104 protein-coding genes and 1 pseudogene (2 of these 105 cut by a window edge) are annotated in these 114,138 nt (G+C 61.4%); 69 read left to right on the top strand and 36 right to left on the bottom strand.

The window, feature by feature from the left end; genetic code table 11:
- Position 1 carries a 1-nt sliver of a FadR/GntR family transcriptional regulator gene (locus tag ACHZCU_RS03610; RefSeq protein ID WP_319519736.1) on the bottom strand. It extends 707 nt beyond the left edge of the window, so a 1-nt sliver of its 708-nt coding sequence is all that appears in the window; the start codon is cut by the window's left edge — 1 of its three bases falls inside, at position 1; the stop codon falls past the left edge of the window.
- A 151-nt stretch (positions 2-152) separates the two neighbouring features.
- Here ACHZCU_RS03610 and ACHZCU_RS03605 point away from each other — a divergent pair, with 151 nt between their 5' ends.
- From ACHZCU_RS03605 to ACHZCU_RS03585, 5 genes are read left to right on the top strand one after another with little or no spacing between them, the layout of a single operon-like run.
- On the top strand, positions 153-1,751 hold the full coding sequence (locus ACHZCU_RS03605) for an ABC transporter substrate-binding protein (protein WP_394706011.1): 1,599 nt from the start codon (positions 153-155) through the stop codon (positions 1,749-1,751).
- Between the two features lie 19 nt (positions 1,752-1,770).
- Positions 1,771-2,799: an ABC transporter permease gene (locus ACHZCU_RS03600; protein ID WP_106303938.1), complete on the top strand. Its 1,029-nt coding sequence runs from the start codon at positions 1,771-1,773 to the stop codon at positions 2,797-2,799.
- Between the two features lie 11 nt (positions 2,800-2,810).
- Complete coding sequence (locus ACHZCU_RS03595; RefSeq protein ID WP_394706094.1) at positions 2,811-3,689, top strand: ABC transporter permease; 879 nt, start codon at positions 2,811-2,813, stop codon at positions 3,687-3,689.
- Entirely contained in the window at positions 3,676-4,518 is an 843-nt protein-coding gene (locus ACHZCU_RS03590) for an ABC transporter ATP-binding protein (RefSeq protein WP_319517689.1), read from the top strand. The genes ACHZCU_RS03595 and ACHZCU_RS03590 overlap by 14 nt, the downstream gene beginning before the upstream one ends.
- A complete protein-coding gene (locus ACHZCU_RS03585) occupies positions 4,515-5,252 on the top strand; it encodes an ABC transporter ATP-binding protein (protein ID WP_319517688.1) in 738 nt (245 codons plus the stop codon). The genes ACHZCU_RS03590 and ACHZCU_RS03585 overlap by 4 nt, the downstream gene beginning before the upstream one ends.
- A gap of 52 nt (positions 5,253-5,304) precedes the next feature.
- Here ACHZCU_RS03585 and ACHZCU_RS03580 read toward each other — a convergent pair whose 3' ends face one another.
- Together ACHZCU_RS03580 and ACHZCU_RS03575 are read right to left on the bottom strand one after the other, a co-directional pair.
- A complete protein-coding gene (locus ACHZCU_RS03580; RefSeq protein ID WP_394706010.1) occupies positions 5,305-6,321 on the bottom strand; it encodes a saccharopine dehydrogenase family protein in 1,017 nt (338 codons plus the stop codon).
- Positions 6,322-6,325: 4 nt separating this feature from the next.
- A complete protein-coding gene (locus tag ACHZCU_RS03575) occupies positions 6,326-6,562 on the bottom strand; it encodes a hypothetical protein (protein WP_319517686.1) in 237 nt (78 codons plus the stop codon).
- A 159-nt stretch (positions 6,563-6,721) separates the two neighbouring features.
- On the opposite strand from ACHZCU_RS03575, the gene ACHZCU_RS03570 reads away from it, so the two are divergent.
- Positions 6,722-7,090 carry a helix-turn-helix domain-containing protein gene (locus tag ACHZCU_RS03570; protein ID WP_319517685.1) on the top strand — a complete coding sequence of 123 codons (369 nt, stop codon included), beginning with the start codon at positions 6,722-6,724 and terminating at the stop codon, positions 7,088-7,090.
- 68 nt (positions 7,091-7,158) lie between these two features.
- On the opposite strand, the gene ACHZCU_RS03565 is transcribed toward ACHZCU_RS03570, so the two are convergent.
- From ACHZCU_RS03565 to ACHZCU_RS03555, 3 genes are read right to left on the bottom strand one after another with little or no spacing between them, the layout of a single operon-like run.
- A complete protein-coding gene (locus tag ACHZCU_RS03565; RefSeq protein WP_319517684.1) occupies positions 7,159-8,397 on the bottom strand; it encodes a CoA transferase in 1,239 nt (412 codons plus the stop codon).
- Positions 8,375-8,815: a PaaI family thioesterase gene (locus tag ACHZCU_RS03560; RefSeq protein ID WP_319517683.1), complete on the bottom strand. Its 441-nt coding sequence runs from the start codon at positions 8,813-8,815 to the stop codon at positions 8,375-8,377. The genes ACHZCU_RS03565 and ACHZCU_RS03560 overlap by 23 nt, the downstream gene beginning before the upstream one ends.
- Positions 8,816-8,817: 2 nt before the next feature.
- A complete protein-coding gene (locus ACHZCU_RS03555) occupies positions 8,818-9,603 on the bottom strand; it encodes an IclR family transcriptional regulator (RefSeq protein ID WP_106303920.1) in 786 nt (261 codons plus the stop codon).
- A gap of 140 nt (positions 9,604-9,743) precedes the next feature.
- Between ACHZCU_RS03555 and ACHZCU_RS03550 the strand changes: the two genes are divergently transcribed.
- The 11 genes from ACHZCU_RS03550 to ACHZCU_RS03500 all read left to right on the top strand — a co-directional run bounded on the left by ACHZCU_RS03550 (position 9,744) and on the right by ACHZCU_RS03500 (position 25,102).
- Complete coding sequence (locus tag ACHZCU_RS03550; RefSeq protein WP_319517682.1) at positions 9,744-11,303, top strand: AMP-binding protein; 1,560 nt, start codon at positions 9,744-9,746, stop codon at positions 11,301-11,303.
- A 36-nt stretch (positions 11,304-11,339) separates the two neighbouring features.
- Positions 11,340-12,476 (top strand): MaoC family dehydratase N-terminal domain-containing protein, encoded by a 1,137-nt coding sequence (locus ACHZCU_RS03545; protein WP_319517681.1) that lies wholly within the window; start codon positions 11,340-11,342, stop codon positions 12,474-12,476.
- Positions 12,477-12,524: 48 nt separating this feature from the next.
- Positions 12,525-13,022: a TRAP transporter small permease gene (locus ACHZCU_RS03540; RefSeq protein WP_319517680.1), complete on the top strand. Its 498-nt coding sequence runs from the start codon at positions 12,525-12,527 to the stop codon at positions 13,020-13,022.
- Between the two features lie 24 nt (positions 13,023-13,046).
- Positions 13,047-14,048 (top strand): TRAP transporter substrate-binding protein DctP, encoded by a 1,002-nt coding sequence (gene dctP / locus ACHZCU_RS03535; RefSeq protein WP_319517679.1) that lies wholly within the window; start codon positions 13,047-13,049, stop codon positions 14,046-14,048.
- Positions 14,049-14,130: 82 nt separating this feature from the next.
- Positions 14,131-15,420 carry a TRAP transporter large permease gene (locus ACHZCU_RS03530; protein ID WP_319517678.1) on the top strand — a complete coding sequence of 430 codons (1,290 nt, stop codon included), beginning with the start codon at positions 14,131-14,133 and terminating at the stop codon, positions 15,418-15,420.
- Between the two features lie 48 nt (positions 15,421-15,468).
- Complete coding sequence (locus tag ACHZCU_RS03525; protein ID WP_319517677.1) at positions 15,469-17,076, top strand: carboxyl transferase domain-containing protein; 1,608 nt, start codon at positions 15,469-15,471, stop codon at positions 17,074-17,076.
- A gap of 2 nt (positions 17,077-17,078) precedes the next feature.
- Positions 17,079-19,067, top strand: coding sequence for an acetyl/propionyl/methylcrotonyl-CoA carboxylase subunit alpha (locus ACHZCU_RS03520; protein ID WP_319517676.1), 1,989 nt, complete (start codon positions 17,079-17,081; stop codon positions 19,065-19,067).
- Positions 19,064-19,924 carry a hydroxymethylglutaryl-CoA lyase gene (locus ACHZCU_RS03515; RefSeq protein ID WP_319517675.1) on the top strand — a complete coding sequence of 287 codons (861 nt, stop codon included), beginning with the start codon at positions 19,064-19,066 and terminating at the stop codon, positions 19,922-19,924. Before ACHZCU_RS03520 ends, ACHZCU_RS03515 begins: the two co-directional genes overlap by 4 nt.
- Positions 19,925-19,936: 12 nt before the next feature.
- Positions 19,937-20,716 carry an enoyl-CoA hydratase-related protein gene (locus tag ACHZCU_RS03510; protein WP_319517674.1) on the top strand — a complete coding sequence of 260 codons (780 nt, stop codon included), beginning with the start codon at positions 19,937-19,939 and terminating at the stop codon, positions 20,714-20,716.
- A gap of 402 nt (positions 20,717-21,118) precedes the next feature.
- Positions 21,119-21,787 (top strand): hypothetical protein, encoded by a 669-nt coding sequence (locus ACHZCU_RS03505; RefSeq protein WP_319517673.1) that lies wholly within the window; start codon positions 21,119-21,121, stop codon positions 21,785-21,787.
- Positions 21,788-22,162: 375 nt separating this feature from the next.
- Positions 22,163-25,102, top strand: coding sequence for an autotransporter domain-containing protein (locus tag ACHZCU_RS03500; RefSeq protein ID WP_319517672.1), 2,940 nt, complete (start codon positions 22,163-22,165; stop codon positions 25,100-25,102).
- 209 nt (positions 25,103-25,311) lie between these two features.
- On the opposite strand, the gene ACHZCU_RS03495 is transcribed toward ACHZCU_RS03500, so the two are convergent.
- Positions 25,312-25,716, bottom strand: a complete 405-nt coding sequence (locus ACHZCU_RS03495) for a helix-turn-helix domain-containing protein (protein ID WP_106303889.1) — start codon at positions 25,714-25,716, stop codon at positions 25,312-25,314.
- 92 nt (positions 25,717-25,808) lie between these two features.
- Here ACHZCU_RS03495 and ACHZCU_RS03490 point away from each other — a divergent pair, with 92 nt between their 5' ends.
- A complete protein-coding gene (locus ACHZCU_RS03490; RefSeq protein ID WP_319517671.1) occupies positions 25,809-27,314 on the top strand; it encodes an amidohydrolase family protein in 1,506 nt (501 codons plus the stop codon).
- 119 nt (positions 27,315-27,433) lie between these two features.
- Here the strand turns inward: ACHZCU_RS03490 and ACHZCU_RS03485 are convergent, their stop codons facing one another.
- From ACHZCU_RS03485 to ACHZCU_RS03450, 8 genes and pseudogenes are all read right to left on the bottom strand, one after another.
- Complete coding sequence (locus ACHZCU_RS03485; RefSeq protein ID WP_319517670.1) at positions 27,434-28,258, bottom strand: inositol monophosphatase; 825 nt, start codon at positions 28,256-28,258, stop codon at positions 27,434-27,436.
- A 19-nt stretch (positions 28,259-28,277) separates the two neighbouring features.
- Positions 28,278-29,330, bottom strand: coding sequence for a LacI family DNA-binding transcriptional regulator (locus ACHZCU_RS03480; RefSeq protein WP_319517669.1), 1,053 nt, complete (start codon positions 29,328-29,330; stop codon positions 28,278-28,280).
- Positions 29,308-30,087: a glycerophosphodiester phosphodiesterase family protein gene (locus ACHZCU_RS03475; protein ID WP_394706092.1), complete on the bottom strand. Its 780-nt coding sequence runs from the start codon at positions 30,085-30,087 to the stop codon at positions 29,308-29,310. The genes ACHZCU_RS03480 and ACHZCU_RS03475 overlap by 23 nt, the downstream gene beginning before the upstream one ends.
- A pseudogene (locus ACHZCU_RS03470) lies at positions 30,085-30,804 on the bottom strand (glycerophosphodiester phosphodiesterase); the annotation flags it as partial. The gene ACHZCU_RS03475 and the pseudogene ACHZCU_RS03470, both read right to left, overlap by 3 nt.
- Positions 30,804-31,856, bottom strand: coding sequence for an ABC transporter ATP-binding protein (locus tag ACHZCU_RS03465; RefSeq protein ID WP_319517667.1), 1,053 nt, complete (start codon positions 31,854-31,856; stop codon positions 30,804-30,806). The pseudogene ACHZCU_RS03470 and the gene ACHZCU_RS03465, both read right to left, overlap by 1 nt.
- The gene (locus ACHZCU_RS03460) at positions 31,856-32,680 is read right to left on the bottom strand and encodes a carbohydrate ABC transporter permease (protein ID WP_319517666.1); all 825 of its coding nucleotides are present in this window, start codon (positions 32,678-32,680) and stop codon (positions 31,856-31,858) included. The genes ACHZCU_RS03465 and ACHZCU_RS03460 overlap by 1 nt, the downstream gene beginning before the upstream one ends.
- Before the next feature lie 9 nt (positions 32,681-32,689).
- Complete coding sequence (locus ACHZCU_RS03455) at positions 32,690-34,090, bottom strand: sugar ABC transporter permease (RefSeq protein ID WP_319517665.1); 1,401 nt, start codon at positions 34,088-34,090, stop codon at positions 32,690-32,692.
- A gap of 13 nt (positions 34,091-34,103) precedes the next feature.
- Positions 34,104-35,459, bottom strand: a complete 1,356-nt coding sequence (locus ACHZCU_RS03450; protein ID WP_319517664.1) for an extracellular solute-binding protein — start codon at positions 35,457-35,459, stop codon at positions 34,104-34,106.
- Between the two features lie 461 nt (positions 35,460-35,920).
- Between ACHZCU_RS03450 and ACHZCU_RS03445 the strand changes: the two genes are divergently transcribed.
- Genes ACHZCU_RS03445 through ACHZCU_RS03415 form a run of 7 tightly spaced genes read left to right on the top strand, consistent with a single transcriptional unit; the run spans position 35,921 to position 44,063 of the window.
- A complete protein-coding gene (locus tag ACHZCU_RS03445) occupies positions 35,921-36,772 on the top strand; it encodes an SDR family NAD(P)-dependent oxidoreductase (protein WP_319517663.1) in 852 nt (283 codons plus the stop codon).
- A 12-nt stretch (positions 36,773-36,784) separates the two neighbouring features.
- Positions 36,785-37,804 carry an ABC transporter permease gene (locus tag ACHZCU_RS03440; protein WP_319517662.1) on the top strand — a complete coding sequence of 340 codons (1,020 nt, stop codon included), beginning with the start codon at positions 36,785-36,787 and terminating at the stop codon, positions 37,802-37,804.
- 51 nt (positions 37,805-37,855) lie between these two features.
- The gene (locus ACHZCU_RS03435) at positions 37,856-38,863 is read left to right on the top strand and encodes a sugar ABC transporter substrate-binding protein (RefSeq protein ID WP_319517661.1); all 1,008 of its coding nucleotides are present in this window, start codon (positions 37,856-37,858) and stop codon (positions 38,861-38,863) included.
- A gap of 19 nt (positions 38,864-38,882) precedes the next feature.
- Positions 38,883-41,009 carry an SMP-30/gluconolactonase/LRE family protein gene (locus ACHZCU_RS03430; RefSeq protein ID WP_319517660.1) on the top strand — a complete coding sequence of 709 codons (2,127 nt, stop codon included), beginning with the start codon at positions 38,883-38,885 and terminating at the stop codon, positions 41,007-41,009.
- The gene (locus ACHZCU_RS03425; protein WP_319517659.1) at positions 41,002-42,114 is read left to right on the top strand and encodes an SMP-30/gluconolactonase/LRE family protein; all 1,113 of its coding nucleotides are present in this window, start codon (positions 41,002-41,004) and stop codon (positions 42,112-42,114) included. Before ACHZCU_RS03430 ends, ACHZCU_RS03425 begins: the two co-directional genes overlap by 8 nt.
- Entirely contained in the window at positions 42,114-43,616 is a 1,503-nt protein-coding gene (locus tag ACHZCU_RS03420; RefSeq protein WP_319517658.1) for a sugar ABC transporter ATP-binding protein, read from the top strand. The genes ACHZCU_RS03425 and ACHZCU_RS03420 overlap by 1 nt, the downstream gene beginning before the upstream one ends.
- Before the next feature lie 60 nt (positions 43,617-43,676).
- Positions 43,677-44,063, top strand: a complete 387-nt coding sequence (locus ACHZCU_RS03415) for a Zn-ribbon domain-containing OB-fold protein (RefSeq protein WP_319517657.1) — start codon at positions 43,677-43,679, stop codon at positions 44,061-44,063.
- A 309-nt stretch (positions 44,064-44,372) separates the two neighbouring features.
- Here ACHZCU_RS03415 and ACHZCU_RS03410 read toward each other — a convergent pair whose 3' ends face one another.
- The 3 genes from ACHZCU_RS03410 to ACHZCU_RS03400 are packed head-to-tail and all read right to left on the bottom strand — an operon-like array spanning position 44,373 to position 46,837.
- Positions 44,373-45,164: an enoyl-CoA hydratase-related protein gene (locus ACHZCU_RS03410; protein ID WP_319517656.1), complete on the bottom strand. Its 792-nt coding sequence runs from the start codon at positions 45,162-45,164 to the stop codon at positions 44,373-44,375.
- Positions 45,165-45,182: 18 nt separating this feature from the next.
- Complete coding sequence (locus ACHZCU_RS03405) at positions 45,183-45,647, bottom strand: MaoC/PaaZ C-terminal domain-containing protein (RefSeq protein WP_319517655.1); 465 nt, start codon at positions 45,645-45,647, stop codon at positions 45,183-45,185.
- A gap of 23 nt (positions 45,648-45,670) precedes the next feature.
- Positions 45,671-46,837, bottom strand: coding sequence for a thiolase family protein (locus ACHZCU_RS03400; RefSeq protein WP_319517654.1), 1,167 nt, complete (start codon positions 46,835-46,837; stop codon positions 45,671-45,673).
- A gap of 267 nt (positions 46,838-47,104) precedes the next feature.
- Between ACHZCU_RS03400 and ACHZCU_RS03395 the strand changes: the two genes are divergently transcribed.
- Genes ACHZCU_RS03395 through ACHZCU_RS03380 form a run of 4 tightly spaced genes read left to right on the top strand, consistent with a single transcriptional unit; the run spans position 47,105 to position 49,988 of the window.
- A complete protein-coding gene (locus tag ACHZCU_RS03395) occupies positions 47,105-47,920 on the top strand; it encodes an SDR family oxidoreductase (RefSeq protein WP_319517653.1) in 816 nt (271 codons plus the stop codon).
- A complete protein-coding gene (locus tag ACHZCU_RS03390; RefSeq protein WP_319517652.1) occupies positions 47,917-48,756 on the top strand; it encodes an enoyl-CoA hydratase/isomerase family protein in 840 nt (279 codons plus the stop codon). Before ACHZCU_RS03395 ends, ACHZCU_RS03390 begins: the two co-directional genes overlap by 4 nt.
- Positions 48,757-48,777: 21 nt before the next feature.
- Positions 48,778-49,104, top strand: a complete 327-nt coding sequence (locus ACHZCU_RS03385) for a carboxymuconolactone decarboxylase family protein (RefSeq protein ID WP_319517651.1) — start codon at positions 48,778-48,780, stop codon at positions 49,102-49,104.
- Positions 49,101-49,988, top strand: coding sequence for an NAD(P)-dependent oxidoreductase (locus ACHZCU_RS03380; RefSeq protein WP_319517650.1), 888 nt, complete (start codon positions 49,101-49,103; stop codon positions 49,986-49,988). The genes ACHZCU_RS03385 and ACHZCU_RS03380 overlap by 4 nt, the downstream gene beginning before the upstream one ends.
- A gap of 285 nt (positions 49,989-50,273) precedes the next feature.
- Here the strand turns inward: ACHZCU_RS03380 and ACHZCU_RS03375 are convergent, their stop codons facing one another.
- Positions 50,274-52,385 (bottom strand): acetate--CoA ligase family protein, encoded by a 2,112-nt coding sequence (locus tag ACHZCU_RS03375; protein WP_319517649.1) that lies wholly within the window; start codon positions 52,383-52,385, stop codon positions 50,274-50,276.
- Between the two features lie 313 nt (positions 52,386-52,698).
- Here ACHZCU_RS03375 and ACHZCU_RS03370 point away from each other — a divergent pair, with 313 nt between their 5' ends.
- The 23 genes from ACHZCU_RS03370 (at position 52,699) to ACHZCU_RS03260 (ending at position 76,383) form a co-directional block, all read left to right on the top strand.
- The gene (locus ACHZCU_RS03370; RefSeq protein ID WP_227023583.1) at positions 52,699-53,034 is read left to right on the top strand and encodes a carboxymuconolactone decarboxylase family protein; all 336 of its coding nucleotides are present in this window, start codon (positions 52,699-52,701) and stop codon (positions 53,032-53,034) included.
- A 150-nt stretch (positions 53,035-53,184) separates the two neighbouring features.
- Entirely contained in the window at positions 53,185-53,736 is a 552-nt protein-coding gene (locus tag ACHZCU_RS03365; RefSeq protein WP_106303822.1) for a TRAP transporter small permease, read from the top strand.
- Positions 53,736-55,043, top strand: coding sequence for a TRAP transporter large permease subunit (locus ACHZCU_RS03360; protein ID WP_319517648.1), 1,308 nt, complete (start codon positions 53,736-53,738; stop codon positions 55,041-55,043). Before ACHZCU_RS03365 ends, ACHZCU_RS03360 begins: the two co-directional genes overlap by 1 nt.
- 45 nt (positions 55,044-55,088) lie before the next feature.
- Positions 55,089-56,219 carry a C4-dicarboxylate TRAP transporter substrate-binding protein gene (locus ACHZCU_RS03355; RefSeq protein ID WP_319517647.1) on the top strand — a complete coding sequence of 377 codons (1,131 nt, stop codon included), beginning with the start codon at positions 55,089-55,091 and terminating at the stop codon, positions 56,217-56,219.
- Positions 56,220-56,291: 72 nt separating this feature from the next.
- Positions 56,292-57,755 (top strand): NAD-dependent succinate-semialdehyde dehydrogenase, encoded by a 1,464-nt coding sequence (locus ACHZCU_RS03350; protein ID WP_319517646.1) that lies wholly within the window; start codon positions 56,292-56,294, stop codon positions 57,753-57,755.
- 498 nt (positions 57,756-58,253) lie between these two features.
- The gene (locus tag ACHZCU_RS03345) at positions 58,254-59,489 is read left to right on the top strand and encodes a CoA transferase (RefSeq protein ID WP_319517645.1); all 1,236 of its coding nucleotides are present in this window, start codon (positions 58,254-58,256) and stop codon (positions 59,487-59,489) included.
- 15 nt (positions 59,490-59,504) lie between these two features.
- A complete protein-coding gene (locus tag ACHZCU_RS03340; RefSeq protein WP_319517644.1) occupies positions 59,505-60,290 on the top strand; it encodes an enoyl-CoA hydratase-related protein in 786 nt (261 codons plus the stop codon).
- Positions 60,291-60,305: 15 nt separating this feature from the next.
- Positions 60,306-61,925 carry a class I adenylate-forming enzyme family protein gene (locus tag ACHZCU_RS03335; RefSeq protein ID WP_319517643.1) on the top strand — a complete coding sequence of 540 codons (1,620 nt, stop codon included), beginning with the start codon at positions 60,306-60,308 and terminating at the stop codon, positions 61,923-61,925.
- Between the two features lie 13 nt (positions 61,926-61,938).
- Positions 61,939-62,709, top strand: coding sequence for an enoyl-CoA hydratase-related protein (locus ACHZCU_RS03330; protein WP_319517642.1), 771 nt, complete (start codon positions 61,939-61,941; stop codon positions 62,707-62,709).
- Positions 62,702-63,406, top strand: coding sequence for an SDR family oxidoreductase (locus tag ACHZCU_RS03325; RefSeq protein WP_319517641.1), 705 nt, complete (start codon positions 62,702-62,704; stop codon positions 63,404-63,406). Before ACHZCU_RS03330 ends, ACHZCU_RS03325 begins: the two co-directional genes overlap by 8 nt.
- Entirely contained in the window at positions 63,406-64,572 is a 1,167-nt protein-coding gene (locus ACHZCU_RS03320) for an acyl-CoA dehydrogenase family protein (RefSeq protein ID WP_319517640.1), read from the top strand. The genes ACHZCU_RS03325 and ACHZCU_RS03320 overlap by 1 nt, the downstream gene beginning before the upstream one ends.
- A complete protein-coding gene (locus ACHZCU_RS03315; RefSeq protein ID WP_319517639.1) occupies positions 64,569-66,071 on the top strand; it encodes a 3-hydroxyacyl-CoA dehydrogenase NAD-binding domain-containing protein in 1,503 nt (500 codons plus the stop codon). The genes ACHZCU_RS03320 and ACHZCU_RS03315 overlap by 4 nt, the downstream gene beginning before the upstream one ends.
- Before the next feature lie 3 nt (positions 66,072-66,074).
- Positions 66,075-67,232, top strand: coding sequence for a CoA transferase (locus tag ACHZCU_RS03310; RefSeq protein WP_319517638.1), 1,158 nt, complete (start codon positions 66,075-66,077; stop codon positions 67,230-67,232).
- Positions 67,229-68,227, top strand: a complete 999-nt coding sequence (locus ACHZCU_RS03305; protein ID WP_319517637.1) for an NADPH:quinone oxidoreductase family protein — start codon at positions 67,229-67,231, stop codon at positions 68,225-68,227. Before ACHZCU_RS03310 ends, ACHZCU_RS03305 begins: the two co-directional genes overlap by 4 nt.
- 12 nt (positions 68,228-68,239) lie before the next feature.
- Positions 68,240-69,661 (top strand): 3-hydroxyacyl-CoA dehydrogenase NAD-binding domain-containing protein, encoded by a 1,422-nt coding sequence (locus ACHZCU_RS03300; RefSeq protein ID WP_319517636.1) that lies wholly within the window; start codon positions 68,240-68,242, stop codon positions 69,659-69,661.
- An 18-nt stretch (positions 69,662-69,679) separates the two neighbouring features.
- The gene (locus ACHZCU_RS03295) at positions 69,680-70,078 is read left to right on the top strand and encodes a cupin domain-containing protein (RefSeq protein WP_319517635.1); all 399 of its coding nucleotides are present in this window, start codon (positions 69,680-69,682) and stop codon (positions 70,076-70,078) included.
- A 74-nt stretch (positions 70,079-70,152) separates the two neighbouring features.
- Complete coding sequence (locus ACHZCU_RS03290; RefSeq protein ID WP_319517634.1) at positions 70,153-70,707, top strand: hypothetical protein; 555 nt, start codon at positions 70,153-70,155, stop codon at positions 70,705-70,707.
- Positions 70,708-70,732: 25 nt separating this feature from the next.
- Positions 70,733-71,860 (top strand): AbrB family transcriptional regulator, encoded by a 1,128-nt coding sequence (locus ACHZCU_RS03285; RefSeq protein ID WP_319517633.1) that lies wholly within the window; start codon positions 70,733-70,735, stop codon positions 71,858-71,860.
- Positions 71,861-72,022: 162 nt separating this feature from the next.
- Positions 72,023-73,342: an NAD-binding protein gene (locus tag ACHZCU_RS03280; protein WP_319517632.1), complete on the top strand. Its 1,320-nt coding sequence runs from the start codon at positions 72,023-72,025 to the stop codon at positions 73,340-73,342.
- Positions 73,343-73,448: 106 nt separating this feature from the next.
- Positions 73,449-74,267, top strand: coding sequence for an SDR family oxidoreductase (locus tag ACHZCU_RS03275; RefSeq protein ID WP_319519733.1), 819 nt, complete (start codon positions 73,449-73,451; stop codon positions 74,265-74,267).
- A gap of 61 nt (positions 74,268-74,328) precedes the next feature.
- On the top strand, positions 74,329-75,096 hold the full coding sequence (locus ACHZCU_RS03270) for a glucose 1-dehydrogenase (protein ID WP_319517631.1): 768 nt from the start codon (positions 74,329-74,331) through the stop codon (positions 75,094-75,096).
- A gap of 27 nt (positions 75,097-75,123) precedes the next feature.
- Positions 75,124-75,354: a tautomerase family protein gene (locus tag ACHZCU_RS03265; protein WP_319517630.1), complete on the top strand. Its 231-nt coding sequence runs from the start codon at positions 75,124-75,126 to the stop codon at positions 75,352-75,354.
- 9 nt (positions 75,355-75,363) lie between these two features.
- Positions 75,364-76,383 carry an amidohydrolase family protein gene (locus ACHZCU_RS03260; RefSeq protein WP_319517629.1) on the top strand — a complete coding sequence of 340 codons (1,020 nt, stop codon included), beginning with the start codon at positions 75,364-75,366 and terminating at the stop codon, positions 76,381-76,383.
- Between the two features lie 21 nt (positions 76,384-76,404).
- Here the strand turns inward: ACHZCU_RS03260 and ACHZCU_RS03255 are convergent, their stop codons facing one another.
- The gene (locus ACHZCU_RS03255; protein WP_106303762.1) at positions 76,405-78,057 is read right to left on the bottom strand and encodes a sigma-54-dependent Fis family transcriptional regulator; all 1,653 of its coding nucleotides are present in this window, start codon (positions 78,055-78,057) and stop codon (positions 76,405-76,407) included.
- A 276-nt stretch (positions 78,058-78,333) separates the two neighbouring features.
- On the opposite strand from ACHZCU_RS03255, the gene rpoN reads away from it, so the two are divergent.
- Positions 78,334-79,773: an RNA polymerase factor sigma-54 gene (rpoN, locus tag ACHZCU_RS03250; protein ID WP_319517628.1), complete on the top strand. Its 1,440-nt coding sequence runs from the start codon at positions 78,334-78,336 to the stop codon at positions 79,771-79,773.
- Between the two features lie 146 nt (positions 79,774-79,919).
- On the opposite strand, the gene ACHZCU_RS03245 is transcribed toward rpoN, so the two are convergent.
- From ACHZCU_RS03245 to ACHZCU_RS03235, 3 genes are read right to left on the bottom strand one after another with little or no spacing between them, the layout of a single operon-like run.
- Entirely contained in the window at positions 79,920-80,738 is an 819-nt protein-coding gene (locus tag ACHZCU_RS03245) for a transglutaminase family protein (RefSeq protein ID WP_319517627.1), read from the bottom strand.
- A gap of 30 nt (positions 80,739-80,768) precedes the next feature.
- Positions 80,769-81,707, bottom strand: coding sequence for an alpha-E domain-containing protein (locus tag ACHZCU_RS03240; protein ID WP_106303189.1), 939 nt, complete (start codon positions 81,705-81,707; stop codon positions 80,769-80,771).
- Positions 81,708-81,709: 2 nt separating this feature from the next.
- On the bottom strand, positions 81,710-83,131 hold the full coding sequence (locus tag ACHZCU_RS03235; protein ID WP_319517626.1) for a circularly permuted type 2 ATP-grasp protein: 1,422 nt from the start codon (positions 83,129-83,131) through the stop codon (positions 81,710-81,712).
- Between the two features lie 316 nt (positions 83,132-83,447).
- Here ACHZCU_RS03235 and ACHZCU_RS03230 point away from each other — a divergent pair, with 316 nt between their 5' ends.
- The gene (locus ACHZCU_RS03230; protein ID WP_319517625.1) at positions 83,448-83,591 is read left to right on the top strand and encodes a hypothetical protein; all 144 of its coding nucleotides are present in this window, start codon (positions 83,448-83,450) and stop codon (positions 83,589-83,591) included.
- Positions 83,569-84,627: a sialidase family protein gene (locus tag ACHZCU_RS03225; protein ID WP_319517624.1), complete on the top strand. Its 1,059-nt coding sequence runs from the start codon at positions 83,569-83,571 to the stop codon at positions 84,625-84,627. Before ACHZCU_RS03230 ends, ACHZCU_RS03225 begins: the two co-directional genes overlap by 23 nt.
- Positions 84,628-84,820: 193 nt before the next feature.
- Here ACHZCU_RS03225 and ACHZCU_RS03220 read toward each other — a convergent pair whose 3' ends face one another.
- Both ACHZCU_RS03220 and mnmD read right to left on the bottom strand, forming a co-directional pair.
- Positions 84,821-86,221, bottom strand: a complete 1,401-nt coding sequence (locus ACHZCU_RS03220; protein ID WP_319517623.1) for a DEAD/DEAH box helicase — start codon at positions 86,219-86,221, stop codon at positions 84,821-84,823.
- A gap of 238 nt (positions 86,222-86,459) precedes the next feature.
- Positions 86,460-87,197 (bottom strand): tRNA (5-methylaminomethyl-2-thiouridine)(34)-methyltransferase MnmD, encoded by a 738-nt coding sequence (gene mnmD / locus ACHZCU_RS03215; protein ID WP_319519732.1) that lies wholly within the window; start codon positions 87,195-87,197, stop codon positions 86,460-86,462.
- 43 nt (positions 87,198-87,240) lie between these two features.
- Here mnmD and ACHZCU_RS03210 point away from each other — a divergent pair, with 43 nt between their 5' ends.
- From ACHZCU_RS03210 to ACHZCU_RS03175, 8 genes are all read left to right on the top strand, one after another.
- On the top strand, positions 87,241-88,389 hold the full coding sequence (locus ACHZCU_RS03210) for an FAD-binding oxidoreductase (protein WP_319517622.1): 1,149 nt from the start codon (positions 87,241-87,243) through the stop codon (positions 88,387-88,389).
- An 86-nt stretch (positions 88,390-88,475) separates the two neighbouring features.
- The gene (locus tag ACHZCU_RS03205) at positions 88,476-89,198 is read left to right on the top strand and encodes a DUF1045 domain-containing protein (protein WP_319517621.1); all 723 of its coding nucleotides are present in this window, start codon (positions 88,476-88,478) and stop codon (positions 89,196-89,198) included.
- A gap of 91 nt (positions 89,199-89,289) precedes the next feature.
- On the top strand, positions 89,290-90,225 hold the full coding sequence (gene puuE / locus ACHZCU_RS03200) for an allantoinase PuuE (RefSeq protein ID WP_319517620.1): 936 nt from the start codon (positions 89,290-89,292) through the stop codon (positions 90,223-90,225).
- The gene (gene uraD, locus ACHZCU_RS03195; RefSeq protein WP_106302307.1) at positions 90,222-90,716 is read left to right on the top strand and encodes a 2-oxo-4-hydroxy-4-carboxy-5-ureidoimidazoline decarboxylase; all 495 of its coding nucleotides are present in this window, start codon (positions 90,222-90,224) and stop codon (positions 90,714-90,716) included. The genes puuE and uraD overlap by 4 nt, the downstream gene beginning before the upstream one ends.
- A gap of 3 nt (positions 90,717-90,719) precedes the next feature.
- Positions 90,720-91,751: an allantoicase gene (gene alc / locus ACHZCU_RS03190; RefSeq protein WP_319517619.1), complete on the top strand. Its 1,032-nt coding sequence runs from the start codon at positions 90,720-90,722 to the stop codon at positions 91,749-91,751.
- 1 nt (position 91,752) lies between these two features.
- Positions 91,753-92,253, top strand: coding sequence for an ureidoglycolate lyase (locus ACHZCU_RS03185; protein WP_106302301.1), 501 nt, complete (start codon positions 91,753-91,755; stop codon positions 92,251-92,253).
- Positions 92,250-92,606, top strand: a complete 357-nt coding sequence (gene uraH / locus ACHZCU_RS03180; RefSeq protein ID WP_106302298.1) for a hydroxyisourate hydrolase — start codon at positions 92,250-92,252, stop codon at positions 92,604-92,606. Before ACHZCU_RS03185 ends, uraH begins: the two co-directional genes overlap by 4 nt.
- Positions 92,607-92,611: 5 nt before the next feature.
- Positions 92,612-93,352, top strand: a complete 741-nt coding sequence (locus ACHZCU_RS03175; protein ID WP_319517618.1) for a metallophosphoesterase family protein — start codon at positions 92,612-92,614, stop codon at positions 93,350-93,352.
- A 30-nt stretch (positions 93,353-93,382) separates the two neighbouring features.
- Here the strand turns inward: ACHZCU_RS03175 and ACHZCU_RS03170 are convergent, their stop codons facing one another.
- From ACHZCU_RS03170 to ACHZCU_RS03145, 6 genes are all read right to left on the bottom strand, one after another.
- A complete protein-coding gene (locus ACHZCU_RS03170; protein WP_319517617.1) occupies positions 93,383-94,717 on the bottom strand; it encodes a TrkH family potassium uptake protein in 1,335 nt (444 codons plus the stop codon).
- Between the two features lie 3 nt (positions 94,718-94,720).
- Entirely contained in the window at positions 94,721-95,389 is a 669-nt protein-coding gene (locus ACHZCU_RS03165) for a TrkA family potassium uptake protein (protein ID WP_319517616.1), read from the bottom strand.
- A 175-nt stretch (positions 95,390-95,564) separates the two neighbouring features.
- Positions 95,565-96,572 carry a glycosyltransferase family 4 protein gene (locus ACHZCU_RS03160; protein WP_319517615.1) on the bottom strand — a complete coding sequence of 336 codons (1,008 nt, stop codon included), beginning with the start codon at positions 96,570-96,572 and terminating at the stop codon, positions 95,565-95,567.
- 19 nt (positions 96,573-96,591) lie between these two features.
- Complete coding sequence (locus tag ACHZCU_RS03155; RefSeq protein WP_319517614.1) at positions 96,592-97,587, bottom strand: glycosyltransferase; 996 nt, start codon at positions 97,585-97,587, stop codon at positions 96,592-96,594.
- 22 nt (positions 97,588-97,609) lie between these two features.
- Positions 97,610-98,548: a glycosyltransferase family A protein gene (locus ACHZCU_RS03150; RefSeq protein WP_319517613.1), complete on the bottom strand. Its 939-nt coding sequence runs from the start codon at positions 98,546-98,548 to the stop codon at positions 97,610-97,612.
- 2 nt (positions 98,549-98,550) lie between these two features.
- The gene (locus tag ACHZCU_RS03145) at positions 98,551-99,822 is read right to left on the bottom strand and encodes an oligosaccharide flippase family protein (RefSeq protein WP_319517612.1); all 1,272 of its coding nucleotides are present in this window, start codon (positions 99,820-99,822) and stop codon (positions 98,551-98,553) included.
- A gap of 229 nt (positions 99,823-100,051) precedes the next feature.
- Between ACHZCU_RS03145 and ACHZCU_RS03140 the strand changes: the two genes are divergently transcribed.
- A complete protein-coding gene (locus tag ACHZCU_RS03140) occupies positions 100,052-101,269 on the top strand; it encodes a polysaccharide biosynthesis/export family protein (protein ID WP_227023547.1) in 1,218 nt (405 codons plus the stop codon).
- 5 nt (positions 101,270-101,274) lie between these two features.
- Here ACHZCU_RS03140 and ACHZCU_RS03135 read toward each other — a convergent pair whose 3' ends face one another.
- The 3 genes from ACHZCU_RS03135 to ACHZCU_RS03125 form a co-directional block, all read right to left on the bottom strand.
- The gene (locus ACHZCU_RS03135; RefSeq protein ID WP_319517611.1) at positions 101,275-103,872 is read right to left on the bottom strand and encodes an ATP-binding protein; all 2,598 of its coding nucleotides are present in this window, start codon (positions 103,870-103,872) and stop codon (positions 101,275-101,277) included.
- 4 nt (positions 103,873-103,876) lie between these two features.
- Positions 103,877-104,386: a molybdopterin-dependent oxidoreductase gene (locus ACHZCU_RS03130; protein ID WP_319517610.1), complete on the bottom strand. Its 510-nt coding sequence runs from the start codon at positions 104,384-104,386 to the stop codon at positions 103,877-103,879.
- A gap of 152 nt (positions 104,387-104,538) precedes the next feature.
- Positions 104,539-105,894 (bottom strand): WecB/TagA/CpsF family glycosyltransferase, encoded by a 1,356-nt coding sequence (locus ACHZCU_RS03125; RefSeq protein ID WP_319517609.1) that lies wholly within the window; start codon positions 105,892-105,894, stop codon positions 104,539-104,541.
- A gap of 277 nt (positions 105,895-106,171) precedes the next feature.
- Here ACHZCU_RS03125 and ACHZCU_RS03120 point away from each other — a divergent pair, with 277 nt between their 5' ends.
- The 5 genes from ACHZCU_RS03120 to ACHZCU_RS03100 all read left to right on the top strand — a co-directional run bounded on the left by ACHZCU_RS03120 (position 106,172) and on the right by ACHZCU_RS03100 (position 113,311).
- Entirely contained in the window at positions 106,172-106,786 is a 615-nt protein-coding gene (locus ACHZCU_RS03120) for a response regulator (RefSeq protein ID WP_106302273.1), read from the top strand.
- A 118-nt stretch (positions 106,787-106,904) separates the two neighbouring features.
- Positions 106,905-108,449 carry a hypothetical protein gene (locus ACHZCU_RS03115; RefSeq protein WP_319517608.1) on the top strand — a complete coding sequence of 515 codons (1,545 nt, stop codon included), beginning with the start codon at positions 106,905-106,907 and terminating at the stop codon, positions 108,447-108,449.
- Between the two features lies 1 nt (position 108,450).
- On the top strand, positions 108,451-109,725 hold the full coding sequence (locus ACHZCU_RS03110) for a hypothetical protein (protein ID WP_319517607.1): 1,275 nt from the start codon (positions 108,451-108,453) through the stop codon (positions 109,723-109,725).
- Positions 109,726-110,180: 455 nt separating this feature from the next.
- The gene (locus ACHZCU_RS03105; RefSeq protein WP_319517606.1) at positions 110,181-111,770 is read left to right on the top strand and encodes a hypothetical protein; all 1,590 of its coding nucleotides are present in this window, start codon (positions 110,181-110,183) and stop codon (positions 111,768-111,770) included.
- A gap of 239 nt (positions 111,771-112,009) precedes the next feature.
- Positions 112,010-113,311 carry a polysaccharide biosynthesis/export family protein gene (locus ACHZCU_RS03100; RefSeq protein ID WP_319517605.1) on the top strand — a complete coding sequence of 434 codons (1,302 nt, stop codon included), beginning with the start codon at positions 112,010-112,012 and terminating at the stop codon, positions 113,309-113,311.
- A 212-nt stretch (positions 113,312-113,523) separates the two neighbouring features.
- Here the strand turns inward: ACHZCU_RS03100 and ACHZCU_RS03095 are convergent, their stop codons facing one another.
- Positions 113,524-113,871: a hypothetical protein gene (locus ACHZCU_RS03095; protein ID WP_319517604.1), complete on the bottom strand. Its 348-nt coding sequence runs from the start codon at positions 113,869-113,871 to the stop codon at positions 113,524-113,526.
- A 191-nt stretch (positions 113,872-114,062) separates the two neighbouring features.
- Positions 114,063-114,138, bottom strand: the 3' portion of a protein-coding gene (locus ACHZCU_RS03090; RefSeq protein WP_319517603.1) for a Fe(3+) ABC transporter substrate-binding protein. The gene runs 959 nt beyond the window's last position; 76 of the gene's 1,035 nt are visible here — the last part of the coding sequence; the start codon falls outside the window, past its right edge; it ends in the stop codon at positions 114,063-114,065.

The raw sequence follows: 114,138 nt of genomic DNA, 5'->3' as shown, positions 1-114,138 counted from the left end.
TAACACTATCCTCTTTGAACCCTGTTCTCGCCAACTGTGCGACGTCGTCGGATGAACTATTGTCAATTCTCCAAATATGCAATAGTCATAATACGACATACGACATACGACCAACGTCACATGTTGGTATTGTATATCGAGGAGGAGTATCAATGAAACTGTTTTCAACCCGATTCATTTCGGGCGCCGCTCTCGCTATGGCATTGTCCGTGGCGCCTGCGGCTTTCGCCCGGACGCCGGTCGACCAGCTGGTGATCGGCACCTCGCTGGCGCAGGTTCTTTCGCTCGACCCGCAGCAGGGCACGGAGGTCAAGACCCAGGAAATACTGGCCAATACCTATGACCGGCTGGTGCAGTTCAGTGGCGAGGAAGGCTATGCCATCCGTCCGCAGCTGGCCGAAAGCTGGGAAGTCGATGATACCGGTATCACGTTTCATCTGCGCGATGCGACCTTTGCCTCCGGCAATCCCGTCACCGCTGCCGATGTGGTGTTCTCGCTGACGCGCCTGATCATGCTGGATCAATCGGCGGCGGCGAATTTCAAGAATGTGGGCTACACGCCCGAAACCATTGCCGATCTCGTATCGGCGCCGGACGACGAGACCTTCCGCATCGAGATGACCGACAGCGTCATCCCCGAATCGCTGCTCTATCGTCTGGCCGGCGGCACGGCGAGTGTCGTTGATAGCGCCGTTGTTAAAGAGCATGTCTCCAACAACGACTATGGCAATGCATGGCTGCGGACCAACACGGCCGGCTCCGGTCCCTATGTCCTGCGTCGCTGGACCCCGAATGACGTGGTGCTGCTCGAAGCCAATGAACAATATTGGGACGGTGCGCCGGCCATGCGTCGCGTCATCATGCGGCATGCGCCGGAGAGCCAGGCCGCCCGCCTGATGCTGGAACGCGGCGATATCGATGTTGCCAATGCGCTGACCGCGCCGGATGTGCTGACCTTTACCGACAAGGAAGGGTTCTCCATCGATGAGGTCAAGACAGGCGGCTATTACGTTCTGTCGATGAATGCCGGCCGCGAGCCGCTGTCCAATCCGCTGGTGCGTGAGGCCATCGCTTACGGTATCGACTATCAGGGCATCGCCGACACGATCCTCGGCCCCTATGGCCGGCCGCGCAATGTTCCCGTGCCTGAGGATTTCGAAGGCGCGATCGATAATCCGGACTGGTCTTTCCAGCCTGAGCGGGCGCGTGAGCTGCTGGCCGAGGCGGGGTATGCCGATGGCTTCGATCTCACCTTGAAGACCATTGCCCAGACCCCGCGTGTCGATATGGCGACTGCCATTCAGGCCAGTCTGGCCGATATCGGCATCAATGTCAGCATTCAGCAGGGCAATGGTTCGGATATCGTCGCCTCGCACCGTGCGCGTGATTTCGATCTGCTCATCCCGCAGACCGGCGCCTTCATGCCGACGGCTCTGGGGTCGATCGACAATTTCGTCACCAATCCGGACAACGCGCTCGAAGCCAACAATGCCGGCAATTTCGTGTGGCGCTCGGCCTGGGACATTCCGGAGCTGAATGCGATGCGCAACGAGGCCAATGGCGAGCGCGACGATGCCCGCCGCCTCGAACTGCTGCGGCAGATGCAGGAAATGTTCATCGCACAGAAACCTGCCGTGCTGCCGATGTTCGAACGGTTTGAACCCATCGTGATCAGTGACCGGGTTCACGGCTATGAGGGGCACCCCTGGTCGTTGACCCGCCTCGACGACGTCACCAAGACCGAAGACTAAGCAAACCGGCCGGCCGATCATGACGGAATTTTCGCTCATCGAACTGGGCAAACGCCTGGGCCAGCTTGTGCTGAGCCTGTTTGTCCTGCTCGTCGTAACCTTCGTAATCGGTCGCGTCATGCCGACGGATCCGGTTGGTGCAATCGTCGGTGAACTGGCCGATCCCGCAGCCCTCGAGGCCATGCGGGCGCGGCTGGGGCTGGACCTGCCGCTTTACCAGCAGTTCTGGATTTATCTGACGGGCCTGCTGCACGGCGATCTCGGCAATGCCATCCTGACGGGGAATCCGGTGATGCAGGACCTGCGGGCCGCATTCCCCGCCACGCTCGAACTGGCGACGCTGGCTGTCATTCTCTCGACCCTGATCGGGGTTCCGCTGGGCATGACTGCTGCGTTTTTCCGCGATACCTGGATCGACCGGCTTGCTCGGATTCTCTCGCTTGTCGGGCATTCCATCCCGGTCTTCTGGTTCGGCATTGTCGGTCTGGTCATCTTCTATGCCAGCCTGTCCTGGGTTGGCGGACCGGGGCGTGTCGACATCTATCTTGAAGGTCTTGTGGAGCCGCGCACCGGTCTGCTGCTGATCGACAGCCTGTGGGCCGGTGACTGGGAGGTTTTCCGCAGCGCGGTTCACCACATCATTCTGCCGGCTGCAATCCTGGCCTATTCCGCCATGGCTTATATCACCCGCATGACCCGCAGTTTCACCCTGGAACAGCTCAACCAGGATTATGTGGTCGCGGCCAGGGCCAAGGGCGCATCGAACTGGCGCATTCTGGCCGGGCACATCCTGCCCAACATCGCCGTGCAGCTTGTTACCATCCTCGCCATTTCCTATGGCGGCCTGCTTGAGGGGGCCGTGGTCACCGAGATTGTGTTCTCGTGGCCCGGTATCGGTCAATACATGACCAATGCCCTGATGATCGGCGACATGAACGCCATTCTGGCGACCACCCTGATCATCGGCGCCATTTTCATGATGCTCAATTTCCTGTCGGATCTTGCCTATCTGGTTCTTGATCCGCGTACACGCGAGGTAACCTCGTGACCACCACGACTATTCAATCTCCGGCCCATCAGGCCTTCACGCGTCTTGTCACCGGCTTGCGCAACGCGCTGTCGAAGCTTTCGCAGGAGCCGGTGGGCATGTTCGGCTTCCTGTTTCTGGCGTTGCTGGCGGTCATCGCCATCCTTGCCCCGCTGATCGCGCCCTACAGCCCCACCGCGCAGAATCTCGGCCAGGCGCTTTTGCCGCCCAGTGCGGCACACTGGGCCGGCACGGACGAATTCGGCCGCGATATTCTCTCGCGTCTGATCTATGGCACGCGCATCACGTTCCAGACCGTTCTGGCCGTCTCCTTCATCGTCGGCCCTCTGGGACTGGTTATCGGCATTGTGGCCGGCTATATCGGCGGCAGAACCGATGCCGTTCTCATGCGCATTACCGATATCGTCCTGTCCTTCCCCTCGCTGGTGCTGGCCCTGGCATTTGCCGCAGCGCTGGGCGCCGGTCTGGGAACGGCCATCATCGCCATTTCGCTCACCGGCTGGCCGGCCATTGCCCGCCTCGCCCGGGCCGAAACCCTTGTCGTGCGCAACACCGACTATGTTGCCGCTGCCCGCCTTTATGGCTCCTCTCCGTTGCGGTTGCTCGCGCTCTACATCGCGCCCATGTGCATCCCCTCGGTGGTGGTGCGGCTGACCCTGAACATGGCCGGTATCATTCTCACCGCTGCCGCTCTTGGTTTTCTGGGCCTTGGCGCCCAACCGCCGGCGCCGGAATGGGGCGCGATGATCTCCAGCGGCCGGCGCTTCATGCTGGACAACTGGTGGGTTGCCGTCATGCCCGGTATCGCCATTCTGCTCACCAGCCTGGCCTTCAATCTGGCCGGCGATGCACTTCGTGACATATTGGATCCCCGCCATGCCCGCTCCTGATCCTATCCTATCCGTCCGCGACCTGTCCGTTCGTTTCGGTCGTTCCAGTATCGTGGCCGTCGACGGTGTCAGTTTCGACATCGGTGTCGAGCGCGTCGGGGTCGTGGGAGAATCCGGCTCCGGCAAATCAACCATGGGGCGCGCCATCATGCGGCTCCTGCCGCCATCGGCAGATGTTGCGGCAAGCAGGCTTGATTTCGAAGGCGCGCCCGTGCTGACGCGCAGCGAAAGGCAGATGCGCAGCCTGCGCGGCAACCGCATGGCGCTGATCATGCAGGACCCGCGCTATTCGCTGAACCCTGTGCTTTCCGTCGGAAAGCAGGTCGCCGAAGCCGCCAGGCTACACCAGAAGGTGGGAAAGAAGGCGGCCTATGCGCGCGCCGCCGAAATGCTCGAACGTGTGCACATTCGCGATGTGGCGCGCACCATGGCGCTTTATCCGCACCAGATTTCCGGTGGCATGGGGCAGCGCGTCATGATCGCCATGATGCTGCTGGCAAAGCCAAGGCTGGTCATTGGCGACGAGCCGACATCCGCGCTCGATGTCAGCGTGCGTGGCGAAGTGCTCTCGCTGCTCGACGAGATGGTGCGGGAGAACAATTCCGGCCTTCTGCTGATCAGCCATGACATCCGCATGGTGGCCGCTTTCTGCGAACGTATTCTGGTCATGTACAAGGGGCGCGTCGTGGAAGCGCTGACGCGTCTGGAAGATGCACAGCACCCCTATACCCGGGGTCTGATCGGCGCGATGCCCGATCCGCGCCATCCGGTCCGCCGGCTGGCGACACTGGACCGGGCGGCCATTGAAAAAGCGGAGGCATTGTCGTGATCGAGGTTACTGAGCTCAACGTATCATTCGGCGCGCGCGATGCCCGCAAGCATGTCGTGAAGTCTGTCTCCTTTGCCGTGAAGCAAGGCCAAACGCTCGGCATTGTCGGCGAATCCGGCTGCGGCAAGTCTACGGTTCTGCGCTCGCTTGCGGGTCTGGATCGACACTGGGAAGGGCGCATTGCCCTGTCCGGACAGCAGGTGAACAAGACCCGCAGCCGCGAACAGCTCGCCCTTGCCCAGATGGTGTTTCAGGATCCGTTCGGCTCCATTCATCCACGCCACCGTATCGAGCGGGTTTTGGCCGAGCCGATCCGGGCCATGGGGCGCGGCAGCGGATGGAATCTGGTCGGGCCCGCACTGGAACGCGTCGGCCTGCCGGCGGCCTTTGCCGAGCGCTTCCCGCATGAACTTTCCGGCGGCCAGAGGCAGCGCGTAGCCATTGCGCGTGCACTCATGCTGGAGCCGAAAATATTGCTTCTGGATGAGCCGACCTCGGCGCTCGATGTCTCGGTGCAGGCCGAAATCCTGAACCTGCTGGCTGATCTGCGGGACGATCAAAGGCTCACCTATGTGCTGGTCAGCCACGACCTGGCCGTGATTGCCCATATGTGCGATCGTGTTCTGGTCATGAAGGATGGCGCCTTCGTCGATGACCTTTCCAGACAGGATCTGGCAGCCGGCATCACCCATCATCCATACGCAGACAGCCTGTTCGCGGCCAGCTATCTTTGAACGATGTTGCCGGGCGGCAGAACCTGATTTCGGGGCGTTCGGATGTTTTCCGCTATATCTCGAAGGTAATGCCGGCGTCATCGGGGATGTGCGGTGTCAGCATGTCGATCGACAGGATCTGCTCGATATGATGAACGCCGGGCGCGATGTCGTGGCGAAGAACATGTTCGACCACCATGGCGGCGATCAATGCCGTGATGCGCGCCTCCTTGCGCCCTTCCATTTTCATCCTCCGTACGATCCTTTGCCCGGCTTTCGTGCCGTGCACCTCGACGCTGAGCGCCGTACGATCGGATCCCAGACGCGCATAGGGCGTGAGCGCCTTGAACAGCCGGGTCAGCATGGCGCTGGCGGCAACGCGGCGCAGGACAGCGAACATGACCCGGCTCAATAACGGGGTGTCGAACGTCATGAATGTCTGCACATCTGCAATCTTAAGCGTTCGGCGCAGTACGTGCTGGTCCGCGAAATCGAACGGAAGGACGGGATATTGGCGCGGCGGATCGCCGAAGGGGAGATGTTCGATCGTCCCCGGTCGAGTCTTCTTGAAGTTGTGCAGGGTCCAGTCGATCGCCGCGGGGCCGTGAGCATCGCCAATGCCCAGCAGAATGCCGATACGGGCGCGTTCGATCGTGTCCAGCTCCGCCGCCGCTGCCTTGACGAGCAGATTGGTCAGGCCGGGCGCCAGACCGACCGAGAGCACGGCACGGCCGCCTTTGGCGCGGGCGAGGCCTTCAAGATGTTCGATCCGGCGGAAGAAATCATCATCTGCGGTGATGTCCAGATAGACAAGCCCGCGCTCCAGAACCGCCGCGGCAAAGCCGGTATCGGTCTGATCCACGCAAACGACCACGCAACCGGCCTTATCAAGGGCTTTCGGCCATGTGTCCGGCGCCCCAAGATCGAGTTGCACGGACTGGCAGCCAAGGCGTGTCGCCGCCGCGGCCAGCCTGTCAGTGTCGCGCCCGGCAATCCGCACCGGCGCTGTGGCCGCGGCCTGCAGCCGGGCGGCAATCTGGCTGCCCACATGCCCATATCCGCCGACAATCAGGATTTCACCATTTTCCATCATCTCATGCCTTTTCAGCCAGAATTCCGAGATAGCCGAACGCCATGAAGAACGGCTCTTTGATGCGAAAACCCGCCTGTTCCAGCAGCCGGGTCAGCCTTTCCTGCGAAATGCGATGCCAGTTCTTCCGCATCCGTTCGATCACCGCCGCAGCCTCGGCGGGTTGATGCCCTCTTCGCAGGAGCCACTGGTTCAACGCCGCGTCTCCATCCTCCGTCTCGACGGCATCGACAAGCAGCAACGGGCCGCCTTCGCAAAGCCGGGCACCAGGTGCACGATCCGTTCATCATAGCTTTCGGCGGCATGATCGGGGAAAGCGGTCATGGCTCTGCTCCTTGTATATGTCCCGACCGTCCGGCAAAGAACCGGAACGGGTTTGTTGATTTCGGAGGTAAAGCAGATGGAGACTGGACTATCCAAACGGGAAGTCGAACAGCGGCATGCGGCGCGTCATGCGTCCGAGTGCGCGCTGGAGGGCTGGCTGTCCTTTCTGGGGCATCGCTGGAACGGCCTGATCCTGTGGCGCCTCTCGAACGGCCCCCAAAGCTTCTCGCAACTGTCGGCGGGACTTTCCGGCATCACCCCCAAAGTTCTCACCGAACGGCTCGCAGCGCTGACGGACAAGGCTCTCGCCGAACGGTCGCAGGGCAAGGGCTTTCCGCGCACGGCAAACTACGAACTGACAGAGCGGGGAAAGGAACTGGCGGCCCAGCTCCGCCACTTCTACCACTGGGCGGCCGCCAATCCGCTGTCAACGGACGAAAGGTGAATACCTGAAGCCTCCGCCAATGGCGCTGACAATGATGATGGTGTTCGTTGCGGGCCTTCTTCCTGAAATCAGCTTTCCTGCGTACAGTTTTTCCTGTGCGCGCCGATGGCGGAGCGGGCGGCCAGGTCCTCGCATTTTTCTCTGGAATAGCCGAGCTCTTCCATCAGTACGGCCTGCGTATCCTCGCCCAGAAGCGAAGGCGCGAAGGCATGGCCGGTTGCCGCGCCGTCAAACAGGATCGGTCCGCGCACCACGTCGAGGTCGCCGATCTCGGGGTGGTGGAGCGTTTCAATCAGCCCATGCGCCTTTACGTGATCCTGTTCCAGCGCCTCGCCGATTGAAAGAATCGGCGCGTTGGGCACGTCGAATTCGGCGAGTTTTTCCAGCCAGTAGGCGGTATCGTTTTGCATCATGCGTTCGTCGATGATCGGTTCCAGCAGATGCCGGTTTTCGAGACGGGCTTGATAGAGGGCAAAGCGCGGGTCCGCGATCAAATCCTCGCGCCCGAGGCAGCGGGCGAAATTGTGCCAGAACCGCTCCGTCAGGCAGGCGACAATGACATAGCCGTCCGCTGTCGGGAACGAGCCGTAGGGCACGATGCTCTGATGTTTCGTGCCGACCGGCTGCGGGCTTTTTCCGGTCAGGAAATAGATCTGTGACAGATAGCCCTGCATGGCGATCAGGCTGTCGAGCATGGCCACTTCGACATGCCGTCCGTGCCCCGTCACGTCCCGCTCATGCAGGGCAGCGAGAATGCCGAACACGGAGAAGATGCTGCCCGCCATGTCGCCGAGCGGCAGGCCGAGCTTGTTGGGCGGCTGGCCCGGTTCGCGGTTGACGCTCATCACGCCGGAAAGCGCCTGGGCGACGATGTCGAAGGCGGGTTTGTCGCGATGCGGGCTTGTCGTCCCGAAACCGGAAATCGAACAATAGATCAACCCCGGATTGTCGGCCTTGAGCGCATCATAGCCGAGGCCGAGACGGTCCATGACGCCGGGGCGGAAATTTTCCAGAACGATATCGCTTTTTGCCGCCAGTTCGCGGGCGATCTTCGCACCCTCAGGCGTCTTCAGATCGAGGGCGACGCTTTTCTTGGAGCGGTTCAGCGCGATGTAATAATGGCTCATTCCGCCCTTGAACGGCGGAAAGCCGCGCGTCTCGTCGCCCTTTTCGGTCGGCTCGATTTTGATCACCTCGGCGCCGAGATCGGCCAGCACCATGGAGGCGTAGGGGCCGGAGAGGATGCGCGAGAAATCGAGAACCTTGATGCCCGAAAGCGGGCCCTCAGGCTTGTTTTTGTGTGTCATTCGCCCCTCCCTTTCGTGCGATCTTCATCACGGCTGTCGCCAGCGCGACGGTTCGTTCTCCCTCGTGTACCGTCGCATCAATAAACATCATCGACCCCGATGTCTGCCGCACCTCCGCTTTCGCCTCAAGGCGCGCGCCGGGCCTTGCGCTGTCGGTGAAGCGCGTGCTCATCTCGACCGTCACCACCGGCGCCCTGCCGGCCGCGTGCCATGCGACAAGCGCGATCGTCTGGTCGACAAGGCCGGTAATCACGCCGCCATGCACCAGGCCGAGGGCGTTGGCATGGGCCTCGCCGGTTTCAAGCGCGTAGGTGAAGCCGCCGTCCTGCCGTCGCCTGGCATAAAGCGGCCCGATGCCGGCCATGAAACCGCCTGCATTCAGGGGCTTCCAGCCGTTCTCCTCCCGAAATTCCGTCAAATTCAACTCCCAGTCGTTATGTCCATCTGTTCGATTTCGCCGCGTACGGCCAGAAGGGCCTCGGCGAGTTTCGGTATGTCGTCGTCCTCCAGACGCTCGGTGATGCCGATCGCCACCAGCGAGCGGATCATCTGTCCCTTGGCGTTGAAGATCGGCACGGCGACAACGGTGACGCCGGAGATATAGATGCCGCGATCAACGGCATAGCCGCGCTTCTTTGCTTCGCCGATCTCGGCAAGCCAGTCCTCAAATGTCGGCGGATGGTCCCAGATCAGTTTTTCGAACTTTTTTCGAAGCGCATCCTCATCCATCGGGCCGAAGGCGGCAAACAGCCGGCCGGTTGCCGAAATCAGGATCGGGAAGCGAGAGCCGAGATCGACCTGCAGGCGGAAGGGCAGGGACGATTGCGACAGCGCGACCACCACCATCTGCCCCGGTTCGGCCAGCTGTGTGGCGATCGCGGTGACGCCGAATGTGCCCGAAAGCGCCGAAAGATGCGGCTGCACGAGCGTCGAGAAGGTGTTCTTCTGAAGCGCCGAGCGGGCCAGCGGCAATATGCCGATTCCAATCGAATAGCGTTTCGTCTGCGTGTCGAATTCGACCAGCCCCTCATCCTGCAGAACCCGCAGAATGTGAAGGCATGTGCTCGGGATCAGGCCCAGTTCGCGGGCAATCGGGTTGACGCCGGCCGGTTCGCTGCTGCGCGCCAGAAAGCGCAGGATCGCGATGGCGCGGGTCACCGCCGGCACCTGTCTTTTGGTCGTTTGTCCGTTTTCGTCTTCAGCCATTCCGGGTCCTCAAGCATGTTATTTCATTGTCTATATACAATAATAATAACATATTGACAATAAGCTAGATGTTTCTCTACCTTTGTCAATGAGCACTGCGGCTGAACAAACCGTGGTGGAGGAATCGGGAGGAGAGCTGCATGGTCCGGTTGACGGATTTCACGTCCTATGCGGATGCGCAGAAGCACTACAGCAAGGAAGCGCTCTGGGCGCTGTTCGATGGCGACCGGGCGCATTTCAACATCGCGCATGAGTGTATCGATCGACATGCCGACGCCGACAGGGTCGCGCTCAGGATTGCCCATGCCGACGGACACGACGAGATCATCACGTTCGAGGAAATCGCCCGCCGTTCGTCGCAGATCGCGCATTTTCTGAAAGACAAGGGTATCAAGAAGGGCGACCGCATCGCTGTGATGATCGAGCCGTCTCTGCCCTTCTATGCGGCGATCTTCGGCGCGATGAAGGCGGGCGCTGTGGCGGTGCCGCTGTTCACGCTCTTCGGCCCGGACGGCATCCGCCTGCGGGTGAACGACTGCAAGCCGAAACTGTTCTTCACCAATGCGGACAAGGCCGGGGAAGCGCGTGAGGCCGGGGCGGAGAACGTGACCGTTGCCGACCAGGATCTTCTGGCAAGCCTCGATGATCTTCCTGTGCGGTTCGACTGGGAGACGGCCGGTGATGATCTTGCCGTGCTGCAATATACATCCGGCACGACACGGCTTCTGCCGGCTGCGGTCGAACACAGCCATCGCTCCATCGTCACGCTGATGGTGGCCGCGCTTTACGCCACCGGCATTCGCCCCGGCGACCGCTTCTTCTGCCCGTCATCGCCGGCCTGGGGGCACGGGCTGTGGCACGGCACGCTTGCGCCGCTGGCGATGGGCGTTTCGACCGGAACGTTTTCCGGCAAGTTCGATCCGGTGCGGCTGTTGAAGGCGCTGCATGATTTCAAGATCACCAACCTGACGGCCGCCGCCACCCATTACCGGATGATGCGCAATTCCGGCGCGGCGGAGGACTTTGATTACTGTTTCGACAAGCTGTCCTTTACCGGCGAACCGATCGACAGCGAGACGGCGACCTATGTCGAGCGCGTGTTCGGCACCAAGGTGCGGTCCATGTACGGCACGACCGAGATCGGGGTGATCATCGCCAATTATCCCGGTGCCGACGATCTCGAGGTTCGCGACGGAGCGATGGGCAAGCCGGTTCCCGGCGTCGAGGTGGCCGTGCACCGGCCCGACGGCACGGATTGCGATCCCGGCGAAACCGGCGAACTGATGGTTCTGAAGGGCGGCAAGTGGTTTCCCACCAAGGATCTCGGACGCGTCGATGAGGATGGCTACTTCTATCACGGCGGCCGCGCCGACGATGTCATCATTTCCGCCGGCTGGACGATCGGCGCGGTCGAGGTCGAGGACGCGATCCTCAGCCACCCCGCCGTTGCCGAATGCGGCGTGATCGGCACGCCCGACAGCGTGCGCGGCCAGGTCGTCAAGGCCTACATCATTTTGAAGGGCGAGGAGGAGGAAGGGCTGAAGCAGAGCATTCAGGACCATGTCCGCGCCCGTCTCGCCCGCCACGAATATCCGCGCCAGATCGCGTTTGTCACCGAACTGCCGAAGACCCAGGCCGGCAAGGTCAACCGCAAGATTTTGAGGACGCAGGACCAGCAGAACATGGCCTCCGCCCGTTAGGCGGCAGCGCGCAATCATCTTCCAAGGAGCAACAAGATGAATGAGATGGTAAGAAAGTTTCCGAAGATCACCGAGCAAGGGCTTGATGATCTTCGCCAGCGCATCGGCGTGAAGATCGAGCGAACCGTTGAGCCGTGGTGCTACGAGGCGACGCGCGACAATATCCGCCACTATGCCCACGGCATCGGCGACGACAATCCGCTGTGGTGCGATCCGGATTATGCGAAGAAAACGCGCTATGGCGACGTGATCGCACTGCCGAGCTTCCTGTTTTCCACCAGCCGGATCATCTCCGGCTATGTCGGCGGCCTGCCCGGCGTGCACGCCATGTGGTCGGGCGCCGACTGGAACTGGCACAAGGTCATCACGCGCAACACCGAATTGCGCACCGAAGCCTATCTGAAGGACCTGATCGAGCACGATACCCGCTTTGCCGGCAAGGCGATTCAGCAGATCTATCACGTCGATTTCTACGATGCGAAAACCGGCGATCTTCTGGCCGATGCCGATAGCTGGTGCTTCCGTACCGACCGTGATCAAGCCCGCGAAAACGGCACGAAATACACCGAGGCCCGCGAACGCGGCCGCCGCGTCTACACCCAGGACGAACTCGACGCCTATTACAAGTATTACGAGGACGAAAAAATCCGGGGCAGCGAGACCCGCTACTGGGACGATGTCAACGAGGGCGATGAACTGCCCGTCATGGTCAAGGGGCCAATGACGGCGACCGGCTTCATTGCCTATGCGCAAGGTTGGGGCGGGCTTTATATCCGCGCCAACAAGCTGGCCTGGAAATTACAGCAGAAACACCCCTCCGCCGGCATCAAGAACCGTTTCGGCATTCCCGATTGCCCCGAACGCGTTCACTGGGAAGAGGAATTCGCGCTCGAGGTCGGAGCGCCCGGCGCTTATGATTACGGTCCGGAACGCGCCTCGTGGCTCACCCATCAGGTGACCAACTGGATGGGTGATGACGGTTTTCTGCGGCAGGCGAAAAGCCAGGTCAGGCGTCACAATCCGGAAGGCGATATCATCCTGATTCACGCAAGCGTGGCGCGCAAATATGAGGAGAACGGCCGCCATCTCGTTGAGATCAAGCAACGCGCGGAGCAGCAGGACGGAGAGCTCTCCGCCATCGGTTCTGCTATCGTGGAACTGCCGAAGCGCTGACGCGCCGCAGGTGATGCAAGGCCGCCGTCAACCATCTGGGAGGTAAGGTTGAACGTTCTGGGACACATTCTGAAGACCCTTGAAGACATCCTGCATGTGCTGGGATGTCTCGGCCTTGTCACCGTGGTCGTTCTGATCAACGCGGATATTCTGCTCAGGCTCATCTTCAGCACGCCGGTGCAGTTTCAGTTCGAGTTCACCGAACTCTACCTGATGCCCGCTCTGGCCACCCTGTCGCTCTCGCGTGTGTTTCGCGAGGGCGGGCATCTGGCGCTCGATTTCATGCCCGAGCGTCTGCCCGGATTGACGGGCGCGGTGATCGCGAAACTCAGATTGCTGCTTCCGGCGGCATTCTTCGCCGCCGTCACCGTCATGTCCGGGATTTTCGCCTTTCACGCCTTTGCGGCGAAAGACGTCGAATATGGCGTGTACGACTGGCCGCTCGGCTGGGCCTATGCCGTTGTCCCGTTGGGATGCGGCGTGCTGGTTCTGCGGTTGCTCTACGACGCCTGCCAAAGGCAGGCGAAAGAGCAGATGTCACTGTAACTTCATTCAAGGGAGGAGAATGAAATGACCATAGCAGCCAAGATTTTCGCCGGCATGGCGAGCATGCTGGTTCTGAGCGCTGTCGGAGCGCAGGCGGAAACGCTGAGCCTCGGCGATTTCCAGTCCACCAACCATATCGTGTCCGTCGAAGGCACGACGAAGTGGATGGCGGCGGTCGAGGAGGCGACCGGCGGCAAGATCGACTTCAATCATTTCCCGTCCGAGCAGGCCGCCAAGGCCAAGGCGCAGCTCGATGCGGTAAATAACGGCATTCTCGACGCCGCCCTCATCGGCGCGTCCTATCATGCCGAAACCTTGCCGCTGAATTCGGTTGTTGGATTGCCCGGTTATTACGGCTCCGCTGTTCAGGGCACCAAGGCGCTGCAGGCCATGCTGGCCGAAGGCCCGCTGCGCGACGAAGTGCTGGCCGCTGGCGTGACGCCGATTTTCGGTTTCGTGCTGCCGCCCTATCAGGTTCTCGCCAAGGACCGTCTCGGCGGCCCGGCCGACTGGGACGCGCTCGATATCAGAACGTCCGGTGCAACCCAGGCGATGACGGCGCGCAGTCTCGGTGGCGTCGGCATTTCGATCCCCGGACCGGAAGTCTACACCGCCGTCGAGCGCGGCCGTCTGGATGCCGTGTTGTTTCCGCTCGCCTCGGTGCCCGGCTACAAGCTGAACGAGGTCGTCAGCCATATCTCCACCAACGGCTCCTTCGGCGGCTACAGCTTCATCATGGTGGTGCGCAGCGATCTGTTCGACGGCCTCGACCCGGATGTGCAGGAAGCGATGATCTCGACCGGTAACGATATCGCGCTGCACGTGGCCGAGGCGCAGGATGACAGCGTGGGTGAGCTTATCGCGCAATGGAAGGCTGACGGTATCGACACTTACAGCTTTACCGATGAGGAACTGGCCGCCTTGCGCGAAGATATGGCGCTGGTGACCCAGGACTGGGTCGAGCGGATCGGCGGCGACAGGACGCAGGACGTGCTTGAAACCTACACCGAACTGACAAGCCAGTAAGCATTCGTCCATCATCCATCCAACCCGGCCTGCAGCCGCTTCCATGCGCGGTTGCGGGCCACAGGGAGCTTCCGCCCGCACGATGCTGACTTTCCTTGTCATCTCCGTTCTTCTGGCCCTGTTCATGGTCTTCCGGATGCCTGTCGCCTTTGCCATGGGGCTGGCGGGGTTTCTGGGGCTTGCCGTGCAACTCGGTCCCCGGCCTGCGCTGGCGGTCCTGCAGAGGACGTTTTTCGACAGCACGTCCTCGTTCATTCTCGTGGCGATCCCGCTGTTCATCCTGATGGCCGAACTTTTGACGGCGGGGCAGGTGACGCGGCGCGCCATCATCGCCTGCCAGAGCTGGATTGGCCACGTGAAGGGCGGGCTGGCCATGGCCACCATCGCCGCCTCGGTCATTCTGGCCGCCCTTGTCGGCAGTTCCACCGCCTCGACGGCGGCGATGGCGGCGTCCGCCTTTCCGGAGATGCGCAACCACAATTATTCGCAGCGGCTTGCGGCCGCCGTGGTTTCGGTCGGCGGCACGCTGGCCGTCGTCGTGCCGCCCTCGATTGTGCTGGTGGTCTATGGCGTACTCACCGAAACCTCGATCGGCAAGCTGTTCATCGCCGGCATCGTGCCTGGCCTGCTGACCGCGACGGGCTTCGTGATCGTCATCAAGCTGATCGCACACCTGACCGATCAGGCCCCGCGCGGCGACAGCTTCAACCTGAAGAAGGCGGCAAAGGACAGTCGTTATGTCCTGCCCATGGGCGCGCTGCTGGTTCTGGTGATCGGCGCGATTTATGGCGGGCTTGCCTCGCCGTCGGAGGCCGCAGCGCTCGGCGTCATGGGGTCGCTGATCATCGTCATCGCCCAGCGCACGATCAGCATGGCGGGTTTTACCAGCTCTCTTTCGCGTTCCGTCCGGGCCACGGTGATGATCGTCGCCATCGTCGCCTGTTCGGCGATCTTTTCCAACTATCTGGCCTTCACCCGGATCACCCATACGCTTCTCGACTTTGTTGCCACGGCCGACATGCCGCGCGGGCTGATCATGGCGATCATCATCGTCACGCTGCTGATCATGGGCATGTTCATGGACCAGCTCGCAATCCTGTCGCTGGCCATGCCGCTGGCCTTCCCGATCGCGTTGGCGCTCGACTTCGACCCGGTCTGGTTCGGGATCGTGGTGACCAAGACCGTCGAGATCGGCCTGCTGACGCCGCCACTCGGGCTGAATGCCTATGTCGCCGCCGCGCAGACGGGTGTGCCGCTGCGCAAGGTTTTCCTCGGCGTTCTGCCGTTTCTCGCCATGGAAATGCTGGTGCTGCTGCTGCTGCTGTTTTTCCCGCAGATCACCCTGTGGCTGCCGGGGTTGATGGCGCGATGAGGCTTGCCGCGTCCGACAATATCTGTCCTTCCGACAGGAGATGAGTGAATGACGATACTGAAAAGCGCGGTCAACACCGCCACCCCGGCATTTGCCGAAAACTGCGCCGCCATGGAAGCGCAGGCGGACGCAATCCGCGCGGAGGCCGAGCGCATCATGCAGGGCGGCAGCGAGGCGTCGCGCGCGCGCCACCATGCCCGCGGCAAGCTTCTGCCGCGCGAACGCGTCGCGGCGCTGCTGGACCCCGGTTCGCCCTTTCTCGAAGTCGGCCTGTTCGCCGCCAGCGGCCATTACAACGACGAAGTGCCCGCCGCCGGGGCGATCGCGGGGATCGGCAAGGTCTCCGGCCGCGACTGCATGGTGCTGTGCAACGATGCGACGGTGAAGGGCGGAACCTATTTTCCGCTGACAGTCAAAAAACATCTGAGGGCGCAGGAAATCGCCGAGGAAAACGCGCTGCCTTGCCTCTATCTGGTCGACAGCGGCGGGGCCAATCTCAACAATCAGGACGAGGTTTTCCCGGATCGCGATCACTTCGGCCGTATCTTCTACAACCAGGCTCGGATGAGCGCGAAGGGCATCGCCCAGATCGCGGTAGTGATGGGCTCGTGCACGGCCGGTGGCGCCTATGTGCCGGCGATGAGCGACCAGACCATCATCGTGCGCAATCAGGGCACGATCTTCCTGGCCGGCCCGCCGCTGGTAAAGGTGGCAACCGGCGAGGAGATCGATGCCGAAACGCTGGGCGGCGGGGATACCCATACCCGGCTTTCCGGCGTCGCCGATTATCTGGCCGATGACGACCGCCACGCGCTGACGCTCGCCCGCGAGATCGTCTCCCACCTTGCACCGGTTCCCACTTCCGGCATTGCCGAAAGGCCGGCAGCCGCGCCGCTTTATCCGGCAGAGGACATCATGGGGGTGGTGCCTGCCAAAGAGAAGACGCCTTTCGATGTGCGCGAGATCATCGCCCGCATCGTTGACGGGTCCGAGTTCGCAGAGTTCAAGCCGCGCTACGGCACCACGCTGGTGACGGGGTTTGCCCACATCGACGGCGTGCCGGTTGGCATTATCGCCAATAACGGCGTGCTGTTTTCCGAAAGTTCGCTCAAGGGCGCGCATTTCATCGAGCTGTGCTGCCAGCGCCGCATCCCGCTTCTGTTTCTCCAGAACATCACCGGCTTCATGGTCGGCTCGAAATACGAGGCGGGCGGCATCGCCAAGGACGGGGCGAAATTGGTCACGGCGGTCTCCACCGCTGCCGTCCCCAAGATCACCGTCATCATCGGCGGCTCCTATGGCGCGGGCAATTACGGCATGTGCGGGCGCGCCTTCGGGCCGCGTTTCGTGTGGATGTGGCCCAATGCCCGTATCTCCGTCATGGGCGGCGCGCAGGCCGCCGGCGTTCTCGCCAATGTCAAACGCGCCGGCATCGAGGCGCGCGGCGGCGAATGGTCGGCGGCCGAGGAAGAGGAATTCAAACGGCCGACGCTGGACATGTTCGACCGTCAGGCCCGGCCGCTCTATGCCTCGTCCCGCCTCTGGGATGACGGCATTATCGATCCGCGCTCGACCCGCGATGTCGTGGCGCTGTCGCTGCGCGCCACGCTCAACACGCCCGTCGAAGACACCCGCTTCGGCCTGTTCAGGATGTGACGATGCCCGCTTTGTTCAAGAAGATACTCATTGCCAATCGCGGCGAAATCGCCTGCCGCGTCATCCGCACGGCCCACAGCATGGGGATTGCGACCGTCGCCGTCTATTCCGATGCCGACCGGCACAGCCTGCATGTGGAAATGGCAGGCGAAGCCGTCCATATCGGGCCATCGCCGGTCGGGAAGAGCTATCTTGTCGGCGAAAGGATCATCGCCGCAGCGCTGGAAACGGGCGCGGACGCGATCCATCCGGGCTACGGTTTTCTCTCGGAAAATCCCGATTTCGTCGAGGCGGTCGAGGACGCTGGTCTCACCTTCATCGGCCCATCCGCCGCTGCGATCCGGGCCATGGGGCTGAAGGACGCGGCCAAGGATCTGATGGAAAAGGCAGGCGTGCCGGTGGTGCCGGGCTATCAGGGAGGCCGGCAGGAGCCGGGTTTTCTGGCGGAGGAAGCCGCACGGATCGGCTATCCGGTTCTCATCAAGGCGCGCGCGGGCGGTGGCGGCAAGGGTATGCGCAAGGTGGAGCGCCCGGAGGATTTTGCCGATGCGCTCAAATCTGCCTCTCGCGAGGCCGCCGCCGCCTTTGGCGACCCGCATGTGCTGATCGAAAAATTCATCACCGCGCCGCGCCATATCGAGGTGCAGGTGTTCGGCGACAGCCACGGTAATGTGGTGCATCTTTTCGAGCGCGACTGCTCGCTCCAGCGACGCCATCAAAAGGTGATCGAGGAGGCTCCGGCGCCGGGCATGAGTGAAGCGGTGCGCGCGGCAATGACTGAAGCGGCCGTCAGGGCCGCCGAGGCGATTGGCTATTCGGGCGCCGGCACGATCGAGTTCATTGCCGATGGCTCCGGCCCGCTTCGTCCCGATGGCTTCTGGTTCATGGAGATGAATACCCGGCTTCAGGTCGAGCATCCGGTGACCGAAATGATCACCGGCATCGATCTCGTTGAATGGCAGTTGCGGGTGGCCGCCGGTGCGCCCCTGCCGCTGTCGCAGTCCGGCATCGCGATGAACGGCCACGCCTTCGAGGCGCGCCTTTATGCCGAGGATCCGGCAAGGGATTTTCTTCCCGTTACCGGCCGGCTGGAGCATCTGGCCTTTCCGTCCGAGGGTCGCTTCGACACCGGCGTGCGTACGGGCGATACGATCACGCCCTTTTACGATCCGATGATCGCCAAGGTCATCACCCATGGCCCGGACCGCGCGTCAGCATTGGCGCGATTGGCTGATGCGCTTGATGGGACGCATGTGGCGGGAACCGCAACAAATGCGGCCTTCCTGTCGTCGCTTGCCCGGCAATCGGATTTTGTCGCGGGGGCCTTCGATACGGGGCTGATCGAGCGTGAGCTGGCGTCTCTGACGGCAACTGGCGATCTTCTCGAGGTTCACGTCGCGCTGGCGGCCATTCTGGCGCTCGGCGTTGATCCCGCAATGCCGCATCTCGGCTTTCGGATCTGGGGCGGGGCGTTTCACGATGTTCGCCTGTCTGCCCGTAATCGTGCGTATGAGCGCTGCCTTTCGCTTGCGCAGGGCGGAGCGATGAGGCTCTCCGGTGGTCCCGAAGCCGTCACGCTCAACGATATCGCCATCGGTGAGGCAAGCATCACCGCCCGCTGCGGCGAAACGCGACGGCATTTCGAAGCGCGCTTCGTCAGGGTGCCTCAATTGGACGGGCTGCTGGTTTCCGTTCATATGGAAGGCCGGGCGGAAGATTTCGTGCTGGTCGACGAACGCGCCGGCGCGGCGGCCATGGCCGACGAGACCGATGCCGTGATCGCGCCGATGACCGGAACCATCGTGCAGCTTTCGGTCTCAGTCGGCGACATGGTCGAGGCGGGTCAGAAACTCGGTGTCATGGAGGCGATGAAGATGGAGACGGCGCTTGTCGCCCCACGTTCAGGCCGCGTGGCCTCGGTCGACTGCGCGGAAGGCGCGACGGTCGATGACGGCGCCGTGCTGGTGACCTTCGAGGAGGAAACGCCATGAGCGAGCATGTCCGCATCTACGAAGTCGGCCCGCGCGACGGCCTGCAGAACGAGAACATGCTGATCCCGGCAGCCCGCAAGATTGAACTGATCGACCGTCTCTCGCGTGCAGGATTCGAAAAAATCGAGGCGACGAGCTTCGTTTCGCCCAAATGGGTGCCGCAACTGGCCGACGCCGAAGCGGTGCTTGCCGGCATAAAACGCAGGCCGGGGACCGATTATGCAGCGTTGACGCCGAACATGAAGGGCTACGAACGGGCGCTTGCCGCGGGCGTGGATGAAGTCGCCGTCTTCGCCTCGGCGTCCGAGGGTTTCAGCCAAAAGAACATCAACTGCTCGATTGCCGAAAGCCTCAAGCGCTTCGAACCGTTGCTGGAAGCGGCGAAATCGGATGGCATGCGCGTGCGCGGCTATGTCTCCTGCGTGATCGCCTGTCCCTATGACGGACCGGTTGCGCCCGGAGCCGTGCGCGATGTGGCCGGGGCGCTTTTCGACATGGGCTGCTACGAGATTTCGCTGGGCGACACGATCGGCGCCGGAACGCCCGAGACCGTCTCGACCATGCTGAAAGCGGTCCTCCCAGGTCTGCCGGCCGACCGTCTGGCCGGTCATTTTCACGATACGCACGACAATGCGCTCGACAATGTCGCGGCCGCGCTCGATCTGGGTTTGCGGGTGTTCGACAGCGCCGTCGGCGGGCTTGGCGGCTGCCCCTATGCGCCGGGCGCCAAGGGCAATCTGGCGACGGGACCGCTTGTTGCGTTTCTGGAGAAAGCCGGTTTCGACACGGGTATCGATCATGATGCGCTGGCAGAGGCCGAGCAATATCTGCGTTCAATCACCAAAGCATCAGCCTGAGGGAGGCCGGCCATGTCCGACGCATTCGAAACCATCTCATTGAGCATTGATGCCCGGCAGGTCGCGACCGTGATGCTGGCGCGGCCCGACAAGCACAACGCCATGAACGCGACCATGATCTCCGAGCTTGCCGAGGCCGCATCATGCCTCGCCGACAATGTGGATGTCAGGGCCGTCGTGCTGGCGGCCGAGGGGAAAACCTTTTGCGCCGGCGCAGACCTCAACTGGATGCGTGCGCAAAGGGACAAGGATCGGGCCGGCAAGATCGCGGAGGCGCTGACGCTGGCGCGCATGCTCAAGCTCTGGAACGACCTGCCGAAACCGGTGATCGCGCGGGTGCAGGGCGGCGCCTATGGCGGCGGGCTTGGCCTGATCGCCGTCAGCGATATCGTCGTGGCTGAGGAAAGCGCCCGGTTCGCGCTGACCGAAACCCGCCTCGGCCTGATCCCGGCCACAATCGGCCCCTTCGTCGTCCGCAAGTTCGGTGAGGCCTTTGCCCGTCAGGTCTTCTTCAGCGCCCGGCCCTTCGGTGCTGATTTCATGCATCGCGCCGGCGCCGTTGCCCGGGTCTGTGAGGCAGGCGAAATCAATACTGCCGTCGAAGAAGAGCTGGAAGCCTGCCTGCGCTGCGCGCCCGGCGCCGTCGCCGCAGCTAAGGCACTGTGCCTGTCAGTCTCCGGCATGGATCCAGCAGGGGCAATGACGTTTTCCGCCGAAGCGCTTGCCGACCGCTGGGAAACCGAGGAAGCCCAAGCCGGAATCGCCGCCTTCTTCGCCAGCCGAAAGGGGTAAGACGCTTATTTTCTCGGCTTGGTTCTGGCCACAAAGCAGTGCCCGAAATCTCACCTCTGCAACCCCATAACATGAAGGTTGCGGCTTGAAACTCAGCGGTAGCATGAAAAAAAATATGCTGTGCTCAGCCATTATCCGCTTAATATCCTGATAGCCGATCTCATATCGTCAACATTAGCGCATCGCTGCTTATCTCACTAAGGTCGTGTACCTTTGCAGACCCCAAAACGTTGCACCAAAACCGACAATATTGTTGTTTTTGAATTGTTTTGATGGGACATCACGCGGATTGCGTAAACCGGCGGTCATGAAGCGCTGCTTGAAAAACATGGTGTTTATGCCAAAATTTGAGTGGATCGGACGCAGGCCGAGGTGGCGGGTCGGGCAGACAGGATCTTAGGTATGGCCAAGGGTGCAACCGCAAAAGGAAAAAGCCGCGCGGTTGGCAGGCCGGCACGGATTTCCCGCGATGATATCGCTGAGGCTGCGCTGGCTATCGGTCTCAATGACGTCAAGATGAAAACGGTGGGGGAGAGGCTTGGTGTTGATCACTCCTCGCTCTATCGCCACGTCAGGGGGCGCGGCGATATCATCTTTGCTGCGATAGACCGGGCGGTTGCCAGGCTTGACTGGGAACGCGATTCTCCGGACTGGCGCGAATATCTGAAATTCAGGGCCGAGGCCGTCTGGGCGCTGTGCAGTGCAAATCCCGGCCTTGCCGCCGCTTTGCAGGCCATGGAGACAATCCCGCCCGCCGTCGTGGCCGGCTATGCCCGCATCTGCCATCGGCTGGAGGAACATGGTTTTGCGCGGGAAGACGCCATCCTTGTCGTCGACAGCATCATGGATATGACCGTGGACAGTGCGTCCCGCTGGGAGCAGTTGCTGGAAAATGACGGCACTGCGGCAGACCGTATGCTCAATTCCATGGACACCGGTGGCGACGGGGAAAACGCGCGCTATGGCGCGCTGATGAAAGAACTCATGAGCGGCGATCCCGAAGAATGGTGGCAGCGCAAGCTCAGCCTGCTGATAGAGGGGGCTGCGGCTTTGCTGGTGCCGAACCGGTAAGAGAGCAATGTCATATCCGACTGTTTGGTCGGTCCGCGCAGCCTGCGACAATCAAGACCATTATGAAGCGGAATAGCCGCCCCATGGCAAACGTCTTGTTTGTCATGATCAAACATGGCTGCCCGGAACCGGGAGGGCCTGAATATAAGTCACAACCAAATGTGATTGGTATCAAGATACCGGCTTGCTTAATTAGAAACAAAGTGTTTCAAATGTGGCGGCCTTCTGGCAGGGCATTTTTTTACAGGAAGATTAGGAGCAGGGCAGGACATGAGCGAAGCGACGAGGGGTGGGGGACGCCCGATGTGGCGGTGTTTGGCGCGAGGTCGCTTTATTGCGGGCACGGCGCTGAGCGGAATACTTGGCGTAACCGGAGTGGCCGGTTCTGCCCTGGCTCAGCCTGCGACGTATGATGTCGTGATCGATAGCGTTGTCACGACACCGTTCGATATGGACATCTATCATTCCGGCGGCGGCACCATGCTGGTGGAGAAGAACGGTGCCATCTCTGTTACCAGTAACACGGAAAATGCGGTCAGTACGGGGGCGGGCAATCCCTGGACGTTCCAGATCGATGGCACCATTCGCGCGGACGGGAGAGGCGGCGGTATCGCCTCCCATGCGGATGACACGATCCTTGTCGGGACGAAAGGCGTTATCGAATCTCTCGTTGGCGGTTCGCCAATTTACTCCGTCGGGGGCGTTACCGTCGAAAATGCCGGGCGCATAGCAGGGAGCGAGTTCAGCATTTTCCTTCCCAGCGGCGATCTTTCGGTCACCAATAAAGCCGGAGCCTCAATCGAGGGCACCGTACAGATGGGAACGGCGGCAACCAGCACCATCGACAATTCGGGCAGCATGCAGGGCCTGAAGCAGAGGAGCGCCCTCTATCTTCTGGGCGATGCGACCATTTACAATCGTCAGGGGGCGACAATGGCCTCGGACAGCACCGTGGTCGATGTCTATTCCGGTTTCGGAACTCTGGAAAATGCTGGCGCGATCACGTCAGCCAACGCTGTCAACTACGCGACCGCCGGCGTCAGATTCTTTCAGTCAGGTACGGTCACCAATGCACAGACGGGGCGTATCTCTGCCGGCTACGGCGTGTGGCTTGGCAACGGCTCGGCGATGGTGAGCGACAAGGCCACCCTGACAAACAGCGGCGCGATCACCGGTGTGGCAGGCCACGGCGTCGTGTTCTGGGAACTCGACGAGGCGAGCCTGACCAATACGGCGACGGGAACACTGGAAGGCGCATCTGTCGGAGCGTATTTTCTCGGCGTGAAAAATGGCGACGTTACCAATGCCGGCACCATTCGGGGAAGCTACGGGCTTTATCTGAAGCATGACAGTCTTGCGCCGACCGGCCATGTGAGCATCACCAATTCGGGCACGATCGAGGGAACCGGCTCATACGCCCTCGCGAAGACCAGCGGCGTCAGCTACGACCTGACGCTCGACACCGGTTCGAACCTCATTGGCAAAGTCATGGCCGACAGCGGCGACACGCTGACGCTCAAGGGCACGGGCAGCGAGGACGAGGACCTGAAGGGTTTCGGTGCGCTCACCATGGCGGGAAGTGAGTGGACGCTGTCCGGCGGCGTGCAGGCCGACACGCTCGACCTGACGTCCGGCGTTCTGACGCTGAACGGCGCGGATATTTCCTTCGGAAGCATCGACATCGCCAACGCGGCAAAGCTCGTGGTCAACGGCAGCTTCTCGACGCCGGCGGCGATGACGCTTGCCGGCGGCGCGCGGCTTGGCGGCACCGGCACTGTCGGTGCGACCACCGTGAATGCCGGCGGCATTCTCAGCCCGGGCAATTCCATCGGTACGCTCAATGTCACGGGCGACGCGACCTTCAACGCCGGTTCGGTCTATGAGGTCGAGGTCGATCCGGCGGGAACGGCAAGCGACAGGACCATTGCGACCGGAGCGGTCGTCATCAATGGCGGCACGGTGCAGCAGATCGGCCTTGCCGGCAGCTACAGCCCGACGGCGACCTATCGCATCCTGGAAGGCGGCACGGGCCTGACCGGTTCCTTCGACAGTGTGATATCCGACTATGCGTTTCTGGACGCATCGCTCGCCTATGACCGCGATAACTACACGGTCGACCTGACGCTTTCGCGCAACGACATCAGTTTCGCCGACAAGGTCAGCACCGCCAACCAGCGCGCCACTGCGACCGCTACCGAGGCGGCGGGGCTCGGCAATCCGGTGTTCGATGCGGCTGCCGTTCTGCCGGACAATGCAGCAGTGCTCGGCGCGGCGTTCGACAGCCTTTCCGGCGAGGTCCACGCCAGCCTGCAGTCCAGTCTCGTGGAAGGTGCCGGCGTGTTGCGCAACGCGGTCAACAACCGCATGCGCTCGGCTGAAGCGGGCGGAGCCGCTCCGGAGGTCCCTGTGCTTGGCTATGCGGCCACGGCAGATACGCCGACAGATGCGGTTCTGGCCGGCAATGCACCTGCATTGGCCGATCGTTGGGCGGTCTGGGGCGAGGGTTTCGGCTTCTGGAACCGCACGGACGGCAATGGCAATGTGGCATCGGTCGATGCCAATACGGGTGGCTTCCTGATCGGCGCAGATGTGGCGGCGCTTGAGGCCACGCGCGTCGGCGTGTTCGCCGGCTATGGCCGCACGGATGTCGACGTGTCCGGTCGCGGTTCGAGCGCAACGGCAGACAGCTATCACCTCGGCGCCTATGGCGTCAGCGCGTTTGACGCAGGCGCCGGTCTGTTGTCGCTGCGCGGCGGTGCCTCCTACAGCTGGAACGATATCGAAAGCGACCGCACGGTTGCCGTCGGTTCGCTCACCGGCACGCCGACGGCGAGCTATAGCGCCGGAACGGCCCAGGTCTTCGGTGAGGCGGGTTGGGGCTTTGACGTCGGATCGGGCGTGATGGAACCTTTTGCGGGCCTTGCCTGGGTGGGGCTCGATACCGACGGCTTTACCGAGAACGGCAGTGCTGCGGCGCTGACCGGCCAGTCGCAGGACATGTCGACGCTGTTTTCGACGCTGGGTGCGCGTGGGTCGACGAATGTCGAACTCGGCACAATGCCGCTGGAGCTCTCCGGAGCGCTTGGCTGGCGTCATGCCTTTGGCGACGTGACCCCGCTGACCACCGCAAGCTTTGCCGGCGGCGCGCCGTTCACGGTCGCGGGCGCGCCGATCGCGCGCAATGCCGCACTTCTGGAGGCAGGAGCTTCGTTTTCGTTGACGGACAATGCGAAGCTGTCTTTCGGATATGAAGGACAGTTTGGCGAAGACACCCGCGAGCAGTCACTGAACCTGCGTCTCTCCGCCCGGTTCTGAGGTGCCCGACGCCCACGGGGTGACGTGAATTGAAAAGGCCTCGCCGCCGGACTGGACTTGTTTCATAAAGGCGGAGAGGCAATTGAAAAGCCTGCAGCGCCAGTCGGCGGTGCAGGCTGTCACGCACAGCCTGGCCAACAATGCGGCGCGTAAAAACGTCAACGGCGACAGCAACCGCATGCTGTGTTCACGGACCTTGAAAACTGACCTCACGCGTCGGTTTCCAGTTGCGGGCTGCTGCTCGTGCCGCCATCTCCATCATCCTCGATGCCATCGAAACGGCGCTGGTTCTGTTCGATAAGGTCGGTGTTGCTGGCCGACCAGTGACAGAGCGCAAACAGCGTCGGAATCAGCGTTCGTCCCAGTTCGGTCAGGCTGTATTCGACGGCCACCGGATTGCGGTCGGCAATCACGCGGCGGCTGACCAGTCCGTCCCTTTCAAGCCCGCGCAGCGTCACCGTCAGCATGCGTTGCGAGATGGACTCGATCTCTCGGCGCATCTGATTGTAGCGTTTGGGGCCTTCAGACAGGATCAGGATGGTCAGCACCGTCCATTTATTGCCAACCTTCGATATCGTCGGGGAAATTTTCTCGCAATCCCCGGGTACACTCATGTTCCCTAGCTTCAAAAAAGTGCCTCCTTGAGCCGATTTCAGCTTCCCATTAGGAAGCAACGCACCAAAAGTTCCTTATAGGAGATATCGTAATGTGTGAACTTTGCAAGGCCGGGATGAACCTGCATGGCGCGTCGACTTCGCGCCGCAATTTTCTGCGCGGCGCATTTGCCAGCGCAGCGACGGCGGCATTCCTGCCGGCCTTCCTGTCGCGTCCGGCTGCGGCCCAGGAAATGCCGGCGGGCGTGGGCGAGGCCGGTCGTCGCACTCTGATCAAGGGCGGCCATGTTCTCAGCCAGGACCCGACCATCGGCGATTTCACCGGCGACGTCCTGCTGGAAGGCGCGCGGATCCTCGAAGTTGCCCCTTCGATCGATGCGGGAGATGCCGAGGTTATCGATGCTGCCGGCCGCGTCGTCATGCCCGGCTTTATCGACACTCACCATCACCAGTTCGAAACGGCGCTGCGCTCCTACCTGCCCAACGGCATCATGTTCGCGGATCCGACCCGGCCGGGTGAGCCGACCTATCTCGACGATATTCTCGGCAAGTTCTCGAAGGTTTATCGGCCCGAAGACGTCTATATCGCGCAGCTGTTCGGCGGGCTGAGCCAGCTTGATGCCGGCGTTACCACTGTGCTGGATGTTTCGCAAATCCACCACTCGCCGGAACATTCCAACGCCGTGATCGAGGGCATGCAGGCCGTCGGCCGCCGCGGTGTCTTCGGCTATTTCGAAGGCTACGGCCCGGATTTGCGCTATCCGCAGGATGCCCGCCGGATCCGCGACGAATATTTCGCCAGCGACGATCAGCTTCTGTCCATGCTGATGGGCGGCGAAGTCTATCTGCCGGGCGTCGATCCCATGGAACTGTGGAACATCGGCCGGGACCTCGACCTCATGGTTGGCCTGCATGTCGTCGGTTCGCTGGGCATGCGCGAGACGATGGACAAGCTGATCCCGCATTATACCGACAAGCATCTGTTCATCCACATGACCGGCATGTCCGACGCGGCCTGGGACCGGGCACAGGAGGTCGGCGCGCATATTTCGCTGTCCGTTCCGATCGAAATGCAGATGCGCCACGGCATGCCGCCGATCCAGAAGGCGATCGACATGAACATGGCGCCGGCGCTGTCGGTCGATGTGGAATGCACCATGACGGCCGATTTCTTCACCCAGATGCGCGGCGCCATGACATTGCAGCGCGCGCTTGCCAATCAGGTCGCTCTGGAAGACGGGCCGGAAAACGCGCCGGCATTGCTGCATGCCCGCGATGTGCTTGAATTTGCGACCGTCAACGGCGCAAAGGCCCTGAAGCTGGATCACAAGACGGGGTCGCTGACGCCCGGCAAGGAAGCCGATGTCATCCTCCTGGATGCGACCGCGCTGAATGTCGCGCCGATCAACAACGCGCCCGGCGGCGTCGTCACCCTGATGGAGCGCTCCAACGTCGAAACCGTTCTGGTCGCCGGTCAAATCAAGAAGTGGAAGGGCGCGCTTGTCGGGCAGAATATCCCGGCACTGCGCGAACAGATCACCGCATCGCGCGACTATCTGTTCGAAACGGCCGACGTCGAAATCCCGCTGTTTGACTAAGCGGAAGACAACTGGAACCGGCTGCCGCGGTGCTGCGGCGGCCGGCTTCTTCAAAAACCATGTCGTATGATCGCGGCTGTCAGCGTTGCAACTGAACCCGACCATCAGCCCTCGGGAGATCAGCCGCCTGCCGCCATCTCCAACGTGCCGAGAATGCCGCGAAGCTTTTCAGCGGCGGCAGCCGCCCCGGCCAGGCAGGGGCCTTTTTTCGAGAAGTCGCTGGAAAGCGGGAAGTCATCGACATCACCGCCGGCTTCCGAGACGATCAGCAATCCGGCGACGCAATCCCACGCATTCAGCACCGGCTCGTAATAGGCCAGATAATGCCCGGCGGCGACATGGGCGAGCGAGAGTGCAGCCGAGCCATTGCGCATATAGACGCCGCCATTGGCCATGACGGCCGCGATAAGGCCGCCGATGTGTGGCCCGTGTTCACGTCGGGTCGCACCAATGGCGATGAAGCCGCCGGAAAACGGCGTCGTGTCGTTGACGTGGATTTGTGCGCCATTGCGATAGGCGCCTTCACCGAGCTTTGCCGTATAGAGCTGGCCGGTGCAGGGCTCGTAGATCAGGCCTGCGACGGGTGTGTCCTGATAGATAAGGGCAATGACCACGCCCCATGACTGCAATCCGTGCAGGAAGCAGCTGGTGCCGTCGATCGGGTCCATGAGCCAACGGTAGTGCGAGGTGCCGGGTTTCTGCCCGTTTTCCTCTCCATAGAGCCCGTCTTCCGGAAATCGTGCGCTGATCGCCTGCCGCAGGAAGTCTTCGACATCCCGGTCGGCAGCGCTCACGAGGTCCTGGCCGCTCGTCTTCATCTCGATGGCGAGCGAGCCGCGCCGTTCGAAATAGTCGAGAGCGAGCTTTCCGGCACCGACGATGATCTTGCAGGCGGCGTCGAAGCGTTCGGCGCACGCGGCGGTCTTGTTGTTCTGGTCTGGCATTCTGGTGTCTTGGTCTGTCTCAGGAGGGGTGGGAGCGAATAAACGCCGTGGAGCCGCGGCGCACGAGCGTGACATCGATTTCGGCGTGCAGCGGTGGTTCGGATGGCGTGTCGATGCGGGCAATGAGGGCGGAAAGCGCGGCATCGGCAAGCAGCCCGGTGTCCTGCCGGATCGTCGTCAGATCGTAGGACAGCCAGGCGGCCTCGTCGATGTCGTCGCAAGCGACCACGGAAAGCGCCTCGGGAATTGCAATCGATGTTGCCCGGCGTATTTCGTCGAGGAAACCGAGGGCGAGGTAGTCGTTGACACAGAACATGCCATCGACGGTTTCACCGCTGTCGATGAAGGCCGCCGCGGCCTCGACGCCGCCGGCATAGTTCTGGATGGCGCCTGAAAACGCAGCGACGCATTCCATCCCGAGCCTGGTGCAGTGACGCCGAAAGGCTTCCTTGCGCAGCGATATCGTGTGGGATGGCCGTCGCTGTCCGGCTATGGCGACACGACGGCATCCCGTTTCGTGCAGCGCCTCTGCCGCCAGCCGGCCGGTCTTTTCGCAATCGACGATGATGCTCGCCACGTTGCCGCTCATGCGCGGTTTGTTGACCAGCACGAGGGGCACGCCGAAGGCGGCACACTCCTCGGCGATTTCGACGGGCGGGGTGTCCGAGGTCACGATGGCGCCGGACACATTGTAGTGCAGCATCATGTCGATGAGGTGGCTGACGTTCTGGCCCGGATCCGTCGGCAGTATGAAAGGGTGATAGTCGAGTGCGACCAGACCTCTGGAAAGCTTGTCGACCAGCCGCGAGCGGAACGAATTGTCGATGTCGGAGACAACCAGGCCCACGAGATGGGTGCGTTTCTGCGTGAGCCCGCGCGCCAGCATGTTGACGCGGTAGCCGAGGTCGCGGGCGGCCTTCATCACGCGTTCGCGTGTCTCGGGCGCAACGCTGGCGCCGGCCGTGAAGGTTCGCGAAACGGCAGAACGGGAAACCCCCGCCCGTCTGGCAACATCGGTTGATGTAACCGGCCGCCCCGGCCTTTCTTCGTCATCCTGCATCGCGAATCGCATTACCGTGACTGTCCCCGGCAAGCTTGCCGCCGGCGCAGGCAGCAAGCAAGAGATCGGCGCGGTCGAGATTGAGCATCGGCGGCCGCAGCAACAGTATTTGCCGAAAAATCTCGGGATCATCGCCAAAATACTGCAACATCGGCGTCATTCCGAGGGCACGACATTCCGCCGCCCGCTGGCAAAAATCCTCGGGGTGAAATTCCACGATCACCGGATCGAGATGGGCCTTCAGGATGTCGAGCGTCGGGTAGTCGGTCGCCGTCGATCTTATCCGGGCCTTGCTTGAGGCCGCCCGCACACCGCACAAGATTTCCGTGTCACGCGACCAGAAGAAACAGTCGGCCAGAAAATCCATCTCCTCGACAAGCGCGATGACGTTCACCGGATCGGCGTCCTTGATCTCGATATACATCTGCCGGCCATAGGACTGGCACAGTGCGATCATCTCGCGCAGCGTCGGCAGTTTCTCGCCGGAATGGAAGCGGGAAAACCATGAGCCCGCATCAAGTGCGCGCAAATCGCTCAGGGTCATATCGGCCACCCGGCCGGTGCCGTTCGTCGTTCGGTCAACCGTCGCGTCATGGATGACGACAAGCGCGCCGTCGGCGCTTTGGCGGACATCGAGTTCGAGGTAATCGGCGCCCAGTTCAAAGGCCAGTCGCCCAGCTGAAACCGTGTTTTCAGGTGCGAAACGGTTCGCGCCGCGATGAAAGACGGTCTGAACGCCGAGCGCCCTGAGCGGGTCGAGCCGCGCCATCATCTCGGGATTGTTGGTGCAAATGCCGAGAACGGGCATGTCAATCAGCTCATCGAGAACCGCGCGCCGCTCCTCGTGCCAGAGCACGATCCCGAGATCCTGTTCGCGGGCCTGCTGCATGAGGTCCTGCGTCACCAGGTCCTGTGGCCGCTCTCCGCCGCGTTCCCAGCACAGGTGGATGATGTCGGCGCCCGTCTGCGCAGCCAGAGCGAACGGGTCCATGCCGAGCGGCACGAGGACCGAGACCGGAAACGGACACGCCGCGTCGACCAGATCGCGGACTTCGTCGACCATGAAGCTTCCGAGGACAGCCGACTGGAAGCCGGCGGCCATGAGGCGGCGGATTGTGACAGCGCCGGCGCCACGTGCCTTCACCTCCACGTAAAGCGCTTGCCCGAGTTTTGATGCCAGAGCGATTGTCTCGTCGAGGGTTGGCATGTCCGGCGCCAGCGCACGCAAGTCGGTCAGATCAAGCTTCGTAATCCGGACGTCGACGCCGACCGCGTGCCCGAGCGTTGGGTCGTGGCTGATGACGGCCACCCCGTCGCGCGTCAGATGGACATCGATCTCCCACATGTCGGCGCCGAGCCCGGCGGCAACGCGAAATGCCTCCAGCGTGTTTTCGGCAGCATGCGCCGACGCGCCGCGATGGGCAATCGAAAGCGGGCGGCCGTCGGCGCGCGACGGGCAGGGGAAGCGAAGACCGTGACGACGCATCAGAGCCGGTTTCCTTTCTCGTCAAAAACCAGCGTGCTTTCGACATCAAGCGGCCACTCGACTTCCTGTCCGATTGCGATGTCGTTGCGCGCGTACTGGATGGAGCGCAGGACGATGCCCTCGGCCACCTTCAGGTCGAAATGGGTCTCTCTGCCCTGCGGCTCGACGAAACTGATCTTGCCGCGCACGGGATGGCTGCCGGTTGAACCGAAGTGTTCCGGCCGGACGCCGATCGAAATCGGCCGGTTGTCGGTCCCCGATAGATGTGAGGGCAGGGGCAGATCGAAACCGTCAGGACCGGAAAACCGGCCATTTCGCATCTCGCCGTCGATCATCACAATCGGCGGGTTGCCCATGAAGGAGGCAACGAAACGGTTTGTCGGCCGGCGGTACATCTCGTCCGGCGGGCTTACCTGTAAAATTTCGCCCTTGTCCATGATGGCGATCCGGTCTGCCATCGACATCGCCTCCACCTGATCGTGTGTCACGAGGATGGCGGTGATGCCGGTTTCAAGCTGGATGCGCCGGATTTCCGAGCGCATTTCAAGCCGCAGCGCCGCATCGAGATTGGCCAGCGGTTCGTCGAGAAGCAGGACGCCCGGCTTGCGCACAAGGGCGCGTGCGAGCGCGACGCGCTGCTGCTGTCCACCGGAAAGCTGGCCGGGTTTTCGTTTCAGATAGGGCGCGATATGCGTCAGTTCCGCGATCTCCTGGACGCGCGCTTCGATCTCCTTCTTTTCCGTCCGGCGGACCTGCAGGGGAAACGCGATGTTCTCGAAAGCCGTCATATGCGGATAGAGCGCGTAGTTCTGGAAGACAACGCCGACATTGCGCTTCTGGCTCGGCAGGCCGCTTATGTCGTCGTCACCGAACAGGATCTGTCCGCCGTCAATACGGTGGATGCCGCTGATGGCCAGAAGCGTCGTCGATTTGCCGCAGCCGGAGGGGCCGAGCAGCGCGAGCATCTCGCCGTCGCGGATTTCGAGGTTCATCCTGTCGATGACGGGGACGCCGTCGAATTTTTTGGTAAAGTCCTTCAGGGCAATACGCATCAGCCTTTGGTGCCTCCGCCGAAAATGTTCATGAGCCTGTTCTGGAAGATGAGGAAAAGGATCAGGACGGGGAGCGTGTAATAGAGCCCCACGGCCTTGTAGATATCGAAGTTGTATTCGACCGAGTCCGGTATCGAGATGCCTTCGAGGAAAACCGAAAGCACTTCGAAATCCGTGGTCGGTGCGAGAACCCGGGGAATGACGAATTCCCCCCAGGCATCGATGAAGGCGAGTACGGTGATGGCGATGAGGCCGGGTTTGACCTGCGGCAGGATGAGCCGCCGCCAGACCGTGAAACGGCTGGCGCCGTCCTGTATGCCGGCCATTTCGATTTCCCATGGCACGCTGTCGTAAAAACCTTTCATCACCCAGATCGCGAGCGGCAGGGTCAAGGCCGCGCGCACCAGCACGATGCCGGCGAGCGTGTCGTAAAGGCCGATGAACTGCAGGACGAGAAACATGCCGATGATGAGGGTAACCGCCGGAAACCCGTGCATGATCAGCACGCCGCCCAGAAACATGCGACGAAACGGCAGGTTTAGGCGCGACAGGGCATAGCCGCCAGTGGCCGCCAGCGAGACGACGACCGCAACGAGGGCGACAGCATAGACGACCGTGTAGAAGGTCGAGACCCAGACATTGCCGACCAGCGTCGGGTCGACCAGAAAACGCCAGTGTTCCAGCGTCACTTCGTCGGGAATGAGCGAACCGCCCGGCGCGTTGGTGAAGCTGTCGATGACAAGTGACAGATACATCAGGCACAGCGGAAGGCTGATAATGGCCAGTACGAGAAGAACCGGCAGGATCGAGAAATTACGTGTCATCCGGGTCTCCTATGCTTCGATCTTCGGTTTCTGGACAAGTTCCCTGAACCGGAAGATGCGCAGGAAGGTGATCGACAGCACCAGTCCGCCGGTTACGAGCACCAGCGCCATTGCCGCGCCGAGGCCGTATTGCAGGTTGCCGCTGTAATTGAAGAGCGCGGTGCGGAAGGCCTCCAGCGACCAGACCGTGGTCGTGTTGCCGGGGCCGCCATTCGTGGTCAGCCAGATCTGCTCGTAGGAGCCGATCAGCGACAGCGTCTGGTAGCAGGTGTAAAACATGATCGGCCATCGCATTTGCGGCAGAAGGATATAGCGCACCTGCTGCCAGCGGCTGGCGCCGTCCACCTCGCTTGCCCAGAGCTGTTGCATGGGAATGGCGCGCAATGCGCTGGAAAACAGGATCATGCCCAGCGAAACGCCGATGAAGCCGTTGACCAGGATCACGATGGTCCAGGCACTCGGCACTGATCCCTTCATGTAGTTGAAGGAGGGCAGGCCGAACTGTTCGGCAAGCGTTGCAACGAGACCGTTATCCCAGGTGAAGGCTTTCCACATCAGCGTGTAGAGAACCACGGGCGTAATCTTCGGCAGCAGCCACAGGGCGGAAAAGAAAAGGCCCATGCGTGGCGGCATGTAGAAGATCGCGAAAGCGAGATAGAGAGCGAAGAAGACACTGAATGCCAGCGTCACGGAAACGTAAAACGCCGTGTTGAGAAGGACGCGGACGGTTTCACGCTCGTTCTTGAGCTTTTCGAAATTTGCCGTCGTCCAGACCCATCCGGTGTAGCTGGCGTTGACGATACGGTCGAGGTCGGCCGGGTCAATCTCCGGCGCCAGCGTCGTGATGGCCCGGCTGGCTTCATCCCGTGTCTGAAAGCGCGTGTTGAGGATCGAACGGCTGAAGGGCTCGGCGGCAAGCTTCAGCTCCCGGATACGGCGCGGCCTGCTTGGCAGGGTCTTGAGTTCGCGTTCGAAAGCGCGCTCGTCGACAAATTGCTGCCCGGAAAGTTGTTCCTCGATTTCATCGAGAAAGTCTCCGTCAACACCGGCTGACCGGGCGGCGGCAAGGCTTTCGTTGTCGACGACAACCGTGCTGCGCCCGAGTTCTGCGACGACGTCGGGATCGATGCCCTCGGCTGCAAGTTCGCGCAGACCGTTCGGCGTGATCACGTATGCGCCGCCACTGATGCCGGTCGAACTGGTCATGTTGGTGAAGGAAAAGATCGCGGTCAGCACAATGGGTGCAAGGAAGAAGATTCCGACGAAAATCAGCGTGGGTGTCAGCATCAGGGTGCCCAGCGGGCTGACCCGGCTTCGCCGTTCGCGCTGATCGACGGGGGCGGCGGTGCCGGCCGAGCGCGTCAACGCGCCCGGCCGGTTGTCTCGCTTGCGAGAGGCGTTATCGGCCAATGGTCCGGTTCCCCTAGCGGACGACAATGCCGTCGCCGAGCGCCGACGTCACATCGGCTTCGGCGGCATTGACCGCGTCCTCGACGGAGGAGGCGCCCGTCCAGGCCGCTTCGAGCCCCTGATACATGGCGTCCCAGTAGATGCCGAAATCGGAATTGTTGGGAATTGCATTGGCATGGGGGAGCAGGTTTTCGGTGGCTTCCGTGGTCCAGCGGTCATTGGCATAGAGCGGAACCGTCGCCTGGTCTTCGCCGATGGCCAGATGTCCGGAGGCAACCGCATGCAGCGAATTGATCCGCGGTTCGGAGGCGATCGAGATAAGCTCGGCGGAAACCGCCGCGTCATCATCGGAGCCTGCCGTCGAGATCAGGTAGACAAGCGGATGGGTGATGGAATTGGCGCGTCCGTTGTCGTTGCCGGAGGGGACCAGCGAATAGGCGACCTTGTCAAAGAAGTCCGTCATTTCGAAGGAGCCGGTCCACTGCGAATAGTGCCAGGTGCCGCCGTGCCACATGCCGTAATTGCCTGCAGCGACGTTGCGGTGCCAGTCGTCCCACTCCATGCCGAGATAGGATCGCGGCACAACGCCCATGTCGACGGCATCGACGAAGAACTGGTACATGTCCGTCATGGCCTGCTTGTCGAAGACCAGCTTGCCGGTCTCCTCGTCGACCATCTGACCGCCGAAGCTCTGGTAGAACTGCCAGTAATCGGGGCCGTTGGATACGCGCGGCGCGAATGCCATGCCTTCCTCGACAAGGCCCTCGTCCTGCATTTTCCGGGCGTCATCCAGCATGTCGTAGAGTGTGTAGTCGCCCGACAGCACGCGGTCCGTCAGCCCGTCGATTTCATCCTCGCTGTAACCGATTCCCGCGAGCTTTTCGCGCGAGAAGAAGAACACGCGCGCCTCGGCGTCCTGCGGAATGCCCCAGATCTGGCCGTTGTAGCTCGCGACGTCGATGAGGTTGTCATAAAGCTGGTTCAGGGGCCATGCATCGAAATCGACATAGTCTTCGATCGGCCGGATTGCACCCGCCTGCGACCAGGGGCCGATGTCTTCGTGCCCGGTAACGATGATGTTCGGCAGCGTGTCCGATTCGGCCGCCAGTGTTACAGCCTGCTTGAAGTCGTCCCAGCTGCTCCAGACCTGGCTTTCGACTTCGATGCTGAGGTCCTCGCCGCGTACGGCAGCTTCGCGCTCAAGGAGGTCGGCAGCCATGGTTATGGCATCGACGCGGTAATGCGACGTTTCGCCTGTACCGCCCGCCCAGACGGTGATCGTGTAATCTTCCGCCATTGCGCTGAGCGCCGTTCCGCACAGGAGGGTCGCTCCCAGCACAATGGTCTTCGTCTTCTTCAAGATGGTCATGATGATCCCCGGAAGTGAGAATAATGGTCCGATTGCACGCGCGTGCAATCACTCCTTAGGGGACCCATGTGACGTGCATATTACGGCCCGATGAAAATAAGCTGTCATACGCCGGCCTGTGCGTCCGATCGGTCTTTTGCGGTGCAGCAGGGCGCACGGCGATTCAACACAGGGGCGCTGCCGGTCTGCAGTTGACCCCGATCAGGCCGCAGTGCTGTTTCATTGATCCCGGCGCGCAGTTTCTCGAGCGCGCCAAGTCTGGCACCTGTACGCATCATTGACAGTGAAGGGCAGCGATATCTGCCGGTCGTATCGCCAGACGGACACAACTGTCTTTGTGAACGGCAGTGCAGACGATCGGGTTCTGTCCTCGGCCCGTCATTAACCGGCAAACCGATCCTTGGGTTTGCTTTGGCAAGCAGTTTGCTAGTCAGAACAGCAAAAGAGAATAGGAGACTTCGATGACAGAACGTGCGCAAAAGACCTGGCTGATTACAGGTGCCGACAAGGGGCTGGGGTTTGAAACCGCGAAATTCGCCCTTGAGCGGGGAGATAATGTGGTTGTGACCGTTCTTGATCCGTCCGGCTCGCACCGTCTTCTTGAGGCTTTTCCCGACACCTTGCGCGCTTTCACGCTCAATGCCGGTGATCATGCGCGGATCGGCCAGACGGTTGCTGCTGCGCATGCCGCCTTTGGGCGCATCGATGTCCTCGTCAACAATGCCGGTTACGGTCTCGTGTCGCTGGCGGAGGCAACGGGGGCGGAGAAATACCGCCCGTTGTTCGAGGTCAACTTCTTCGGCCTTGTGGAAATGACGCGGGCGGTGCTGCCGATCATGCGGGCGCAGCGTTCCGGCAATATCGTCAACCTGTCGTCCTATGGCGGGTTTATCGGCACGCCGGGTTTCAGTTTTTACTCGGCAACCAAGTTTGCCGTCGAGGGTTATTCGGAGTCGCTTGCCAAGGAAGTCGCACATCTCGGCATACATGTGACCCTGATCGAGCCGGGCGGTTTCCGCAGCGATTTCGCCGGTCCCTCGCTGATGCAGGACGCCAATATTCCCGGCGACGATTACGGCCCGGTGGCGGATATCATCACCGGTTACGGCGCGCGCCGTCACGGCAAGCAGCCGAATGATCCGGCGCTGTTCGGCCAGGCGCTCGCCGCCGTTGTCGATCTCGAAAAACCGCCGATGCGCATACCTTTCGGCAGCGATGCCCATGCCGCAATTACCGATGAGCTTGGGCTGGTGGCCGAGGAACTGGAGCGCTGCAAGGATATCGCGTTTTCCACCACCAATCCCGTCAACTGAGGGAGGGGGCGGATGTCTGAAGCCATCAAGACAGCGGAACACCGGAAAGGACCGGGGAAGCGTCTGCATGTACGCCCGTCCCAGGAAGGCATTGTCTTCCTGATCACGGTTGCGATGTTCGTGTTCTTCTCTGTCGTGCTCGATAACTTCCTAAGCTACGGCAATGCGATCACCCTGCTGCGCGGCGTTTCCGTTCTGGGCATGCTGGCGCTTGGCATGAGCATTGTCGTGATCGGTCGCGGCGTCGATCTGGCCATGGTCGCCACGCTGGTGGTCGGCATGATCTGGGCCGTCAAGATGACCAATGACGGGCAGGATTTCGGCATCGCCCTTCTGATGGGCGGCGGTTTCGTGGTCGCGACCGGGATCGTCATCGGCTTTGTCATCGCCTATGCGGAAATCCCGGCGATCTTTACCACGCTTGCCATGGGGCCGATCGTTTTCGGCGTCGGCAACCTGTTCTTCTTTCGCGAGGATACCCACAACGCGCCGGAAAACGTCGCCTGGCTGAACACGCTCGGTTTCGGCTCGACCTTCAGCGTTCCCAACACGATCTGGGTGTTCGCGGCACTCGCGCTCGCCGTCCACATCCTGATGCGCTACACCCGGTTCGGGCGGACGATCTATGCCACCGGCGACAATCCGCTGGCGGCAAGGCTTACCGGTTTTGCCATGCGCCCGACCATCGTCGTGCAATATGCGATGACGGCGCTTCTGGCCTATATCGTCGGGCTGATCATCGTCGCCTCGAATTCCGGCATCAACACCCGGCTGGCCTATACCACGCTCGTCTATGACGTGCTGCTGGTGGTGGTGCTGGGCGGTATCGGGCTTTCGGGCGGTCGCGGCGGCGTGCGCAACGTGCTGGTCGGCACGCTGTTCGTCGGAACGCTGCAAAGCGGCATGACCATCCTGAACCTCGCCTATGCCGAACAGAACCTGATCAAGAGCGTCGTCATGCTTGGCGCTCTGGTGGCCGATACGCTCACCAATCCACGCGACGAACAGACATCGCAGGGAGGCGATATCTAGCGGTTTTCGGGCGGAGAAAATGAATTGCTTCAATTTTTTAAGGAGGAGAAAATGAAGCTGAGGAAACTGATATCGGGAGCGCTGGCGCTTGCCCTGATCGGCTCGTCGGCGCTTGCCGCCGACAGTCTGGAAAACAAGAGCCGCGAAAAATATACGGCGGCCATGGAAGGCAAGAAGGTCATCTATATTCCGATGAGCCTGAGCACCGACCTGACCCTGACATGGAACGCGTTCCTGCAAAAACAGGCGCGGGAACTCGGCTATACCGTCGATGTGCGCGATCCGAACTGGAATGTCGAGGCGGGCGCGCGGGCGCTGACGCAGGCGATCGGCGAAAAGCCCGACCTGATCGTCCTGCAAAATCCCGATGTTCAGGCCTATGCGCGGCTGATCAAGCGGGCAAAGGCCGCCGGGATCAAGATCGTTCAGCTCAATATGGAATCGCTGACCCCCAGCGACGCCTATGTCGGCGCTGACTGGACCGGCATCGGTTACCTTGCCGGCAAGGCTGTGGCCGAACGCTGCGGTTCCGGCAAGGGACCGTCATCCAAGGTTGCCGTCGTCTCCGGCGTGCCGACCGCGCCGGTCGATCTGTTCCAGATGGCGGGCTTTACCAAGGCGCTTGAAGAGGACGCGCCCGAGATCGAAATCGTCTCGCAGCAGGCGGCCGGATACGATCCGAGCAAGGCCCGGGCGATTACCAGTTCGGTCCTTCAGCAGCACCCGGACCTTTGCGCCGTCTATGGCGTCTGGGACGGACAGGACGCCGGTATCGGTGCGGCGGTCAAGGAAGCGGGGCTGACGGACAAGGTTTTCGTCGTGACCTCCGGCGGCGGCGCTTCGACCTCCTGCGACAAGGTGGAGAGCGGCGACTTCAGCATGTTCATCGAATATGACGCGCGCATGCAGGGCCAGTCCCTCAACACAATCGTCTCGACCCTGTTGCAGGGCGATGCCGTGAATGGCGACAACCAGATTGTCTACTACACGCCCAATTACGTGATCACGAAGGACAATCTGACCCCGTCTTCCTGTTTCGTCGTCGATACCGATCAATAATCTGCATACGGGTTTTCAGATGTTCGCCAACAGTGCACTGACGCGGTTGCGCTACCGGTATTTTCCCGACCATGTCGTCGGGGAAATACTGTCCAAGCGCTGGACCGACAATGCCATCCCGGTCTTCGCCCTTCTCGTGGCCCTGGTCCTGTTCGGATCGTTCAATCCGAGCATGTTTACCGCGTTCGGCCTTTATGATTTCGCGGGCCAGATTTCGGAATTCGGTCTGGTGGCAATCGCGCTCAGCATTGTCATGATTTCAGGCGGTATCGACTTGTCCGTGGGGTCCATCTTCGCGCTCTGTGGGCTGACGATCCTGACCGCGCTGAATGTCTATGAATTGCCGCTGGGCCTCGCCGTGGTCATCACCATCGGCGTCGGCGCCCTGTGCGGCGCGATCAACGGCATTCTGATCGGCTATCTGCGTCTTCGGGCATTTTTGACGACGCTGGTGACCCTGATCATGTTCCGGTCGATCTATGAGCTCGTTCTACCGCATTTCGCCACCGACATCGTGATGGGAATGCCGGAATCGGCGGTCTGGGATGCGCTTGGTTTCGGTTCGCTTTTCGGCGTTCCCTATGCCTTTTACATTTCGGCGGTCATCGCCGTTTTCTGGCACATCGTTCTGTCCCGCTCGCGGCCGGGCTGGCATATTGCCGCTGTCGGCGGCGCGCGGCGCTCGGCGTTCAATGCCGGTATTCCGGTGCGCACGGTGCTGTTCTTCACCTATGTCTGTTCCGGCGCGATGGTGGCGATTGCCGCAATCCTGTTTGGTGCGCGGCTGACCAGTATCGGGCTCGACACCGGCGTCGGCATGGAAATCTCGGCGCTGACGGCGGTCGTGCTCGGCGGCACGACACTTGGCGGCGGCCGCGGTTCGGTCGCCAAGGCACTGATCGGCTCGGTGGTGGTGCTGATCCTCACCAACGGGCTGTTGCAGATGGGGGTCAAGGGCACGACCTCCGCCCTCATTCTCGGCGTGATCCTGCTTCTGGCGATCTGGCTGGATGTGCGCTGGGTGCGCAACCGCGACAAGCTGATCAACAGCGCCTATGTGTCGCCTGCCTATCTCAGCCTGCCTCCGGCGATCGAGACGGCGAAGGGCAGCGCCTCCGCCTTTGCCGAAAACGACAAGCTCCGCACCGTGGAACTGATCGGCCTTGGCCAGATCGAACAGCCCGAGGACGTGATCCTCGACCGCGACGGCAATCTGTTCTGCGGCAACCGTCATGGCGAGATCATCAAGTTTTCCGCACCCGATTATGCCGCGCCGGAAGTCGTCGCTCATATCGGCGGTTTCCCCTCGGGGCTTGCCTTCGACAGGGACGGCAATCTGGTCGTCTGCGTTGCCGGCATGGGGCTTTACATGGTCACGCCCGAACGCGCGGTGATCAAGCTTACCGACGAAACCAACCGTTCGCTGTTTTCCATCGTCGATGATTCCCGTCTGAGGATCGCGGACGATCTGGATATCGCCCATGACGGGCGGATTTTCTTCAGCGAGGCGACGATCCGCTACGAGCACAATGCCTGGCCGCTGGATTGTATCGAAAGCCGGGGCAACGGGCGGCTGATCTGTTATGACCCGCGTGACGGCTCGACCCGCACTGTGCTGCGCAACAGGATTTTCCCCAACGGCATTACCTGCCTGCCGGACAATCAATCGCTGCTGTTTGCCGAAACCTGGGCCTGCCGCATCAGCCGATACTGGTTCGACGGCCCGAAAAAGGGAACGGTGGAGCCGGTGATCACCAACCTGCCGGGCTTTCCGGACAATATCAACCGCGCCTCCGACGGCACATACTGGGCCGCCCTTTGCGGTATGCGCGGACCTGCGCTCGATATCGCCATGACCGATCCCGGTTTCCGCCGTCGCATGACCCGGCGTGTTGCTCCCGCCAACTGGCTGTTTCCCAACATCAACACCGGCTGCATTTTCAAGTTTTCGCTCGATGGCACCGTGCTGGATTCACTGTGGGACCTCAACGGCGCCAATCACCCGATGATCAGCTCGATGCGCGAGCACAAGGGGCATCTGTTCATCGCCGGGATCAGCAACAACCGCATCGGCAAGTGGAAGATACCCGACGCCGATCCCGACTGGACCGGTCCCGGCAGCTATTGGGGAGCGAAGAATGCTTGATCACTTCAGGAAAAGGCTCGATTCCTTTCTCGGCCGGGGTTCGTTCAGCACATCCGTCCCGGTGATGGACGGGCCGCTTCAGCCCAACCACCGGCTGGACGAGGCAGCGGTTCTGTTTTCGGCCAATGGCCTCGACAATCTTCTGGCGGATGGCGACACGGTTTTCTATTCGGCCGGTCCGGTTCTCTTCATGCGTGCGGCGGATGGCGCGGTTTCCGAAGTCAGGCGCTTCGATGCGGATATCGCCTGCCTTGCGATGGCGCGGGACGGCGGCATGGCGGTCGGTCTTGATGGGGCGGGGATTGTCATATCGGGCGGTGCGTTCGATGGAACCGAAATCAGCCGGTTGGGGGATAAGCTCCTGATCGCGCCGACGGCGGCGGCGTTTGTGGACCGGAAAACGCTGCTTGTTGCTTCCGGCTCGTCGCAATGCCCGGCATCGCAGTGGAAGCGTGATCTGATGAGCCTTGGAACGACCGGTTCGCTGTGGCGGGTCGACCTGACAAGCGGCAAGGCAGAAACGCTCGCCACTGGTCTGGCCTTTCCCTACGGCCTTGCGCTTTCGCCGGATGGCCGGTCCGTGCTTGTCAGCGAAGCCTGGGCGCATCGTGTCGTCAGGGTCGCGCTTGATGGCGCGCGTCCTGCTGTTTCGCCGGTTCTTCAGGACCTGCCCGGCTATCCCGCCCGGCTTGTTCCTGATGAAGACGGTGGCTACTGGCTGGCTGTCTTCGCGCCGCGCAACCAGCTCGTCGAGTTCGTTCTGAGAGAAAAGGCCTATCGCGAGCGGATGATGGCCGAGGTCGACCCGGAATACTGGGTCGCGCCGTCGCTTGCCATCAAGCAGGGGTTCCGCGAGCCGACGCAGAACGGCGCGCTGAAACTGCTCGGCATCCTCAAGCCGTGGGCTCCAACCTTTTCCTACGGCCTCGTTGTCCGGCTGAATGCCGATGGCCATCCGGTGGACAGTCTGCACAGCCGCGCCGATGGAAACCGGCACGGGATAACCTCGCTCTGCCTGTTCAATGGCACGCTGGTTGCCGGTTCGAAAGGCGCTGGCGAGGCATTGATGCCGACTGCGCAGAAGGCCACGGGAGGAGATGCGTGATGCCGCCTATTCTCGAACTGAAGGGTGCCACCAAGGATTTTCGCGGCGTCTACGCGATCAAGAATATCGACCTGACGCTTCAGGAAGGCGAGGTCCACGCCATTCTCGGCGAAAACGGCGCGGGCAAATCGACGCTGATGAAGGCGCTCGCCGGCGTCCACCACCTGTCTTCGGGCGAAATCCATCTGGCCGGAAAGCCGGTGATGCTGGGTTCCCCCCTCGCCGCGCTGAAGGCGGGCATCGCCATGGTCTTTCAGGAGACCAATCTGGTGGGCTCGATGACGGTTGCCCAGAATATCTATCTGGGCGAGGAGCGATTTCTGAACGGGCTGCGCAAGCTCAATATCCGCGCCAAGCAGTTTCTGATGTCGATGAATTTCGATGTCGAGCCGTCGGCGCTGGTCAGTTCGCTCGGCGCGGCCCAGCGGCAGATGGTGGAGGTGGCGCGCGCCGCCCATCACGCCGCCAAGGTGATCATTTTCGACGAGCCGACGGCAACGCTGACGCCGGAGGAAAAACATCATTTCTTCGGCCTTATCAAACGGTTGCGGGAACGCGGCACGTCAATCCTGTTCATCACCCACGCGCTGGAGGAGGCGTTACAGCTTTCCGACACGATCACCATCCTGCGCGATGGCGAGAAGATCGTTTCCGGACCGACCGACACCTTTACGCGGGAATCGATCATCCGCAATATGGTCGGCCGCGAACTGAGCGGCGAACTCTACGGCGCGCGCAAGGGCCATGAAGTGGCGATCCGCGCGCCGCAGTCGAAAATGCTGAGCGTCGATAATCTCTCCATGGGCAAGATCGTGCGCAACACCTCGTTCAGCATTTATGGCGGACAGGTTACCGGCATGTTCGGTCTGGTCGGCGCGGGGCGGACGGAAACCATGAAAATCGTTGCCGGAGCATTCAAGCGCGACGTCTTTCACGGCGGCGAAGTGCGTCTCAACGGCAAGGCCGTGCGCTATCGCGTGCCGCGCTCGGCCATGCGTGACGGCATCGTCTACGTGACCGAGGATCGCAAGCAGGACGGTTTCTTCGAGACCATGTCGATTGCGGAAAACATTCACATGGGCGCGCTGGCGCGCGGCAATAATCCGTTGTCCGTCGTCTCGATGCGGCAGGCGAAAACGCTGGCCGCCGACTGGACGAAATCGCTCAGCATCCGCGCCATCAACACCTCGTCCAAGGTGATCGAGCTATCCGGCGGCAACCAGCAGAAGGTCGTCATCGCCAAATCGCTGGTGCAGAAGCCGCGTCTGGTGATCTTCGACGAGCCGACGCGCGGCGTCGATGTCGGCTCCATTGTCGAAATTCACGACCTCATCAACCGGCTGGCCGACGAAGGCATCGCGGTGGTGCTGATTTCGTCCTATCTGCCGGAAGTTCTGGCGCTCTCCGACCGCATTCTCGTGACCCGTCAGGGGCAGGTGGTCGAGGAGATGAGCGCCGGAGACGCCACGGAAGACAAGATCATGTACGCCGCCGTTCACTAGAACAAAAACACACCGGAGCCGGCGAACACCCGGCCATCATGTCTGACAGGAGCTGAAACCATGAAACTTGAAAACGGCGACAGCGCTGAATACTGGAAGGGTGCCCGCGAAGGGAAACTGCTTTTCCAGAAGTGTTCGCACTGCGGACAGGTGCAGTTTCCGCCGCGTTATCACTGTGCCGCCTGCTGGCAGGCGGAGCCGGACTGGATCGAGAGCAGCGGCAGGGGCACGGTCGAATCCTTCACCATCGTCCGCCGCGCGCCGCTTCCCGCCTTTCGCGACAAAGTGCCCTATGTGGTGGCCTCGGTGATTGTCGAGGAGGGGCCACGCATGATTGCGGCGATCACGGGCGACAATGCGCTCGAGGTGAAGATCGGCGATGCCGTGACGGTCGATTTTCAGCCGACTGACGAGGGCGAAACGCTGCCGGTTTTCCGCCCGGCGTGAGCTTGGGGTGTGAGCATGGCAAAAGGAGCAAGAGGGGCAGTGTGGCGCCACACTCGCCGCTCTCTCAGGCGTCATCCTCGGGCTTGACCCGAGGATCCAGTCACTGTTGCGGTTACGGTTCGGGTCATAAAGTCGGTAACCGGCGTTGCGAGAGGCGAGGCAAATGGATCCTCGTGTCGAGCACGAGGATGACACAAGCGGTGAGGGTTGCGGTCAACACAAAGGCCGGAATGATGGCAGAAGCTGAAATGCAGGCTTTATCAGCCTTCTGTGATCGTTCCAAACCGGCCCCAAGTTTCCGGAAAACCGCTACTTCCCCTTGAAAACCGGCTTGCGCTTTTCCTTCAGCGCTGCGACGGCTTCCTTGTGGTCGTGGCTGGTGCGCACCAGCGCTATGTGGGAGGACAGCGCATCGAGGTGGGCGTGGAGGTCGGCGTCTTCGGCCTGGTTGACCAGCCGCTTGATGAAGCGGACGGAAAGCGGTGCGGCGGCGGCGATCTGTTCGGCATAGGCGCGCACCTGATCGCGGAATTCATCGTCGGGATAGACATGGTTGACGAGGCCAAGCCTTAACGCTTCTTCCGCATCCACCCAGCGCGCTGTCCAGAACAGGTCGAGCGCTGCCGCCTTGCCGATGATGCGCGGCAGATACCACGCTCCGCCAACGCCGGGGATCAGGCCCATTTTCGCATAAGTTTCGGCAAAGCGGGCCGATGCCGTTGCCAGCCGCACATCGCACATCAGAGCAAGGTCCATGCCGCCGCCGACCGCCGTGCCGTTGACAGCGGCAATCAGCGGCTTGTCGATTTCGGCGACCTTGCGGGCGAGCGACTGGGTATTGGCCGTCATCGCCGCTTTAACCTCAAGCGGCGTCTGTTCGGCCTTGTCCTTGAAGCGGCTGGTATCGCCCCCGGCTGAAAATGTGGTTTCCGCGCCGGTGAAGACGATCGCCTGCACATCGTCGCGGGTCTTGCAGTCCTCCAGCCAGATTACCCACTGGCGGACCATTTCATCGGTAAAGGCATTGCGCTTTTCCGGTCGGTTGAGGGTGAAGGTGGCAACGCCCGCCTCGACCTCGAAGAGAAGTTCGCTATTTTCCAATTCGCTCTCCTGTGCCGCTCAGGCCTGCGGGCGGCGTCTGTAGAGAAATGTCGCCGTCATGCTCTGCACCGTCTCGTCATGCTGGTTGACGAATTCGCGCTTGAACGAAACCACGCCGCGCTCCGGCTTCGAGGTTTCCTTCTTGCTCAGAACCGTCGAACGCATGTGAACCGTGTCGCCGTGCTTGACCGGCTTCATCATCCGCCATTCATCGATACCGATGACCGCCAGCAACGTACCGTCATTGACGCCGCTTGCATATTGCAGGCCGCCCATGATGGCGTAAATCAGCGGCGCATGGGCGATCGGCTCGCCGAAGGGCGTGGTCTTGGCATATTCCCAGTTGGTGTGGACCTCGTTGAAATCGCCTGAAAGACAGGCGAAGTTGACGATATCGGTATTGGTGACGGTGCGGCGCGGCGTTTCCAGCACCTGACCGACCTCGAAATCCTCGAAATATTTGCCTCTTGGTTCTGCGGCCATCCCGTATCTCCTCCTTTGTTCCGTTATCGCGGTTCCGCCGTCAGCACTGCGGTGCAATGGGACGACAGGATGCCGCCTTCGCTGTGGACCACGGCGGCCTTTGCATCCGCGACCTGCCGTTCGCCCGCTTCACCACGCAGCTGGCGTGTGGCTTCGATGAGAGCCAGAAGACCGCCCGCGGCCCCTGCATGGGCATGACTCAACATGCCGCCATGGGTGTTGACCGGCAGTTTCCCACCGATGGCGGCCTCACCTGAGGCGAAGAACGCGCCGCCTTGCCCGCGCGGCACCAGGCCCAGCTCCTCCATCTCGATGATCGGAACGATGCTGAAACAGTCGTAAAGCATGGCCATATCCATGTCGGACGGGCCGAGACCTGCCATCGCATAGGCCGCTTGTGACGATTGTTCCGCGCCGAATTCGGTGAGGCTCGGGGCCGATGTCAGATGTTCATGCGTATGCGCCTGGCCGATGCCGGCCAGAAAGACCGGCGTTCCGGCCATATCGGCGGCGCGCTCCGGCGTGGTGACAATGAAGGCGCCGCCCGCATCGGAGATGAGGCAGCAGTCGAGAACGTTGAGCGGGTCCGAAATCGGCTTGGAGGAGAGCACATCGTCAATGGTGATTTCGGTTTTCATATGGGCGTTGGGATGCAGCAGCGCATGTTTGCGGGTGTTGACCGAAACAGCCGCCATTTCCGCCCGCGTCGTGCCGTATTTTTCCATATAGGCGCGGGCAACCAGCGCATAGAGCGAGGGGATGCCGATGCCGTAGGGCGCTTCGAAATAGGGGTGGCCGACGGCTGAAAGCGCGGAAACCGCCTCGTCGCGCGACATGCCGGTGGCGCGGTTTTCACCGGCGCAGACGAGAACGGTATTGGCCTGCCCGGTCGCAACCGACTGTGCGGCGTGATGCAGCATGACGGCGGGCGATGCACCGCCGACGACCAGCGAACCGCCATAGCGCGGGCTGATACCCAGATATTCCGCCAGAACCGAGCCGAGCATGAAATAGGGTTCGGTAAAGGAATAAGCCGTCAGCAATCCGTCGATATCGCGGTAGCTGATGCCGGCATCGGCAACGGCCCGCATGGCTGCCTGTGCATTGAGGCCGAGCCCGCTCATATGCGGCATGCGGCCGATATCGCTTTCTCCGACGCCGATGATGACGGCGCTGTTTCTGAGGCTCATGCGTTCTCCCCGGGTTTGAAACTGTCAGAGCTGCCGGGCCGCAATCGCGGCCGGATCGTTGCTGCCATACATCGCAAGCTGCGTGCCACGATTTGGCGACGGCAGGACATGATCAGGTTTCTCCTCTTTCTCCTGCGTTGTCCTTGCCACAATCTCCCGCATCCGCGCGGCGCTGGCATCGCCATTGCTAGTTTTTCCCGACACGGGCCAGCGGTCAGCGAATGCACCGGCCCGAACAGAACGGTAGTCACGAGGGAGCCAGGACACATGACATTCAGGGAAGACGCGCTTGCAGGCCGTGTCGCGCTTATCACCGGCGGCGGCAGCGGGATCGGTTTCGGCATTGCAAAGGCCTTCGCGGCGGCGGGCGCGAAACTGGTGCTCGCCAGCCGCAATGCAGAACGGCTTGAAACCGCCATCGGCGAACTGAAAGCCATGGGCGCGGAGGCCATTGCCGTCACCGCCGACGTGCGCAAATTCGAGGACGTCGAAAGCGCGGTGAAGACCGCTGTGGACACGTTCGGGCATCTGGATGTGATGATCGCCAATGCCGCGGGCAATTTCGTCGTGCCGCTTGCCGAAATGTCGCCGAATGCGTGGAAAGTGGTCATCGATATCGACCTCAACGGCACATTCCACTGTGCCAGGGCCGCCTATCTGGAACTGAAAGCCTCGTCTTTCGGCGGCCGGTTTATCGCCATTTCCACCACGCGGGCGTTGGAAGGGTGGCCGGGATGCGCACATGCCGGCGCTGCCAAGGCCGGTATCATGTCTTTGATGCGGACATTGTGCGGCGAGTGGGGGCCGGATGGCATCCGCTGCAACACGATTGCGCCCGGCGCCATCGACGATACCGAGGGCGTGAAGCGCATCTACGAGGAGGCTGGGCGCAAGGAACTGGAACTGTCGTCGATCCCGCTCGGCGAATTCGGCAAGACCTCCGATATTGCCAGTGCCGCCGTGTTCCTGTGCTCAGATGCCGGGGCTTATATCACCGGCGCGGATATCGTCGTCGATGGCGGGCGCAACCGCTCGCGCTCCAGCACCGGCGTCAAAGTCGCGGCAACGGAGGCGGCCGAATGATAAAATCCTGGCCGCATGTCGAAACCGAGCGTCGGGGCGCGGTGCTGATCATCCGTCTCGACAATGAAAAGGCGCGCAATTCGCTGACCCGCGAAATGCGGTTTTCCCTGCGCGATATCGTGCGCGAGATCGAGGACGACCATACGGTGCGCGCGGTCTATCTGACGGCGAAGGGCAAGACCTTCTGTTCAGGCGGTGACCTGCGAATGCTCACCGAAGCGTCAGAGCCATGGCCGGTGCATCGCCGTTTCCAGCATGCGGCGAAACTTTTTCCGCCGCTGTTGCAGTTGAACCGTCCGGTGGTCTGCGGCGTGCGCGGCATGGCGATCGGCGGTGGCATGGGGCTGGCGCTGATGGCCGATCTGATCGTCGTCGGCGAGAGCGCCAAATTCGGCGCCGGGTTCTTTCGCCTCGGCGCGGTGCCGGATTGCCTGACGCTCTACACTCTGCCGCGCACCATCGGTCTGGCGCGCACCCGCAATTTCATCTTCACCAACAGCACCTGGAATGCCGATGAGATCGTCGACAACGGTCTGGCGCTGAAGGTCGTGCCCGATGACGCGGTCGATGCCGAAGGCATGGCGCTTGCCGAACAGCTGGCCGCGGGGCCCGCCGAAGTCATGGGGCTTGCCAAGCAATTGCTGCTGAAATCCTTCGAAAGCAGCGTTGATGAACTGATGGCCTATGAGGGCTTCGGACAGGTTCTGGCGATGAGTTCCGTCGAGTTTCAGGAAGGGCTTCAGGCGCTGATTGAAAAACGCCCCTCCGACCCGATGGGGGCCGCTGCCGCAGCACCCTTCAATGACGGCCTGCCATCGGCCGATGGCGAGAAATAGAAATTCAGGGAGGAGAGCCCCATGAGCGATACGCCGAAGAAACAACCATTCGACATTCTTCCGCATCTCGAAACGCTGAACAAGGACGTGTTGTTCGGTGATGTGTGGGAGGAACCCGGCCTTTCCAAACGCGACCGCAGCCTTGCCACATATGCGATCCTGGCGGCGATGTATCGCACGTCCGAACTGGACCATCATATGCGCCGGGCGCTGGACAATGGCGTCACCGAAACCGAGCTGAAATCGCTGATCACCCATGTCGCCTTTTACGCGGGCTGGCCGTCTGCGATGAATGCCGGACGGGTCGCCGTCGATGTCTTCGAAGACGACGCGGGATCAGAGGCATGAAGGTCGGATATATCGGCCTCGGCGCCATGGGCGGCGCGCTGGCGCGCAGGCTTCTGGTTTCGCGGCCGCTCACCGTCTACGACCTGAATGCCGGTCTCATGACGGATTTCGAAAAATGCGGCGCGACGCTGTCGTCAGGACCGGGGGAGCTGGCGCGTGAATGCGATATCGTCATGCTCTGCCTGCCGCGCTCGGCCAATGTGCGGAGCGTGATTTTCGACGATGGCGGCCTCATCGAAGGGCTTGTGCCAGGCAAGACGATCATCGACCAGACCAGCGGCGATCCGGCCGAGACGCGGGCCATGGCGGAGGAGCTGGCAAAACGCGGCATCGCCATGCTGGATGCGCCGGTCTCCGGCGGCGCCAGGGGCGCGGAAGCGGGAACCATTTCCGTTATGGTGGGCGGCGAAAGGGACGGTTATGAAAAAGCCGTGCCGGTCTTCGATCAGATCAGCCCGAACCACACATATTGCGGGCCCATCGGCAGCGGGCAGGTTCTCAAGCTCATCAACAACACCATCAGCACCTGCAACCGCATCGCACTTCTGGAAGGCGTTGCCGTCGGCCTCAAAAACGGCATCAACATGGAAACCATGACCACGGTGCTGAATGCCGGCGGTGCACGGTCAAAATCGTCCGAAAACCTGTTGCCGGTCCTCACCGAGGGATTGCCGCGCGCGGACTTCGCGCTGGCACTGATGCTGAAGGACCTCAATCTGGCAACGCAGCTTGCCATTGACAGCGGTGCGCCGATGCAGTCCGGACAGTTTGCGCGCGGCCTGCTTCAGCTCTCCGCCAACATGCTGGGCCCGGATGCAAAGATCGACGATATCGCCGATGTCATCGCTGCGCAGGCGGGAACCGGTTTTCCGCCACAAACGTAGTTTTCAGAGGCGCGGGTGGAAGTCCGCGCCTCTGAAGCCGATCGCTAACAATTCGGTTTCTGGAAATCACGAACATCCCACCACTTGCGTCATCCTCGGGCTTGACCCGAGGATCCAGTCGCGGTGGTGGCAGAAAAACGATTGGGCATTGGCTCAGTGTGTCAAACTGGCAATCAGCATCGCGTGTAGAGAGGCATATGGATCCTCGGGTCAAGCCCGAGGATGACGCCTGAGAGAGTGGCGAGCTGTCACCGCCCGAGCGGTCGGAAACCCGCCGACATGCGCTCAGCTGTTCACTGTTCCCAGAAAATCCACGGCTGCCAGTCCCTTGCCTTCGGGACGGACGAAGACCGGGTTGATTTCGGCTTCGACCAGATCCGGCGTTCTCAAGACCATGTCGCCGAATGCAATGGCGGCTTTGACCAGCGCATCGATGTCGGCCTTCGGCGCGCCGCGGAAGCCTTGCAGAACCGTCCAGAGTTTCAGCTTCCTGAGAGCGGCCTCGACCTGTTCCGGCGTGACCGGCAGGGCGAGATAGGTGACATCGCGGTAAAGCTCGATGGCAACACCGCCCGAGCCGATGGACAGTACCGGGCCGAAATCGGTGCCGCGCAGCGAAGACAGAACGACCTCGACCCCGTCGGTCACCATTTCCTGCACCAGAACGCCCATCTCCGGCTTGTCCAGCGTCTTGCGGAAGGCGCTGGCATGGGCATCGACGTCCTCGGGCGTGCGCACGCCGATCTTCACCAGGCCGAGCTCGGTCTTGTGTTCGGCCGCGTCGGGCAGAACCTTGACCACCAGCGGCCAGGTGAGGTCGGCGCAGAGGTCCGCCGCCTTGTCATCCGGACCCAGGATGCGCCATTTCGCAGGGGGAACGGCGCTGTCTTCAAGAAAGACCATCATTTCCTCCCATGTCTTCGGCGGCGACAGGGGCGTCAGGTTCGATGGCGGTGGCGCGATGCCGATATCGGCGAAACGCCTGCGGTCATAGAGCCATTTCAGCGCCCGCATGGTGTTCGACGGATCGTCGGAAATCAGGATGCCCGCCTCCCGATATGCCTGCCGGATCTCGGGATCGACGGTCTCCACTGCCGTGGTGATGATCATCGGCAGGCCGCCCTGTCTGGCGGCATTTCTGAAATCCTCGGCATGATTGACAAGATCGCGTTTGCCGCTCGATGAGAATTGCAGCACGATTGCCTCGGTGCGCGGATCGTCATTGAGGATGGCGAGCGTATCGCGGAACAGGTTGGGATAGGCGCGGATCTGGCCGGTGAGGTCGACCGGATTGGCCTTGCGGGCGAATTCGGGAAGGGTTTCTTCCAGTCGCGCCGCTGCGGCATCGCTGAACGTTGCCATCGGCAGGCCGCGCTCGTCGCTGTGGTCGGCCAGAAGCGCACCGGCGCCGCCGGACAGGCTGACCACGGAGATACCGGATTTCGGATCGTCGGAAACGCGCGGGTCCGGCAGGAAGGAGAGCGCCTCGACGGCAGCCATGGCCTCGCCGAGACTGTCGACCATGATGATGCCGGCCTGATCGAGCACGTCCTGATAGATGGCGTGCGGCGAGGCGATCTTGCCGGTGTGGGAGGCCGTCGCTTCCTGGCCGAAAGCGGAGCGGCCGGTCTTCAGCGCGACCAGTTGAATGCCGCGCGCCCGCGCCCTGGCTGCCAGCGGCAGCAGTCTTGCGGCATCGTCCAGCCCTTCAAGATAAAGCGCCACGACCCTCACATCGTCCTGTTCGATCACCCAGGCGAGTGCATCGAGCGCATCCATGCAGGTTTCGTTGCCGACGCTGACGATATAGGAGCAGCCCAGCCTGTTGCGCTGCAGATAATTGCCGATGGCGCCGGCCAGTGCGCCGCTCTGGCTGATGACGGCAATGTTGGAATGGGTCAGGTCTTCCAGTTCGTAGGCCGCAGCGCCGAAGCTCATCACCGTTCTGGCCTTCACCGCCCAGATGCCCTGTCCGTTTGGCCCGAGCACGTGAACGCCGTATTTGCGCGCGGCTTCCTTCAGACGGCGGGCATTGTCTTTTCCCGTCTCGATCTCCTCGAAACCGGCACTGTAGACAATCGCGCCTGTAATGCCCTTCTGCCCGCATTCCTCGATGATGCCGGGCACCGTTTCGGCCGGCGTGATGATCAGGGCCACATCCGGGACCTCCGGCAGATCGCCGACCGTCTTGTAGGCCTTGTGCCCTTCCACCGCGTCGCTGCTGGGCGTCACCGGGTAGATGCGGCCTTCAAAGCCATGCTTCATCAGATTGGTGACGAGCCGGTTGCGGGGGCCGGGTTTGGGCGAGGCGCCGACAATGGCGATGCTTTGCGGACGGAAAATTCTGTCCAGCGCCGAAACATCGGTCATCGGGCCGGACCCTGTCTGAATATTCATGCTTTCGAAGTCCTCACCTGGTCTCTGGCACGGCTGCGGACGCGCGGCGCAAGGCGCCGTGCCCTGTTGTCTTGCTTGCTGATTGCAGACTTTTCGCAATCGTCATGCCAGTCCTCCCCCTGCCGGTGGTAGCACATGATCAGCCGGTTTCATCGGGGAAATGACCGGGCTGCCAACACAGTGTCGTCGAAGACGCCAGTTTCCCGCCGGTCGTTTCGTTTGGCGGCCCTGTCGCTGTCTGATGCCGGGGCTGCGCCGTCTGGCACCTGTCTTGCACGGCCCGGCTCAGGAGAGACGACAGGAGGAGAAAGACGTGAGCGACCAAAAGCGTGAATATTCGATCTATGAGGCGGTTCCGCAGTTCGGGCGGCTGCGCGACGACGTTCTTTACAATGATGTCTGGAAGCAGCCGGAGCTCAGCCCCCGCGACCGCTCGCTTGTGACCTGCGCCGTTCTTGCCGCGCTCGGTCGGAATGAGGAGCTGAAGCATCATTGTGGCGTGGCCGTGAAAAACGGCGTGAGCGCGGACGAATTGCGGGGCATGGTCGTGCAACTGGCTTTCTATGCGGGCTGGCCCGCCGGGGTGAATGCGGCCAAGGCCGCCATGCCGGTGTTTGAAGCTGCGGACAATGTGTCGCAAGAGCCGTGAAATCCCTCTTTCGGCGCGAAGTGCAGTTGTCACTGCGGCGTCGGTTCTGTCATTGGCACGATGTTTGCGAGCAGACAGCAATCTTGTTCAAGGCCGCGGTCGGGAGGCGCCGGGGCTGGACGGACGGATACATGAACACGGGAGGAGCGCGTGTCCCTGATTGAAAGACTGCTGGGCCGTATGGCGCTGGCTTTGATGTGGCTGGCGGCCTTCTGCCTGGTGGCGATGGCGCTGCAAGTCACGGCAGATGTGATCGGAAAATACTTTTTCAACAGGCCGATCCCCGGGACGGCCGAAATCGTCGCGCGTTATTACATGCTGGCGGTCGTGTTTCTGCCGCTGCCCTTTGCCGAACTGCGCAACAGCGGCATTTCGGTCGACCTTTTCTACAACATGTTCGGTCGCCGGCTGCGGCGTTCAACGGTCATTTTTGCCTATCTCGGACAATTGGCCTTTTTCGGAATGCTCGCCTACCAGTCCTCGCTGGATGCGGTCGATTCCTTCCAGAAACTCGAATTTCTCGACGGTCAGGCGAAAATCTTTATCTGGCCCGGCACATTCTTCCTGCCTCTGGGGCTGTGGCTTGTGTCGGCGGTCAGCCTGCTGCGCATTTTCCAGACCTGTCTTTTGAGCGACTGGGAACAGGTCGTCAATTTCCAGCCGACCGCCGATGAGTATCACCCTGCGCAGGATATGTCCTGATGGATAGAGTAACGATTGGTATTATCGGTGTCGTCGCAGCGCTCGGGCTTATCGGCCTGCGCGTGCAGGTCGGCGTCGCGCTTGGCATTGTCGCGTTCTTTGGCATTGCCGCCATCACCAGTATCGGCGCGGCATGGGGCATTCTGGCGGCGATCCCGTCGAATTTCATTGCGCAGTGGAGCCTTTCGGCCGTGCCGATGTTCCTGTTGATGGGCTATATCGCCGCGCAGGCCGGGCTGACGAAGGGGCTTTTTGAAAGCGCCCGCATTTTCGTCGGGCGCGTGCCGGGCGGGCTAGCATCGGCCACGGTGGTGGCATCGGCGCTGTTTGCCTCGGCGTCGGGCTCCAGTGTTGCCACAGCCGCCGCCTTTTCGCGCATCGCCGTGCCGGAAATGATGAAGGCGAATTACAAGCAGTCGCTGGCAACCGGTTCCGTCGCTGCCGCCGGAACGCTCGGCTCGCTGATCCCGCCGAGCATCCTTCTGATCGTCTATGGCATCTTCACCGATACCTCGATCGGCGGGCTGTTCGTCGGCGGACTGTTGCCCGGCCTTTTGTCTGCGGTCGCCTATATCTTCATGATCACCTTGCGCTGCTGGCTCGATCCGACGCTGGCGCCTGTGCGCGAGGGTAACCATACGCGGGCGGAAAAATGGGCCGCCTTTCACGATATCTGGCCGCTGCCGACCCTCATTCTCGGTGTTCTCGGCGGCATTTTCATCGGGGTGTTCTCGCCGACCGAGGCTGGCGCGATCGGCGCCTGCCTGGCCGCCGCCATTGCCCTTTTGCGCGGAACATTCAGCCGGAAAATGTTCTGGCGCGCGCTTTACGAGACGGCGGAAGGCACGGCGACGATTTTCATCATTGCCGTCGGTGCGACGATGTTCGCGGTGTTTCTCGGCCTGTCCTCGCTGCCGAACGTTCTGTCGGGCATCATGCTGGCGCATGTCAGCTCGCCGATTGCGATCATCGTCGCGATTGCGGTGCTTTACGTGATCCTGGGCATGTTCGTCGACAGTGTATCGATCATGCTTCTGACGATCCCGATCGTGCAGCCCATTCTCTCAGGCCTTGGCGTCGACATGATCTGGTTCGGCATCATAGTCATCAAACTGCTCGAGATCGGCATGATCACGCCGCCGGTCGGGCTCAATGTCTATGTTATCCGCAGTGCATTGGGGTCCAGCATCTCGCTGGCCGAAGTCTTCAAGGGGGCCGCATGGTTCATCCTGACGGACATCGTCACCCTCACGCTGCTGATCCTGTTCCCGGCAATCACGCTTTTGCTGCCGGGAATCATGAAGTGACGTGCATGCGTAACGGTTAACTTCGTTCAAGAGGAGGAGAACGAAATGAAATTGAAGTCTTTACTGGCAACCTGTGTTGCCGCCGGGATCGGCCTTGGGGCAGTGCCGGCGTCCGCCGAGACCTTCCGGGCCGCGACCTGGAATGCCTCAGGCTCCATGAATGACCGGTTCCTGACCGATTTCGCCAATCTGGTGAAGGAATACAGCGACGGTTCGGTTGAATTCGAAGTCTTTCCGGGCGGTGTTCTATTCCCGGCCGATGGTTCGCTGCAGGGTATTTCATCGGGCGTGGCCCAGCTTGCCAATATCACGGCAGCCTATATCCCGTCGGACCTTCCGGTCGATGCGGTCGCATCCGACATGTCGTTTCTGGCCGACGACCAGCTGGCCCTGGCCTTTGCCAAGACCGAGGTGACGTTCTTCAACAAGCAAATGCAGGAAGAACTGGCCAAGAAAAAGGGCATCGTGTTCGTGACGAGCTTCTCGATCGGCATCTACTATCCGATCTGCGGGTTTGACCTGAAGGATATGTCGGGGCTGGATGGCAAGAAGGTGCGCACCAGCTCGTCGGCTCAGATTGACTTCATCGGGCAATATGGCGGCGTGCCGGTCAGCGTTCCCGGAACCGAGATCTATACCGGTATCCAGCGCGGTTCGCTCGATTGCGCGCTGGGCGATCCGCTGTTCCTGACTGAGTTCTTCAAATTGTCCGAAGTTGCAAAGTCGGTCTATCAGCTGCCGCTCGGCTCCAACGCCAATGGCGGCTATTATGTCAATCAGAAGTTCTGGCAGGATCGCACGCCGGAAGAGCGCCGCGATATCCTGCATGCGCTTTCGCGCGCGACGGCGGCCTCGATGATCGACTACGGCAAACGGGTCGATGCGGCATGGGAAACGTCAAAGAAAGACGGCGTTGCGCTCAACGCGCCGACGGCGGCGGATGAAGATGCGCTTGCGGCTTTCAAGGAGAAATTCGTCGCTAACCTGCCGCAGATGGAGATGGAAAAGCGCGGCATTTCCGATCCGACCGAGCTGATCGACGAAATGCAGGCGGCGATGGACAAGTGGAAGACGCTGCTTGCCGGGATCGATCGCAACAATGTCGACCAGGTGACACAGCTGCTCGATGAGCAGATCTTCGACAAGGTCGATGTCGATACCTACGGCGTGAACTGAACCGCCAGATATTGTCCGGCGGGCAGTTCGCCCGCCGGACAGCCTGCCTTCAACCGATGAACGGACGAGAAAATGACTGATACCGCGCCCTCGCATGGCTACCGCTACCCCGAGGTGGCGCTTCTGATCGACGATGAATGGATTGCCGACCGGCCTGCCTGCCACCATGTTCAAAATCCCGATGACGAGACGATCCTCGGACCCGTTCCCGGTGCGACGGACGACGATTTCGACCGGGCGCTTGCGGCCGCGCAGCGCGGTTTCGATATCTGGCGAAAAGTGCCGCCGCAAAAGCGCGCCGACCTGTTGCACCGGGTGGCCGCAATCATGCGTGAGCGCGCCGACGAGATCGCCCCTGCCATCACGCTCGAACACGGCAAGCCGCTTGCCGATGCCCGTGCCGAAGTCGTCCGCTCCTCGAGCTTTCTCGACTGGGATGCCGAACAGCTTTTGCGCAATTACGGCCGGGTGGTGCCGACCGAACATCCCAACTACCAGTTCGTCGTGCGCGAGCCGGTGGGGCCGGTCGCCGCGTTCACGCCGTGGAATGTCCCGGTCAGTGCGGCAGGCCGGAAGCTTTCTGGTTCGATTGCCGCCGGCTGCTCGGTCATCATCAAGCCCGCCAGCCAGACGCCTGCCTCGACCTGCCTTCTGGCACAGTGCTTTCTGGATGCCGGCCTGCCGAAAGGCGTGCTTCAGGTCATCCATGGCCGTTCCTCGCAGGTGTCCGAACGGCTCATCCTGTCGCCCGTCATCAAGATGATCACGCTGACGGGCTCTGTCGATGTCGGCAAGCAGTTGACCCGGCTGGCGGCCGAAGGCGTCAAGCCGGTGCTGATGGAACTCGGCGGCCATGCGCCGGTGCTGATCGGCGAGGATGTCGATCCGGCTGCCGTCGCAGCCCTTGCCGTTGGCGGAAAATTCCGCATGGCCGGTCAGCTCTGCGTTTCGCCGTCGCGGTTTCTCGTCCACCGCAAGGTCTATGACGATTTCGTCGGCGCCTTTGCAGAGGGTGCGTCGAAGCTCAAGGTCGGCGGCGGCTTCACCAAGGGGGCGGAAGTCGGCCCGCTGGTCAACGAGCGCCGGATCGAGACCATGGACAGGCTGGTCGGCGACGCCGTGAAGCGCGGGGCGCGGATCGCGACCGGCGGCGAGCGGGTCGGCAATCGCGGCTGGTTCTATGCGCCGACCGTGCTGGCCGACGTTCCACTCGATGCCGAGGTGATGCATGAGGAGCCTTTCGGCCCGATTGCGCCCTGCATGCCGGTTGCCGACATGGACGAGGCGCTTTCAATCGCCAACGATATCGAGGTCGGGCTGGCCGGCTATGTGTTCACCAATGATGTTGAGACGGCCGACCGGCTTTCGAACGAGCTGCAATGTGGCTCGGTCGCGGTCAACCTCTTCACCAGTCCCGGTGCGGATGCGCCCTTCGGCGGCCACAAGGAAAGCGGTATCGGCGTCGAGGGCGGCATGGAGTCGCTCGATTCCTACACCGTCTCCAAAACCATCACCCACCGCCGCGTGCGTATCTGAAGATCACGTGTCTTTCAGGAAAACGCTTGTATGCGAAACCGACATGTCCCGCTGAGCTTCAGCGGGACTTTTTGTTTTCCCGGCTGGTGTCATGCCCGGGTCTGCCCGGTTTGGAGATCCAACCCTCATTTCGACGTTCGGCTGACCACGGCCTTACCCACTTGTGTCATCCTCGGGCTTGACCCGAGGATCCATGCACGTACCGACACGCGACGTCGGGTGCAGGTTTGATGGCTTGTTCCACAATCACAATCGTCTTTCATGCCGCCACCGAGATTGGATCCTCGGGTCAAGCCCGAGGATGACGCCTGAGAGAATGGCGAATGCGGCGATCATCCCACACGACTTGGGTTTACCGGGCAGCACCAAATCAAAACCGGACATAACGCCCGGGCAGGGCGGCAATAGCGCGACCCAACCCATTGGCACGCTGATTGCGGATGCTTCCTCGTCTGCGCTGACCGGCCCTCTGCCGGTTGAATGGAGGAAGGAGCATTCATGGCCGACACTGATCACCTGCCATATCGGAAACTGCCGCTGGCAGCGGCCGGAAAAGGCTTCGGGCTGCTTTCCGGCGTGAAAGTCGTCGATGTGACATCGTCGGTGGCCGGACCCTATGCCAGCATGCTGCTTTCCGATTTCGGCGCGGAGGTCATCAAGGTCGAACGTCCCGAAGGCGACGATGCGCGCCAGTGGGGGCCGCCCTTTCTGGATGGGCAGGCGCTGTGGTTTACAGCCATGAACCGCAACAAGAAAAGCGTTGTGGTTGATGCACGCTCGGAAGCGGGCAAGGCGGCGTTTCGCAAGCTCGTATCCGAGGCGGATGTTTTCGTGACCAACCAGCCGCCATCGGTGCAGCGCAAGCTCGGGCTTGATTACGAAACCCTGCGGGCCGTGCGCAAAGACCTTGTTTTTGTTTCGATTACCGGTTTCGGCCTGACCGGCGAACGCGCCGATCTGACCTGTTACGACCTGATCGCCGAAGGCTATTCCGGCATCATGGATATCACCGGGGCCGCCGACAGCGCCCCACAGAAAATCGGTGCGCCAGCGGCAGATATGCTGGCCGGGCAGGATGCCGCGATGGCCGTGATGGCAGCTCTTTTCGACCGTCAGCGCAGCGGTGTCGGCCGCAAGATCGATATCAGCATGGTCGAGAGCATGACCCGGTTTTTAAGCTGCCGGATTTCATCCTATCTCGGCTCCGGCGAAGTGCCGAAACGCTCGGGCGGCACCGACAGCGTGATCGCCATTTACCAGCCCTTCGATACGGCCGACAAGCCGATGAATCTCGGCCTTGGCTCAAATCCGGTCTGGGCGCGGTTCTGGGAGGCCGTCGGCGATCCCGCCTATGGCGCCGATCCGCGCTTTGCCACCAACGCCGATCGCCGTGTCTGCCGGGCGGAAATCGTCAGCCATATTCAGGACATTCTGAAAACCCGCAGCCGCAATGCGTGGCTGGATATTTTTGCCGCAGCGCGTGTGCCCGCCGGTCCCATCAATCAGGTGGATGAGGTGGCCCATGACGGCGAACTTCAGGAGCGCGGGCTTTTCTACACATTGAAGGATGAGGACACCGGGCGGCTTGTCCCGCAGATCGGCCTGGGCATTCGCATTGACGACGAGGCGAGCTTTGCGCGCAGCGCACCGCCGGAACTGGGACAGCACACAGACGAAGTTCTGGGAATGGCGGTGGAAACCGAAAACGCGCGCGAAACCGCGAAAAACGAATGAAGATGGAGGTGCAGCATGGCGGCTGAATTCAAGGAAATTCTCTATAGCGAAGACGGTCCGGTCGGCACGATCACGCTCAACCGGCCGGATGACGGCAACATGTTCACCGAAACCATGTGCCACGAAATCCGCGATTGCATTGAAATGATCCGGCGTGAAACCCGCACCCGTGTCGTGGTTCTGACCGGGGCGGGCGACCGGTTCTTCTGCATCGGCGGGCGCAAGGACGGCATGGAGAAGACCAAACTCTATGCCGGTGTGCTGCCGACGCTGGAAATGTATGAGGCCATCGACCGGTTGCAGAAACCGGTGATCGCCTCGGTCAACGGTTTTGCCGTCGGCGGTGGCAATGTGCTGCAGATGGTCTGCGATGTCACAATTGCCAAGGAAAGCGCGGTCTTCAGGCAGGTCGGACCGATGATGGGCTCCTTCGATGCCGGTTACGGCACCTGGTATCTGGAAGACCTCGTCGGCAAGAAGCGCGCCAAGGAAATCTGGTTTGCCAACCCGAAAATATCGGCTGTTGAAGCCAGGGACATGGGCCTCATCAACCGCGTGGCGCCGGACGACCAGCTTGCCGAAAAAACACGGGAATTCGCGCTGGAGATTGCCGATCGCGGCGCTTTCGCGCTGGCCTCGATCAAGGGGGCCTTCAATGCCCGCCATGGCGGCGTCAGCGGGCTGTCGCGCGTCACCCACGACCTGCTTTTGAGCCAATATCTCGGCACGGACGAGGCCAATGAACTGGGCGCGAGCTTTGCCGAACGGCGCAAGCCCGACCCTGAAAAATTCGGCCACTGAGGAGGGCTCTATCCTATGCGACCCTTTCTCACCCTGCACGATCCCGCAACCGCGCGCGGCTATTACGACAACGGCCTGTGGCACGGGGAAACCTTCTATCATCTGATGGCCCGGCACGCGGCGATGCGGCCGGATGACCATGCGCTGCGCGACGGTCGTCTCCGGCTCGACTGGCGGGCGCTGAAAACCCGCGTCGATGCCTTTGCCGACGACCTTCGCAATCAGGATATCGTCGCCGGAGACCGGATATCGCTGTGGATGTCGAACCGGATCGAGGCGGTGATCGCCTTTCTCGGCTGTTCCCGCGAGGGCGTCGCCTGCAATCCGTCGCTGCACCGAAGCTATACCTGCGGCGAGATCATCGAGCTGTTGCAGGAACTCGGCGTGAAAGCGCTGGTGACGGAACCCGGCTGGGGCGCGGACCGGGCGTCGAAGGATTTCGACGCCATGCTGAAGGATGTCAGCACGCTGACGAAACTCTATACGCCGGATGACTTTCCGACCGAAACCATCGCGGCCGAGCCCGAGCCGCATGCCAATCCGGACAGCATCGCCTATCTCGCCTTCACCTCGGGTACGACCGGGCGGCCGAAATGCGTGATGCATTCCTCAAACACGCTTCTGGCCAATGCCCGCGATCTGGCGCGCGACTGGAAGCTCGATCTCAATTCCGTCATTTTGTCGCTCAGCCCGCTGTCGCATCACATCGCCTGGGTGGCGATGGCGCAGTGGCTGGTCTCAGGCGGCGAGCTTGTCACCGACGATCCGCCGAAAGACGTCTCGCGGCTGGACTGGATCGTCGAGACCGGCGCCACCTATGTGATGGGCGTTCCGACCCATGCGATGGATATCCTGGCCGAGCAGAAAAAACGCGGCATGGCGCGCATGGGCAATGTCCGCACCTTTTATATGGCGGGTTCCCCGATCCCCGAAGTCGTCGCCAAGGCCTTTGTCGATCAGGGCATCGCGCCGCAGAACATTTACGGCATGACCGAGTGTTCGTCGCATCAATATACCCATCCCGACGATCCGCCGGAAATCTGGGTGTCCACCTGCGGGCGCGGCGGACCGGCCTATTCGGTGAAGATATGGGACGTTGAAAACCCCGACAGGGAGCTGCCGCAGGGCGAAACCGGCGAAATCGGCGGCAAGGGCGCGGCGATGATGCTTGGCTATTACGGCAATCAGGCTGCGACCGAAAAGACCTTCAATCGCCACGGCTATCTGATGTCGGGCGACCTCGGTTCCTTCGATGAACACGGCAATCTGCGTATTGAGGGCCGCGCCAAGGATCTCATCATTCGCGGCGGCCACAATATTCATCCCTCACGGATCGAGGCGCTGGCTCTGACCCACCCGACGGTCGAGAAAGCTGCGGCCTTCGCCGTGCCGGACGAGCGGCTGGGCGAAAGGGTCTGCCTTGCCATTATCGGCGATATCGCTGCGGCGGAGATGCTGGCGCATCTGGCCGCCGAGGAGCTTTCCAAATACGACATGCCCGAATGGTTCCTGTCGGTTGAAAGCCTGCCGCTGACGGCAAGCGGGAAAATCCTGAAGCGCGAGCTGACGGAGATGGTCAAACGCGGCGAGCTTGCACCGGAACAGGTGCGCTATACCGCCCCCAAGGCATCGTGAGGGGGAGGACGATATGACCGTTGAACTGAAAAAGGACGGGCCGTTCGCGGTCCTCACCCTCAACCGGCCGGAAGCGCTCAACGCGCTTTCCTTCGCCATCCTCCGCCAGATCGGCGAAGCGCTGGACGAGGTGGCGGCGATGGAGGGCATTCGCGCACTGCTGATCACCGGCGCGGGCGAAAAGGCGTTCTGTGCCGGGGCCGATATCAAGGAATTGCGCAACCGCGCGCTCATCGACCAGAAGCGCGGGGCCGAACTGGGGCAGGCGGTGTTCGCCAGGCTCGATACGCTGCCGGTTGCCTCCGTGGCGCTGGTCAATGGCTATGCCTTTGGCGGCGGGGCGGAACTGGCGCTTGCCTCGACCTTTCGTCTGGCATCGTCGAACGCGGTGTTCGGCCTGCCGGAGATCAAGCTCGGCCTCATTCCCGGCTATGGCGGCACGCAGCGCCTGCCGCGCCTGATCGGCGAAGGACGGGCGCTCGAAATCATCATGACCGGCCGCAATGTGAAGGCCGATGAAGCCGAGAAGATCGGTCTCGTCAACGCCGTCGTCGATGGCGATTTGTTGGAAGCGGGCCGGGAATTTGCCGGCCGGTTCACCCGTTACAGCCTGCCAGCGCTGGAATTTGCCCGTCAGGCGGTGCGCCGGGCCGGCGATCTGCCGTTTGCCGAAGGGCTGCGCGTGGAGGCCGACCTGTCGACGCTCGCCTATCGTCTGGGCGATGCGGAAGAGGGCATGGCGGCATTCGAGGAAAAGAGAAAGCCGGAGTTCAAGGATGGCTGAAGGACAGATCATCGTTACCGGTGCGTCGAAAGGCATTGGCGCGGCCATCGCCGCCGAACTTTCCCGGCGCGGATTTTCGGTCGTCGCCCTGTCGCGTTCGGGTGAGGCACCGGCCGGTCGCGCCGTGGTCTGCGACGTGACCAATGAGGGCGATGTGAAACGGGCCTTTGGAGAAATCGCCGCCGCGGGGCCGGTTGCCGGTCTCGTCAACAATGCCGGTATTCATATCGGCGGGCCGATTGCCAGCCTGACGACGGAAAGCTTCAACAAGACCATCGCGCTCAACACCACCGCTGTCATGGTCGCCGCCCGCGAGGTGTTTCCGCTTATGGAGAAAAACGGCGGCACCATCGTCAATATCGGCTCGTTCTTCGACAAGCTCGGCGTGCCGGACAATCTCGCCTACTGCGCTTCAAAGGCGGCGGTGGCGGCAATGACACGCTGCATGGCGGTCGAATGGGCGAAGCACGGCATCCGGGTGATGAATGTCGCACCCGGCTATATCGAGACCGATCTCAACCGCGATTATCTCGCCCGCGAAAAGGTCAAGGCGTGGATGGCAAGCCGCATCCCCGTTGGCGCGCCGGGCAAGGCCGAAGACGTGGCGAAGCTCGTCGGCTCGATCTTCTCCGAGCAGATCGGCTTTCTGACGGGCGAAACCATTTACATCGACGGCGGACAGGGGATGAACCACTGATGAACCTTATTGAAAAGGTGGCGGCGGCCCGCAACTGGAATGACGACGAACGGCAGGTGCTGGAACAGGTGCAGCGCATGACCGACGCGGTGATTGCGCCCAATGCCGAACACACCGACGAGACCGGGGAATTTCCCTGGAAAAATGTCGAGGCGATCAACGCGCTGGGGCTGAACGCGATTTTCGTTCCGGAGGCATTCGGCGGCATGCCGATGTCCTACAAGCTCTATCTGGAAATCGTGTCGATCATTTCCGAAGCCTGCGCCGCGACCGGCATCATCTACGCCACCAATTACCACGGCATGAAGCCGCTGATCGATTTCGGCAATGACGAGCAGCGCGCTCGCCTGCTGCCGAAAATCGCCGAGGGTGGGCTTGGCGCGCTGGCGATCACCGAGCCGACGGCGGGCTCGGATGCGACCGGCATGAAGACGAGCTTCACCGAGGATGGCGACGACATCGTCGTCAAGGGCTCGAAAGTCTTCATCACCAATGGCGATGTTGCCGACCGCATTCTGCTGTTCGGCAAATGGGCGGGCATTGACGATGCGAAGAAGGCGATTTCGGTGCTGATCCTGGAAAAGGGGATGGAGGGCTTCAGCGTCATCGGCAAGGAGAAGAAGATGGGCCATCACGGCTCGTCCACCTGCGCGCTCGCCTTCGACAATATCCGCGTGCCGCGCGCCAATCTGATCGGCAATCCCGGCGACGGGCTTGCGATCCTGCTGGCCTCGCTGAACAAGTCGCGGCCCTCCGTTGCCGCCCATGCGCGCGGCATCGCCCGTGCGGCGTTCAAGGACATGGTGTCCTACGGCAATGAACGGGTGCAGGGCGGCAAAAAGATCATCGAGTTTCAGGGCAACCAGTTCACGCTTGCCGATCTTGCGGGCGAACTGGCGATGGTGGAGCGCTGGATCGATTACGTCGCCGATATCGTCGATGGCGGCGGCAAGGACTTTGGCATGGAAGCATCGCTGGCCAAACTCAGGGCCTCCGATCTCGCCATGAAGATGACGACCGAATGCGTGCAGTTTTACGGCGGTTACGGCTATTGCCGCGATTATCGCGCCGAACGGCTGATGCGCGACGCCAAGATCACCCAGATCTGGGAAGGCACCAATCAGGTTCACCGCCAGCTTATCGGACGGAGTTTCAGGGAAAAATGACGGATATCAGGAAAGTCGCCATCTGCGGCGCAGGCGGAACGATGGGTGCGGGCATTGCTCTGGTGGCAGCGCGCGCCGGGTTCGAAACCTGGTGCTTCGACATGGCGCCGGAAGGGCTTGAGCGCTCCCGCAAGGCGGCGGAAAAATTCTTCGCCAAGTCGGTCGAGCGCGGCAAGATGAGCGAAGAAGACCGCGCGGCGGCGCTTTCGCGCATGCACGACACCACCGAGCTTGCCGATCTCGCCGATTGTGACCTGATCATCGAGGCGATTTTCGAGAATCTGGACGTCAAGCGCGAGCTGTTCGGCAAACTGAACGGCATCTGCAAGGCGGAAACGATCTTCGCCTCCAACACCTCGACGCTGTCGATCACGGAAATCGCCGGTGGTTCGGGCCGCTCCGACAAGGTGGTGGGGATGCATTTCTGCCTGCCCGCGCAGGTTATGAAGCTGATCGAGATGTCGCGCGGCATCAACACATCCGACGAGACTTTCTCAACCGCCTGGGCCTGGACGCAAGCCGCCGGGCAGGTGCCGGTGGAAACCCAGGACAAGCCGGGCTTCATCCTCAATGCGCTGCTGGTGCCGTTCAACAATGACGTCATCCGCGCCATCGAGGCCGGGCTGGCGACGCCGGAGGATATCGACACCGCGATCAAGGCCGGGCTTGGTTACAGGATGGGGCCCTGCACGCTGCTCGACCTGATCGGCCTCGATACGCAAATCCGGCTTGGCGAAGCTTTCTACCCGATCACGTTGGACAAACGCGCCGCCGTGCCGCCGCTTCTGCGCCGCATGGTGGCCGCCGGAAAGCTCGGCAACAAATCGGGCGAAGGTTTTCTGACCGGCCTGACGCGGGAAAAGGCGACGGCCGCGCCATCCTTCACCATCCGCAAGGCCAGTGAAAGCCGGTCCTTCCCGGAGGGCGACGCTTTTCTCGCTGCGGGCGGAGATGATGGCGCGGTGACGGTGCATCTCGGCGGCGGCTTTGCGCCGGACCTGTCGAAAACCGCTGTGCTTGTCGAACTCGATACCGAATGCCTTGGCGTCCACACCGGCGAGGATATGGGGCGCGAAGGCTCCAATGCGGTCGGTTTTGCCCGCTATCGCAACGGCAATGATGCACCGTCGAACCTGATCGAGATCGTGCGCCAGCCGAGCACGGATGAGGCCGCGCTCGATGCCGCCCGCGCCGTGTTCGAAGCGGCCGGTTTCGAAACGGTGGTCTGCGCCGACCAGCCGGGCCGGATCATCGACCGACTGGTGCGCCCGAAATATAACGACGCGCTGCGCTTCCTCGATGAGGGGCTCGCCAGCGCCGCCGATATGGACAAGACCTGCTCGATGGGCCTTGGCTATCCCGACGGGCCGGTAGAACGGGTGACGCGCGGCGGTCTGGCCCGCCATTTCGACGTGACCAACGCCATTTACGCCATGACCGGTCAGCCGGGCTATGCGCCTGCGCGTGCGGCGGTGGTTGCAAAAGCGCGGGCAGACTGAGCGATGATGGACGGCGCGCTTTCCGGTATAAAGGTTCTCGATTTCTCGACCCTCCTCCCGGGACCCTTGGCAACCTTGTTCCTGGCCGATGCCGGGGCCGAGGTTGTCAAGGTCGAGAATCCCGCGCGCGGCGATGAAATGCGCCATTATTCCCCGCGCTGCGGTGAGGACAGCGGCAATTTTCATCTGCTGAACCGCGGCAAGAAAAGCGTCGCGGTCGACCTGAAATCGCCGGAGGGGAAGGAAAGTCTGACTGCCCTCCTGAAACAGGCCGATATCCTGGTCGAGCAGTTCCGTCCCGGCGTGATGGCGCGGCTCGGGCTTGGCTATGACGATGTGCGGGCCATCAACCCCGCCATCATCTATTGTTCGATCACCGGCTACGGCCAGACGGGCAATATGCGAAGGGCAGCGGGGCACGATCTCAACTATCAGGCGATGACCGGGCTTCTGGCGCTGAGCCACGGGCCGCAATCCGCGCCCGTGGTTCCCCCGGCGCTGATTGCCGATGTGGCGGGCGGAACCTATCCGGCGCTGGTCAATATTCTGACGGCGCTCTATCGCCGCGCGCGGACGGGCGAGGGGGCCTATCTCGATATTGCCATGGCCGAAAGCCTGTTTCCCTTCACCTACTGGGCAATGGCGGACGGAAAATTCGGCGGCGCGTGGCCGGGCAATGGCGATGCGCTGGTGACCGGCGGCACCTGCCGATACCGGCTTTACCCGACAGCCGATGACCGGCTGGTCGCGGCTGCTCCCATCGAACAGGCGTTCTGGGAGCGTTTCTGCGAGGCGATCGGGCTGGAACCTGCCTTGCGCGATGACACGGTGGACCCGGACGCGACGCTGGCGCAGATCAACGCGTTGATCCGCAGCCAGACGGCAGAACACTGGCAGGCGGTTTTCAGTGAGGCGGACTGCTGCTGCACCGTCGTCGCCACGCTGGAAGAAGCGCTGGAGGACCCGCATTTTGCCGAGCGCGCCGTTTTCAGCCGCAAGATTGCGCTGCCGGACGGCAAAAGCGAAAGCGCCCTGCCGTTGCCGCTTGCAACCGGCCTTCGAGCCACGCCGTCAGACATGCCGCACGCACCGCGTCTGGGTGAAAATATGTCCGGTCCCGCACCCCTGTCCTTCGCGAAAACCGAGGAGCATGAGGGATGAAGGCCGTTATTGTCGATGCATTCACGCCTTTCGACAAGGCGCGGATCGGGAAACTGCCCGATCCCGTCGCAGGTCCCGGCGAGGTGGTGGTGGATGTCGAGGCTGTCGATGTCAATTTTCCAGACATTCTCTATATCGAGGGCAAATATCAGAACAGGCCGGCCTTTCCGTTTTCGCCCGGCCTTGGCGCGGCGGGACGCATCGCCGCGCTCGGCAGCGGCGTCGAGGGTTTTTCCATCGGCCGGAAGGTTCTGGTTCTGCCGCACTACGGCGCCTATGCCGAAAAGGTGAAGGCGCCCGCCGCCTGTTGCTTCGCCATGCCGGACGATATGCCGTTTGAAGAGGCGGCGGCTCTGGGCCTTGTCTACCAGACGGCCTATTTCGCACTGACCGCGCGCGCGATGCTGGAAAAGGGCGAGACGGTGCTGGTGCTCGGCGCATCCGGCGGCATCGGCATGGCGGCGGTTTCCCTGGCCAAAGCGCTGGGTGCCGGAAAGGTTATCGCCGCCACGCGGGGCGAGGAACGCAGCGCATTCGCCAAAGGGCTCGGCGCCGACGTGACGGTCGATTCCGCAATGGACAATCTGCGGGATGGCCTGCGCGAGGCCGTTTACGCGGCCACGGATGGTCGCGGTGTCGATGTCGTTATCGATCCGGTGGGCGGCGCGCTGAATGCGGCGGCGCTCAGGGCCATGGCATGGCAGGGGCGGATGGTCGTCGTCGGTTTTGCCTCCGGCGAAATCCCGAAGATCGGCGCGAACTACCTGCTGGTGAAAAACATCGCGGTCAGCGGCCTTCAGTGGACAGATTATCGCGATCGCCAGCCGGAAAAAATGCGCGCGGCGCAGGCTGAGATCTTCGCATTCTGGCGCGAGGGGAAACTGCGGCCCGCCATCACCGGTACATTTCCGCTCGAACGCTATGGCGAGGCGCTTGGCGCGATCAGCCGCGCCGGCGCGCGCGGTAAATTCATCCTGACAATTCGAGACAATTGAGGCCGGACCATCATGACCGCTATCGAAACCACAGCGACCATCGGCGTTATCGGAGCCGGCACGATGGGGGCTGGCATCGCCCAGCTCGCCGCCGCCGCCGGCCACCCGGTGCTGCTGTTTGATGCGAAGGAGGGCGCGGCTGCGACCGGCAGGGAACGGATGGTCGCCGGTCTGAAAAAGCTCATCGCGCGCGGCAAGATCGACGCGGCAAAGGCCGATGCGATCATCGACAGGGTCCAGCCGGTCGCGACCATGGAGGCGCTGGCGCCCGCCGCACTCGTGGTGGAGGCGATTGTCGAAGACCTCGATATCAAGCGAAAGCTCTTTGCCGCGCTGGAGGATGTCGTCGCGCCGGAGGCCATTCTGGCGACCAATACGTCATCCATATCGGTCACCGCGATTGCCCGCGATCTGAAACAGCCGGGCCGTTTTGTCGGGATGCATTTTTTCAACCCGGCAGTCATCATGAAGCTGGTCGAGGTGATTTCCGGCGTTGCGACATCGAAGGAGGTTGCCGAAACCGTGTTCGCGACGGCGGAAAACTGGGGTAAGATCGCCGTCCATGCGAAGTCGACCCCCGGCTTTATCGTCAACCGGGTTGCGCGCGGCTTTTATGCCGAAGCGCTCAGGCTCTACGAGGAACAGGTGGCCGATCCGGCCACGCTCGATGCGATCATGACGGGGGCGGGCGGTTTCCGCATGGGGCCGTTCGAACTGATGGACCTGATCGGTCACGATGTGAACTACGCCGTCAGCCTTTCGGTGTTTACCGCCTATTATCAGGAGCCGCGTTTCCGGCCCGCGCTCAGCCAGCTGGAGCTGGTCAATGCCGGGCGGCTTGGCCGCAAATCGGGGCAGGGCTTTTACGGCTATGCCGAGGGCAGCGAGAAACCGGAGCCGGCCAGCGAAACGGCTTCGCCCGATGCCGCGCCTATCGAAGGCCTCGCGCCCGGTATCGAAACGGAGATCGACGGCGTGGCGCTGAAGCTGACCGACGGGCGCACGGCGCGTGAAGTCGCGGCTGAAACGGGCCGGCCGGTCATCATCTGCGATCTTGCGCGCGACGGGGCATCGCGGATGGCCTTTGCCGTCTCGCCGGATGTGCCGGAAAACGTGGTTGCGCGCGTCGTTGCAACGCTTGCCGCGCAGGGCATCGCCGCGACCCGCCTGCCGGACTGGCCGGGCCTTGTGCTGATGCGCACGCTGGCCGTTATCGCCAATGAAGGTTTTGAGGCCGTCATGCAGGGTGTCAGCGATGAGGCCGGGGTCGACACCGCCATGCGCTATGGCGTCAATTATCCGAAAGGGCCGATAGGCTGGGCGCGCGAGGTCGGGCTGGCGCGTATTGTTGCGGTGCTCGACAATCTGCACCGGCTGACGGGCGATCCGCGTTACCGGGCATCGCTGCGGCTGCGCATGGCCCTGCAAGACTGAGAAAACGGGAGAATGACCATGAAAATCAACAGGGCCGGTTCTGGCGCATCGAGTTACGCTCCGGCGGACAGTTTTACCGGGCAGGTGAGGCGCGATCCGCTGGTTAACGCCGAAGCGCCCGGGCGGGTGGCAACGGGCATGGTGACCTTCGAGCCGGGCGCACGCACGGCATGGCACACCCATCCGGCGGGCCAGATCCTGATCATCATGTCCGGCTATGGCTGGGTGCAGGTCGAGGGCGGGTCGAAACAGACCGTTGCGCCGGGTGACAGCGTCTGGTTTCCGGCAGGCGAGAAACACTGGCATGGCGCGACGGCGACCACGGCCATGACCCATATCGCCGTGACCGAATTCGTCGATGGCAGCGCGGTGACATGGCTGGAGCATGTCAGCGACGAACAGTACAACGCGGGCTAGAGCGCCGTGCGTCCTTTTGGACGCACAAGGACGCACGGCGCTCTTTCCGCCGGTCACCGCAAGGGAGAAATGCAATGCCCTTCTTCAAGTCCCTGCCTGAAAATGCCGGGCCGCCCAATGTGTTCAAGCAGTATCCCGATATTTACGGGCCGTGGTCCGAGACCAGCGAAGCGATGATGAACGGCCCGTCGCCGCTTTCCCAAGGCGAGCGCGAGCTGTTGCAGGCCTATGCCGCCGGCATCAGCGGCTGCGCATTCGTCTATACCGGCCATTCGGAGGTCGCCTATGCCTGGGGCATTGCGCGCGGCACGCTGGAAAAGCTGATGGCGGATATCGAAACCGCGCCGGTGGACGACCGGCTGAAGCCGATCTTCGCCTATGTCCGCAAGCTCGTGACCGCACCGCGCGACCTGACGCAGGCGGATGCCGATGCGGTGTTTGATGCGGGCTGGGCGGAAAAGGCGCTTCACGATGCGGTTGTGATTACCGCCCGCGTGGCCTTCATGCAGCGTCTTGTCGACGGTTTCGGCTTTGCGCCGCTCGACCCGGCCGTGGCCGCAAGCCATGCGAAAAAGCGCGTCGAGCGCGGCTATGTCAATGTCTACAGCACATTCCGGAAACAGAAATGAGCCGCGGTTTTCTGTCTGAAACAGCATGATGCGGATAAAGGAGATCGCCCGCGAACCGCTGGCACGGCTGATCGGCGCTGCACGGCGCGCTGTCTCGTCGTTCCGGCATCTTTCGCTGCGTGACTGGCTCGCCTATCTGACCTGCCTTGTGGTCGGCTGGGTCGGTGGTGTTCTGGCGGTGCGGTTCAACATGCCGCTGGCGTGGTTTCTGGGGCCGATGATGGCAAGTGCGGTGGTCGCAATTGCAGGCGTTCCCGTCCGCGCGCCGCTGTTCCTGCGACCCATTGCCGTGCCGATCCTCGGCTTTCTGCTGGGTACGGCCTTTCTGCCTGAAATTCTCCGGCAGATGCACGAATGGCTGTTTTCCGCATTGATGATCCCGGTCTATCTGCTGGCAAGCGGCGTTGTGAGCTATGCCTATTTCCGTTTTGCCGGGCGCTATGATGCCGTCACCGCGTTTTTCTCCAGCGTTGCCGGCGGTCTGACGGCGATGGTGCTGATGGGCGAATATTACAAGGGCGATGTCACCAAGATCGCCGTCGCTCAGTCGATGCGCATTCTGGTCGTCGTGGTGGTGATCGCTCTTGTCTTCAGTACGGTGCTTGGTGTCTCTAGCGCGGACACTCAGGGCCCTGTCATCGGCTGGAGCGATCTGACGGGCGAGGATATTTCCTGGTTTTTCATATGCGTTCTGGGTGGCAGTCTTGCCGGCGTGCTGCTGCGCTTTCCAACCCCTGCCATGCTTGGGCCGCTGATGTTCAGTGCGCTTTTACACCTGACATCGGTGACAACCGGGCTTTTGCCATCGGACCTCACTGTTTTTGCGCAGTTCGTGCTGGGTGTTTGCATCGGTGCACGCTTTACCGGACTGACCGTCAGGACGGTATCGGTCAGCCTGTTTCACGGCACGGTTTCAGCTCTGCTGATGCTGGTTCTTTCAGGAGGCATCGCGCTCTTGGTCCACAAGGTTTCGGCAATCGACCCGCTGGCCGCATGGCTGGCCTTTTCGCCGGGCGGGATGACCGAGATGGGGCTGATGTCGCTGGCGATCGGCCAGAGCGTGGCCTATGTCACGGTCGCCCACGTCTTCCGGCTGGTGATCGTCATGTTTGTTGCGCCGTTTCTCTCGCGGGTTCTCGTTACACGCCGATGATCGCCGGTGCTGGCATCCGCCTTGCTAACCTTTTTGTCGACAGGCGCCTTATTCGGCCGGGCAACACTGCCCTCCGGCCGGGGTGCGCATAATGCCGCATGGCGAAGGGCGCATGGACAAACCGCGCCTGGGCTGCCATGCCTTTGCCGGGGAGGACTGAACGTGAAGGTTGGCTATGTTGGGCTTGGCACGATGGGCGGCGCACTTGCCCGCTGGCTGGTTGAGGATTTCGAACTTCAGGTTTTTGATCTGAGCGCGAAAAGCGTTGCGGCAATGGTGGAAAAGGGGGCGGTCGCAGCCGCCTCGCTTGCCGATATGGCCCGTGATTGCGAGGTTGTTGTGCTGTGCCTGCCGCGCAGCGCCAATGTGCATCAGGCGCTGTTCGGCCCGGGCGGTCTGGCGGAAGGACTGACAGCGGGCAAGATCATTGTCGACCAGACCAGCGGACTGCCATCGGAAACCCGCACGATGGCAAATGCGCTTGAGAAAAACGGCGTTTACATGGTCGATGCGCCGGTCGCCGGCGGAGTGCCCTCGGCGCTTGCCCGAAAGATCACCATCATGGCGTCGGGGCCGGATGCCGCGTTTGAAAAGACCATGCCGGTGCTGGAAGCGATCAGCCCGAAGGTCATCCGTTGCAGCGAAAGGGTCGGCGATGGGCAGGCGGTGAAACTGGTCAACAATGCCATCAATGCGGGCTACCGGGTCGCCACGCTGGAACTGGCGGCATTTGCACTCAAGGCCGGGATTTCCCTTGATCTTTTCGCAGAGGCGCTGAACAGCGGGCCGGGCGCCAGCTTTTCCTCCAAAGTGCTTCTGCCTGCCGTCATCGAAAACCGGTCCTCGACCGATTTCGCTCTGGCCCTGATGCTCAAGGACATCAATCAGGCGCTGGCGCTGGCCGACGAGACCGGTGTTCCAATGCCCATCGGTCAGCTTGCCCGCGTGGCAATGCAGATCGGCGTCAACACGCTCGGGCCGGATGCGCGGCTGGATGATGTCGTTCCGCTGATCGGCTCGTTTTCGGGCGTCGATTTTTCGTTCATGCCTGCGGATGCTGAAATGACAGCGGAAAAGGCCCGGCTTCTGACGCAAATCGGCAATGCCGTAGCGCTCTGCAATATGGTGGTCGTTCTGGAAAACGTGGCGATGGGAGCCCGGTTCGGGCTCGATATCCCTGTGCTTTTCGATGTCGTCAATGCCGGCTCCGGCTGGAGCGCGGAGGCGGAGCGCCTTCTGCAGGTTCTGACGTCGCAGACCGCCACAGGCAGTGGCAGCCTCCGGGACGCTCTGGCCGATCTCGATACCGTCTCGCGGCAGGGCGTTGCACTGGGCGTGCCGCTGATCGTTCTCAACGAAGTGCGGGCAATACTCCGGGCCTGGCAGAACGAGGCCGGTGCGGGTGCATCCCTGGACACGCTCACAGCGGCCTGCGAAAGGGCGGCAGACGTGCGGTTGCGTCCGTTGCAGGTTGCGGTCTGACCCCCGTGGGTGGCATGGGCTTTGCGAATTCTATTCCGAAAGCAAGCGGCAATGAAGAGAGGCCAAAAGAATGCAGCCTTCCGGCAGTGAACGTCCCTTGGACTGGATGCGACGGTCGACCATTGAAGGGTTTGCGGCGCTGGTCGTGGGCGCGGGCAGCGGCATGGGCGAGGCCTGCGCGCGCGTTTTCGCGGCCAATGGCGGACGTGTCATCGTCGCCGACATGAACGCCGAAAGTGCCGAGCGCGTTGCCGCCGATATTCGTGCGTCAGGCGGCGAGGCAAAGGCCGGCCGGCTCGATGTTTCCAGCGTCGATGATATCGAGGCCGGGGTCAGGGCCGTGCTCGACGCCTATGGGCGGCTCGATGTGCTGATCAATGTCGCCGTGAAGGTCGCGTCTGTTTTTCTCGAGGACGCGGACTACGACGATTGGGAAAAGGCCTTTCATGTCAATGTGACATCGGCGCTGAAGCTTGCCCGCGCCTGCCTGCCACATCTGCGCAAAAGCCCGTCGCCGGCAATCGTCTTTGCCGGGTCTCTGGCCGGCGTCAACGGTTACGCCCGTTCCGGTTCCTACGGGCCGAGCAAGGGCGCACTGATCACGCTGGCGCGGCAGATGGCGCTGGAATGGGCACCGGACAATATCCGCGTCAATGTCGTCATTCCCGGCACGATCATGACACCGGCGATGACCCGCGACCTCAGCGCCGAGGCCATTGAAACCCGCAAGCAGCAGATACCGCTCGGGCGGCTTTCCGAGCCGGGTGAACAGGCCGATGCGGCTGTCTTTCTGGCGTCCCCCGCCGCCTCGTTCATCACGGGGCAGGTGCTTGTGGTTGATGGTGGATTTTCGCAGGCGCTTTATCCGCAGCCGATGGGAATGCGCGAAACCATGCGCGACTACGCGATGCGCAAACACACGTAAAACAAACAGATGGAGCCTTCGGCCAAGAGGAGAAACCGGGGGCTTTGATGGAGGAGAAGACATGAGTGGAATGCTGGACGGAAAAGTCGTTCTGGTCACGGGCGCTGCCGGCGGTATCGGGCGGGCATCTGCCCTGCTGTTTGCAAAAGAAGGCGCGAAGGTGGTTGCCGCCGATGTCCGTGCCGAGGGCGTTGACGAAACCGTGGAGATCGTGAAGGCCGAAGGCGGCGAAGCGACCGGCGCGGTTGCCGACCTTACCCGTAGCGCCGATATCGACGCGATGATCGCCAAAGCCGTTGAAACCTATGGCCGGCTCGACGGTGCCTTCAACAATGCCGGCATCACCGGCGGCCAGGTTGGCCAGGGCGGCAAACCCACCGCGGACTGGGATGAGGAGGCGTTTGACCGCATCATCGGCGTCAACCTCAAGGGAACCTGGCTGTGCATGCGCGCCGAAATCCGGCAGTTTCAGGCGCAGGGCGGCGTCGGCGCGATCGTCAACACCGCCTCGCTTGCGGGTGTGACCGGGTTTCTGACCACCTCGGGATATACGGCAAGCAAGCACGCCGTCGTGGGCATGACCAAGACCGCCGCTCTGGAATATGCGCCGGACATTCGTTTCAATGCGCTCTGCCCCGGCTACGTCAATACCGACATGCTGAAGGACACCATGGCGCGCCGGTCCGATAAGGTTTTGTCGCGCATTCCGTTCGGGCGTCTGGCCGAAGCGAAAGAACTGGCGGAAATGGCCTGCTGGCTTCTGTCCGAACGCGGCTCCTATGCCACCGGGCAGACCTTCGTCGTCGACGGCGGCTACATGGCCGGCTGAAAGGCCGGTCGCAAGGGAGGGGAACCGATGCCTCATATTTCCGTAAAAATGCTCGCCGGGCGGTCCGATGTGGAGAAGAAACGCCTGTCCGAGGCGCTGACACTGGCCGTGATCAACACGCTCGGCGCATCGGAAAAATCCGTCTCTGTGTCGGTGGACGATATCGATCCGGCAGAATGGACCGAGAAGATCTACAAGACCGAAATCATGGGGCACCCGCAGAGCCTTATCAAGAAGCCGGGTTACCAACCCTTTTGAGGAGGAGACATGAACAAGCGTCTCGAGGGCCGTGACGAGCCGATCCTGGAACCGGATCTGCCGATCATCGATGCCCATCACCATCTCTTCGACAAGCCGGCAATGCGCTATATGCTCGAGGAATATCTGGCCGACGTGAATGCGGGCCATCGCATTGTCGCGTCCGTTTATGTGGAGGCTTCGGCTTTCCATCGCGTTGACGGGCCGGAAGCCTTGCGGCCGCTTGGCGAGATCGAGTTTGCCAATGGCATTGGCGCCATGTGCGCCAGCGGAGCCTATGGCAAGCAGCGGCTTTGCGCGGCGATTGTCGGTTATGCGGATCTCAGGATGGGCGACGATGTCGGCTGGCTGCTGGATCGCGCGCAGGCCGCAGCCCCCGAGCGCTTTCGCGGTGTGCGGCAGATCACCATGGAGCATCCGAGCGACCTGCCGTTTAAATATTTCTTCACCGGCCGCCCGCCGGAAGGCGTGTTCAGCCATCCGAAATTTCGCGATGGCGTGCGCCAGCTTGCCAGGCGCGGCCTGACCTATGATGCCACGGGTTTTCACCTGCAATTGCCGGATATCGGCGCGCTTGCGGATGATTTTCCCGACATGCCGGTGATCGTCAACCACATGACGGTGGCGATGGGGCTGGAAATGAACGATGCCGAGCGTGCCGAACTTTTCGCGGCTTGGCGAAGCGCACTCATCGAGGTGGCAAAGCGGCCGAATGTCAGCTGCAAGATTGGCGGTCTCGGCATGCCGATCTGGGGCTTCGGGCTGGATGAACAGGAGGGTGAAACGGGCTATCGCACGCTTGCGGACACATGGCGGCCCTTCGTTGAAACGGCCATAGAAGCCTTCGGGCCGGATCGCTGCATGATGGAAAGCAACTATCCGCCGGACAGTCGCTCATGCGGCTATGTCCCGCTGTGGAACGCGCTGAAACATATCGTTTCATCGGCAAGCGCGGATGAGAAGGCCGACCTGTTCTATAACACGGCGGCCCGCGTCTATCGGATGGACCCGCCTCCGCTGGATGGCTGAGGCAGGCCACGGATTTGCCCGTCAGGAGAGTTCCTCAAGCTTCTTGTAAAGATAGGAGCGTGAAATGCCGAGCTGTTCGGCAACCTTCTTCTTGTTGCCCTTGTAGCGGATAAGGGCATCGTTGATCAGCTGGTTTTCGAGGTTTTCGAGGCTTTCCTTCAGGTTGCCGCCGGTCCGGATCGCTTCGAAACCGCCGGCCGTCTGGACCGGAACCCGCTCGCCGCCCGATGCCGCGTTCTTGCGGAAATCATCGACGCTCAGACGCCCGCTCTCGCAGAAAACAAAAACCTTTTCGATTTCATGCTGCAACTGCCGGATATTGCCCGGCCATTGCTGCTCCATCAGGAATTCGTGGACTTCCATGTCCACTTCCGGCACCGGCTTTCCATATTGCCGGGAGAAATTCTCGACGAAGTGGGCGACCAGCATGGGAATATCTTCCACGCGCTCTCGAAGCGGCGGCAGAGTGATGGAAACCGGGCTGATGCGGTAATAAAGGTCAAGGCGGAACTTGCCCTGATCGACAAGCTGCTCGAGATCGTGATTGGTGGCGCTGCACAGGCGGAAGTCCACCATTTTCGGCTTGTCGCCGCCGATCCGCTCGACGATCCGGTCCTGCAATACGCGCAGAAGCTTGGTCTGGACATCGAGCTGCATGTCGCCGATTTCGTCGAGGAACATCGTGCCCTTGTCGGCCAGTTCGAACTTGCCGGCCCGCCCCTTTTTGTCCGCGCCTGTGAACGAACCTGCCTCGTAACCAAAGAGCTCGCTTTCAACCAGCGTTTCGGGAAGTGCCGCGGCATTGACGGTGACCAGCCGCGCGTCCTGTCGCGAACTCATCATGTGCAGCGCGCGGGCGACCAGTTCCTTGCCGGTGCCGCTTTCGCCCTGAATAAGGACGGGAATGTCGAGCGGGGCGATCTTGCGGATCTGCTGGCGCACCGACTGGACCGCCAGGCTCTGGCCGATGATGGCGTCGAGATATTCCTCGCCGCGGCCGGAACGCTGGGATTCCTGTTTGTAGGTGGCGATTTCCTTTTCCAGGATATTGATCCGCTTGGCCAGCGCTTCCACCTGTTGCGGCCCCTTGAACATGATCCGGCCAATGGCGCCGACGATCTCGCCTTCATGCAGAATGGGATGGCGGGAAACCACCCGTTCGCGCCCCTTCATCTTGTGGATCTGCCCGACCTCGGCGACCCCGGAGCGGACCACTTCCGGCAGGCGCGAGTTTTCGATGACGGCACTGACCGGCTGGCCCGCCGCTTCGCCATCCTTGAAGCCAAAGAATTTTTCGTGGACCGGAGAGATGAAGGCAAGGTTTTCATCCTTGCCGACGATCGCCATGGCGTCATAGGGGTCGGTCAGCACGTGATGCAGAATGTCATAGGCAAAATCGACGCTGATCAAGAAACTCAAGACCGTATCGGTCGGCACATCCGAGAACAGGAAAATCTTTCCATCGTCGAGGTCGACGGTCAGCGCAACAAGTCCGGCATCGTTGAACCGCAGCGGCATCATGCGCCGCTGTGCCGCTTCCCGCACCCAGACCTCATCGGTCACGAGCGTTTTGACGCGCGGATCATTGCCTCTGCCGGCGCTTGTCACAATGCGTCCGTCACCATTGGTCACGACGAATCCGCAGATGCCGCCAGCCTTTTTGCTGTCGTTCATTTCAGTATTTCCTCCCATGTGATGCTGCGGTTTCTGTTCTCGCCGCGAACACCTCCTGCTTGATTGTGATCAATTGGAGGACAGGCTGTCAATGACAATTCAGCCGAAAATGCCCGGTATGGAGGTCTCTTTCGGCTTACGCAGGGCTGTGATCTGTCAATTTTCAAGCTGGCACGATCCTTGCAGTGTTATTTCCGGCAGCTGCGTTTCGCACTGCCGGAAAGCCATTCGTCCGGACACGGGAGAGTCCGGGAGAACGTGCTGTAGGGAGGTTATATGAATATCGCTCTGAACATTTCTGCGCGGCAGGCGCAGTCGCTCGCCATGACGGCGGAAGTCATCCAGTCAATCAAGCTTTTGCAGTGCAGCCATGAAGAGTTGTGGTCCTATCTGCGCGAGCAGGCGGAACGCAATCCGCTTCTGTCGGTCTCCGACCGGAGAACCGCCTCGCCGACGACCGGGCGCGAAGGCGCTTCGCGGGCTGGCGCAACAAGAGACGGCTTGCGGGGCCGTGTTTCCGGCGGAACGGCTGCGCCGAGCGGTGAAAAGCCGGATGTCGGGGCCTATGTTCCGGCGCGACAGACGCTTCAGGACCATCTGCTTGGCCAGATGGGCCCGGCGTTTTCCGATCCGGCTGACCGGATGATCGCCGTCGAGATCATCGGCTCGCTTGACGATGACGGCTATCTCCGCCGCCGTCTGGATCTGATCGCCGATGCGCTCGGAACCCCGGTCGAGCGGACAGAGGTTGTTTTGCAAGAAATCCGGAAGATGGACCCTGCCGGTGTTGGCGCCCGCGATCTTGCCGAATGCCTTGCCGCCCAGCTTGCCGAAAGGGACATGCTTTCCGAACCCATGGCGCATCTCCTTGAAAACCTGCCTGCTCTGGCGGCGTTCGATTATGCCCGGCTGGTGACGGTTTGCGGTGTCGACAGGGACGAGATCCTGGCAATGGCGGAGACGCTGCGCCAGCTCGATCCGCGACCGGGCAGCCGTTTCGATGCCGATCCTGTGCTGCCCGCCTTGCCGGATGTCAGCGTGCGAATCCTGCAGGATGGCACCACGGTCACCGAACTGAACACGGCGCTTTTGCCGCGGGTTCTGGTGGACCGTCAATATTACAGCGAAGTCCGGGCGGGATGCCGCAAGACGGAGGATACGCGCTTTGTGACCGATTGCATGCGGGATGCGAACTGGCTGGTGAAGAATGTCGATCTGAGGGCCAAGACCATTTTGAAAGTGGTCACCGAAGTCGCCGCCCGGCAGAAGGATTTCCTTCTTCACGGCGTCGAATATCTCAAGCCGCTCAATCTGAAGGATGTCGCCGATGCCGTCGGCATTCACCAGTCCACCGTTTGCCGGGCGATTGCCAACAAGTTCGTGATGACCGATCGCGGCATGTTCGAACTGAAATATTTCTTCTCCAACGCGATCCCCTCGACCGGGGAAGGCGACGGGCACGCGCCCGAAACCGTGCGTCAGATAATCCGGCAGATGATCGGCGAGGAAAGCGCCGATACCGTGCTTTCCGACGACGCACTTGTGAAAGCGTTGAAGACAAAAGGCATCGACATTGCCCGCCGCACGGTTGCGAAATACCGGGAAGGCATGAATATCCCGTCCTCCCTGCATCGCCGCCGCAGGCTTTCGGCAACCCAGGCGACCCGCACGGACAAGCAGGACAAGGTGAGGCAAGGGGCCGTCGAGGCGGCCTGAGCGCTGGTTCCGGCTTTGGCCGACATAAGGGGCTTGCTTCATCGGAACGTGCGGTGAGCGCATCGCCCATCGGTTTGCTGACAGACCTATCCTTTTACCGACGTCATCCTCGGGGGGGGCGTATCCTGGGCGCGGACGATCGCCAATCAACTCTGGCTCTGCGACTGGCTCTGGCCGGCCACCTTGAGCTTTACCGCGAGGCTTTCCTTGCCGCCGCCGATGGTCATGCCGGAGACGGGGGCGGCGTCGGTGTAGTCGAGGCCGCAGGCGACGCGGACGTAGCGCTCGTCCGGGCAGACCTTGTTGGCGGCGTCGAAGCCGACCCAGCCGAGACCTTCCAGATAACATTCCGCCCAGGCATGGCTTGCCGTCTGGTTTTCCGTGTCGGGCATGTAGAGATAGCCGGAGACGTAGCGGGCGGGCACCTTCATCTTGCGCGCTGCGGCAATGACGATGTGGGCGTAATCCTGACAGACGCCGGATTTTGCTTCCAGCGCTTCGCCGGCCGTTGTCGCCACGCTGGTGACGCCGGGTTTGAAGGTCATGGTCTTGTGTAGCCGCTCCATCAGGTTGTGGAGTTTCGCAAGATCGGAATCGCCCTCCAGCGTGCCGACCAGCGTCTCGATGGCCTTGTCGGCCGCGGTCAACGGCGTCTGGCGCAGGAACAGCCAGAGCGGAATGTCCGGGGAGGCCGGGCCGAAAATGCCGTCGGTATCGCGGGTTTCCACCGTACCGGCGGCGATCAGCCGCACGGACGGGTGCTCGCCTTCGACGGAGACGAGACGGACATGGTTTTCGTACTGGTCGATATAGGAGACTTCGCTCTTGGCGCCTTCGATGGAGACGGTCCAGTCGCGGATTTTCTGACCGGCACTGTCGACCGGCGTCAGCCTGAGCCGCTGCAGCGAGAACTGAACAGGCGTCTCGTAACTGTATTCAGTCACATGGTTGATGTTCAAAAGCATCGCGTTTGTCCCTCTTCACGCTTTTCCGCATCATGCGTAGAAGCGATACCCCTCGCTGATTTGCTGGCTGAGCTTGTTGTTGCGGCTGACGAAGTCCTCGAGGAACTGATGCAGGCCGTTATCCATGATCGTCTTGATTTTCTGGCTGCGCAGAATGTTGCGGATGGCATGGGCGGTTTCATGCGCCTCCAGCCGTTCACCGTAATCGGCCGCCAGATAATCGAGGTTGAGCACGATCTTCTCATAGGAATAGGCGAGCGAGCGCGGAAGCTGCACGTCGAGGATCAGGAATTCGGCAATCTGGCTCGGCCGGTATTCGCCATTATGCACCCAGCCATAGGCGCGGTGGGCGGACACCGAGCGCAGGATCGATTCCCACTGCAGATTGTCGAGCGAGGTGCCGACATGGTGCACCGAGGGCAGCAGGACGTAATATTTCACGTCGAGAATGCGGCTGGTATTGTCCGCCCGCTCGATGAAAGTGCCGATATGGGCGAAATTGTAGATTTCGTTGCGGAGCATCGAGCCGTGGAACGTGCCGCGGATCAGCGCCGTGCGGTGCTTGATGACGTCGATGACCTTGGGCAGGTCGGAAGGTTTCAGCTTGGCGGCGAGCATGCCGCGCGCCTCGATCCAGCATTCATTGGTCGCTTCCCAGGTTTCGCGCGTCAGCGCGGTGCGCACCAGCCGGGCATTGTTGCGCCCGGATTCCAGACAGGACATCACGCTGGACGGGTTGCGGCGATCGCGCAGCAGAAAGTCGATGGCGTTGTCGGCCGTCAGCTTGTCGTGCACCTCGAAATAGGCTTCCTGCACGCCCGCGCTTTGCAGCACGCCGTCCCAGTCGTCGGCGCCGCTGGAGCGCGTCAGCGCCACGCGCTGGCCGGCATCGATGAGGCGGGCGATGTTTTCGGCGCGCTCGATATAGCGGAACATCCAGTAGAGGCCGTTTGCGGTTTTTCCAAGCATCATCAGTCCTCCAGCACCCAGGTGTCCTTGGTTCCGCCGCCCTGACTGGAATTGACCACCAGCGAGCCTTCCTTCAGCGCCACGCGGGTCAGCCCGCCGGGCATGATCCGCACGCGGTCGGAGACCAGAACATAGGGCCGAAGGTCGACATGGCGGGGCGCGATGCCCTTCTTGACGAGGATCGGCACGGTGGAGAGCGAAAGCGTGGGCTGGGCGATATAATTGGCCGGACGGGCGCGGAGCTTGGCGGTGAAATCCTCCAGCTCCTTCTTGCTGGCCGCCGGGCCGACCAGCATGCCGTAGCCACCCGAGCCGTGCACTTCCTTGACCACCAGATCGGCAATATTGTCGAGCACATAGGCTAGGCTCTCCGGCTCCGAACAGCGCCATGTCGGCACGTTTTCCAGAAGCGGCTTCTGGCCGGTGTAGAACTGGACGATCTCCGGCATGTAGGAATAGATCGCCTTGTCGTCGGCAATGCCGGTGCCGGGCGCATTGGCGATGGTGACATGGCCGGCGCGGTAGACATCCATGATGCCGGGAACGCCAAGGGCGGAATCCGGACGGAAGGTCAGCGGGTCGAGGAAATCATCGTCAACTCGGCGGTAGATCACGTCGATCGCCTCATAACCGCGCGTGGTACGCATCTTCACCTTGCCGTCGATCACCCGCAGGTCCTGGCCTTCGACCAGTTCCACGCCCATCATGTCGGCCAGGAAAGAATGTTCGTAATAGGCGGAATTGTAGATGCCCGGCGTCAGCACGCCGACGCGGGGCCTTGTGCCGGAAAAACCGGGCGGCGCCAGCGTTGCAAGGCTCTGGCGCAGAAGCTGCGGATAGTCTTCCACCCGGCGCACGCGGTTCTTGTAAAACAGTTCGGGAAACATCTGCATCATGGTTTCCCGGTTTTCCAGCATGTAGCTGACACCCGAAGGCGTGCGGGCATTGTCTTCCAGCACATAGAACTGGTCTTCGCCGGTGCGCACGATATCGGTGCCGACGATATGGGTATAGACGCCGCCGGGCGGCTCGAAGCCGATCATCTGCGGTAGGAAGGCGTCGTTTTCCTCGATCAGGCGGCGGGGAACCCTCCCGGCCTTGATGATTTCCTGCTTGTGGTAGATGTCGCGGAGAAAGGCATTGAGCGCGATCACGCGCTGCTCGATCCCGGCTGCAAGCTTGCGCCATTCCTTGCCGGCGATGATGCGCGGGACGATGTCGAAGGGGATAAGTTTTTCCGAACTGTCGGCATGGCCGTAGACGGCGAAGGTGATGCCGGTCTTGCGGAAGATATTCTCGGCGTCGCGTGATTTCGCGATCAGGGATGCCGGATTCTGCTGGCTGTACCAGTCATGATAGTCTTTGTAAGGCTCGCGCGGCTGGTTGTCCGCGGTCATCATTTCATCGAATGGCAAAGCGTTCATCCCCCGATTGTTATTCTCGCATATCAATACAACATCATCAGCAATGCAAGGACCGTGCCTTCCTGCAGATGTTGCTATTCGCGTGGCATTATTAAATTAACGCGCTGAAAATCGGGCAGTTCCCATCATGAGGCGCTGAATAAATGGGCAAAAGCATTTTCGGGTATGCAAAGCGCCTGAAGGCTGCAAGTTCGGGCGGGCTGTTGCTGGCACTCTAAAGTGATCGTAATGGTGATGGGATATCTTGTATGATAAGTGATTGAATCAATCCTGCGGAATGTTATTCTCGCCTTCCATTTTGTCATGGGAGGAAAAAATGAAATCACGAACCCGTATCGTCACGGCCATTGCGGCGCTCTTTCTGACGTCCGCTTCGGCTTCCGCCATTGCGGCGGATGCACCCTTCACGGTCGAACCCGGTCTGATCGACACGGCCAATGAGGGACACGCTCGGTCTTGAGACGCCGCCGGGCGTTGAAACCGTCACGGTTTTTGCGCCGGGCGCCGACGACTGGCAATTCGTCAACGGCATTGTGCTCACCGCATTCAAGGGCAAGCTCTACGCCCAGTGGCAGAGTTCGAAGAAGGATGAGGACGCGACCGAGACCGTGGTGGTCTATGCCGTCAGCGAGGACGGCGAGAGCTGGAGCAAGCCTGTGGCGCTGACCGCTCCGTGGAACGGGGGATATCACAGCAATGGCGGCTGGCTGACGGATGGCGAAACGCTGGTAGCGTTTTTGAACACCTGGCCGGACACGGTCAGCCCGCGCGGCGGTCACGTTGAATACAGGACCAGCAAGGATGGCGAGACCTGGAGCAAGGCGCGGCCGGTGCTGATGGCCGACGGTTCGCCGCTCATGGGTATTTTCGAACAGGACCCGCACGCCCATTCGTCCGGCCGCATCATCAATGCCGCCCATATGCAGCCGGGCCTCACCGGCAAGCCGATCTATACGGACGACCCGCTGGGCATTTCCGGCTGGCATGTCGGCGAAATGGAAAACCTGCCGCATGAGGGCGACATTACCCGCGAGCTGGAGCCGAGCTGGTATGAACGCGCCGACGGTGCCGCGGTGATGGTGTTTCGCGATCAGGGCGGATCGTTTGTGAAGCTTGCTGCCGAAAGCACGGATGGCGGCGGAACCTGGACCAAACCGGTGGAAACGGAAATGCCCGACGCCCGCACCAAGCAGGCTGCCGGCAACCTGCCGGACGGAACGGCCTATATGGCGGGCAGCCCGACAGGGCATAAGGGCCGTTTCCCGCTTGCCGTCGTTACGTCGAAAGACGGCGCACATTTTGACGCGGCCTTTCTGCTGCGCTCAACCGGCGACATGCAGGAACAGCGCGGCGAGGGGCGGGCCAAACGCCCGGGCTATCACTACACCAAGAGCCTTGTGTGGAACGACCGGCTCTGCGTCAGCTATGCCACCAACAAGGAAGACGTCGACATCACCTGCGTTCCGCTTTCCGCCATTTCCCGCAACGGCGAGTAGGTATCCAGAGCTGTTTGGCGGGGCATTGCCGCGCGCTGCTTCAAAGGTGTGCGCCGTGTTGCCCTGGACCCCGGAACAAGTCCGGGGTGACGGAAGGCGGGAACAAAACGCCACAGGCGCTTACGGGCGCCGTCAACAAAAAAGCCCCGCCGGCATTTCGGCGGGGCTTGCATATTCTGTCTTGTCCTGAAAATCAGGCGCTCTGGCGACGGTCGTTCTGGCGGTTGCGCTGGCGGCGCGGGCGTGATTTTGCCGGGCCGTTACGGTGGGCGCCATCGCGGGCGTCACCGGCATGGCGCTGGCCGCCATTGTTGCCGGAGGGCCGTGCACGACGGGCGGGCTTGCCGGACGGATTGCCGCGGCCACGGCCACCGCGCCCGCGGGCAGGGCGGTCGGCGTGTGCATGAGGTTCACCGGAGGCAACGGCAATGTCGATGCCGGTCAACCGCTGGATATCGCGCAGGAGGCCCGATTCTTCCGGCGTGCAGAAGGCAATGGCCTTGCCGTCATTGCCGGCACGCGCGGTGCGGCCGATACGGTGGACATAGGCATCCGCCACTTCCGGCAGGTCGTAATTGTAGACATGGGTGACGCCGGGAACGTCGATGCCGCGCGCGGCGACATCCGTTGCCACCAGCACGTTGATCGAGCCGTCCTTGAATGCCTTCAACGCGCGCTCGCGCTGGCCCTGGCTCTTGTTGCCGTGGATCGAGGCGGTGGCAAAACCGCGGCTGTCGAGATGCTTCATCAGCTTTTCCGCGCCATGCTTGGTGCGCAGGAAAACGATCGCGCGGCCTTCCGGATGGCTGGTCAGCTCCTGACGCAGGAGTTCGACCTTTTCGGCCTTGCCGGCGACGAAGTGGACAGCCTGATCAATCTTGTCGGCCGTCTTGCCGGGCGGCGAAACCTCGACCCGTTCCGGGTTGGAGAGGAAGCTTCTGGAAAGATCGGCGATCGATTTCGGCATGGTCGCCGAAAACAGCATGGTCTGGCGCTGGTCGGGCACCAGGGCCGCGATCTTCTTCAGGTCATGGATGAAGCCGAGGTCCAGCATCTGGTCGGCCTCGTCAAGCACCAGAAAGCGGACCGCGTCGAGCCTGAGCGCGCGGCGATCCAGAAGGTCGAGCAGGCGGCCGGGAGTGGCAACCAGAATGTCGGTGCCGCTGGAAAGCTGATGCTGCTGGCGATTGATGGATGCACCACCGACAACGATGTTGACCTTCAGCGGCGTCTTGCGCGCGAAGATGCGCAGGTTCTCGGCAATCTGGTTCACCAGTTCGCGGGTCGGGGCCAGGATCAGGGTCTTCACGGTCTTCGGATCGGGCTTTTTGCCGTTTTGCAGCAGCATGTCGATGATCGGAAGGCCAAAGGCCGCCGTCTTGCCGGTGCCGGTCTGGGCAAGGCCCATCACGTCACGGCCTTCAAGCACCAGCGGGATCGCCTTTTCCTGGATCGGGGTCGGCGTTTCATAGCCTTCCGCGCCAATGCGGGAAACGATCTGGGCGGAGAGGCCGAGTGCGGAAAAATCTGTCAAATCAAGTGCGCCTTTCAAGGCATACCAAAATGTCACCTGAGCTTGACCGTCATGGTCCAAGCCGGTGTTTTCGGTTTCAAGAACCCCGCGTGAAGTGGGAACTTATGGGTGGAAAATGCCTTCCGCGCGCCGGGTGGGAGCCCGGTCTTTCATCAAGCGCTTGACCTGACCTTGCCGGAACCGCTCGGGTTCTTCAGTGGCGGGCATGCTCACGCGGCATGCGAACAGGTGGAAAGCCTGAGCGCTACATGAGGCTCGGGCTTGCAAAAGTCAAGCCGCAAGTTGGTTTTGCCCTAAATCAGGGCGTTTGCGGCCTGTATCCGCAAAGCATCTCCCGCTTTCCCGCAAAACCCGGCCGGCGGCCGACGGAAAAGCCTGCGGCTTGAAGGTTCCGGCGCACAAAGCCCGCCGCCGTATAGGTGCCGAACGTGCCGCCCGGACGGGTATGGTCGAACACGGCCTGCATCAGTTCTGTCGACCACATTTCCGGATTGCGCGAAGGGGCAAAGCCATCGAGAAACCATGCGTCGAACTGCTCATGCGTTGAACGGAGCGCCGTCAGTGCATCATCACAGCGAACGATCAATCGTGTCTGCCGGTCGATATCGATCGTGATCGCGCTGTGCGGTGCATCGGGCCAGCAAGAAACAAGCGCGTCGCGTTCATCGGCAATCTCCGGCCAGCGTGACAGCGCGCGGGCAATCTCGTCCGCTTTCATCGGAAAACGCTCGAAGGAGGTAAAGCTCAGATGCGCGTCCGGCCTGCGCAGCGTTTTCCACTGGCGCCAGGTCTCGCAGAAATTGAGCCCCGTCCCGAAGCCAAGCTCGCCGATTGAAAAGGAACCGCCCGCATGCCAGCGCTCGGGCAGGCAGTTGGCGGCGATGAACACATGGCCGCATTCGGCGCGTCCGTCTGCCTTTGAATAGAAATGATCCTGAAAGGCCGGCGAAAACGGCATGTCGTTTTCGTGCCAGACAAGCGCATTCGCGCCGGTTTCGCTTGCATCAGCTTCGTGTTTGTGGTCCGCATCGCCCATGATGAATGGCGATAATGCGAATAACACCTCCCGTCAAACCGGGATGGCCGATCTTGTGATCATCGGCGGCGGGATCATGGGGCTGTGGGCGGCCTATCACGCCGAAAAGGCGGGGATCGATACGCTTCTGATCGACCGCGCGGTCCCCGGCGGCGGCACCAGCAACGGGCTTCTCGGCGCGCTGATGGCCTATATGCCGGACCAGTGGGACGAAAAGAAACAGTTTCAGTTCGAGGCGCTCGTGGCGCTGGAACAGCAGATCGGAATGCTGGAAGCCGAAACCGGTATTGCCACGGGCTATCGCCGTGCAGGCCGGATCATGCCGCTTTACAATGATCGGCAGGTCAAGACCGCCCGTCTGCGCGAAGACGCGGCGGCGCAGAACTGGCGGATCGGCGAGCGCAGCTTTGACTGGACCGTGGTCGAAACGCCGCCTTTGCCGGGCTGGCGCGGAAAAGACGAAAACGCGATCGCCTATGTTCACGAGACCCTTGCCGCACATGTGTTTCCGCGTGGCGTGGTTGCCGCGCTGACAGCCTTTCTCCGCGCTGCCCGCCATGTGCGGATCATGCAGGCAAGCGTTGCCGGTATTGATGTGTCAGCCCGTCGCCTCAGGCTTGCCGATGGACAGGGTGTCGGTTTCGGAAAGGTCATCGTTTCAGCCGGCGTCGAGGCCTTCTCGTTGTTGCAGCCCCTGTGGGCGCCGGAAGGGCAGCCGCTCGGCCGCCCGGTCAAGGGGCAGGCGGCGTTGCTGCAGGCCGATTGCGATCCGGCGCTCCCCATCATGTTCGACAACGGCCTTTACGTGATTGCCCATGAGGGCGGCAGGGTCGCCGTCGGCTCCACATCCGAGGATGAATTCGATGATGCCTTTGCCACCGATGACAGGCTGGAAACGCTGATTGCCGCCGCCCGTGCAGCCATTCCGGCCCTGAGGGATGCGCCGGTGATCGAGCGCTGGGCCGGGCTTCGTCCACGCGGCGTCCATCGCGAGCCGATGATCGGCGCGATTGAAGGCGTGCCGGATGTGGTCGCGCTTGGCGGCGGGTTCAAAACGAGTTTCGCTATCGCCGGCCGGCTGGCCGCACATGCCATTGCGCTTGTCAGCGATAACACGCCGGCGCTGCAGGAATTGCCGGCCATTTATAACCCCGGAATCTACTTGCAGAGAGCCAATAGAAAGACAAAATAATTCAGTAAAGGCAGTGGTTTCGTCGTATCAGTGTCATCACGGTCGCGTATTGCAAGGCATGTTCATCCGCCCTTATGCGTGCCGCAATGTCATCAGACCAGCAACGATATGCCATCAGTTTTACGCCCGCGCCGCATGAAGCGCTCGGCATTGTCGGGGCCAGCTGGGTCGGCCGCAATGCGTTTTCGGGCGCGTCGATCGAGCCGCCGATGATTGGCGGACTGTCACTGGCGGAAACCTCCTTTCATACGGCCCTGCCGCGCCGCTACGGGTTTCAGGGCATGCTGAAATCGCCGTTTTATCTCGCTGACGGCATGAGCGAGGCGATGCTGCTCAATGCGCTGATGCGCTTTGCCACAGGCTGGCAGCCATTCTGGTTGCCACGTCTGAAGGTCGTGCAGCGGGGCGGCATCCTGGCCTTTGCGCCGGCTGTCGCCGTGCCCGAACTCGATGAACTGGCAGCCGCCGTGGTCTGCGAACTCGACCCCTTCCGCGCGCCCTTGAGCGAGGCGGAACTGGAGCGGCGCGATACCGGCCTGCTGTCGCCGGTACAATTTACCAATCTGCACCGCTGGGGCGAGCCGGATGTCATGTCCGCGTTTTCGTTTCACATACCGCTGACCGGCCCGCTTGATGCGCGCGAGATGGCGCGGATGGAGCGTGCGGTTTCGGAATTTTTCGGGCCGATCCTGCAGGAACCGGTGGAATTTGAAAACATCGCGCTCTTCGTTGAGGAAGAGCCCGGCGCGCCGTTCTGTGTCCACTCACTTCACCCCATGGGCGCGCTGCCTGCCCGTAAGATTGCCTGATCGTCCTGATTTCTGTGACCTTTGCACCTTTCCTCTTTCGGCATTCGGGCTGGTGGAGTACCGTCGGCCGAAAAATGAAAATGAGGGTGTAATGACTGCTGAGACTGGCGCATATCCGCGCGAACTGATTGGCTATGGGCGCAACACGCCGGATCCGAAATGGCCTGGCGATGCCCGCATCGCGGTGCAATTCGTGATCAACTATGAAGAGGGTGGCGAGAGCTGCATCCTTGATGGCGACCCCGCATCGGAATCCCTGCTTTCCGAGATCGTTGGCGCCGATGCCTGGCCCGGCCAGCGCAACATGAACATGGAATCGCTTTACGAATACGGATCGCGGGCAGGCTTCTGGCGGCTTTGGCGCATTTTTACCGGCTTTAAAATTCCCGTCACCGTCTATGGCGTCACCCAGGCCATGGCGCGCAATCCGGAAGCGGTCGCGGCGATGAAGGAAGCGGGCTGGGAAATTGCCAGCCACGGTCTGCGCTGGCTGGAATACAAGGATTTCGACATCGAGACCGAGCGCGCCCATATTCGCGAGGCGGTGCGGCTGCACACCGAAGTGACCGGCGAGCGCCCCTATGGTCTTTATCAGGGCAAGCCTTCGGTCAATACGCTCGATCTGGTGATGGAGGAGGGTGGCTTCCTCTATTCCGCCGATACCTATGCCGATGATCTGCCCTATTGGGTGAAAACGCCCGAGGGCAAACCCTTCCTGCTTATTCCCTATACGCTCGACAATAACGACATGCGGTTTGCCACCCCGCAGGGCTTCAATTCGGGCGATCAGTTCTTCACCTATCTCAAGGATGCCTTCGACACGCTTTACGAGGAAGGCCGCGAGGGCGCGCCGAAGATGATGTCGGTGGGCCTGCATTGCCGGCTTGTCGGCAAGCCGGGCCGTGCGGCAGCGCTCAGGCGTTTCCTCGATTACGTCCAGACACACGACAAGGTCTGGCTTCCAAGGCGTGTCGAGATCGCCCGCCACTGGTATGAGCATCATCTGCGGGTGGGAGAGGGAGCATGATTTCACGCGCGGAATTTGTCAGCCGGTTCGGCGGCGTGTTCGAATATTCGCCGTTCATTGCCGAACGCGCCTATGATCAGGGGCTTGTCAGCGAGCCTTTGACGGCATCCGGCGTGCATGATGCGCTGTGTACGGTGTTTCGCGCGGCAAGCGATGCGGAGCGGCTTGGCGTTTTGCGCAAGCATCCCGACCTTGCCGGAAAACTTGCCGTCTCCGGGGATCTGACGGAAGAAAGCCGCCGCGAACAGGCCGGCGCCGGGCTCGATCGCCTCACGCCGGAAGAGCACACAGAGTTTACGGAACTCAATTCCGCCTATATAGAGAAATTCCAATTTCCTTTCATTATTGCAGTCAGCGGACTCAATAAGGACGATATTCTCGCCGCCTTCAAAAGCCGAATCGACAATTCCGCCGAGGAGGAACTGGCTACAGCCTGTCTTCAGGTCGAGAAAATCGCCGGGTTCCGCCTGCAGTCCCTTCTCGCGGAGTAATTGATGTCCGAACAAGAAATGAGTGTGGCCCTGCCTGATTTTGCAGTGGGAGCGATCAACCTCGCCTCGGCCCGTCTGGGCGCGCGTGCGCTTTATGCCACCGACCAGTTTTTTGCGCCGCTGGCGCGCATGCTGAAAGACGATTCCCCTGTCTTCCTGCCCGGCGAATATGACGAGCACGGCAAGTGGATGGACGGCTGGGAAAGCCGCAGAAAACGCGTGCCCGGCCATGACTGGGCGATTATTCGTCTCGCCATGCCGGGTCGCATTCGCGGTTTTGATGTCGATACCTCGCATTTTACCGGCAATTATCCGCCGCAGTGTTCCATTGAGGGCTGCTATATGGAATCCGGCGAGCCGGACGGAAATGCCGACTGGCAGGAGGTCCTCAGCCGTTCCGATCTCGGTCCCGACAGCCATCATTATTTCGAGATGGATCAGGACCGGCGGCAAAAGGTGTTCACCCATCTGAGGGTCCACATCTATCCCGATGGCGGCATTGCCCGCCTCAGGGCCTATGGATCGGCCTATTTCAACTGGGACAAGGTCGGCGATGGCGAGGAAGTCGATCTTGCCTATATCTTCGGCGGCACCCACGCCCTGCACTGGTCCGATGCCCATTACGGCCATCCCGACCGCACGCTGGCGCCCGGCCGCGGTGTCAATATGGGCGACGGATGGGAAACCGCGCGCCGGCGCGGCCCAGGCCATGACTGGATGATCCTCAAACTCGGCCATCCGGGCATCATTCGCCGCATCGTCGTCGATACCGCGCATTTCAAGGGCAATTTCCCCGATACCTGCATGCTGCTCGGTGCCAATCTGCCGGATCAGAATGACGTTTTCACGCCGGAAGAGATCACGGCCTCGGAAAACTGGGAGCCGATCCTGGACCAGACCAAGATGCAGGCCGATCATATTCACGAGTTCTCCGGCGCTGCGGTGAAGAATATCGGCCCGGTGACCCATGTGCGACTGGCGATGTTCCCCGATGGCGGGATCAGCCGCCTGCGTCTTTACGGAGTGAAAGGTTGAGATGAGCATCAGGCTGCCCGTTGAGAAACTGACCCCGGAAGCCTTCGCGCCCTTCGGCACGGTGATCGCGCCCGATCCGGCAACGGCAAAGTCGATCAACGGCGGCACGACCACGCGCTTCCATGCGCTGGCGCGGTGCGAGGCGCTTGGTACCGATGCCGGGGTGATCATCAACATCTTTCGCGGAAGCCCGCGCCGGTTTCCCTATCAGGTGGACATGATGGAGCGGCATCCGCTGGGCAGCCAGAGCTTTTCGCCGCTTTCGCCCCGGCCGTTCCTCGTCATCGTCGCCGAGGATCACGGCGGCACACCGGCCAAACCGCGGGTTTTCCTGGCCGAGAACGGGCAGGGGGTCAATTACCGCGCCAATGTCTGGCATCATCCGCTGATGGCGCTTGGCGAGACGAGTGATTTTCTGGTTGTCGACCGGGACGGTCCCGGCAACAATCTGGAGGAATACATCTACCCCGCCCTGTTCACCATCGAGGAGACTGAGTTTTGACCGGCCTGACCACGCATGTTCTCGACACCGCCCTCGGCCAGCCCGCCTCCGGCATGAAGATCGATCTTTACCGCCTGAACGGCGCGGAGCGGACCTTCATCAAATCGGTCCACACCAATGATGACGGGCGTATCGACGGCGGTCCGATGATTGCATCGGATGATATCGAGGTGGGGCAATATGAACTGGTCTTCCACGCCGGTGATTATCTCAGGCGCACCGGCGCTGCGGTCACCGAACCGGCGTTTCTGGAGGATATACCGCTGCGTTTTGGGATTGCCGATGTGACGGCGCATTACCATGTGCCGCTGCTGGTCTCCGCCCACGCCTATTCGACCTATCGCGGAAGCTGATCCCCATGAAGATTGCCGCACTCGCCGATATCCATGGCAATATCGATGCATTGGAGGCCGTGCTCGCCGATCTCGAGCGCCACAGGCCGGATGCGGTGGTCAATCTTGGCGACAGCCTGTCCTCGCCGCTTGCCGCCGGTGAAACGGCTGAGCGGCTTTTGCCGCTTTCGCTGCCGACGGTGCGTGGCAATCACGACCGGGCGCTGGTCGAAGGCCCGGAAAGCGAGATGGGGGACTGGGAGAAACCGGCTTTTCCGGAGCTTTCGGAAGCCCATCTGCAATGGCTCCGCGACATGCCGAGTGCGCTGGTGGTCGAGGGCGAGGTTTATATGTGCCACGCGACACCGCAAAGAGACGATGTCATGTGGACCGAGGAACTGCTGCCGTCCGGCCATTTTGCGCTGAAATCCCAGGCGGAGATCGAAGCGCTGGCCGAGGGGATTTCCTATCCGCTGATCCTGTGCGGCCATTCCCACACCGCGCGTTCGGTGCTGCTGTCGGAGGGCCGTATCCTCGTCAATCCCGGTTCCGTCGGCTGCCCCGGCTTCGCCTATAACGTGCCTGTCGACCACAAGCTGGAAGCGGCAAATCCGTTCGCCTGCTATGCGATCATCGAAAAAACCGACGCCGGCTGGCAACCGACCTTTCATCAGGTCCGCTACGACACGACCCGCATGGTCTCGCTGGCGCGTGACGCCGGCTATGAGGATTGGGTGAAGGTGATTGCGACGGGGCGGGTGGATTAGAGCGCTGCTATTGCCGTTGTTCGCGGAGACCTAACCCAGATAGACCGTGCCTGCGGGATAACCGATCCGGCTTGGTTTCCGGGTGGCGAGCAGGAAGCCCAGTGTTATCGGGCCGACGCGGCCGATGAACATGACCACCATGATGATGGCCCGGCCCGCATTGTCGAGATCGCCTGTGACGCCCTGAGACATGCCGACTGTGGCGAAGGCAGAGACCGTTTCGAACGCAATCGCGAGAAAATCGCCTTCGTGAAACAGCAGGAGCACGAAGATCGCGGTCATGATGAGCAGGATGCTGGTTGTGGCCAGTGCCAGAACTTTCATGACCTGATCCAGTCCGAGTTCACGCCCGAAGACCTGAATATTGGCCCGCCGTTTGAAAAACGCGACCGTTGCCAGCAACAGGACGATGAAGGTCGTGACCTTGATGCCGCCCCCGGTTGAGGTGCTGCCGGCGCCGATGAACATCAGGGTCATGAACATCAGCGCGGTGGGATCGGACAGGTTGCCGATCTCGACGGTGTTGAACCCGGCGGTGCGTGTTGTGGCGGCCTGAAACCAGCTTGCCCAGAGCCGGTCGAACCATGGAAGCGCCCCGAGGGTTCCGGGGTTCGTCCACTCCATCAGGGCAAATGCCAGTGCCGACCACACAAGCAATGCCACCGTGCCGGTCAGCATCAGCTTGGTGTGCAGCGAGAACCGGCGCCAGCTGCGGACCCGCCAGATGTCGGAGGCGACCGTGAAGCCAAGCCCGCCCATGATGAACAGGGCGGGAATGGTCAGGTTGATGATCGGATTGCCGACCCAGCGGCTCAAACTGTCCGGAAACAGGGCGAAACCTGCATTGTTGAAGGCGGAAACCGCGTGAAACAGGGCCTGCCAGAGACCCTCGCGCCAGCCCGCTTCGGGCACGAAAACCAGCGCCAGCAGTCCCGCGCCGACCAGTTCGCATAAAAGAACGACCTTGAGGATCATGCGGGTCAGCGCCAGCAGGTCCGTCGCCGAAGTCTGGTTGAGGTCTTCCTTCAGGTAAAGACGGTGGGTAAAGCCGACCGGCAGGCCAAGCATCGACAGGATCAGGACGGCAAATGTCATGAGGCCAAGGCCGCCGAGCTGGATCAGGAGCATGACGACAACCTGACCGAAAACGGTGTACATGCTGCCGGTATCCACGACGACGAGACCTGTGACGGTGACCGCCGACGTCGCGGTGAAGGCGGCATCGGACCAGGTGATCGGGCCGGTGGTCGCAAGGGGCAGTTTCAGCGCAGCCGTGCCAAGGATGATGCAGCCGGCATAGATGAGGATCAGGACGAGCGGCGGGGCCAGATGCGGCGTCTGGCGTTTCGCGTAGATGCGTATCATGCCTCAGTTTCCGTCCCGCAGATCGTCTCCGAAATGGCGCAGGTCCGCGCGTTTGCCGAGCAGGAGAAGCTTGTCGTCCTCCATCAGTCTCAGGTCGCCATCGTCACAGGACAGATACTGATTGTCCCGCATCGCCCCCAATGCCCTGACGTTATATTTCTCGAAAATGGCGGCCTTGCCGACCATCTTGCCGTCGAGCTCGGCAGGCACTTTGAAGTCGACCACATGATAACCGTTTCCGAGGCTGACATAGTCGCGCACAAGCGGATTGTGCAGCATCTGCGCAATGTGCTGTCCGATTTCCTGTTCAGGCAGGATCACGCGGTCCGCGCCGAGCTTGGTCAGGATGCGGTGGTGCGTCCGGTTGAGGGCCTTGACCCAGATCGTCTCGACGCCGAGCATCTTGACGTTCATGGTGCACAGGACATTCGCTTCCAGGTCTTCCCCGATCGCGACAATGGCGACGTCGTAGTCTGCGACGCCTGCTTCCTTGAGCGCGAGTTCGTCCTTGCCGTCGGCAATCACCGCTTCCGTCAGCGTTTCCGCCAGCCTTGTCACGTATTGTCCGTCAATGTCGATGCCCAGGACCGGATTGCCGAAACGGGCAAGCTCACTGGCAACGGTGCTGCCGAACGTTCCAAGGCCGATCACGGCGAAGCTGCGGGTTTTCATGGTTTTGACCTTTCCGCTGTGGCAAGTGACGGCAGAAAGCGTCATCTCGACCAGGAATGCAAGTCTTGCGGACCGACGGTCTTTGCCGATTGCGTGCAAGCGTTTCAGGCAGGTCTATATACTGAAGAACCCGCCGGTCAAAACCGGCGGGTTCCCATGACAGGCGTGGACGATTCTATGCGGCCATCTGGAACCGGAGGGGGTGTTCCGTCAGGTCGCCGAGCAATTGCAGCCAGCGGTCTGCAAATGTTTGCTCTGCCTCCTTCGCCTGCTTTCTTCGGGATACGGCGCCCCGTCGAAAGGTATTGACTTCAAATTCATCCAGAAAACGGGCCCAGCCATCCGGCGTATTGTCGCCAACGCCGGCTGCACCGTTTGCGATATGCCCGGCAAGGCCGTCGGCGCCCGAGGCAATCACCGGCCGGCCGGCTGCCATCGCCTCGAGTGCCACCAGCCCGTAAGGCTCGAAGCGTGAAGGCATGGCGATCACATCGCACGAGGCCATGGCGGCCGCCGGGCTTTCCGCATAGCCCTTGAAAACGATGCGCGGATCCTTGCCGGACAGTTTTTTCAGGTACTTTTCGTCCGCGCCGCTGCCGTAAACATGCAGTTCGATATCCTTCCGGTTCGAACGGCGCAGGCCTTCGATGAGAATGTCGAAGCCCTTCTGGCTGTCGAAACGGCCGATTGCACCGATGACCGTCTTGCCGGCCGGCAACCTGTCAGGCAGGGCGAAAAAATCGTCGAGCGCAACACAGGGTTCGATGACGGCGAGGCGGTCGCCCGAAACAAATTTCCGACCGAGCCACTGCCCCTGCTGGGCGCTGACGGCGACGACCTTGTCGAATAGCGCATAGGCTGCCGACAGCAGGGTTTCGAACCGGTCACGGTTTTCGACACGCGCGGTGACGAAACGCTCCGAATAGCTGTGCTCGACATGGATCAGCGGCGTTTCGGCATAACGGGCCCGCAGCGCCGTCATCAGCGGCATGTTTTTCCAGCAGACCGAAAGATGCGAGACGATATGGCTGGCGTCGGCAAGGCGCGGCGGCGAAAGCTGACCGCGCTTGACACGCACGAGCTTGTGTTCTCCGGCGCCCTGTCCGAGGGCGCGGGTGAGGTGATCGAGCATGCGGTTGACACCGCCGAAACCGGCATCATCGACGAGGTGGTAGATGGTCATGGATCGGGTCTCCCAAAGGTCAGGCGTTGCTGGTGCCGAGAAGGCGGTTTTCAACATGGGCATAGAGGCCGTCGCCGGCGAGTGCGATCACGGCAGCGGCGGCGAGCGTGACGGTGGTCTTCACCGGCTCTTCAATGAGCGGGCGACGTGATGCTTTCAGCGAACGCAGCGCGTAGCCGAGTGCGGCGCGGCCCTGTCGCAGGGAAACACAGCGTCGTGCCAGATACCGCAGCTGATAGGCGGCGGCGCGGTCGCCATGGCGCTCGACCAGGGCGGGGGCGAGCCGGGCGATCTTGTCGCGCATGGCAAGCCAGGTCTGAAACTGCTTTTCGACATTGGCCGAAAGGCCGCCGATATGGATGCGGTAAAGCGTCAGGTGACCCGGAATTCCTTCGATCTTCCAGTCCTGGGTGACGATGAAACGCAGCCAGCCTTCGATGTCGTCAGACTGGCGGAAGTTTTCGTCAAACCACCAGTCGCGCTCGGTTTCTCCGGCCGGACGATAGCCGAAGCCTTCCAGGGCGGCGGCGCGGATAACGGCGGCAGAGCCGTTGCCGATCGGGTTGCGGCAGAAGACGTCGGCCGCGGTGATGTTCTTCAGCTTCGGCGACTGGTTGATGCCGACGGACTTGCCATCGCGATCGATCATGCTGGACCCTGCAAAGCTGATGCCGACATCCGGGTTGTCCTCAAGGTGGCGGATGTGAAGCTCAAGCTTTTCGGGCAGCCACAGGTCGTCGGCATCGCAAAAGCCGACATAGGCACCCTTTGCGGCGGCGATGCCGGTGTTGTGGGCGCCCGCGAGACCCCGGTTGGCCTGCGAGATCAGACGAATGCGCGGATCGGCATACCCTTTGACAATGGCAACCGTGCTGTCGCTGGAGCCGTCGTCGACAACGATGATCTCGAAATCGGCGAAGGTCTGGTCGAGCAGGGAATCGAGGGTTTCGCGAATGGTTGTCGCGGCATTGTAGGCCGGAACAACGATGCTGGCGGCGGGAAACAGGTTTTTCATGGCGACGTTCTCCGGGTGATGATCAGTGGTTTGCCGAAAGACGCTTGAAAGCGCTCGGGCTCAGGGCTTCGACAGTGGCCGCGCCGAGGGTCAGGACACCCCGGCTGGGCTGTTTGAAAAAGGCGCGCGGGCTGAGGCAGAGCGCCTTGAGTGCAAGCTTGAGCGCGGTGCCGCGTCTGCTTTCCAGCCGCAGCGCGCGGCGGGCGAGATAGCGCAGATGCGTGGCTTCGGCCGCATTGATCTCGCTCTGCGAGAGGGCAACGTTCAGCCGGCGGGCGGTCAAAAGCGCGGTTTCCCAGGAAAAGCGCATGGCCGCCAGGTCGGATGACAGGCCGCTCCGGCTCGTGCGGTAAAAGGTCAGCACCGTGTCGATCCCTTCGATCCGCGCACCGCCGGCGGCAAGCCGCACCAGCCACTCGACATCTTCGCCGTGCACGATATTCGCGTTGAAGCCGCCGGAAGCGATGAAGGCTTCGCGTGTGACGACAATGTTCGACATCGTGCAGGTTTCGTTTTCGGCAATCAGGTTGGCGACCGTCAGCGGGGTGTTCGAAACCGTGGAATAGGTCTCGACATCCGCAACGCTGTTGGCGAAAAACGCAACGCGACCATAGGCAACGTCCGGGGCACTCGTTTCGGCGAACCGCCTGTCGAGAACGTTCAGGCGGTTGGCGGGCCAGATATCATCGGCATCGAGGAAGGCGATCAGCTCGCCTTCGGCGTGGTGGAAGACCGCCCGGTTGCGGGCGATGCTCGGGCCACCATTGGCCTGCTGTACGATCCGGATCCGTCTGCTGCGCTGGGCAAACCAGCTGGCGATGGCGACGGTTTCGTCGGTTGAACCATCATCGATGACGATAACCTCGAAATCGAAAAAGGTCTGGTCGAGAACCGCGTTCAGTGTTGCCGCGATCGTTTCGGCGGCGTTGTAGCAAGGAATGACAACCGAAAATCTGGTCATAATCAGGCTCCCTGAAACGAGGGTTTGCAATGGGCCACGGTGCGGACACCGAAAGCGCGAAACAGTACCGGTATCGAAACGGCGCTCTGGACGATCGTCGCAGCGGCAAGCGTTGCCCAGGCCAGGACCGTCAGGCCGTAGGGGGCCGCGACAACAGCCGTCGCCGTGATGATCGTTCCGGCAACCAGCGACAGGGCCAGTTCACGATCGGCACGGCCACCGGAGCGCAGCCACTGGGCGGTGACCGACCACAGCATATTCGGGATCGCCGTCAGGCAGAGAATGGCGACCAGCGGGGCAACCGATGCCCATTTGGCACCGAAGACCAGCGAAACATAAGACGATGCGGCAAAGCTCTGGGTCAGCGCGACGACTGTGATCGCTGTCAGAGCCAGCGTGAGGCCGCGCTTGAGCGCACCGATACGGTCGCCGGATGTCGACAGATAGGGAAACAGGACCGTCGACAGTGCGGTTGCCAGCGAGGTCGAGATGCCGACCCCGGCATTGAAGGCAAAGAAATAGATGCCGAGCGCTTCCGTTCCGAGGACGGCGCCGACGATCAGCTTGTCGGCCTGTGCCCTGACAGCCTTCACGAATTCGATGCCGAGCACCGACGCGCCGAAGCGGGTGAAGGCGGAAAGCGGCGCCGGCGCGATGCCGGGTGCGGGCTTCCAGGCGACCAGGCGGCGCATGCCGATCAGCCAGACCGGTGCGGAAATCAGCTTCGGCAGAACCACAGCCAGCGGGCTCGGGAATATGGCGACGAGCACGACGGTCAGCAGGTTGGCGCTGACATTCTGTGCGCCCGAGACCGCGGCCGTGCGGGTCAGCATGCCCCTGCGCATGGCAAGGGCGCACTGGACAAGGCCACCGGGCATGAACAGGTATTCCAGCCCGAGCAGTGCGATCAGGGCGAAGGTCATGATGCTGCCACCGGCAAGCCAGACACCGGCGCCGACTGCGATCTGCAGAACGGTTAGCCCCGTGCACCAGACCCAGAAGATCTGGCGGGCGCGGTTGCAGACAGCGTCAAGCTCGTTGTCGCCGGCGATGATGATGCGCTGGCCTACGCCGTTTTCGGCGAGCGATTTGAGGATTTCCGAGCCGGCCATGGCCGCCGCCGCGATGCCGAGTTCCACGGGGGAGAGGAAGCGGGCCATCGCGACGACGACCGCGAGCCGGGAGGCTTTCGCGGCAGCCTCCGACGCGAGATAGGCCGAAGCGCCGCGCAGAAGCGGCGAAGAAGCAGCGTCAGCAATTTTCTGTCTGAGCATGTTCATCCTGGTATCGGCCTTGTGTTTCAAGCGGTGGACGTCGGGTTTCGTTGTGTTAGGTTTATAAGTGAAAGGAGGGAGGTCTTTGGGGGTGCCGAAGGACATCGGAACGCACATTCGGCTCTGTTTCCTATCCTTTGGTATAGGCGACAGGCGGTAGAGCCGTGTGATTATTGGGTGTGTCAGCGGCCGGCGGAAAAGGCCGCATTGCAGTATGGGTCAAAAGCGTTTGGAAAACCGACTGAAAACGGCTTGCTGCCGCGTCGCGCTCGTGTCGCTTCTTGCCTTTGCGCAAGGGTGCGCCACGCTCGAGCCGATTGAAAACAGCGAAAACGTCAAGCAAGGCGAAAGCTATCAGGCTCAGTATCGGGCGACGACATCCGATGACGAGGCCGAACGCCTGCGCAAATCTTCCGTTCTGATGAATGCTCAGCGCTGTGCGCCCGACCAGAAGCTCGGGCCGCCCGGCAGCCGGATGGTGCCGCCCGATATCGACATCCTGTCGCCCGGCGATCTGATCGAAATCTCGATTACCGACGATGATGTGATTTCAGGCAAATACGAAGTGTCGCAGGACGGCATGTTGCGGCTGATGCATGTGCCGCCGGTCCGCGCCCAGGGGCGGTCTGTCGATTCCATCGAGGAATCCGTGCGCCGGACCCTGATTGACGAGGGGCTTTACAACACGGTGCCGCTGGTTTCGATCCGCGTGATGGACTTTGCACCGGCGCGTGTCTTCGTGGCCGGCGCCGTGTTCGAGCCGGGATCGGTGACGATCGGTTCGGTTGCCGCAACATCGCTGGACCGGCTTCGGCAGGAAACGGCCGGCGGGCGGACCAGCGCGCGGCGACTGGCGCGCGCCCTGCAATCGGCCGGCGGCGTGCGCCCGGATGCCGACCTTTCGCGGGTCTCGGTCTGGCGCGGCGGACACAAGAAAGTTTATGACATGCGCCCCGTGATCACCGGGCATGCCTATCCCGATCCCGTTCTGCTGGAGGGCGATCAGGTCGAAATTCCAAGCCGCCACTGCTTCCAGGAAGAGCTGGTGGCGCCCTCGGCCGTTTCACCGCCGGGCGTCAAGGTGTTCATGTCCAATCTCGCGGTGCCCGCCACATCCAATTCCCAGGCCGCGATTTCCAAGGATACGGTCGAACTGCGCTACGGGACGCGCTTTCTGCAGGCCGTCTTCAGCCTCAATTGCGTCGGCGGCACGCGACTGACGAATTCCAATCGCTCGGCTGTGCTGTTTACCCGTAATCCCATCACCGGCCAGTCGATCGTGATCGAGCGCAATCTCGAGGAACTCCTGCGGCGCGGGGATCGTGACAATTTCGATCCCTATCTGATGCCGGGTGATGCACTGGCCTGCTATGATTCCTCGGTGATCAACATTACCGACCTTGCCACCAAGCTGGGGATTATCGGCGCGCTCGGTGTGATCATCTGAGCGCTTCAGCCTGTCAGTTCCGACAGGGCTTTCAGCGTTCTTTCAGCCGTTTCCCGCGCGGCGGTGCAGAGCGGGGCAATTTGTTCGCGCGCGCCGTGCTTTGCCGCCGATTCCACATCCAGCAATGTGGCCCGCAGGGCAATTGCGCCGAAAACGGCGGCGGACCCCGCCATCTTGTGGGCGCAGGCAGCCAGGTCTTCGAGGTCGGTCTTGTGCTCGGGATCGCCGCAGAATCTTGACTCCGATTCAGCCAGTTCCGTCTTGAACCGTTCAAGCTGGCGCTGGAACAGTTCGGGCGGCAGTGCCTCGGTCAGGTCCGCCAGCGTTTCATGATCGATCAGATTGAAATCATCCGATACCTCATCGTCATCGGAAGACGCGTTGTCGGCAGCCTCGCGCCGGCGCATCAACATGCCGATCACCTCCCGCACCTTGGCGCTTCGAAGCGGCTTGACGATGCAGTCTTCCATGCCTGCATCTTCGAGCTTGCGGCGCTCATCCGGCAAGGCATGGGCGGTCAGACCGAATATCGGCACATCGCGCGACAGGCCGTTGCCTTCACGGATGGCACGGGTGGCGCCGATCCCGTCGAGGCGCGGCATGCTGACATCCATGAAAATCACGTCGAAGCGCTCGGCTGCGGCCTTGTCGACACCTTCGATGCCGTCATGCGCCTCCACGATCCGGCAACCGTGCTTCTTCAGCATTTCACGCGCCACGAAACGGTTGGTCTCATTGTCTTCGACAAGCAGGACGGAAAGTCCCGCCTGTTCGAGCGGCACGGGCGCGCTTTCGGTCTTTTCGACCTCCACCGGTCGCTGTTCCGACACTGCAAGCGGCGGCAGGCGCAGATAGAAGCGGCTGCCCTGACCGGGCGCGCTTTCAACGCCGATTTCGCCGCCCATCAGTTCGACAAGCCGGCGCGAAATTCCGAGACCAAGACCCGAGCCGGGCGCCGTCCGCTTATAGGACGGGTCCAGCATCACGAAGTCATCGAAAATACGTGAAACATCCGCTTCACTGATCCCGATGCCAGTGTCGCTGACGGAAAACTCGACCCAGCCCTCTTTGTCATACGGGAGAGCGCTGATCCGGATCGTACCGTTTTCGGTGAACTTCACGGCGTTTCCGACGAGATTGATCAGAACTTGGCGCAGGGCGTGGCGGTCCTGATCGAAAAACGCTGCTTCTTCCGCAGTCCTTATCTCTATGGTGTTTCCGCGTCTTTGCGCTGCCGGATCGTTCATTTTCTTCAGTTCCGTCATCAGCGGAAGAACTTCGAAGTGAACCGGATTGAGCCGGGTAACGCCTGCTTCAATGCGGGTGATGTTGAGGACATCGTCGATATGGCTTTGCAGGATTTTGCCGGATGCGATGGCCGTTTCGACATAATCACGCTGTTTGCGGGTCAGCCGGGTTTCGTTCAGCATGTCCAGCAGGCCCATGACCCCGTTGAGCGGGGTGCGCATCTCGTGGCTCATGACGGCAAGAAAGTCGGATTTCGCCTTCGCCGTTGCCACGGCATCGTCGCGTGCCTGGGTCAGATTATCCTGCGCGCGTTTGCGTTCGGAAATGTCGCGCATATAGGTCACGATGATGCGTCTTTCGCCGCGCCGGATCAGGCCTACCGACACTTCCGCCGGGAAGACTTCGCCGTCAGCGCGCATGGCGTTGATTTCCAGCCGTCCGGAAAGATTGGTTTCGCTGCCGCGGAACCGGTCGAGAAACTCGACGCGCCTGTCCCGGTGAAGCTGGAGATCCTCTTTCGGGATGATCAGCTTTTCAGCCGTGACGCCAAGCGCATGTTCGCGCTTGTAGCCGAAAAGCTGTTCGGCAGCGGGATTGAAATCGAGGATGCGCCCTTTTTCGTCCGAGACGATGATTGCATCCAGCGAGGCGTTGATCGCGCTCTCGTAAAGCAGGTTTTGCGTTTGCAGATCTTCGGTTCGTATCCGCGCGATGCGGAACTGCCAGACGGCGAGGAACAGCGCCAGAAACATGGCCGCCATAACGCCGGCTGCGACCAGCCCGGTGCGCAGCAGAAGACTGGAAAAGGCCTGCCGGTCCTGATCGGATTGCGCGGCCAGAAGGCGCACGCCGGTCAGCGCGATTTCGCGGACGTCGTCACGCATTGCATTCAGTGTCGGCTTGAGCGTCGGCAGGGCGCTGGCGAGCGCGTCATCGGGTCCGTCAATGAGGGGGATGGCGCGGTTGAGCGTATCGGTAATCCGGTTCAGGGTCTGCCGGGCGCCCGCCTGTCGCGTGACGTTGCTGAAGACCGATCCACGCCGCAGCGTGTCGATCCGGCTGTAGAAGATATCGAAGCGCTGGCGAAGCTCGTCAAGTGTTGCGGGCGTCGGGTTACGGGTCGCATCGTCGACGGCGCTTTCCAGCACCAGCAGTTCGACCTGGACCTGCGCCATCTGCCACTGGACATTGTCGGTCGAAGCCGAGCGCAGCCGCGCCAGTTCCTGCATCAGCTGTGCAGCAAGCAGGCTCAGCACCAGCGTCACCGCCAGCAAAAAGAGACCGGCGGCGACGTAAACGCCTCTCCAGTCTCTCGGTTTGCGGTCGCGGGCGGCTATGTCAGCCTGTTCCTGCATCAGATCAGTCTTCCACTTCGATCGACTTCAACTGCCATATGCTACGCGAATATGTGATCTCTGTCTTGTAGGCCGGCTTGTCATCAAAGGGATAGATTACCCAGACCGGTCCTTTGTCCCGCACCGAAAGAGGGTGTCCGTCAACCCGCGTCGCCAGGATCGGCCCGCCGGAAACGGCCTCCGATGCCGGGACATCAATTGCGTAGTCATTGAGCGCGGTCATCAGCAGTTGCGTGCCGTCGGCGTCAACGGCGTCGAGCAGTGCCGACAGTTCCACGCCGGAATATTCAGCCGCTTTGTCGGTCCAGATTGTCTCTGTCGTAAAACGGGTCTGGGGCAGGGCGTCCAGCATGGCGAGATCGAATTCGGCCGCACCGTCGGCGTTGGTCACGCCGATGTTGCCTGAAACCGTCAGGATGACGCGGCCCATCGGTGCGGGCAGGTCCTCGGCCGATGCGGTCGCAATCAGAAGAAAGGGCGTCAGCACTGCGGTCAGAAAAAGTCGTTGGAACATGATCAGCAACCTTCCAGGTTCGCGGAATTGATATTGTGATTTTACGCGCAAGCCGCGCGGGCTGATGAGCAAACAAGCGTGGTTGCGCTATACGAAAGGATAGGATCGGCGACGCGATCGTGACGTTGGATCGCGTGCCGGACCTTTTGTTTTCAATAGGCGCCGCGCCCGGAGAAGACCGCGCGCACCGTCAGCGCGATAATGGTCAGGTCCAGGACGATACTGCGCGAGCGGATATAGGCATTGTCCATCTGCAGCATCCGCTCGAACCCGATTTCCGCGCGGCCGGAAACCTGCCAGAGCCCGGTGATGCCCGGTTTGGCGGCAAGCCGCGACATGGCTTCCGGTGCGTAGGCGGCAACTTCCTGCGGCAGCGCGGGACGCGGGCCGACAATCGACATATTGCCCTTCAGCACATTGATCAGCTGCGGCAGTTCGTCGATCGAAAGCTTGCGCATGATCCGGCCGACCGGCGTGACACGCGGGTCCTTGCGCGATTTGAAGCAGATGCCTTCGCGGTCACTGGTTTCCAGCAATGCTGCGCGGCGGGCCTCCGCATCGCGGTACATCGAGCGGAACTTCAGCATGGTGAATGTCTGGCCGTTTTCGCCGACACGGGTTTGACGAAAGAACACGGGCCCCCGCGAGGTGGCCGCCACGGCAAGCGCAGTGCTGGCCATCAGCGGCGACAGCATCAAAAGTGCCGATGAGGCAACGGCAATGTCGAGCAGGCGTTTGCCGCGAACATTTGCGGCAGCCGTCGCCCCGGCACGCACCGTGCGGGCCTCACGCCAGGCGTTGAAAACGAAACGGAAATTGCCGACGAGATAGCGTTTGGCCATCCGCTTCGGTTCCATCATCAGCCGCCAGACCCATTCGCACCCCGCCTTGCGGAAGAGCAGAGGCGCACGGGTGACCCGACCCGACCAGAAATCGAACTGAGCGCCGACGCCCATGACCATGCTGGCATTGAGCTTGTGGCGGTTGCGTGCAATCCACACGTCCTGCATTGGCACGCCAAGCGCGACAAGCACGATATCGGCGCCCGAACGGTTGATGGCGTCGATGATGCCGGCTTCGTCGTCACGGGTGAAATAGCCATGGCGGGTGCCGGCAATCTTCAGGCCGGGCGCAAGTTCGCCGGCGCGCTTGGCCGCAGCATCCGCCACGCCATCCTGACTGCCGAAAAAGTAGATTGAACGGCCAAGTCGTGCGGCTTCCCGACACAGCGGCACGAAAAGGTCGGTGCCGTTGAGATTGGCCTCGAAACCCTTTTTCTGCAGCTTGGCTGCAAGCTTCATGCCGGAACCATCGGGCAACAGGTAATCCGCCTTGCTGACGGCCCAGCGATAAGATGCGTCGTCCTTATGGGTATTCATGCAATGGGCGTTGAGGAAAGCGGCGGTGCGCTTTTCCTGCGGCGCCTCGAGCAGGCCGCTGACCGCCTCCTGCTGGGTAGCGCTAACAATCGGAAGTCCGAAGAGCGAAACTGTTTTGAAAGCGGCCATCTGCCTCTCCATCATGCGTGTTGCTGTTGGGGAGAAGATGCCGGAAGCGCGGGGCCTGCGCCTTATCGAGTAAGGTGATGTTTTACGCCTGGAAGCATAGGAGACTGCGCGCCCGCAACGTTGTCTGCTGCTTTCGGATGGCACACCTATCCAAAGGGCATATTCACGCGAACCAGCCTATCCCTTAGGCTATATCGATGCCGAGTGACGGTGACAGGTGATGCCTTTTTAAGTTATGGGTGAACTTTGAGGCAGAGGTCATGAGAAGGGGAAGCTCATGAAGATATTGATAGCGGACGACCACGAACTGGTGCGCGACACCATATCTGCCTTTCTGTCGAACGAGCCGGGATTGCGCATTTCCGTGGCGGCCGACTTTGACGGCGCGGCCGACCTGATGAACAAGGAAGGTCCGTTCGATCTTGTGCTGCTCGATTACGCGATGCCGGGGATGAATGGTCTGGAGGGACTTGCGAAAGCCAGGGACCTGAATTTCGGCAGTCCTGTCGCCATCCTTTCGGGCACCGCTTCGCGCGATGTGGCGGAGGAGGCGCTGGCGTCCGGTGCGGCCGGATTTCTGCCGAAGAGCCTTCCGGCAAAGTCGCTCATCCATGCGGTGCGCTTCATGGCAGCCGGCGAGCAATATGCGCCGGTGCAGTTCATGACGGAAAAGGAAGAAAAGACGACCCATCCGCTGGAGGAAAAGCTGACCCGGCGAGAGATGGAGGTTCTGAAAGGACTTGTCGAAGGCCATTCCAACAAGGAAATCGCGCGCACGCTCGATCTCCAGGAAGTGACCGTCAAGCTGCACGTCAAGACGCTTTGCCGCAAGCTGGATGCGCGCAACCGCACCATGGCGGCGATGATCGCCAAGAATGCCGGTCTGTTCTGAACCCTATCCCAAAGGGTAGCGATGAACGCGAAAGGGCGTGCGGTTAGTGCCATCGTGCCGGCACGCATCACAGGGAAGTCTTTATTAACAGCGCGAACTCGAACCGGGGGACCGTTTGATGAAGACCAGCAGCTCTAAAGAGAATTCGCAGTCCGCAAGCCGTATGTCGCGCACGCTCACGCCCTTTGTCTGGGGTTTTCGGGGCGTGAAGGCGGTTGTCCGCGGTTTCCTGTCCGTTCCGCGTGTTCTGCACCTCAGCCGCGGTGGCAGGCTCAGCCTTTGGCGTGTCGCCAGCGGCGGCAAGCTGGATGATTCCGGCCGTCTGCCGCGCTATGTGCTTCTTGGTGCAATCATGCTGGCCGCCATCTGGGCGCCCGTCATCAGCTACGTTCGCTATGCGCCGCTCACCTATTCATCGGATATGGCCCTGATCCTGCCGGGTGCCGGCGCGTCGACGTCCATCAACCTTTCCGATATCGGCCAGGCGTCCTCGTCGGCCAACTCGGCCTATTCCAGTTCGACGCTGAGCCCGACCGTCACCTATCAGAGCCTGCTGTCATCGCCGCAGGTCCTTGAGCGTGCGGCCGATGCGCTGGGCAATGATCCGGCCGCATTCGGCAAGCCGCGGATCAAGCTGCTCGACCAGACCAGCTTCATTCAGGTCGCCATCAAGGGCAGCTCGCCGGAACAGGCCCGCGCCCGCAACAAGGCGCTGCTCGATGCCTTTCTCCTTGAACTGGACACGCTGCGCAATGATGAGATCGTTCGCCGCGAAAGTTCGGTCGTCAATGCGATCGATGCCTATCAGGAAAAGGTCGAGGACGCCCGCAAGGCGATTGCCGACCTGCAGCATGAAAGCGGCCTGAAATCCAACGAACAGTATGACGCGATTATTGCCGACAATGAGGACCTGCAGCTGGAAATCGCGGCCGCCGAGGCCCGGTTCGACCAGATCGATCAGCGGATCGCGACACTCAGCCAGACTCTGGAAACCACGCCGGAAATCGCGGCAATCATCCTCAAGCTGCGCGCGGATCCGCAATATGTTACGCTTGCCGACAATCTGGCCCGTGACAATGCGGCCCTGGCCAAGCTGACCGTTAATTTCGGTCCGAAACATCCGAAAGTCGTTGGCGCGAACAATCGTGTCAGCGGATTGCGTGGTCAGCTTTCCGGCCGGGGTGTCATTCTGGCGGGGTTCGATACACTGGAACTTGCCGGTGAAGTCGATGCATTGGCCGATGGCCAGCGCGCAGGGCTGTTGTCCAGCCTGGTTACATTGTCCGCCGAGGCGCGTGGCCTCTCCGCGGAAATATTCACCATGCGGGCAACGCTCAAGCGTGGTGAGGCGCGTGTGCGTGCGCTGTCAGCCTCTGCCGCGCGGCTTGATGCCCTGAAGCGCGAATACAAGGTGGCCGAGGCCGTGTTTGCTTCAGCGCTCGCCCGCATCAATACGGCGAAGTCGGATATCTTTGCGTCCTATCCGATGGTGCAGGTCGTCAGCAGCCCGTCGATCGAGTATCAGCCGACTTCGCCGAACATCAAGATCGCGATTGCCGGCGGCGTTGCGGGCAGTGCATTTGCTCTGTTCAGTCTGCTTCTTGCATGGATCCGCCAGCCGATCCTTGGCCGGGCCGTCAGGCTCTTTACCGAAGGCAAGTGAGATGAGCCTTTCATTTCGGCCCGAAAACCTCCCGGAGGCCATCGTCTACAAGACGCTGGTCTTCACCTGGCTGTTCTACGCCTTCGGCGCGCTCTACGTGGTTGGGCCGGTCTTGGGATGGTTGCTGTTCGCGCTTGCCGTGATCGCGCTTTATTTCGGGCCGGCGCTCAGGCCATCGCTGAGGCCGGCAGGCCCGGTGCCGTTTATCGTCTGGTTGTGGATTGCTGGCATGCTGGTCATGTTGATCGCCCTTTGGGGCGGTCATCTGCAATGGGGGCTTGGCCTCAAGCAGACCATCAAGTCGAGTATTGGCTGGGCCAAGGGCTGGGCGCTGCTGGCGCTGTTTCCGCTGGCCGGTGCCGTTCTTCAGGTGCGGCGCGAGGTGCTGGTGCGCGGCCAGTGCGTTATCGGCCTGTGGACGCTGATCCTGCTGCCGGTGATGTTTGCCGCACCGTATATCGGTCTGCCAGAGCGGATTTTCGTTTCACCGCTCAAGGCGGTCGGCGGGCCTGGGCCGGAATATTTCTCGGTCTATTTCTACACGCTTGATCCGTCGACCTGGACTCCGCGCTGGCAGTTTTATGCGCCGTGGTCGCCCTTTGCCGGTCTGCTCGGCATCGTCATGGTCGCCTTTGCGCTGGAAGAAAAACAGCCTTTCTGGAAAACCTGCGGCATCGTTGCGGGCCTTGCCATGATCGTGCTCACCAAGTCGCGCATGAGCCTTGTCGGCGTTGTGGTCTGCACGGTTGGTCCGCGCATGTTGCCGCTGGTGGCGAAGGTCTATGCCTGGCGGATGGCGGCTGCGTTTGCGACACTGATGGCGATTTTCGGCGGCGCGGTGTTCACCATGATCCAGGGCGGCATCTATGCCTTCAAGAATGCCCGTGCCGACAGCACCCGTGTCCGCGAGGCGTTGCAGCGCATTGCCTATGAGCGCTGGTCGGAAGCCTACTGGTTCGGCCATGGCACCGTGCAGCCGGGGCCGCATCTGGTGGAATACATGCCGATCGGCTCCCACCATACCTGGTATGGTCTCCTGTTCGTAAAAGGTCTGACCGGTTTTCTGGCCATGCTGATACCGCTTCTGGTGCAGACCTTCATCGTTCTGGTCGATTGCGTGCGTCATCCGCGCGGGCGGCTGCCGCTTTCAATCGTGTTGGTGATGATTGTCTTGAGCTTCGGCGAAAATATCGAGATCGAAGCTTATCTCATGTGGCCGGCGTTGATGATGCTCGGCATTCATGCACGCGAGATGCAAAGTCAGGCGCGCGCCTGAAGCCCTATACTGCCTGTTTTCGCGCCGGACCGCTCCGCAGAAATACACATAGCGCGCGGTCTGGTTGCGTTTTCGGGTGGTTTTGAGTTTATGGTTTACAGATTGCAAAAATGATACATGCGCCCGGTTGGCCGCGCACGCCGATACCTGTCCTGCGTATATGTCGCAGGAGGTCGGGGTGTGGAAAAATACTTGGACCGGATGCTGATATAGTGTGGGGAACGCTTGTTGCGGAAGGTTATCCGATCGTTAGTAAGCCGCTCTTCTACTATGAGTTTAACCGAGCAGACAGAACGTCCGCAAACCCGGTCCGTTCGCTTGTTTAGGAGTTGTTAATAGGCTATCGTCTCGCCGGTTCTTTAGTTTATTTCATGATCGGGAAATGGCAGTTTATGCCCAGAATATCGAACCTGGCCGGTTTCGTTTTACTTACTGCTGTTTGGAGCAGCACTTTTGTGACGGCAGGCACGCGGTCTGCCGAGGCGCAGGTGCTTGAAGGGCCCGGTGCGCTGTTTCTCGATCAAACGCCGATCGAAATGATGGCGACCAATTATTCGAGTTTCGAAACCGGATATCTTCTGCCCAAAGGGGCTGTTTATCTGCAATTCGGTTCGGATCAGACAAGGGACGGCAACTCGACCGGTACGCAGGTTTACGAAGGACGGGCAGACTGGGCGGTTACCGATCGCTTTCAGGTGAGTGCTTTCGGTCACGTGTTCGACGATCCGCCCTTGTGCGGCACTGCCGTGTGTGACGAAAATCTTACTTTTATAGCTGGCGGCGGCGGCGTCAAATACAGCCTGCTCGACAGTTACGGGCTCTCAATGGCGGCTTTCGGTTCGCTTGAGGGCGTTTTTCTCTCCGGAAACCTCTATGATAATGACGGAGACGGAACGTTGAACCTTGCCGGCAGCCTGCAGCTGCCGATCAGCCTCACCGTGACGGATTCGCTGCGTTTGCATGTGACGCCGGGCGTTTCCTTCCTGCCGGACAGCATCAACGGCCAGCCCTATTTCGGCACTGTGCCTTATCTCGGCGCCGGCCTGACCTGGCAGCCGGTTACCGGGCTGCAGTCCTATGCAACGGTGATGCTGCCCTACGCTACCGACGGCAATACCCTGTCGAGCAGTGGTGGACTTGAGACGAAACCGGTCTGGATGGCGGGCGTCAAGCTTGCCGTCACGCCAAAGGCCGCAGTGGACATTTTCGCGACCAATGGATGGGGGATGACGCCGGCAACCAGCATCATCGCCTTTCCTCCGGAATCCGATGATATCGCCTATGGTGTCCGCCTGAGCTACACGCCGTTTGTCGGCAAGGCGACGCGTGATGTCTATTTCGACAGTTACCGGGTTGATATGCTGAGCCCTGTCACGGACCTGGAGCTTCGCCAGCAGATTGGCGGTATTACACTGCAAAGTGCTGATACACTGACGCCGGGGCGTTTTCTGGTCGAGGCGGGCATCGGAGACCGCGATTTTCGCGATATCCATCTTGCCTTCAGCCCGGATCAGGATCTCCAGCTTGACGCTATTTTTTCGCAATATCCTGCGGGAGGCGCTGCCGGCAAGGCGAAGAGCGTGTGGAACGATGAATGGTCCTATATGTTCGGCGGCAAGCTCCGCCTGATGGACCAGAAATACGGCGATCTGTTTTCGCTGTCCGCTCAGGTTCTCGCTGGACGTGATTTCAAAAAGCCGACAACGGGTATCCTTTACGGCGCACTTCCGGCAAGCCTCGCCTTTTCGGAGAAGGCAAGTGTGACGCTGGAGTCGAAATTCGCCGCTTATGACTCCGAGCGTTTGTGGGCTGTCGGCGGTGGTCTTTCCGTGCGCCCGTTCCGCGATCTCGAATTGCTGGGTGAGGTTACGGCCGTTTCCGATGACGGCGACACGATCTGGTCGGCTGGTGCGCGCTATAACCTCAACGGCACGCCGTTCAGCGCGGACGTCTATGCCACAAATGCAACAGGTCTTCACGGAGTCGGCACAATGCTTGCGCAGGACGACCCGCGCTATGGACTCACGTTGAGATTTGCGTATTAAGGGAGGCTAAAATGTTCCGTATTTCCAGGGCAGCGCGATGTCGGCGACTGGTTGCGGCAGAAAAAGATAATGATGTTATTCGGCCCCGCGTGTTTTCAGTCAGGGGCAGGGTCAATTTCAGTTTATGTGTTTATGAGTATTTTGTGTATTGTTGCCGGGCGATCTGCTTGTCTCCAGCGGGGTGATATGTTTTGAACTTTAACTTTCGGGGCAAGTCGCAGCAATTCGGAGTATTTCAATTGCGTTTCATCACCCTCATCCTTGCCACGGTCATGATGACCGGATGCAGTGCATTGTATAATGTTTCCGAAGTGCGTCCGGTCGTCGGCGAAACTTCGGTGGTCAAGGTGGTGCCGGTAACGAGCCAGAATGTCATGATGGCAAACGCGATGACGCCGTATACGCCGCGTTCCCTGCCGTCTGTTTTTGACCAGACGGCGACGCTCCAGAGTTCGGCTGTGCCGAGCATTTCGGCCTACAAGCCGCAGGCCAGGCCCGGCGCCGTGCCAACCAAACTGCCGCCTGTACAGCAACCGAAGGCCTACAGGATCGGTGTTGGAGATGTGGTGCTTCTGGCGACCCCGAACGCCGATTCCGCGCTGAATGAGATCAATGGACTTCTGGCTGCGCAGAACGCGCGCCAGGGCTACACGGTTCAGGACGATGGCGCGATTGCGATCCCGACCGTGGGACGTGTCTCGATCGGCGGGATGACGCTGGAGGAGGCCCAGTCCGCCTTGTTCCAGAAACTCGTTCAAAGCCAGATCGATCCGACATTCAATCTGGAAATTACCGACTTCAATTCGCAGCGCGTTGCCGTTGGCGGCGCTGTGGCGCAGCCGCAACTCGAGCCGATCACCTTGACGCCGCTTTATCTGGATGAGGCCATTACGGCGGCAGGCGGTGTGGTCGCGGCCGATCCAAGTTACGCGACTGTGCGGCTTTATCGTGACGAACAGACCTATCAGATTTCGGCAAACAAGCTGTTTGCCAAGAACGATATTCCAAAGGTTCTGCTTCAAAACGGTGACCGTGTTTTCGTGGATACCGAATATTCTGTCGAACTGGCTGAAGGATATATGCGCCAGGAGCTCGATCTCGCCAAGTTCCAGCGCGACGTTCTGGATGAACAGCGTGATATCTTCCAGACGCGTGTGGAGATGGATGCGGTCGATCGGGACTATGTTTATGTCTTTGGTGAGGTCAAGAACCAGGGCCGCTGGCCGCTGCCGTTCGACCGCACTGCATCGCTTGCCGATGCGATGTTTGAGCAGGGTGGCATTCAGCCGGTTACCGGAAATCCGCGCCGGATTTATGTTCTGCGCAAGAACAGGGATACTTCAAGCGGTGCAATGGGGATCACGGCCTGGGCGCTCGATGCGCAGAATACGGCAAACCTCCTGCTGGCCACGGAACTCCAGCTGCGCCCGAACGATATCGTGTTCGTTGCAAGTCAGCCGGTCACCAACTGGAACCGCCTGATTTCCCAGGTCCTGCCGTCGATTTCGATCCTCGGGACTGCCAACGGCATCGTGAACTAACGGTTCAGCTGCTGGTTTGAGTTGAGAAAACTATGGAAAGATTTTCCATAGTCTCTCACCGCTGGTCCGCGCGAACACCGAAAGGCTGATCTGAACTGTTCTGCGGCACAGAATCGGAATTCTCACACAAAAGGCCGGCCGCAAAAGCAGCCGGCCTTTTGTGATCACGTGAACAGGAACGGCTCCTGTTGAAAGCTATTCTGCAAGGGCGCTCAATACCCTGCCGGCAGCACCGATAGTTCGTCGCAGGTCTGTTCATTGCCCACAAGCGTGTCACGAATTTGTGCTTGTTGGCGGGCGCGCAGCCGTGCGGCATCGATGTCGGACTGGTCGGCACCCATTGTTCTCGCCTTGGCGTAGATCTGTTCGGAGGCGTCCCTGAGCTTCCGGTCGCCCCGCAGGCTGGTATAGCTTTCGCATCGCTGGGTTGCGAGTTCGGCGCGGGCGCCCTGGTCGAGCAGCTCCTGTAGCGGCGTTTCCTGCGCCTCCGGTGGAGCCGTCTGGCAGGCAGCGAGGGCGACCAGTGCCGCAAGCGCTGCTGTCTGAATCAGTTTGACCATTACTTGTTCTCCCAATTGGTTGCTGCCGTCACCATAGCGGAAAATGCAGGCATGGGCTCTGCTTTCTTGCGCGACCCATGCAAGGCAGGTCGCAGAGGGCGTCAAGATCGTACGGCGCAGAAACGAAAAGGCCCGGTGTCGTCAAACACCAGGCCGAAAGAGTGTGTTGCCGCCGATCGGTCGCCGCTGATTTACGGACCGTTGTTGAAGCCGACCTTGTCGACGAGTTCTGATGCCTCGCGGCGGTGATCGGCAATTTCGATGAGC

The sequence above is a fragment of the uncultured Martelella sp. genome (assembly GCF_963677965.2).
Classification (GTDB): Bacteria; Pseudomonadota; Alphaproteobacteria; order Rhizobiales; family Rhizobiaceae; genus Martelella; species Martelella mangrovi.
The sequence above is the reverse complement of the archived record's forward strand: the minus strand, read 5'-3'. Positions and strand labels throughout refer to the sequence as shown.

Bases quoted from the DNA above. Each gene is read 5' to 3' on its own strand.
- ACHZCU_RS03210 (WP_319517622.1), top strand. From the start codon at position 87,241: ATGGCCGATCTTGTGATCATCGGCGGCGGGATCATGGGGCTGTGGGCG.
- ACHZCU_RS03290 (WP_319517634.1), top strand. From the start codon at position 70,153: ATGCCCTTCTTCAAGTCCCTGCCTGAAAATGCCGGGCCGCCCAATGTG.
- ACHZCU_RS03095 (WP_319517604.1), bottom strand. From the start codon at position 113,871: ATGGTCAAACTGATTCAGACAGCAGCGCTTGCGGCACTGGTCGCCCTC.
- ACHZCU_RS03335 (WP_319517643.1), top strand. From the start codon at position 60,306: ATGCGACCCTTTCTCACCCTGCACGATCCCGCAACCGCGCGCGGCTAT.
- dctP (WP_319517679.1), top strand. From the start codon at position 13,047: ATGACCATAGCAGCCAAGATTTTCGCCGGCATGGCGAGCATGCTGGTT.
- ACHZCU_RS03565 (WP_319517684.1), bottom strand. From the start codon at position 8,397: ATGACACACAAAAACAAGCCTGAGGGCCCGCTTTCGGGCATCAAGGTT.
- ACHZCU_RS03600 (WP_106303938.1), top strand. From the start codon at position 1,771: ATGACGGAATTTTCGCTCATCGAACTGGGCAAACGCCTGGGCCAGCTT.
- ACHZCU_RS03435 (WP_319517661.1), top strand. From the start codon at position 37,856: ATGAAGCTGAGGAAACTGATATCGGGAGCGCTGGCGCTTGCCCTGATC.
- ACHZCU_RS03550 (WP_319517682.1), top strand. From the start codon at position 9,744: ATGGTCCGGTTGACGGATTTCACGTCCTATGCGGATGCGCAGAAGCAC.
- ACHZCU_RS03405 (WP_319517655.1), bottom strand. From the start codon at position 45,647: ATGGCCGCAGAACCAAGAGGCAAATATTTCGAGGATTTCGAGGTCGGT.
- ACHZCU_RS03340 (WP_319517644.1), top strand. From the start codon at position 59,505: ATGGCGGCTGAATTCAAGGAAATTCTCTATAGCGAAGACGGTCCGGTC.
- ACHZCU_RS03265 (WP_319517630.1), top strand. From the start codon at position 75,124: ATGCCTCATATTTCCGTAAAAATGCTCGCCGGGCGGTCCGATGTGGAG.
- ACHZCU_RS03205 (WP_319517621.1), top strand. From the start codon at position 88,476: ATGTCATCAGACCAGCAACGATATGCCATCAGTTTTACGCCCGCGCCG.
- ACHZCU_RS03420 (WP_319517658.1), top strand. From the start codon at position 42,114: ATGCCGCCTATTCTCGAACTGAAGGGTGCCACCAAGGATTTTCGCGGC.
- ACHZCU_RS03485 (WP_319517670.1), bottom strand. From the start codon at position 28,258: ATGCCAGACCAGAACAACAAGACCGCCGCGTGCGCCGAACGCTTCGAC.
- ACHZCU_RS03310 (WP_319517638.1), top strand. From the start codon at position 66,075: ATGATGGACGGCGCGCTTTCCGGTATAAAGGTTCTCGATTTCTCGACC.
- ACHZCU_RS03475 (WP_394706092.1), bottom strand. From the start codon at position 30,087: ATGGCGCGGCTCGACCCGCTCAGGGCGCTCGGCGTTCAGACCGTCTTT.
- ACHZCU_RS03260 (WP_319517629.1), top strand. From the start codon at position 75,364: ATGAACAAGCGTCTCGAGGGCCGTGACGAGCCGATCCTGGAACCGGAT.
- ACHZCU_RS03130 (WP_319517610.1), bottom strand. From the start codon at position 104,386: ATGTTCCAACGACTTTTTCTGACCGCAGTGCTGACGCCCTTTCTTCTG.
- ACHZCU_RS03465 (WP_319517667.1), bottom strand. From the start codon at position 31,856: ATGCGTATTGCCCTGAAGGACTTTACCAAAAAATTCGACGGCGTCCCC.
- ACHZCU_RS03125 (WP_319517609.1), bottom strand. From the start codon at position 105,894: ATGGCCGCTTTCAAAACAGTTTCGCTCTTCGGACTTCCGATTGTTAGC.
- rpoN (WP_319517628.1), top strand. From the start codon at position 78,334: ATGAATATCGCTCTGAACATTTCTGCGCGGCAGGCGCAGTCGCTCGCC.
- ACHZCU_RS03115 (WP_319517608.1), top strand. From the start codon at position 106,905: ATGAAGACCAGCAGCTCTAAAGAGAATTCGCAGTCCGCAAGCCGTATG.
- ACHZCU_RS03425 (WP_319517659.1), top strand. From the start codon at position 41,002: ATGCTTGATCACTTCAGGAAAAGGCTCGATTCCTTTCTCGGCCGGGGT.
- ACHZCU_RS03245 (WP_319517627.1), bottom strand. From the start codon at position 80,738: ATGCTTTTGAACATCAACCATGTGACTGAATACAGTTACGAGACGCCT.
- ACHZCU_RS03350 (WP_319517646.1), top strand. From the start codon at position 56,292: ATGACTGATACCGCGCCCTCGCATGGCTACCGCTACCCCGAGGTGGCG.
- ACHZCU_RS03275 (WP_319519733.1), top strand. From the start codon at position 73,449: ATGCGACGGTCGACCATTGAAGGGTTTGCGGCGCTGGTCGTGGGCGCG.
- ACHZCU_RS03110 (WP_319517607.1), top strand. From the start codon at position 108,451: ATGAGCCTTTCATTTCGGCCCGAAAACCTCCCGGAGGCCATCGTCTAC.
- ACHZCU_RS03510 (WP_319517674.1), top strand. From the start codon at position 19,937: ATGTCCGACGCATTCGAAACCATCTCATTGAGCATTGATGCCCGGCAG.
- ACHZCU_RS03305 (WP_319517637.1), top strand. From the start codon at position 67,229: ATGAAGGCCGTTATTGTCGATGCATTCACGCCTTTCGACAAGGCGCGG.
- ACHZCU_RS03295 (WP_319517635.1), top strand. From the start codon at position 69,680: ATGAAAATCAACAGGGCCGGTTCTGGCGCATCGAGTTACGCTCCGGCG.
- ACHZCU_RS03345 (WP_319517645.1), top strand. From the start codon at position 58,254: ATGGCCGACACTGATCACCTGCCATATCGGAAACTGCCGCTGGCAGCG.
- alc (WP_319517619.1), top strand. From the start codon at position 90,720: ATGTCCGAACAAGAAATGAGTGTGGCCCTGCCTGATTTTGCAGTGGGA.
- ACHZCU_RS03235 (WP_319517626.1), bottom strand. From the start codon at position 83,131: ATGAACGCTTTGCCATTCGATGAAATGATGACCGCGGACAACCAGCCG.
- ACHZCU_RS03320 (WP_319517640.1), top strand. From the start codon at position 63,406: ATGAACCTTATTGAAAAGGTGGCGGCGGCCCGCAACTGGAATGACGAC.
- ACHZCU_RS03285 (WP_319517633.1), top strand. From the start codon at position 70,733: ATGATGCGGATAAAGGAGATCGCCCGCGAACCGCTGGCACGGCTGATC.
- ACHZCU_RS03590 (WP_319517689.1), top strand. From the start codon at position 3,676: ATGCCCGCTCCTGATCCTATCCTATCCGTCCGCGACCTGTCCGTTCGT.
- mnmD (WP_319519732.1), bottom strand. From the start codon at position 87,197: ATGGGCGATGCGGACCACAAACACGAAGCTGATGCAAGCGAAACCGGC.
- ACHZCU_RS03445 (WP_319517663.1), top strand. From the start codon at position 35,921: ATGACAGAACGTGCGCAAAAGACCTGGCTGATTACAGGTGCCGACAAG.
- ACHZCU_RS03440 (WP_319517662.1), top strand. From the start codon at position 36,785: ATGTCTGAAGCCATCAAGACAGCGGAACACCGGAAAGGACCGGGGAAG.
- ACHZCU_RS03520 (WP_319517676.1), top strand. From the start codon at position 17,079: ATGCCCGCTTTGTTCAAGAAGATACTCATTGCCAATCGCGGCGAAATC.
- ACHZCU_RS03150 (WP_319517613.1), bottom strand. From the start codon at position 98,548: ATGACCAGATTTTCGGTTGTCATTCCTTGCTACAACGCCGCCGAAACG.
- ACHZCU_RS03390 (WP_319517652.1), top strand. From the start codon at position 47,917: ATGATAAAATCCTGGCCGCATGTCGAAACCGAGCGTCGGGGCGCGGTG.
- ACHZCU_RS03515 (WP_319517675.1), top strand. From the start codon at position 19,064: ATGAGCGAGCATGTCCGCATCTACGAAGTCGGCCCGCGCGACGGCCTG.
- ACHZCU_RS03165 (WP_319517616.1), bottom strand. From the start codon at position 95,389: ATGAAAACCCGCAGCTTCGCCGTGATCGGCCTTGGAACGTTCGGCAGC.
- ACHZCU_RS03555 (WP_106303920.1), bottom strand. From the start codon at position 9,603: ATGGCTGAAGACGAAAACGGACAAACGACCAAAAGACAGGTGCCGGCG.
- ACHZCU_RS03480 (WP_319517669.1), bottom strand. From the start codon at position 29,330: ATGCGATTCGCGATGCAGGATGACGAAGAAAGGCCGGGGCGGCCGGTT.
- ACHZCU_RS03395 (WP_319517653.1), top strand. From the start codon at position 47,105: ATGACATTCAGGGAAGACGCGCTTGCAGGCCGTGTCGCGCTTATCACC.
- ACHZCU_RS03580 (WP_394706010.1), bottom strand. From the start codon at position 6,321: ATGGAAAATGGTGAAATCCTGATTGTCGGCGGATATGGGCATGTGGGC.
- ACHZCU_RS03270 (WP_319517631.1), top strand. From the start codon at position 74,329: ATGAGTGGAATGCTGGACGGAAAAGTCGTTCTGGTCACGGGCGCTGCC.
- ACHZCU_RS03490 (WP_319517671.1), top strand. From the start codon at position 25,809: ATGTGTGAACTTTGCAAGGCCGGGATGAACCTGCATGGCGCGTCGACT.
- ACHZCU_RS03135 (WP_319517611.1), bottom strand. From the start codon at position 103,872: ATGCAGGAACAGGCTGACATAGCCGCCCGCGACCGCAAACCGAGAGAC.
- ACHZCU_RS03300 (WP_319517636.1), top strand. From the start codon at position 68,240: ATGACCGCTATCGAAACCACAGCGACCATCGGCGTTATCGGAGCCGGC.
- ACHZCU_RS03525 (WP_319517677.1), top strand. From the start codon at position 15,469: ATGACGATACTGAAAAGCGCGGTCAACACCGCCACCCCGGCATTTGCC.
- ACHZCU_RS03430 (WP_319517660.1), top strand. From the start codon at position 38,883: ATGTTCGCCAACAGTGCACTGACGCGGTTGCGCTACCGGTATTTTCCC.
- ACHZCU_RS03170 (WP_319517617.1), bottom strand. From the start codon at position 94,717: ATGATACGCATCTACGCGAAACGCCAGACGCCGCATCTGGCCCCGCCG.
- ACHZCU_RS03330 (WP_319517642.1), top strand. From the start codon at position 61,939: ATGACCGTTGAACTGAAAAAGGACGGGCCGTTCGCGGTCCTCACCCTC.
- puuE (WP_319517620.1), top strand. From the start codon at position 89,290: ATGACTGCTGAGACTGGCGCATATCCGCGCGAACTGATTGGCTATGGG.
- ACHZCU_RS03160 (WP_319517615.1), bottom strand. From the start codon at position 96,572: ATGACCATCTACCACCTCGTCGATGATGCCGGTTTCGGCGGTGTCAAC.
- ACHZCU_RS03460 (WP_319517666.1), bottom strand. From the start codon at position 32,680: ATGACACGTAATTTCTCGATCCTGCCGGTTCTTCTCGTACTGGCCATT.
- ACHZCU_RS03400 (WP_319517654.1), bottom strand. From the start codon at position 46,837: ATGAGCCTCAGAAACAGCGCCGTCATCATCGGCGTCGGAGAAAGCGAT.
- ACHZCU_RS03415 (WP_319517657.1), top strand. From the start codon at position 43,677: ATGAAACTTGAAAACGGCGACAGCGCTGAATACTGGAAGGGTGCCCGC.
- ACHZCU_RS03570 (WP_319517685.1), top strand. From the start codon at position 6,722: ATGGAGACTGGACTATCCAAACGGGAAGTCGAACAGCGGCATGCGGCG.
- ACHZCU_RS03360 (WP_319517648.1), top strand. From the start codon at position 53,736: ATGGATAGAGTAACGATTGGTATTATCGGTGTCGTCGCAGCGCTCGGG.
- ACHZCU_RS03185 (WP_106302301.1), top strand. From the start codon at position 91,753: ATGAGCATCAGGCTGCCCGTTGAGAAACTGACCCCGGAAGCCTTCGCG.
- ACHZCU_RS03240 (WP_106303189.1), bottom strand. From the start codon at position 81,707: ATGCTTGGAAAAACCGCAAACGGCCTCTACTGGATGTTCCGCTATATC.
- ACHZCU_RS03385 (WP_319517651.1), top strand. From the start codon at position 48,778: ATGAGCGATACGCCGAAGAAACAACCATTCGACATTCTTCCGCATCTC.
- ACHZCU_RS03495 (WP_106303889.1), bottom strand. From the start codon at position 25,716: ATGAGTGTACCCGGGGATTGCGAGAAAATTTCCCCGACGATATCGAAG.
- ACHZCU_RS03505 (WP_319517673.1), top strand. From the start codon at position 21,119: ATGGCCAAGGGTGCAACCGCAAAAGGAAAAAGCCGCGCGGTTGGCAGG.
- ACHZCU_RS03530 (WP_319517678.1), top strand. From the start codon at position 14,131: ATGCTGACTTTCCTTGTCATCTCCGTTCTTCTGGCCCTGTTCATGGTC.
- ACHZCU_RS03315 (WP_319517639.1), top strand. From the start codon at position 64,569: ATGACGGATATCAGGAAAGTCGCCATCTGCGGCGCAGGCGGAACGATG.
- ACHZCU_RS03375 (WP_319517649.1), bottom strand. From the start codon at position 52,385: ATGAATATTCAGACAGGGTCCGGCCCGATGACCGATGTTTCGGCGCTG.
- ACHZCU_RS03155 (WP_319517614.1), bottom strand. From the start codon at position 97,587: ATGAAAAACCTGTTTCCCGCCGCCAGCATCGTTGTTCCGGCCTACAAT.
- ACHZCU_RS03605 (WP_394706011.1), top strand. From the start codon at position 153: ATGAAACTGTTTTCAACCCGATTCATTTCGGGCGCCGCTCTCGCTATG.
- uraD (WP_106302307.1), top strand. From the start codon at position 90,222: ATGATTTCACGCGCGGAATTTGTCAGCCGGTTCGGCGGCGTGTTCGAA.
- ACHZCU_RS03355 (WP_319517647.1), top strand. From the start codon at position 55,089: ATGAAATTGAAGTCTTTACTGGCAACCTGTGTTGCCGCCGGGATCGGC.
- ACHZCU_RS03175 (WP_319517618.1), top strand. From the start codon at position 92,612: ATGAAGATTGCCGCACTCGCCGATATCCATGGCAATATCGATGCATTG.
- ACHZCU_RS03225 (WP_319517624.1), top strand. From the start codon at position 83,569: ATGAGGGACACGCTCGGTCTTGAGACGCCGCCGGGCGTTGAAACCGTC.
- ACHZCU_RS03145 (WP_319517612.1), bottom strand. From the start codon at position 99,822: ATGCTCAGACAGAAAATTGCTGACGCTGCTTCTTCGCCGCTTCTGCGC.
- ACHZCU_RS03230 (WP_319517625.1), top strand. From the start codon at position 83,448: ATGAAATCACGAACCCGTATCGTCACGGCCATTGCGGCGCTCTTTCTG.
- ACHZCU_RS03255 (WP_106303762.1), bottom strand. From the start codon at position 78,057: ATGAACGACAGCAAAAAGGCTGGCGGCATCTGCGGATTCGTCGTGACC.
- ACHZCU_RS03450 (WP_319517664.1), bottom strand. From the start codon at position 35,459: ATGACCATCTTGAAGAAGACGAAGACCATTGTGCTGGGAGCGACCCTC.
- ACHZCU_RS03120 (WP_106302273.1), top strand. From the start codon at position 106,172: ATGAAGATATTGATAGCGGACGACCACGAACTGGTGCGCGACACCATA.
- ACHZCU_RS03325 (WP_319517641.1), top strand. From the start codon at position 62,702: ATGGCTGAAGGACAGATCATCGTTACCGGTGCGTCGAAAGGCATTGGC.
- ACHZCU_RS03545 (WP_319517681.1), top strand. From the start codon at position 11,340: ATGAATGAGATGGTAAGAAAGTTTCCGAAGATCACCGAGCAAGGGCTT.
- ACHZCU_RS03380 (WP_319517650.1), top strand. From the start codon at position 49,101: ATGAAGGTCGGATATATCGGCCTCGGCGCCATGGGCGGCGCGCTGGCG.